This is a genomic window from Bradyrhizobium sp. PSBB068 (genome assembly GCA_016839165.1).
In the GTDB taxonomy this organism is placed as follows: Bacteria; Pseudomonadota; Alphaproteobacteria; order Rhizobiales; family Xanthobacteraceae; genus Bradyrhizobium.
Window position 1 is genome coordinate 1133531 of record CP069300.1, and the last position, 115343, is coordinate 1248873.

A 115343-nucleotide genomic window follows, 5' to 3' on the forward strand; every position below is an offset into this window, starting at 1 on the left:
CGGATCGACGCCCATCATCATGTGTGGACCTTGGCGCGCGCCGATTATGGCTGGCTGACGCCCGAACGCGGGCCGATCTATCGCGACTTCGGTCTGGTCGATCTGGTGCCGCATCTCGCCGCGGCCGCCATCGAGGGCACGATCCTGGTGCAGGCGGCGCCAACCGAGGCCGAGACGGCATTCATGCTCGACGTCGCCAAAGGCTCGGAGCTGGTGCGCGGCGTGGTCGGCTGGATCGACTTCGATGCACCCGATGCCGCTGACCGGATCGATGCGGTCGCCGAACGCGAGCTGCTGGTCGGTCTGCGGCCGATGGTGCAGGACGTGGCCGACGATGACTGGCTGCTCCGCCCTGAACTGGCCGCGCCGCTCGAAGCCATGGAGCGGCACGACCTCGTCTTCGACGCGTTGGTGCTGCCGCGCCATCTGCCGCGGCTCGTTCAGGTGGTCGATCGCCATCCGGATCTGCAATTCGTACTCGACCATTGCGGCAAGCCGCAACTCGCAACCGGCGACATCGCGGCCTGGAAGGACGACATTGCAAGCCTTGGCGCACGATCCAACGTCGTCTGCAAGCTGTCGGGCCTTGCGACCGAGGCGGCGCCGGGCTGGCAGGTCGAAGATTTGCGCGAGGCAGTGGATCATGCACTCGCATGCTTCGGTCCGCAGCGGCTGCTGTGGGGCAGCGACTGGCCCGTCGTCAATCTCGCCGGCGGCTATGCGCACTGGTTCGTGGCCGCCCAGCGTCTGCTGGCTGATTTGTCAAGTGACGCGAGGGCTGCGATTTTCGGCGGCAATGCGGCGCGGGTCTATTTGTCAAGCCGCGGGCGGCCGGCATCCCGGAAATAGGGCGCGCGGCGCGCCAAATTTGATCCACAGCGCGCCTTGCTGAATCATTCCGGGATGGTCCATAAGCGGCGTCCGCGCCATCGCTGATCCGGTGGCGCAACGGGGTGAGAGAGAAAAGCGTGGCCAAGATCCATCATCAGATTGCGCAGGAGCTGGGGGTTCGCGACGAGCAGGTCGAGGCGGCGGTGACGCTGCTCGACGGCGGCGCCACGGTGCCGTTCATCGCGCGATACCGCAAGGAGCTCACCGGCGCGCTCGATGACGCGCAGCTGCGCACGCTGGAAGAACGGCTGACCTATCTGCGCGAGCTCGAGGAGCGCCGGACCGCGGTGCTCAATTCGATTCGCGAGCAGGGCAAGCTCGATGCCGCGCTCGAAGCCCAGATCATGGCCGCCGACAGCAAGGGCCGTCTGGAAGATATCTATCTGCCGTACAAGCCGAAGCGCCGCACCAAGGCCGAGATCGCCAAAGAAGCCGGGCTCGAGCCGCTCGCCGATCAGCTTCTGACACAGCCGCAGAACGACCCCAACGAGGTTGCCGCGCCGTTCGTCAACGCCGAAAAGCAGGTTGCCGACGTCGCCGCTGCGCTGGACGGCGCGCGCGCCATCCTGGTCGAGCGCTTCGCCGAGGACGCCGATTTGATCGGTGCGCTGCGCGAAGAGATGTGGTCGAACGGCATCATGGTTTCCACCGTCCGCACCGGGAAGAAGACCGAAGGCGAGAAATTCAAGGACTATTTCGATTTCTCCGAGCCGCTGCCGAAGCTGCCGTCGCACCGCATCCTGGCGCTGTTCCGCGGCGAGAAGGAAGAGATCCTCGACCTCACGATCAAGCCGGAGGCCGAGGCGCCGGCCGTCGGCGTGCCCGGCCTCTACGAACTGCGGATCATGAACTGCTTTGCGATCTCCAACCAGGGGCGCAAGGGCGACAAATGGCTGGCGGAGACGGTGCGCTGGGCCTGGCGCACCAAGATCCAGATCCATCTCAACATCGATTTGCGGCTCCGGCTGTGGACGGCGGCCGAAACCGAGGCGGTGCGCGTGTTCGCCTCGAACCTGCGCGATCTGCTGCTCGCGGCGCCGGCCGGCCCACGCGCCACCATGGGGCTCGATCCGGGCTATCGCACCGGCGTCAAGGTCGCGGTAATCGATGCCACCGGCAAGGTGGTGGCGCATACCGCGATCTTCCCGCACGAGCCGCAACGGCGCTGGGACGAGGCGCTCGCGATTCTCGGCAAGCTCGCGATCGAGCATGGCGTCGAGCTGATCGCGATCGGCAACGGCACCGCCTCGCGTGAAACCGACAAACTCGCCGCCGAACTCGTGAAGCGGTTGCCCGAACGCAAGATGACCAAGATCGTGGTCTCCGAAGCCGGTGCGTCGGTCTATTCGGCCTCCGCCTTCGCCTCGAACGAATTGCCCGACCTCGACGTCACCATTCGCGGCGCGGTCTCGATCGCGCGGCGCCTGCAGGATCCGCTGGCCGAGCTGGTCAAAATCGATCCGAAGGCGATCGGCGTCGGCCAGTACCAGCACGATCTCGGCGAGGCCAAGCTCGCGCGTTCGCTCGATGCCGTGGTGGAGGACTGCGTGAACGCGGTCGGCGTCGATGCCAACACCGCCTCGGTGCCGCTGCTCTCGCGCGTGTCGGGTATCGGCGCTGGACTGGCGCAGAGCATCGTGCAGCACCGCGACGCCAACGGCCCGTTCAAGTCGCGCAAGGCGCTGAAGGACGTGCCGCGGCTCGGGCCGAAGGCCTTCGAGCAGTGCGCCGGCTTCCTGCGCATCAGCAATGGCGAGGATCCGCTCGATTCGTCCGGCGTGCATCCGGAAGCCTATCCGGTGGTGCGCCGCATTCTTGAGGCGACCAAGAGCGATATCAAGGCGCTGATCGGCAACGCCGACGTCGTGCGCGGGCTGAAGCCGCAATCCTTCGTCGACGACACGTTCGGTCTGCCGACGGTGACCGACATCCTGCGCGAGCTGGAAAAGCCCGGTCGCGACCCGCGTCCGGCGTTCAAGGCGGCGGTGTTCAAGGAAGGCGTCGAGGAGGTCAAGGACCTCAAGCAAGGCATGATCCTCGAGGGCACCGTGACCAACGTCGCCGCGTTCGGCGCGTTCGTCGATATCGGCGTGCACCAGGACGGCCTGGTGCACATCTCGGCGATGTCGCGAACTTTCATCAAGGACCCGCGCGAGGTGGTGAAGCCGGGCGATATCGTCAAGGTCAAGGTTCTCGATGTCGAGGTCGCCCGCAAGCGCATCGCGCTGACCTTGCGGCTTGACGACGAGGTCGGGCCGAAGAAGGACAACGCGGCGCCGTCGCGTGATTTCTCGCGCGGATCGGCCAGGATGACGTCGTCGGCGCCACGCCGTCCGCAGGAGCAGTCCGGCGGCGGCGGCGCGCTCGCCGACGCGCTGCGCCGCGCCGCCGAGAAGAGCGGGCGCGGCAAGCCGACCTGATTGCAAAGAGGGGCGGCAAGCGGAGCTCGCCACCCGCTCACCACCACAGCTTACCCGCCGCAAATCTGGCGAGCGCGTCGGTAACGCCCTTGCCATAGGCCGGATCGGCCTTGCTGCAATTGGCATCGTGCCGTTCCTGGATGTGCTTCGACGCGTTGCCGACTGAGATCAGGCAAGCCCTTCCTCGACCAGCGCTTGTGCCACGGAAGGCAACTTTCTCATTCGGCTGAAATAGGCCTGAAGCCGCTCCGGCACATCGATCCCGTGCGCAGGTGCCCATTTCAGCGCCCAGAAAAGATAGGGATCGGGAATCGTCATTCGATCGCCTAACAGGAAAGCGTTGTCGCCGAGTTGCTGCGCAAGAGAAGCAAAGTGCTTGGTCAGCGTGCCGCGAGCTCGTTCCTTCTCGAGCGCCGGCAGGTTCTTGAAGAAGGGTCGCAAGCCGCCGTGGATCTCGGTTGCCATGAATGATACGGCTTCCAGCGCACGCCAGCGCGTGAGGCCCTCCTCGGGGAGCAGCGTGTCGCTCCGGTGTGCGATGTAAGCCAGAATAGCAAGGTTCTCGGTCAATAGCGTTCCGTCGTCGAGTTCCAGCGCGGGCACGTATCCCCTCGGATTGATCGTCAGGTAATCGCCTCCGTCCTCGGTCCGCTTGTCGCGGTTGACGCCGATGAGCTTGTAGGGCAGCCGCGCTTCGATCAGCGCGATGTGGTCTGCCAGGCTACAGGCGCCGGGCGCGTAGTAGAGGATCATAATCGTCTCCAATGTTTGGTCCAACTTGTTGACCAACAGCAGAGGCGTGACTATCTCGTCAAACGCATATCTTCAGGACCAGGTCATATGAATGTGCCCATGTCGGTTGATGCTCCCGCAGGTTGCCAATGGGTGAGCGAGGTTCTCAACCAGGTCGGCGACAAATGGACGGTGCAGGTCGTGGTGGCGCTTCGTGACCGGCCACGGCGCTTCAACGACATCAAGCGTCAGGTTGCCGGCATCTCGCAGCAGATGCTGACACGAACGCTCAAGACGCTTGAACGCGACGGTCTGGTCGTGCGCACGGTCCGCTCCAGCACACCGCCGCAGGTGGACTATGCGTTGACCGAGGTTGGCCGCTCGCTTTCAGGGACGGTACGGCAGCTCGCGGAATGGGCGGTTGCGCATCGCGCAATCATCCATGCAAGCCGGCAGCGATACGACACAAGCCGCTAGCCGTGGCCGGCGCCCGCGGTCCGATAGGACGCCTGTTCCGCACCGATCAAACGAAGGCACTCAGACCGGTGATGTCCCGGCCGACGATCAGCGACTGGATCTCGGCCGTGCCTTCGTAGGTGACGAGGCTTTCCATGTCGCACATGTGCCGCATGACGTGGAAATCGAGCGTGATGCCGTTACCGCCGAGGACGTCGCGCGCCATCCGGCACACGTCGCGTCCCTTGACGCTGCAATAGTACTTGGCGAGCGCGGCCATCGTCTCCTCCAGCTTGCCGTCGTCGATCAAGCGGCCAAGCCGGATGCAATAGAGCTGCATCGCGGTGACGTCGCCGAGCATGTTGACGAGGATCGACTGGATCATCTGCGACTTGGCGATCGGCTTGCCGAACTGGATGCGGCGCTGTGCGTAGGTCAGGGCGATGTCGTAGGCCGAAACGGCATTTCCAAGTGATGCCCATGCCACCGTGTTGCGGGTGCCCATCAGCACCCTGGCGCAGTCCTTGAACGAATTGCAGTTCTTCAGGCGGGCCTCCTCCGATACGCGGCAGTCGGTGAGAGTGATGTCGGCGTTCTGCACCATCCGCAGCGATACCTTGCCGCCGATCTTGGTCGCCTTGTAGCCGGGGTTGTCCTTCTCCACCACGAAGGCCTTGACCTGCTTGTCGGCGACGTCGCGGGCGTAGACCACGATGTAGTCGCACCAGACGGCATTGCCCGGCCAGCGCTTGCGGCCATTGATCACCCATTCGTCGCCTTCACGCTTGGCCGTGGCTTCGAGCCCGACCGAATCCGATCCATGATCGGGCTCGGTCAGGGCGAACGCGCCGACTTTCTCGAACCGGGCCATCTGCGGCAGGTAGCGCTGCCGCTGCTCTTCGGAACCGAGCAGGTTGATCGACTGCATCGCCAATCCGAGATGAACGGCGAAGAACGTCGCGATGCTCGAGTCGATCCGGCTGAGCTCCATCATGACCAGGCCCGCGCCGACCGCGGTCATCGGCCGGCACCCGTGTCCGCGCATGTTGTGATCGCCCACGATGTTCAGCGCCGCGATCTTGGGAACCAGTTCGAAGGGAAACTCGCCGCGCTCCCAGTAGGAGTTGACGATCGGCAGCACCTCGCGCTCGCCGAATTCGCGCACTTTGGCCAGGATATCGATCTCCTCCGGCGTCAGTTGCTCTTTCATCAGGAAATAGTCGGTGCCGCGCGCGCGTCCGATGTTGTCGCTCAGCTTGTCCGTGATGGGGTCGGTCATGCGTTTCCTCCTTGATTTTATCGGCGCCCGCGTCTCCGGATGCGCCGCCGTTTCGATATCGCAGCGCTTCGATCTCCCCGATCAGGTGTGAGGTATCGTCTCGCTGACGATACCTCCCGCCTCGCCCTCGGATTCATAGATGAGCGGTGCGCCGCCTCGACATCTCCCTTGCTGCCCGCTCACACCGCTGTTCCCGATGCGGCGTCGCTACGACTGGTTGCGCCGCAAGATCAGACCTGCCAACGCGGTCCTGGTGGTGCCGTTTCTTGTTGGTGCGTGCTGCACGATGATCGATAGATGAGACGGGTAGAGCGCTTTCGAAAAGGCAGACCCACGTTCGACCTTGCACCGGCATCGCAACGGCCGTTCGGCATACTGCGTCAATAACAATTCGGTCGCAACCAGATAGAGCAGTGCGGAGCGGGCTTGGTCGTTACGCACCGTCCGTCGAATGCAGCAAGATCGGACGTGACGTTGAGATCGGGCAGGCTGCCGAGGTGCGAAGCGGACAGCCGGAGGTGCGAAGCGGACAAGACGTTGCTCCGCGCGGCAAGCGGAGCCGCGCGTCGGTGCCAAATCACGTTCGGTCAAAAGCACGCGATCGCGACGCGAGGTCTATCGCCAATCCTAAATCCGGCGTCAGAATCTGGCGCATTTGTCAGTTGAAGTCGGCCGCACGCGCGCGTCTTCTGATGCTCCTCTGCTTGCGGCGATACGAGGTTCGTCGCGGTCCCAATCACGGAGGACTTCATGAAGAACAAGCTCTTCACGTTTCTCACGGCGGCGACGCTTGCTGTCAGCGTCGCACTTTCACCCGTAGCCCTCGCCAGGGGCGGCGGCGGTGGCGGCGGACATGGCGGCGGCGGTGGTGGTCACGGCGGCGGCTTTGGCGGCGGCATGCATGGCGGCTTCGGCGGCGGAATGCACGGTGGCGGAATGGCATTCGCCGCGATGGGCGGCGGCGGGCATTTTGCCGGCGGACATTTCGGAGGTGGCCCCCGCTTTGCGGGCGCCGGATTCCACGGCGGGCGCTTCTTCCATCATGGCGGATTCTTCCGCCACCACCGCTTTCATCGCTTCGCATTCGTCGGCGGGCCTTATGTCTATGCGGATTATTACGGCGGGTGCTGGCGCAGGACATGGACCTCTTACGGCCTGCAATGGGTCAATGTGTGCGGGGACTATTGGTGATCGCCCAACCAACCGCACCGTTGTCGCGGCCGTCGCCAGGCGTTCCATCCAGCCCCGGAATGGGATAGTCTGGCGGCGACCGTCGCGGGGGCTCGGTAGAGTTTGAGAACCCGGAGAGTTCAAGCAGATGACCGGAGCTCACCGCCGCATTCTCGTCGTCGAGGACGATCCGGAAACCGCGGGTCAGCTCGTCGAGGAGCTCACCACCAGCGGCTATGACGTGGATCTCGCCGCGAACGGCCGCGAGGCGCTGAGCCAGGGCGCGGCGCGCGACTATGCCGTCATCACGATCGATCGCATGCTGCCCGACATCGACGGCATCACCGTGATGCGCCAGATGCGCGACGATGGCATCGCCGTGCCGTTCCTGATCATCAGCGCGCTCGGCGAGGTCGACGACCGCGTGCGTGGCCTGCGTGCCGGCGGTGACGATTATCTGGTCAAGCCGTTCTCCTTTGTCGAACTGCTGGCGCGGCTGGAGGCGCTCGGCCGCCGCAGCGAGACCGTTGCCAAGGAGACCATCCTGCGGGTCGGCGATCTGGCGGTCGATCTGATCGCGCGGACGGCGAGCCGCCGCGGCCGCAAGATTCCGCTGCTGCCGAAGGAGTTCCAGCTGCTCGAATATCTCGCGCGCAACGAGGGTCGCGTGGTTTCGCGCGCCATGTTGCTGCAGCATGTGTGGGATCTGCACTTCGATCCCTCGACCAATATCATCGACGTCTATGTCGGGCGGGTGCGCCGCAAGGTCGACGACCAGCAAGCCTATCCGCTGATCCACACGATCCGCGGCATCGGGTACTGCCTCCGTGCTCCTGGCTAAGACCCTTGGGTCATCGACGTTCCGCCTGGCCCTGATCGCCATCGGCATCTTCGGCCTGATCGTGTCCGCGATCTTCGCCTATGTCTACTGGTCGACGCTGTCCTATGTACGCGACAGGTCCGACCGCGCGATCATGACCGAGCAGGTGAGCCTCGACGGTGCCTATGCGCGGTCCGGCCGCGAGGGTTTGTCCGCATTGATCGCGCAATGCATCGCTGACAAGGACTTTGCCGACCATGTGTATTTGCTGGTCGACGCCGGATCGGCAGTGCTGGCCGGAAATCTCGGAGTGTGGCCGGCGCACACCGGCGAGCGGGGATGGACGGAATTTCGGACCTCGCCGCCGCGGCTCGCTTCCGGAACCGTGCTGGTGCGAGCCGTGGCCGAGACCTTGCCGGGCGGTGAACGGTTGCTGGTCGGCCGCGATATCAGCGATCTCGACGGCTTCATGGCGCAGATCAGGGCCGCAGGGATCGCCGTTGTGGTGCTGATCATCGGGCTGGCGGCTGCCGCCAGCATCGGGGTCACGCGGCGGACGGTCGGCCGCATCGAATCGATCAATGCGACCAGCCGCGCCATCATGCTCTCCGGCCTCGACCAGCGCATCCCGCTCCGCGGCAGTCACGACGAATGGGATCGCGTTGCCGAGAATCTCAATCTGATGCTGGATCGCATCCAGACCCTGATGGGCGACGTCAAGCAGGTCAGCGAAAACATCGCCCATGACCTGCGCACGCCGCTGACCCGGATGCGCGGCCGGCTGGAGAAGGCCTATCACGCTCCGCGCAACGTGGAAGGCGATGCGGCGCTGATCGGCGACACCATCGCCGATCTCGACGCGGTGCTCGGGATGTTCGCATCGATCACGCGGATCTCGGAGATCGAGACGCGGGCCCGCAAGGGCGCGTTTCGCACCGTCAATCTCGTCGAGATCGCAGGCGAGGTGGTCGAGCTGTACGACGCCGCGGCCGAGGAGGTGACCACCGATCTCGACCTTGCCGGCGATCCCGTGGTGCTGGTCACCGGCGACCGTGACCTGCTGTTCGACGCCATCGCCAATCTCGTCGACAACGCGATCAAGCATGGCCGCCCGGGCGGACGGGTCACCGTGACCTGCGATAATGACCAAAGCGGGCCGATGATTTCAGTCGCCGATGATGGCCCCGGCATTCCGGCCGACCAGCACGACCGCGTGTTCAAGCGCTTCTACCGGCTGGAGCAGAGCCGCTACACGCCGGGCAACGGGCTCGGCCTCAGCCTGGTCGCGGCGGTCGCGAGCCTGCACGGCGCACGGATCGAACTGCGCGACAACACGCCGGGGTTGTTGTTCAGGCTCGTGTTTCCCGCGACGGAAACCTAGAACGGTAGGGTGGCGACGGCGGAGGAACTCCTCGCCGGGTGCGTGCCACCAAAATATTGAAAAACAACCCCATGCAAAGGAGCTCGCGGCTGCCGGCGTTGGACCAGGCAACGTTCGACTATGCAGCTTGACACGTTGGGCAAATCAGGAGTACTTTTCTAATATTCAGAAATTACGCAACTGCCGTCTTGTAGGCGCCCTCGCCACACGAGTGGCGCGCAGCGCGTCGCGAGACTGCATCAGTCACCGGCCGTACAACATACTCGCCGTCGTCCCGGCCTTCGCCGGGACGACGCAACGGGAAGAGCCGTCGACACTGGATCACCCCGCATGCGCGGGGTGATGGCACCGCGTTGTTTGACTCGTTGAGTCGAACTATCCCACATCGTCGTCCTGGCGAAGGCCAGGACCCATTACCCCAAATGAGAGTTGTTGCGTCACGCTGGGGGCCACGGTCCCGTTTATCGTCAAATGCGGTGGTTGTGGGTCCTCGCTTTTGCCAGGACGACGATGGGGAGGGAGCAGCTCAAAACCGTGCCGCCATCTCCACGAGCCGCGCGTGCGCAGCTTCCCGCGCCGCGCGGATCGGCTCCGCGGGCCCGGTGGTTGGGCCGATCGGCACGAAGCGAACGTCGTTGATGCCGATGAAGCGCAGCACTTCGCGCAGATAGGGCGTTGCCATGTCGATGCGGCCGCGGTTCATGCCGGTGACGAAGTCGCTGCCGCTCGCGAGGATCACGACCGTCGGGCGGTCCTTGAGCAGCGGCAGATAGCCCTGTGCGGGATCGAAGCGAAAGGTCAGCCCGGGCTGGATGATGACATCGAGCCACTGCTTGAGCTTATAGGGAATCGAAAAATTCCACATCGGCGTCGAGATCAGCACGCGATCGGCCAGCGACAGCCGCAGCGCCAGGCGCTCGGCGACGGCGAAGGCGTCGTGCTGGGAATTGGTAAAGGTCTTGCCGCCGATCCGGGCATATTTGGCCTCGAGCAAATAACCCTCGAACTCCGGCAGCGGCTCGCGCCAGAGGTTCATCGCGTCGATCTCCCAGTCCGGGCGCGCCTTGCGGAAACTCTCCATAAAGACGCGAGCGCCGGCCGCCGATTCCGAATCGGCGCGGGGAGAGCAGGCAAGATGCAGCAGCTTCGGCACCGCGCCTCCTCAGCCGAGCGCCTTGATGACGGTGTCGGCGTTGGTCACGACGGAGACGTTCTGGAGCGCGAAATTGATCGCGGCGTTGTGCCAGTCGGCGTTCATGGTCGAGCAGCAATCCTCCGGCACGATCATGAAATAGCCCTTGTCGGCGCCGGTCCGCGCGGTGTGCTCGACCGACATGTTGGTCCAGGCGCCGGTGTTGATGATCATGTCGCGGCCGGTTGCCTTCAGGATGGTTTCGAGCCGCGTGCCCTCCCAGGCGCTCATCCGCATCTTCTCGACCACGAAGTCGCCCGGGCGCGGCTCGAGGCCCGAGACCGGCGCCGCGCCCCAGCTGCCGCGCACCATCGCCTTGCTGTCGACCAGTCCCTCGAACAGCGGCGCGTTCAGCGTGACGCCGGGCGCGCCTGGCTCGACCACGAACCAGACATGGATGATGGCGACGCCGCGCGCCCGCGCAGCATCGGCGACGCGGCGAACATTCTCGACGACATGCTGCTGGCGGGCATGCGCCGGCGCGCCGGACTCGGCGAATGCGCCGCCGTCCATGATGACGTCGTTCTGCATGTCCTGGATGATCATCGCGCAGCGCTGCGGATCGATCTGCATCTCGCCGGCGGCGAGATTAGGCGCGGGCGTGGACGACGATGTGGTACCGGCGCCGCCGCGCTTGCCGCTCATGTAAGGTTCGTTACGCGGCCCGACCTTGGTCGGGATCGCATAGACCGAATGAGTCGCGGTCAGATAGAGCGTGCGGAAATCGGCGCCGCCCCAGGCAAGATTGGCGACCAGTTCGGGAAGGCGAACCTTGCCGAGCAGGTCGCCGCCGGGCGAGTAGACCCAGACGCCGCCGGGCGCGGTGACCCAGACGTTGCCGCGCTGGTCGCACTTCATGCCGTCGGGCAGGCCGGGCTCGAGCTCGGAGCGGATACCGGAGGCGAACACGCGCGGATTGCCGAGCGCGCCGTCGGCACCGACGTCGAAGGCGCGGATCAGCGCCTGCACGGTGTCGTTGACGTAAAGGATGCGCTCGTCGGGCGAGAAGCACAGCCCGTTGGGCTGGTCGAACAGATAGCGGTCGACCAGCAGCTTTGGTGCACCTCCGCCCGGCGGCACGCGATAGACACCCTGGAAGCCGAGCTGGCGCGGTCGTTCGACACCATAGACCGGCATGCGGCCATACCAGGGATCGGAGAAATAGATCGCGCCCGAGGAATGAACGCAGACGTCGTTCGGGCTGTTCAGCTCCTGGTTCTCGTAATGCGAGGCCAGCACCTCGCGCCGACCGTCGGGCCGTTCGCGGATCAGCGAGGAGGTCGCATGCTCGCAGACGATCAGATTGAGGTCGGCGTCATAGGTCATGCCGTTGCATTTGTTCGACGGCCGCTTGACCTCGACCACGCCGCGCCGCGCATCCCAGCGCCGGCGTACGTCGCCGGGCATGTCGGAGAACAGCAGGAAGTGATCGACCGGATGCCAGATCGGCCCCTCCGTGAAATCGAAGCCGGTGCCGACCTGGCCGACCGGCGCGTAGGGATCGATCAGGTCTTCGAACTCGCTGCGCAGCGTGACATGCGTCATCGTGACAGGCCTTCGCAATTATGCCGGGAACCAGTTGCGTTGCGGCAGGCTCTGCACGACCGGCCCGGGCACCTGGTCATGCAGCCGGCCGACCACCATGCCTCCCTCGATCTTGGCGGGGCGATCATGCACCGGCAGCAGATAGCGCGAGCTGGAGAGCAGCTTCTTGATCGCGGCCTTCTCGGCGCGCTTGCTGGTGCCGTGGTTGCCGGTGGTGCGCGGCTCGGCGTCGTGGATCTCGTTGAAGGGTGTGACGATCTGGTCGTTGAAATCATAGATCACGTCGCCACAGATCGTGGCAATGCCGTCAGCGGTGTGGACGTGAATGTTCATCGAGCCTTCGGTGTGGGCGTTGGCGGCGTCGCAATAGACGCCGGGCATCAGCTCGACCGGGCCGGTGATCTCGAGGTCGAGGAAGCGCAGCGCGCTCTTGGTATGCAGGCGGTCGATCAGGTGCTTGATGTCGGGCGCGGGATACTGCGGATGCATCAGGCCGGAGACTGAGTATTCCAGCTCCTTGCGGTTGACGACGACAGTCGTGTTCATCGGAAACAGATCGTCCTTGCCGGCATGGTCGATGTGCAGATGGGTGTGGCAGACGAAACGGACGTCGCCCATGCGTACGCCGTGGCGGGCGAGCTGGTTCTCGATCATGTTCTCATGGAACTGGAGCCCGCGCATCCCGAGCGTCTCCATGATCTGGTTGGAGCGGTAGCCGGTGTCGACCAGCACAGGGTAGGGCCCGCCGAGAATCAGGAAGCCGAGCGTCAGGACGCGGCGGGTGCGGCCGCAATTGTGCCCGAGCACGAGGAAGCTCGATTCCAGCTCGATATCGCCATAGTCCAGAATCTTGATCTCCAACGGCATCGCTCTCCCTCCAAATTCGTGTTCGTTGTTGTGTTCGTATTCGCGGTGCGGCTATGGCTCCAGCCGATAGACCCGCGCTGCGGTTGTGCTGAAGATCGCGGCACGCTGCTCGCGGCTGAGCCGTTCGGCGGCCGCCTTGAATGCGTCGATGAGATCGCGGTAGCTGGTCCACAGCTTCTCGATCGGAAAGTTCGAGCCGAACAGGCAGCGCTCTGCGCCGAAGATCGCAACCGTATCGGTCATGACTCCGGCAATATGCGCGGCATCGTTGCGGTGGATGAAGGTGCCGAGCCCTGACAGCTTCGACACCACGTTGGGGCATTGCGCCAGCCGCGCCATGCCGGCGCGCCAAGCGGCGCGGCCTTGCGGTGACAGGTCTTCCAGCATGCCGGCGTGCTGCAGGATGAAGGTCACGTCGGGACAGGCTGCGGCGAGGCCTGCTGCGCCTGCCATCTGCGGCGCGAACACCTGCAGGTCAAAACTCCAGCCATAGTCGGCGAGGTGGCCGACATTGCGCCGGATCACGGGATCGCCGCAGAGATCGGGCCGTGCCGCGAAGCGATAGAGCGGGTTCTCGTGCCAGTGCAGCTGCATGCGCACCCCCCGCACCAGCGGATAACGCTTCAACCGATCCAGTTGCGGCCGCACGTCGTCGACGGAGAAGTCGGCATAGGCGACGAGCGCGTGCGGCCAGCCATGTTCGTCCGCGGTCTGCTGCACCCAGGCCGCTTCGTCCTCGAACTGGCCGTTGGGCCAATTGGTCTGGACATAGACCGAGCGGGTGACGCCGCTGCCCTTGAGATCGTCGAGATATTCTTGGATCGGATAGTCGCGGCGGATCGGCTCGTAGGGGCCGAAGATGCGCGGCTGCATCGGGCCGGACAGCCAGGCGAGATCGGCCTGACGCCAGATGTGATGATGTCCGTCGACGATTCCAGTCACGCAGCTCTCCTTGTTCCGAGCGACAGCAGATGCGCGACCACGGCCGCGCTCGATCCGCCGTCCACGAGATCGTCGACAAAGCGCTGGATCGCGATCAGCGCCTCGGTTTGCGGCTTGAAGCCGGAGGCGGTCGCGAGCGGTGTCAGCCAGCTCACGCGCCAGGCCCGGCGCGACAGTTTTGCGACCGCGTCGCGCAAGGCGGCCGGATCGCCGCGCTCCAGGCCGTCGGAGACGATCACGACCGCTGCGCCGCGGGCATATCCGCCGAACCGCGGTACCGCGAGGAACGCCTGCAACGCGTCGCCGATGCGGGTGCCGCCGTCCCAGTCGCTCACCAGGAACGAGGCTGCGTTCAGCGCCTGCTCGCGCCGTTTCAGCCGCAGCGCCGGCGTCACGCGGGTCAGCCGCGTGCCGAAGGTGAACACCTCGACATTGCCGGCTGCCTGCACCAGTGCATGCGCGAGCCGCATGTTCTCCTCGGTGCGTGCCTTCATCGAGCCGGAGACGTCGATCAGGAACAGGATCTTGCGTGGGCGCTGGCGGCGGCGCATCCGTCCCAGTCGCAGCACCTCGCCGTCATTGCGCACGCTGTCGCGCAGCGTGCGACGCAGATCGGCGAACGGACCGCTGCGGGCACGGCGTCGCCGGTGGCCGCGCCGCCGCGGCAATCGTCGTGCGGCTTCGCGCGACAGTTTTCGCAGCGGATCGCTGGTCGGAACTTGCGCAAAGCGGCGCTCGACCAGCGCTTCGGCCCGCGCCGCGGCGAGGCCGGATTCGTTGGCTTCGTCGGCGAGCGGCGGCTCGTCCTCGCCGCGGCCTTCCTCCTGGAGGCGGACGGTCTCCTCGTCCTCGCCTTCGGCCTGCTCGATCGCCTCAGCGCCGCGGAAATGGATGTCGAACAGCCGGTCGTATGTCGCGCGACGCTCCGGCGGTGGCGCCAGCGTGGCAAGTCCGGCCCGGCGGATGTGCTCCAGGCTCCGAGGGCCGAGCAGCTCAATCGCAGCCAGGAAGCTCGTCGTCTGCTCCGGCGCAACCGAGAAGCCGTTGGCGCGCAGCAGCGCGACAAAGGAGACGAAGATATGCGCCGCGCGCGGCAGCTGGAGGTCGTCGCTCACGCCGCCGCCTCCGCGATGATCGCATCGAGCCGCGGCGAGATGAAATGCAGATCCTCCTCATCCTTCAGCGCAACGCCGATCGAACGCTTGAACGCGTCGGGCCAGCGTGCGCCGCCCTTGTTGAGCAACGTCGCGGCTTCCGCCCAGTCGACCGCCTCGGCAATGCCCGGGGCCTTGCTCAGCGGCTCGCGGCGCAGCCGGCCGACCGCGGCGACCACGGCGCGAGCTGTGGCTTCGGCGACGCTGGAGGCCCGCATCATCACGATCCGCGCCTCGCGCTCGGCATTCGGATAATCGATCCAGTGGTACACACAACGTCGCCGCAGCGCCTCGTGCAGGTCGCGGGTCCGGTTCGAGGTCAGCACCACCACAGGATGCTCGGCGGCGCGGATCGTGCCGCGTTCCGGGATCGAGATCTGGAAGTCGGACAGGAATTCGAGCAGGAAGGCCTCGAACTCCTGGTCGGCGCGATCGATTTCGTCGATCAAGAGCACGGTCGCATCAGGCGCGCGCAGTGCCGCGAGCATTGGGCGTTCGATCAGGAACGACTCGCCATAGATGTCGATGCTCTCCTCGCCGGCCTGCCGGATCGCCAGCATCTGGCGCGGATAGTTCCACTCATAGAGTGCCGCCGCGGCGTCGATGCCTTCATAGCATTGCAGCCGGATCAGCCTGCGGCCGAGCACGGCAGCGATCGCTTTCGCCGCCTCGGTCTTGCCGACGCCCGGCGCGCCCTCGAGCAGCAACGGCTTGCCGAGCGCGAGCGAGAGATAGGAGGCCGTTGCGATGCCGTCGTCGGCAAGGTAATAGGCCGCCCGCAGCGCCTTCTCCAGCGCCTCGGGGCTGTCGATGCCGACAATGTTGCTGCGGACCGGCATGGAAAACCTCAGCGCCGCGGCTGCGGCCGCGCGCCGCCCTGCGCCCTGATCGCGCGCAGCACCTTTTCCGGCGTAATCGGCAGATCATCGATCCGCACGCCGACCGCGTTGAAGATCGCGTTGGCGACCGCAGGCAGCACCGGATTGGCGCACATCTCGCCCGGTCCCTTGGCGCCGAACGGGCCGTCCGGCGCAGGGCGTTCCAGCACCGCGATGTCGTGCGGGCAGATGTCGCCTGGCCCCGGCATCAGATACTCGACGAAGTCACGCGGCCCGTGCACCGGCTCCGGATAATAAGGCTCCGGCGTCTCATAGAGCGCGTGGCTGACACCCATCCAGGCGCCGCCGACCAGCTGCTGCTCGACCAGCCGCGGATTGAGCGCGCGGCCGAGCTCATAGGCCGAGTCCATCCTGACCATGTCGACCTCGCCGGTCTCGTCGTCGACCTCAACCTCGGCGACCAGGCAGGCATGCGCATAGCAAGTCGCCGGCGACATCTCGCCGGTCTCGGGATCGACGTCGGACAGCGGCACCAGGAAGATGCCGCGGCCGGAGATGGTCTTGCCCTGCTTGAACTGAGCTGCGATCGCGACGTCCTTGGTCGAGATCGAGCGGTGCGGCGCGCCCTTGACGTGGATGTTGCCGCGGCCGTCGGTCTCGAGGTCGGCGGCATTCACCTCCAGCTCCTCGGCGGCCGCCTCCATCATCACGCCGCGCGCCTCCCGCGCCGCCGCCATCACGGCGTTGCCGACGCGATGGGTGCCGCGCGAGGCAAACGAGCCCATGCAGTGCGGGCCCGTGTCGGAATCCGCAGTGTCGACATAGACGTCCTCGACCGGGACGCCGAGCGTCTCGGCGCAGATCTGCCGCGTCACCGACTTCATGCCCTGGCCGAGATCGATCGAGGACAACGCCACGGTGAACTTGCCGCTCGGGTTGGAGTGCACCAGCGCCTGGCTCGGATCGCCGCCGAGATTCATGCCGATGGGATAATTGACCGATGCGATGCCGCGTCCGCGATGCCTTGTCATGGTCAGCGCCTCCTGGTGCCGAAGACGGAAGAGAAGCGGGTGGCGCCATGCGACGGCGCGCTCGGCCGCGGTGGCGGAGGAGATGGTGGTGGCGGCGACGGCGGTGGTGGCGGCGGCTCGCGGGTCGCGGCCGGCGCTCGGTCATACGTCGTGCGCTGCTGGGACGGCACGGCGGGCGGCGCATGCGTCTCGCGCGGGGTCGGCGTCACCGCAGCGCGGGCGCCGCCGCCGTCCTTGCGCGACGACATCCGCTTGAAGTCCTCGCGAAGCGGCCATTTGGCCTTCTCGGCGGCAACTTGCACGCATTCGATCAGCGCGGTGTTCTTGGCCTCGCGGCGGTGCGCCTTCATGTCGCCGTCGCGATACGCATTGAGGATCCGGATTTCCATCGGGTCCATGCCGACGAGATGGGCCAGCTTGTCCATCTGGCATTCGATCGCGAAATCCATCGCCGTGACGCCGAAGCCGCGCATCGCGGTCGCCGGCGTGCGGTTGGTGAAGACGCAATAGACGTCGCCGTGGACGTTCGGGATGGTGTAGGGGCCGGGCAGATGCGCGGCGCATTTCACCGCCGCATAGCTCGACAGCCGCGTATAGGCGCCGCTGTCGAAATAGGCCCGCACCTTTCGGGCGACGACGCGGCCGTCGCGCATCACGCCGTCCTTGATGTAGATGCGTTCGGCGCCGCGCGGCGGGCCGTACTGCATCTCCTCCTCGCGCCCGAACACGTAGCGCACCGGACGTCCGGTCAGCATCGCGCCGAGGATGCAGAGCGGCTCGGTCAGCGTATCGACCTTGCCGCCGAAGCCGCCGCCCACCGTACCGCCGATGAAGTGGAAGGTGTTTGACGGCACGTCGAGGATCTTGGCGCAGGTATCGACCGAGAAGAACAGCGCCTGCGTCGAGGTGTAGACGATGTAACGGCCGTTGGTGTCGGGTGCGGCGATCGAGCCGTTGGTCTCGGTCGGGGCATGTTCGATCGGCGACATCTGGTAGCGCTGCTCCAGCACGTGGTCGGCCGTTGCGAACGCCCGGTCGGCGTCGCCGAAGCGAAGCTGCTGGCGATCATAGGTCTCGTGATAGGTGAAGGTGTTCTTGGGATAAACCTCGTTGACCACGGGCGCGCCCGGCTTCAGCGCCTCCTCGACGTCGAACACGGCCGGCAGCACCTCATAGTCGATCTTGACTTTCGCGATCGCCTCATAGGCCTCGCGCGGGCTGTCGGCGACGATGGCGACGATCGGCTCGCCCTTGTAACGAACCTTGTCGACCGCGAGCGACGGCTCGTCGTCCTTGCCGAAATTAATCAGGCTGAGCAGCGTGTTCAGATTGCGCGGCACGTCGGAGGCGCGGATCACCCGCCGCACGCCCTGCGAGCGCTCGGCCTCGGAAGTGTCGATGCGGCGCAGCCGCGCGTGCGGATGCGCGCTGCGGACCACCTTCAGATGCAGCATGCCCTGCAGCTTGTGATCGTCGAAATAGGGCGAGGTGCCGGTGACATGGCCGAGCATGTCCTGGCGCTGCGTGCCCTTGCCGATTTCCTTGAGATTGTCGTCGCGTTCGTCGGCGAAGATATCCTTGCGCAGTTCCAGCATGGCACTGTTCCCTTACGCGCGCGCCCGGCCGCCGGATGCGGCAGCCAGCACGGCGTTGATGATCGGCTCATAGCCGGTGCAGCGGCAGATATTGCCGGAGATCGCCTCGACCACCTCGGCACGGCTCGGCTGCGGATTGCGATCGAGCAGCGCTTTCGCGGCCATCAGCATGCCCGGCGTGCAATAGCCGCACTGCGCGGCGAAATTGTCGGCGAAGGCGCGCTGCAACGGATGCAGATTGGGGCCGTCCTTGATGCCGTCGAGCGTCTCCACCGAACGGCCGGCGACCGTCTCGGCGAGCGTCAGGCAGGATAGATGCAATTCGCCGTCGATCAGCACGCTGCAGGTGCCGCAGCCGCCCTGGCCGCAGCCGAATTTCGGCGTCATGTCGCCGATCAGCTCGCGCAGCGCGACCAGCAGGTTGGTGCCGCCATCGACGAAGATCGCGACGTCGCGGCCGTTGTGGCGGAATTGAAGTGGGGTCTTGGCCATGCGTTCTATTCCTGACCGGACAGCAGGCGCTTGAGATGTACGCCGACGATCTCGCGGCGATACCAGGCGCTGGCGAGCGCATTGTCGCCGGGCGACGTGCCCTCGACGGCGGCCGCGGCGGCGGCGCCGATCGTGGAAGCATCCAGCGGGCGGCCTTCCAGAGCTCGCTCGGCGGCGCGGGCGCGGATCGGCGTCGGCGCCATCGAGCCGAGCGCGACACGGGGGCCGACGATGCGGCTGCCGTTGACCGGCAGATGCGCCGCCAGCGTGATGACAGCGCCGCCCTTGGGCTTGATCCGCGCGATCTTGCGGTAACGGAACGCATCGGCGCTTCCAGGTTTTACGAACGAGATCGCCAGAACCAGCACACCGGTCTGGCGGTCGCGCGATTGCAGGAATTCCTCGATCGGAATCTCGCGGCCGCCGAGGCCGCCCTGCACCGATACCATGGCGTCGAGCGCGAGCATCGCGACCGTGAAGTCGCCATATGGCACCGGTGCGAACAGATTGCCGCCGACCGTGCCCATGTTGCGCACTGCAGGTCCGCCGATCGAGCGGGCGGGGGCGTGCAGGAAGCCGAGATCGCGTTCCGCCAGGATGCGGGCGAAGGTGACGCCGGCGCCGAGCGTGATGCGCGAGCCTGTAGCGTCGATCCGCGTCATCGCATGGTCGCTGGCGCGCACGATTGTCGAGATCGAGATGTCGCCCTCGTTCAGCGCCCGCATCACCAGCGTGCCGCCGCCGAGATAGCGGGCGCTGTGATCCGACGACAGCGCCGCCGCGGCGTCATGGCTGCTGGTGAAGGTCTTCACCGTGACTGGCATGATGTCCTACCCGCTTACGCGGCCTCCTTCAGATGCCGGCGGATGGCCTCGAAGCCGGCCTGGTAGATGTCTTCCGAAACCATCTGCGTGATGCGATCCCGGTCTTCGGTCCGCGTCGTGAAGCGCGATTCCCAGTGCCAGAAAGTGCGGTTGCCGTCGGTGACTGGCAGCAGGCGGACATGCGCCACGTAGTTGAACATCGGGATCGGCGTATCGAGCAGGCAGTAGCTGAACGATTGTTCGAGATCGGAGAGCGCCAGCAGCTGCTCGCGCAGCTCGGCGCCGTCCTGCAGCTTGAAGCGCCTGACGCAGCCGATCTTGTCGGATGGCTGCGCGCGCTCGATGCCGCTGCTCGCGACCGCCGGGTGCCAGCGGTCGTGGCCGTTGAAATCGCGCAGCACGGCCCACACCGCATCGGTCGGTGCATCCAGGATCGTGCTTTTGACGATGTGCGGCACGGTCAAAGTCCAGTGTCTGCGAGTTTGATGGAGCTATCCGCGAACCTCACCTCTCCCCATCGGGGAGAGGTCGGCGCGCAGCGCCGGGTGAGGGGGCTCAGGTCCCGCGAGAGACCGTAACCCCTCACCCGGATCGCATCTTGCGATGCGATCCGACCTCTCCCACAGGGGGAGAGGTGGACCGTCTGCGTCGCGATAGCTGGACGATACATATCGCTATCCTCCGAACGCCCGCTTCAGCGCGTCGAAGCCGCCCTGGAACACGCCGCCGCCGATGTTGTTGACGAGCTCGGCCTCGCGCTCCGGCGCGCAGTCGAACTCCGCGGTCCATTCCAGGAAGGTCTGGTCGCCGTCGGTGACCGGCGTCAGCCGCAGGGTTGCGACATAGTTCTCGACGCCCATCGGGGATTCCAGGATCGAGTAGGTGCAGAACATGTCGTAGTCGGACAGCCCGAGCAGCTTCTCCCGGATGCGATCGCCGTTGCGCAGGCGGAAATCCCTGACGCAGCCGATCTTGTCGGAGGGCTCGCCGCCTTCGATCCGGCTTTCCGCGATCGCCGGATGCCAGTTCGGCAGCCCGTTGAAATCACGGACCCGGGCCCAAACCCGGTCGTTGCGGGCGTTGACGACGGTGGAGACGTAAACCCGTGCCATGGCGTGCGCTCAGTCCTTCTTGCGCGGCGTGCGCTCGGGCCGCGGCTCGCCGCCGCCCTCGGGCGCCGCCGGCTTGGCGTCAGCGCCGCCCTTGCGCGCGGAGTCCTTGATGCCCTGCATGTCGCGGGCCTCGCGGATCAGGCCGGGCATCTTGGCGAGGCTGCCGCCCTCGACACCGATATCGGACAGGATCGAGTCGATCAGCGGCGCCTGCACGCGGTAGCGCAGCGCCGAGTCGATCACCTCGTCGGTGGCGCTGCGGCCGTTGCCGCCGCCATTGCCGTTGCCGTTGAGGCCGTCGACCTGGAGGATGCGGATGCCCTCGATCTTCTCCATCGGCTTGACGCTTTCGCGCACGATGCCCTCGATCCGGTCGAGCAGCTTGCGGCGGAACAGCGAGTAGCGCGCCTGGTCGGTGAGCACGTTCTCGGCCTCGTTGAGCAGGCGCTGCGCCTCGGCCTCGACCGCGGCGCGAACCCGTTCGGCATCGGCAGCAATCTTGGTCTCCTCGGCCTGCTTCTCGGCCAGCAGCACCTCGACGGTCTTGCGTCGTTTCGCGATCTCGCTCTCGCGCGCCGTGACGACGCGCTCGGCCGCTTCCGTGGCGCGGATCCGGGCGTCTTCGGCTGCAGCGCGCGCCGCGGATTCCTCCAGCGACTTCTGATGCAGCGCAATCGCCTTCTCCATCAGCGCGGTCTCGACGTCCTTCTCGCGGTTGACCTCGAGCTTGCGCAGCTCGCGCTCGCGGCCGACCCTCGCCTCGTCGAGGCCGCGGTCCGAGGCGATGCGGGCGCGCTCGACTTCCTCACGCGCAGCGATCTCGGCCTCCTGCAGCGACTGGTTGCGGGCGACCTCGAGCTGCTCGATCGCCCGGCGCCGTTCGATCCGGGCGGCCTCCAGCGCCTGCTCGCGCGAAACGTCCGTCGTGTCGATGTCCTTGCGCGCCACGATCTCGGCCTGACGGACCTGCCGGTCGGCATCGATCCGCTCGGAGCGCTTGGCGGCGAGCGCGATCACGCGCTCCTCGTCGGCGAGCTCGATCGCCTTCTTCTGGTCGATGTTGAGCACTTCGCGGGTTCGCGACGAGGCGATTCGCTCGCTCTCCAGCGCCAGCTCGACATCGATGCGCTGCCGCTCGACGGCGTCGCGGCGCTTCAGCTCGGCGGCCTCGATCGCCCCGGTGCGTTCGATCTCGAGCCCGCGGGTCTCCCGCTCGGCGCGGATGCGCTGTGCAGCGACCGACTTCTCCTGCGAGATCCGTGCCGCCTCGATCGCCTCGCGCGAAGCGATGTCGGCTTCCTCGATCGCGCGGGTGCGGGCGATTTCGAGTGCCCGGACGTGCTCCTCCTGGGCGATCCGGGATGCTTCGGTGGCTTCGCGCGCGCTGATCCCGGCGATCTCGACGGCCTGGTTGCGCTCGATCTCGAGCTTGCGCGTGGTGTGGTCGGCGGCGATGCGCTCGGCGGCCAGCGTCTTCTCCCTGACGATCCGGGCGGCCTCGACCGCCTTCTGCGCCTCGATCTCGGCTTCCTGGATGGTGCGCACCTGCTGGATCTCCAGCGCGCGGGTGCGTTCGTCGGAGGAGATGCGCTCGACGTTGACCGTCATGGTCTGGGCGATGCGCGCCTTCTCGGTGGCCTCGCGGGCCGCGATCTCGGCTTCGTCGACCGCGCGGGTGCGCTCGATTTCGCGGCGGCGGGTCTCCTCCTCATTGGCGATGCGGGCATCGGTGACGACGCGGTCCTGCTGGATTCGGGCCTTCTCGATCGCCTCGCGGGCGGCGATCTCGGCTTCCTCGATCGTGCGCATCCGCTCGATCTCGCGCTGGCGCACTTCGCGCTCCGATGCGATCCGCGTGGTATCGACCGAGCGCTGGTTGGCGATCCGGACCCTTTCGATCTCTTCGCGGGCCAGTAGCTCCTTCTCCTCGACGGCGCGGGTCCGCTCGATCTCCTTGTGCCTTGTCTCGCGCTCCGAGGCGATCCGGGCTTCGGTGATCGCCTGCTCGTTGGCGATGCGAGCTTTCTCGATGGCTTCGCGCGCGGTGATCTGGGCCTGTTCGGCTTCGGTCTCGCGCAGTGCACGCTCGCGGGCGACTTCGGTGCGCTGCAGGGCACGGCGCATCTCGATGTCGCGCTCCTGCTCGAGGCGGGCGGTCTCGCTCTCGCGCTCGATCTCCAGTGCCTGCCGTTCGGCCTCCAGATTGCGGGAGCGGATCTTGATCATCGAGTCCTGCTCGATGTCGTTGCGCAGCTTGCGCTTGGCCTCGATGTCCTCCATCAGGCGGGTCAAACCTTCGGCATCGAACCGGTTCGAGGGGTTGAAATATTCGAGATCGGTCTGGTCGAGGTCGGTGATCGCGACCGACTCGAGCTCGAGGCCGTTTTGCGCCAGCGCTTCCGCTGCATTGGCCTTGACGCGGGCGACATAGTCGCCGCGCTGCTCGTGCATCTGCTCCATCGTCATCTCTGATGCGACCGAGCGGATCGCGGAGATGAACTTGCCGGAGAGCAGGGTGTGCAGCTGCTCCGGCTCCATGGTGCGGCGGCCGAGCGTCGCGGCGGCGATCGAGACAGCTTCGCGGGTCGGCTGGACGCGGACATAGAAATCGGCCTCGATGTCGACGCGCATGCGGTCGCGGGTGATCACGGCATCCTGCCGGGAGCGCACGATCCCCATCGGCAGCACGTTCATGTTGACCGGCGTATAGTCGTGGATGAACGGCAGCACGAAGGCGCCGCCATTGATCACCACCCGCTCACCCATGAAACCGGTGCGGACGAAGGAGACCTCCTTCGACGAGCGGTGATACAGCCAGTTCACGACGTAGACGATGATGACGATCGCGACGATCGCGACGATGAGCCAGAGGATCAATTCACCGACCAGCATCCCCGACATCTCTTCCTCCCTTGGTCACGGCGGCTCTAGCGCGCGCCGATCGCCTTGAATTTCCGAACCTGCTCCGTCAGCGCCCGCTCGACCGGCAGGCGCTCCATCGAGGAGGCGCCGTAGAAGCCGTGGCAATTGCGGGTCTGCTTCATGATGAAATCGGCATCCGCGGGATCCGCGATCGGACCGCCATGCGCGAGCACGATGATGTTGGAATTGACGCTGAGCGCGGCCTCGGCCCAGGCCTCGATGCGGGCGGGACAATCTTCGAGCTTCAGCGCAGTCTGGGCGCCGATCGTGCCGCCGGTGGTCAAACCCATATGGCAGACGATGATGTCGGCGCCAGCGATCGCCATCGCGGTCGCTTCCTGCTCGCTGAACACATAGGGCGTGGTCAGCATGTTCTTGTCATGCGCCTTCGCGATCATGTCGATCTCGAGCGCGTAGGACATGCCGGTTTCTTCGAGATTGGCGCGGAAGATGCCGTCGATCAGCCCGACGGTCGGGAAGTTCTGCACGCCGGCAAAGCCGAGCGCTTTCAGCTGGTCGAGGAACAGGTCCATGTCGCGGAACGGGTCGGTGCCGTTGACACCCGCGAGCACCGGCGTGTTGGTCACGACCGGCAGCACTTCGGCGGCCATCTCGACGACGATCGCGTTGGCGTCACCGTAGGGCATCAGTCCGGCGAGCGAGCCGCGGCCGGCCATGCGGTAGCGACCGGAATTGTAGATCACGATCAGGTCGACGCCGCCGGCCTCCTCGCATTTCGCTGACAGGCCGGTGCCGGCGCCGCCGCCGACGATCGGCTCGCCGCGTGCGATCATGGCGTGAAACTTCTTCAACAGCGCACCGCGTTCAAACCTGGGCATGGGTCACCTCGCCACTCTGCGCCGGCCACCGGCGCGTCCGAGCAGCGGACGGAACGCGCTGACGATGGCGGCGGTGAACTCGGGATCGTTGATGTTGCGCTTGACGCGGATGATCTGGCGGTTGCCGGTCTGGCGTACCGTGCGCTCCAGCGTGCGGAACAGCGCGGCGTCCGCATCCGGGTCCCAGAACGGCTGGCCGGGCGCGTCGAGCGCCGAGACGCCGCCCTCGGGCAGCAAGAAGCGCACCGGCCCGTCCATCTGGTTGAGGCGTTCGCCGATCCAGCGGCCCATCCGCTCGTTCTCTTCCGGCGTGGTCCGCATCAAGGTGACCTGCGGATTATGGACGTGGAACTTGCGCTGCCGGTAGCGCTCCGGGATGGTGTCCGTCGCGCCGAAGTTCACCATGTCCAGCGCGCCGACCGAGCCGACATACGGCACGCGGCTGCGGATGATGGCGCCGAAACGGTCCTCGGTGGCCGGGAACACGCCGCCCATCAGGAGGTCGCAGACCTCGGTCGTGGTGAGGTCGATCACGCCGGCGAGCTGGCCGGACTCGACCAGCTTCTCCATCGAGCGGCCGCCGACGCCGGTGGCGTGGAACACGAGACACTCGAAATCCTCGCGCAGGTCGGCCGCGATCTTCTGCACCGCCGGCGTGGTGACGCCGAACATGGTGATGCCGATCGCGGGCAGGCTGGCGCTCGTCTCGCGCTGCTTGCCGGCCTGGTCGTCGAGCCGTGCCTTGACCATGCCGACCAGCGCATGGGCGCCGTTGCCGAGCACGGCGCGCGAGATCGAGTTGAGGCCCTGCACGTCGGTGACCGAGTACATCATGGTGATGTCGGCGGGCCCGACATAGGGGCCGACGTCGCCGGATGCGACCGAGGAAATGATGAGCTTGGGCACGCCGACCGGCAGCGCCCGCATGCCGGGCGCGACCAGCGACGCGCCGCCCGAGCCGCCCGCGGAAATGATGCCGGCGATATTGCCCTGGCGCCGCAACCAGCGTTCGAACGCTTCCGCCATCGCCGTCACCGAAGCGCCGCGATCGGCGCCGAACACGCCCGAGCCGCCGCGACCGTGGTTCAGCGCGATCTCCTGCGCGGTGACGTCGCAGCTCGCTGCTCTTCCGCTGGTCGAGACATCGACCAGTCGGGTGCGCAGGCCGCTACCCGCGATGATATCGCGGATGAAGCGCAGCTCGGCGCCCTTGGTGTCGAGCGTGCCGACCACCAGCACGACAGGCGGCCCCGACATTCGGGATGCCGTCGGTTCGCGCCGCTGGCGGGTGGCCTCTTCGAGCCGGGTGACACCGGTGGACTGCGTCCGCGCGGCGGCTTCGATGCGGGCGATCGGCACCGGCTGCGACCAACGCGTCGGCGGCACCAGATTGGAAACATAGATGCGGAGCGGCCCCTTACGTTCCGGTTGCGGCGTGCCGGCAGCTTCGGCCTTCGCCGGAGCCGCTCCGGCGTCGGTCTCATCCGTGCCGTGGGTGCCGACGCCGAGCAGCCGCTGCTGCAGCTCGCGGTCGGTGGCGAGGCGGGCGGAATCGATGATGCGGTTGATCCGGCCATTGACCATGATGGCGACGTTGCGCGATACCGCCGTCGCCACGCCGATGTTCTGCTCGATGACCAGGACGGAGATGTCGCCTTCATCGCCGAGGCGCAGCAGCATATCTTCGACCTGTGCAACGATCACAGGCGCAAGCCCCTCGGTCGGCTCGTCCATGATCAGCAGATGCGGGTTGGTGAGCAGCGCGCGCGAGATCGCGAGCATCTGCTGCTCGCCGCCGGAGAGCTGGTTGCCGCCATTGTTCTTGCGCTCGGCGAGGCGCGGGAAGATGTCGTAGATGCGCTCGATGGTCCAGGCGCCGCGGCGCAGGCCGCCGGCGAGCGCAAGGTGTTCGTCGACGGTCAGCGAGCGCCACAGCCGCCGGCCCTGCGGCACATAGCCGACGCCGAGCCGGGCGATCCGCGCCGGATTGAGCCGCGCGACCTCCTCACCGCGAATCCGGATCGAGCCGCCGCTGGCGCGCACCAGTCCCATGATGGCCTTGCACAGCGTGGTCTTGCCCATGCCGTTGCGTCCGACCACCGAGAATACGCCGGTGTCGAGTGTGAGATCGACGCCCTGCAGCGCATGCGAATGGCCGTAATAGACGTCGAGGCCCTTCACCTCGAGCGCGGGCGCGGCGCGGCGGTCATTCATGGCCGCCTCCGAGGTAAAGCTCCTGCACCTCGGGATCGGATTCGATCTCGCGCGGCAGGCCTTCCTTGAAGATGCGGCCGTTGTGCATCATCGTCACGCTCTCGACGACGCGCAGCGCAACGTCCATATCGTGCTCGATGATGATGTAGCCGATATGTGCCGGCAGCGAGGTCAGGATCTCGATCAGCTCGCGCCGCTCGGTCGGCGACAGCCCCGCCGCCGGCTCGTCGAACAGGATGAAGCGCGGCGCGCCGGCCAGCGCCAGCGCGATCTCGAGCTGCCGCTGCTGGCCGTGCGCCAGCTCGGCGACGCGCTGGTCCTTCACGCCCGCGAGATGCACCGCCTGCACCAGCGTCTCGGTCGCGTGCATCAGCGCATCGTTCTGCCCGGGGCGCAGCAACGAGAACCGGCCGCGCGAGACACCGCGGCAGGCGAGGTAGACGTTGTCCTGCACCGTGAGGCCGGGGAATAGCGCCGAGATCTGGTAGGTGCGGCGCAGGCCGCGGCGGATGCGCTCATAGGGCGGGAACTGGGTGATGTCCTCGCCGAAGAAGCGGATCGTGCCGGAGGAGGGCGGGAAGTCGCCGGTGATGCAGTTGAACAGCGTGGTCTTGCCGGCGCCGTTGGAGCCGAGCACCGCACGGCGTTCGCCAGGCCGCACCGTGATGGTGACGTCGGTCAGCGCCGCCAGCGCGCCGAACAGCCGGGTCACGCCGCGCAGCTCCAGCGCCGCGCCGGCGCCGACGACGGACAGCCGCTGCGCGACGCTATCCATGGCGGCCTCCGCCTGAACCTCGTGTCGAGGAGGCGTTGCGGCGCCGCCAGCGTTCCCACAGCCCGATCACGCCGTCGGACGACCAGAACACGATGGCGAGGAAGCCGAGCCCGATCAGCAGCCGGAAGCGGTTGCCGTCGAGCCCGAACTTGATCAGCACGTCGAGCGCGAAGGTACGCAGCAGGACGAAGATCAGCGCGCCGATGAACGGGCCGATCGGCCGTGTGATGCCGCCGACAACGGCGATGATCAGCACGTCGATGCAGGCGCCGACGCTGACCGAGCCGGGCGAGATCTGCCGGTAGTTCCAGACCTGCAGCACGCCGCCGAGCGCCGCGATGAAGGCCGCGAAGGCGTAGGCCGCGATGCGGTGGGCATTGGGGTTGAAGCCGAGCGCCCCCATCCGGCGGGGATTGTCGCGGACGCCCTGCAGCGCGAGGCCGAACGGCGCGCGCGAGACATACTGGACGGCAAAGTAGGAGATCGCGGCGACGCCGAGCGTCACATAGTAGAAGGCGATGTCGCTGCGCCAGTCGACGCCCCAGAAATGCGGCGTCGCCACGGTGTTGATGCCGGTGTGGCCGTTGAAGATCGCCCAGTTCTGGTTGGTGAAATAGTAGAACGCAGCGCCGATCGCGAGCGTGATCATGATGGTGTAGATGCCCTCGGTGCGCACCGCGAGCGCGCCGCCGAGCGTGCCGAACAGCGTCGCCAGCGCCAGCGCCATCGGGGTTGCCAGCCACCACGGCCAGCCCAGGCTGATATTGGCGTTGCCGCTCACGCCGAACACCGCGACCATGTAGCCGGCGAAGCCCGCGATGGTGAGCTGCATCAGGCTGACCATGCCGCCATAGCCGGCGAGGAACATCAGGCTGAGGGCGATGACGCCGAGGATCAGCGTGGTGGCGAAGATCTCGATCAGGAAGAAGCCGTTGGCGATCAGCGGCATGATCACGAGGATCAGCGCGACCAGCCAGGCCACGGGATTCTGGAATTCCGGCCAGGTGCGGAGCAGGGCGCGGCGGGTCGCGTTGCCGGATCGGTCGGTGCGGAACTGGGTGCTCTGCAGCAATGACATCTCATCGCCTCGCGAGCAGGCCCTGCGGCCGCAGCGCCAGCACCAGCACCATGATCAGGAAGGTGACGACGATGGCGTAGGTCGGGATGTAGACCGAGCCGAGCTGCTCGGCGAGGCCGATGATGACGGCGCCGAGCGCGGCCCCCGGGATCGAGCCCATGCCGCCGACGATGACGACCACGAGGGAGGCGAGCAGGAAGCGGGTATCCTCGCCCGGCGACAGCGACTGGAAGGTGCCGCCGACCACGCCGGCGATGCCGGCGAGACCCGCGCCGAGCGCGAACACCAGCACGAACACCAGCTGGATCCGCACTCCGGTCGCGGCCAGGATGTCGCGGTCGTCGACCCCGGCGCGCACGATCATGCCGATCCGCGTCCGGTTCAGCGCCAGCCACATCGCGATCCCGATCACGACGGAGGCGGCGAAGATCACCAGCCGCACCAGCGGATATTGCAGATAGACCGGCTCGCCGGAGGATTTGATCGCGGTCAGCAGCGGCAGCTGCACCGGGCCGATCAGCCAGCTCGGGGTCTGGACCTGGTAGAAGTCGCCGCCGAACACCCACAGCATCAGATCGGCGAACACGATCGAGAGCCCGATCGTGACCATGGTCTGCCGGAGGTCCTGGCCCTCCATGCGGCGGAACACGGCAAGCTGCAGGATCACGCCGACCAGCGCCACCGCGATGAAGGCAATGATGAAGGCGAGAATCCACGATCCGGTCCAGCTGCTGATGGCGTAGCCGATATAGCCGCCGAACAGATAGAGCGAGCCGTGCGCGAGGTTGACGTTGCGCATCAGGCCGAAGATCAGCGTGAAGCCGCTGGCCACCAGGAAGTAGAGCCCACCGAGCGTGATGCCGTTCAGCACCGCATTGAGGAACACGCGCTTGCGCCCGATCGCGGCTTCAAGTCCCGGCGGCCAGATCGCGAACACCAACCACGCCAGCACCGCGACCGCGATTATCACGATCAGCGCCCAGGCCGGATGGCGTTCGATGAACCTGGCCATGTCAGTCGCGTTCCCTCAGTCGGTCGCGACCGTCTGGCGGGCCGCGTGTCCTTGCATCCTACCGAGGGCAAAAGCGGAGGATTTGATCGAGAGTATCTTTTATCGTCCGGTGCGGAACTCGCTCACGGCCGCAACACCTTGGCGGCGCGGCGATAGTCGGTCGGGGCCATGCCGACATTGGCGGCGAAGAAGCGAGTGAAACCGCTCTGCGAGGAGAAGCCGAGATCGAAGCCGATATCGGCGATCGGCGCTTCGGTCGCGACCAGCGCGTCGAGCGCCTGCTCCATGATCAGCGTGTTCATGTAGAGGTGAGGGGTGACGCCGGTTTGGGTCCGGAACAGCCGATAGAAATGCGGTCGCGACAGCCCGGCCTCGCGCGCGATCGCGTCGAGCTCGATCTCGGCGCCGGGGCTTTCGGACATCAGCCTGATCGATTTACGGACGCGGAAATCGGTCACCGCGGCGGCGGCGGGGGCGCCATCGGCCGCCTGCCAGCTCTCCTCGTAGCAGGAGTCGATCAGCTGCCGGAGCTCGCAATCGAGGCTGCGTAGCGATGGCGCGCCGCACACCAGTGCTGCGGTGCGGCGGATCAATCGGTCGAGCGCCTCGGTGCGCGGAAAGAAGGTGCGGCCGAAGCGCAGGCCCTGCACATTGGCAGGCTGCGGCGTGAACCATTCGGCGTTGACATAGAGCACGAAGAAGATCGCGCCGTGGTCCATGTCGGTCGGCAGGAAATTGTGCGGTTCCCACGGATTGACCGCAACCACGGTGTCGTCCTTGAGCAGCAGGCGCTGCTCCGAGACGTCGATCTGCGCCGGCGTCCCGCCGACATGAAAGATCAGGTGCCCTTCGCGGTGCGCGTGCACGTTGAAGGGGCGGTTCAGCTGATAGACCGTCGCGCGACCGAACCGGCCGTGGAAGACGGCAAGCGCCCTGCTCATGCCTCCCCTCCCGCGGGATGTTCTTGTCTTTTCGACAAGCGTTCATCATCCGCCCGCGGAAAGCAAGGGCGAGCAGGGCCTTCGATGCAACTGCGCGCCTGCGTCACGGCTGGCTTGCTCGCACCTGCAACAAATACGTCAGTACTTCTTGCACTCCGGAACCGTGCGGCTCGGCAGGCCGATCTTGGCGAAAACAGCCGGATCGTAGCCCAGCGTCTGGTTGACGTTCGGGATCACCTTCACGACCTTGGAGAACAGCGCGCCCTTGCCGTCGTCGACCACCTCGGTGACGAAATTGGTGCCGATCGCCTGGCGGTTGGCATCGAGCTTGATCTTGCCGTTCGGTGCGTCGATCTCGATCTTGGCCAGCGCGTCCTTCAGCTTGGCCTGGTTGTTGGAGAGATCGCCATTGACCTGCCGCAGCGCCAGGATCAGCGCCATGGTCGAGCCGTAATAGTTGGTGGCGAGCAGCGACGGACTCGGGAAGCGTTTGCTCTCCGGGAACGAGTCCTGATAGGCCTTCACGAACTTCTGCCAGCCCGGATCCTCCCAGGTATCGGCCTGGCCGCTCGCGGCGATGGTGCCGACCAGCGCGTTCTTGGCGCTGCCCTTCGACGACAGGATGGTCTGATCGATCATGATCGAGCCGCCCATCAGATGCGCCTTGCCGCCGGCCTGCTGGTACTGGTTGAGGAAGTTGACCGCGTCGGCGCCGCCGAGGCCGAGATAGATCGCATCGACATCGTCGGGCAGCGCGGCGATGACGGAGGCGAAGTCCTTGGTGCCGAGCGGCACCCATTGCCGGTTGGTGACCTGGCCGCCGGCGCCGCAGAATTCCAGCACCAGGCCGAACACCTGCGTGTAGATGAAGGAGTAATCCTCGCCGACGGTCGCGATCTTGCGATAGCCCTTGGTCTCATAGGCGTATTTGCCGAGGCCGACCTGCCACTGCGCACCGTCCATGTTGTAGCGGAAGAAGTTCGGCGCCGGATCGACATAGGTCGTCTCCTGCGCGCCGGAAGCGGCATTGACGAAGGTCAGCTCCGGATGGGTCTTGGCAAAATTCTTCACCGCGATGCCTTCGTCGCCGGACAGCGGCGACAGCAGGATCTGCACCTTGTCCTGCTCGATCAGCTTGCGCACCGCGCGCACCGCGGAGTCCGGCGTCGCGTCGGTCGAGGCGACGACGAATTCGAGCTCCTTGTCGCCGATCTTCTTGCCGAGCACGTTGAGCGCGGTCTGGAAGCCGCGCATGCCGTCCTCGCCGAGCACGGTATAGGTGCCTTCGAGCGTTGCGGTGACGCCGACCTTGATCTTCTCCTGGGCGAACGCCGTGCCTGAAAGCAACAGGCTGCTCAACGCAATCAGTCCCAAACTGCCCTTCAACATCGTTCTCCTCCCTCTGTGTTGTCGCCGGCGTCCATCTGGCCTGACGGAGATGGGCGTCCGGTTGTTGGCGGCAAAGCTAGCCGACAGGAGGCGCGGCGCGGATGTCGTCGCGGCGGGGTGGCTTAACGGGCAGTCTCATTTTGATTGTTGCGCCGCAACGAGCTTCGCGGCGCAATGTCGCGGAGTTTTGTTCGGTGTCGTCTTGTTCGATGTCATCACCCGCGAAAGCGAAAGCGGTGATCCAGTATTCCAGAGGCCGTAGTGCTTGAGCTGAGAGGCCGCGGCGTACTGGATCGCCCGGCTCTTGAGCCGGGCGATGACAGCTGCGGCGTCGACACACTTCGCGCTCTCGCAACTCAGAGGGACGGGCGCTCACGCCAGCCCCAATCCACCATTGTCACTTCGTCGTGTAGCCGCCGTTGACCAGAATTGTCTGGCCGGTCATCCACCAGCCCTCCGACACCAGCAAGCGAATCCAGGGCACGATATCCTTGATGTCGGTGAGGCCGGTTTTCGAGAAGCCGGACAGCGCCGCTGCCGATTTGTGATAGGCGACCGCGTCGGCGCCTTCGGCCGGATAGAAGAACGGCGTGTCCATCGGGCCGGGGCCGATCGCAGTGACCGAGATGCCGCGTGCGCCGAATTCTTTCGAGGCCGCGCGGGTGAAATGCTCGACCGGCGCCTTGGTGCCGGCATAGGCAGCGTAGAACGGCGTGTAGGCGCCGAGCAGCGACGTTACCAGCGTGCAGATTTTGCCGTTGTCGTTCACGTGACGGCCGGCTTCCTTGAGGAAGAAGAATGCAGACTTGGCGTTGACCGCGCTCATCGCGTCGTATTCCGCCTCCGAGATCTCGACCATCGGCTTCTTCAACACCTTGCCGACGGTGTTGATTGCGATGTCGGGACGGCCGATCGCGGCGACGGCGTCAGTGAACAGCTTCTCCATCGCGCCCGCTGTCGTGAGGTTGGCCTGCAAGGCGACCGCGTTGGCGCCGGCAGCCTTGATCGCGGTGACGGTCGCGTCGGCATCGGCCTTGGTTGCAGCGCTGTTGTAATGGATCGCGATCGCCTTCGCGCCGTGGGCCGCGAGATCGCGCGCGATCAGGCCGCCGAGATTCTTGGCGCCGCCGGCGATGATGACGGTCTTGTCCTTGATGCTGTGGTCGGTCATGACGTCGCTTCTCCAGATCGTGCGGCCACGCCCTACGGCCGCTTTCTGGAGGCAACGATATCGTCTAGGATTTGCCGATAAAGCCGTGCATTCTGACGTCACTTGTCAGAAATGGCGAACAATCGGGGCCCGATCTTGGACCGCATCGATCTCTTCCGCATCTTCGCCCGCGTCGTCGAATGCGCGAGCTTTACCCGGGCGGCGGACACGCTGGGGCTGCCGCGCTCGTCGGTCTCGTCAGCCGTCGCGGCGCTGGAGCAGCGCGTCGGCGCCCGGCTGCTGCATCGCACGACACGAAAAGTGTCACCGACGCATGATGGCGCGGCGTTCTACGAACGGTGCCTGCGCGTCGTTGCCGACGTCGAGGAAGCTGAGACCCTGTTCCTCCATACCGCCGCCGAACCGTCGGGCCGGCTCAGGGTCGACGTGCCCGGGCGGATCGGCCGCCTGATCATCGCGCCGGCGCTGCCGGCCTTCCTCGATCGCTATCCGCAGATCGACATCGATCTCGGCGTCACCGATCGCGCCATCAATCTGATCGAGGACTCCGCCGATTGCGTGGTGCGCGTCGGCCCGCTCGGTGATTCCGGTCTGATCGCGCGGCCACTCGGCAACCTCACGCTGATCAACGTCGCGAGCGCGAGATATCTCGCGCGCCACGGCACGCCGCAGACGCCGGATGATCTCGGCGCGCATTGGGCGGTCAACTACGCCTCGCCATCCACCGGACGGATCGAGGAGTGGGAATGGCGCGAGCAGGGCGCGGCACGCAGCATCGCAATGCGCGGTCGCGTCACCGTCAACAGCGCGGAGGCCTATATCGCGTGCTGCATTGCCGGCCTCGGCCTGATCCAGATTCCCGCCTACGACGTGAAGCGGCACCTCGATGCCGGCGAGCTCGTCGAGGTGATGCCGCAGCACCGCGCCATGCCGATGCCGATGACCTTGCTCTATCCGCACCGCCAGCATCTGTCGCGGCGGCTGCAGGTGTTTGCCGATTGGCTGACGGCACTGTTGAAGGAGAAGTTGCTTGTCGCCGGCTAGAGCTTTTGCGTGGTGCCGGCCTGGCGGCCGCGGCGCGTCATCGCCTGTTGTTGGCGGCGCGGCTCGCGGCAGTCCTTGTCGCGCGCTTCACCTCGACCTTGGGTTGAACGTATCGAGATAATTGATCTCCATTTCAGTTGTCTCCATTCGGCTTGCAACGGGCTTACCCGGTGCAACGTGTTCGATGAACCCGACATGGTCAGGCACATTGCTCGGTAAAATGCAAAGATTGATCTCGAGCAATACTTTCAGTGCTCCACGTACCGCCCGCTTGGTGGTCGGCGGCGTCAGAACTTCTGCGTGATGCCGGCATAGACGCCGCGGCGCGGGCCGTATTGCGCGGCGAAGACGCCGATGCCGGAGCCGTCGCGGATCTGGTAGACGGTGTCGAACAGGTTGACGACGTCGAGGCGCAGCGTTGTCGGCTTGTTCGGCGCGACGATGTTGAAGTCGTGCGAGACGCCGACGTTGACCTGCGAATAGGGCGGCACCGTGCCGGTGTTGGCAAAGCCGTCGCGCAGGCCTGAGCCGTAGATCAGCGACGCGCTGAACTTGGTGTCGTGCCATTGATACCAGCCGCCCACCGATGCGGTCACCGCCTGGGCATGATCGGTGTTGACGTAGTTGTTGGCGATGTAGGCCAGTTTGTCCGGATCAAACAGATACTGGTTCGACACGACGTTGGTGGCGACCTGCCTGGCGATGGCGACATTGCCGTAGAGATGCAGATTGTCGTGGTCGTATCTCGCCGTCAACTCGACGCCTTCATTGGTGCCTTTCGCATAGTTGAAGGCGGTCAGCACATAGGCCTGGCCGAACTGGCCGTCGTCGAGCAGGTCGGTCGCGATCTTGTAATAGGCGTCCATGCCGACTTCGAGGCCGGGGATCGCATAGACCTTTTGTGTGACACCGATATCAAACACATGCGAGCGCTCCGGCAGCACGGGATCATTGGTTGATGTCGCCGGCTGCGCCGTCGTGTTCTGCACCAGCGAGAGGTTGGTCGGCGCCGCCAGCACCTGCTCGGGCGGCGTGAAGTTGCGCGCATAGCCGGCATGGAAGGTCGTGCCCTCGATAGGCTTCCAGGTCAGGCTGACCCGGGGGCTGAGCTGGTTGGCGTCGACATATTGCCACATCTGGTCGAAGCGCAGGCCGGCATTGAGCGTCAGCTGGTTGGTGACCTTCCATTCGTCGGCGATGTAGGTGGAGAACAAATATCCGGTCTTGGCGTTGGAATCGAACACGGAGAATGGTGCGTCGATCGGGTTGCCGGCATCGTCGAGCGGCAGCACGGTCGAACCATTATTGACCAGCGAGCGCTCGGCGCTGAACGACATGCCGAACTTCAGCGTGTGCGCGAAGCCCAGCCTGTAGGACGTGTCTTCCTGGATTCCGTTGACAAAGCTCTGACGATACACGTCCGAAGCTACCCCGTTGAACAGGAGATCGCCGACCGGATCCGGCGTGAAGTGCAACTGGCTGTAGCGGTTGAAATAGGCGACCTGGTAGTCGAAGCCGTCGCCCGACTTCTGATAGGCCACGACGTTGAACTGGTTGAACTCGCGCTGCCGCTCGTTGAGCAGCGCGGAATCGAAGTTGGAGACGCCGTAGGCGGTGAAGGCCGGCGGCTGGCCGGGATTGTTCGGGATCTGGTAGTTGCCGTTGGAGACGCCGCCGATATAGGTCAGCCGGCTGGTCGGATCGATCGCCGTCGAGACATAGGCAAAGCCTTTCTCCTGATCGGTGCGGTCGTGGATCGCGTTATAGGCCGGCGTCGGGTTCTCGATGCCGACATTGCTGCCGAAATAGCGGCCCGAGATGTAGTACTGGGTTTGTCCGACCGTGCCGCCATAGTCGACGCTGGTGGTGAAGTTGCCATGGCTGCCGCCATAGACGCTGATGCTGCCGGAGTTGTTGAAGGCATCTGGCTTGGTCTGGATGTCGAGCACGCCGGCGGTGCGCAACCCGTACTGCGCCGGCAACGCGCCGGTGATCAGCGCCATGCTGCCGACGATTCCGGTGTCGATGATCTGGCCGAAGGCGCCAACGCCGTCCGGCAGCATGATCCCGTTGATGCGGTATTGCAGGTTGGCGTGCTCGTTGCGCACATGCAGTTCGCCGCTGGCGGCCGAATCCTGCGAGACTCCGGGCGCCTGCAGCAGCGCCTTGTCTAGCGTGGTGTTGGTTCCCTGCGGCAAGGACTGCAGGAACTGCTGGCTCATCTGGTAGGTGTTGGCGCCGGTCGGCGCCAGCAGGGTGGCGCGAGCCTGGTCGAGCCGCGTATTCTGGCTCGCGACGGCTCGGGCTTGAGCCTGCTCGGGAGATTCCGGGGTTGCCGAGACCGCGCCGGTTCGTCGCGCACGGTGATTGGTTCCGGTCGCAACGCGCGTCTTCGGCTTCTTCGGCCCTGACGGCGTGGCGTGGCCTTGCGGCGCCGTCACCGTGATGTCCGGAAGGGTGCTGGTCGGCGCCGTTGTCTGCGCGAATGCGGCGCCGCCATGCATCCCGCAGAACAGAAGCGAAGCCGCGCCGGCGGCGTGTCGTCGGATGTTTCCTGACATATTGGTTCCCGATCTCATGAGGCGGCCATCCGGATCCTTCGAACAGGACGCGGTCGAGCCCGCCGTCGCTGCACGACGGCCAGATTCCCATCGATCAAACGGCAGCCGAGCTAACGGCCGCGTTCGAAGCTCAGTTGTGCTGGGGTGTCAGGAGATCGGAGGCGCGCGCGGCTGATGCTGCAGCCGGCCGATGTCGACCGGCGCCGCATAATTGTCGACGTGCCAAGCGAGCAGCGCTGCGGCATCCGGCAGCTGCAGCGGAGGCAGTGCCGGCGCCGGCATCGCCGAGTTGACCATCGCCACGACGGCGCAGATGGCGCAAAGGTCCGCGGCCTGGTCGGAATCCGGATTCGAGCGCCGCTCGTCGCGCGAGGCGTTCTCGACATGCGCCGCCAGCGAGCTGACGGCGGCCTCGATCGAAGTTTGCGATCGCTGCGCCGATGCGCTGGTCGCCGCCCGCGCCGGCGCAATGGCATGAAAATGCCCGAACGACAGCACGAACTGGATCGACAGCGCCAACAGCGCCAGCCGAGCCCCGTGTCTGATGTTCGAGCGAAACCACTTCATGACGACGCCATTCCGCGTCGAGGGTCACAGGACCGACGGACGGCGCGTGCGACGCGGTGTCGCACATTTTCCAAAACGTGCCAGCCTGTCAATCCGCATTGCTGGGCAGTGCGATCGATTTCCGGGCGATCGGACGAATTTGCAACATCGCGATGGCGCCGGGGACACCGGTCCACGGCTGCGCTCTCATGTGATCTAGTCGAAGTGTGAGGTGATCGTCAGGTTCACGATCATGACCGAAGTGCGTGCCCGGCATCGGCCTTTGACCGTCACAGCGATGACAAAGCGATCGACATCGACGTTCCCGCGACCAGGCCGGACAAGCGATTTCCTGGTCGTGCGGCCCCGCTGGTATTGCCGGCGCCCGGAGGGTATAGTTCGGGCGGATGTGGCGGTCAGGTGGGATGTCCTTCGCAAACAAGATCGGTCTCGCAATCGCAATGTTGCTGCTCTGCCTGAGCGGCCAGCAGGCCAATGCGCAGGCCGGACCCGTGCGCTACTGGACCCCGGGCTCGCTGTTCGGCTTCGGCGGCAGCCTGGCCGATGGCCAGAAGGCCGACACTTACGGCAATTTTCCGAGCTTTGACGCCGCCGCTGCGCAGGGCGCCGACTTCTCCTATCTGAACGGCCGGCCGGACGGCTGGTTCGTCGGCGGCGAAGGCGGCCGCGTCGGCTGGAACGGGCTCGGCCAATCCGCCGCATTCGGCGGGCTCGAATATCAGGGCGCGCAGGTCGGCTACAATTTCAAGGGCGTCGGCAATACGCCGGTGACGTTCTTCGCCGGCTTCGACTCGCTGAAATACAATCCCCCCGGTGCCGGCGGGCCGCTGGCGCCGTTCAGCGGCAATCAAGGTGTCAACGCCGGCTATTCGGCGCGTGCAGGCATCGAGTTCCGCCCGAGCTCGAATGTCAGCCTGTCGTTCGGAGCGAGCTTCACCCAGCAAGGGGCGGAGCGCATGGACAGCGACATTCATTCGCAGCTATTGCCCGGCCAGTCCCCGGTTCTGTTCGGCGGCCGCTAGCGCTTCAGCGCAAGACTGCGGCGCCGCGGTCCTGATTCAACCAACCAGCACCAAGAAGGCCCGAGCTCACGGGCACAGTCAGGATCGAAACATGGACATGCAAGGCAAGATCGCACTCGTCACCGCCGCGGCGTCGGGCGCCGGCCGCGCCGGCGCGCTCATCCTCGCGCGCGAGGGCGCGGCGGTTGCGGTGGTCGACCAGAACGAGGCCGGCGCGAAGGCGGTGGTCGACGAGATCAAAAGAGGCGGCGGGCGCGCGCTGGCGCTGGCCGGCGATCTGCGCGACGACAAGTTTTCGCGTGACATCGTCGCGGCGACCGTCAAGGAATTCGGCGGGCTCGACTGCGTGTGGAACCATCTCGGCATTCCCGGACCGTCCGTGATCGACGATCTGGAGGGCTGGGATCTCAGCGTCGATCTCAACCTGCGCTCGCAGCTGATCACCACCAATGCTGCGCTCGCGCAGATGACGGCGCGGCGCAAGGGCAGCATCCTGTTCACCGCGTCGACCTCGGGCCTGGTCGGCTCGCCGTGGAGCCCGACCTATTCGGCGGCCAAGGCCGGCGTCATCGGCCTGGCGCGGGCGCTCGCCAAGCGCCACGCCAAGGACGGCGTGCGCGTCAATGCGATCTGTCCCGGTGCGATCGACACGCCGATGCTGCGGGTGTTCGTCAACCGGCCCGACCAGCCGGGCCACAATACGGCCGATGCCGAGGAACTGATCAAGGCCGCGGTCACCCGCAACCCGATGGGCCGCGCCGCGCGTCCCGAGGAGATCGCGGAGGTCGCGGTGTTCCTCCTGTCGGACAAGGCGTCGTTCGTCACCGGCATCGCGATGCCGGTCGACGGCGGGACGGTGGCGTAGCGACGCGCGTCCGTTCTTTGGCATGCTCTCCTAAAACTTCGCCCTGATGCCGGCGTAGGCGGCGAGTGGCATGCCGGGCACGAAGGTGCGTGGATCGCTCAGCTGCGCCATCAGGTTGGGGAGACCTCCGGCACTGGTGAAACCGCCGGTCTGGAAGAACGTGCCGCTCAGATAGTAATGCTGGTTGAACACATTGTTGATCAGGCCGAACACCTCGATGTTCTTCGTGATCTGGTATGACGTGTGCAGATTGACGACCGAGTAGGCCGGCACCTTCGGGCTCTGGTTGGTGTCGTCACGGATCAGCCACTGGCTGCCGACGACGTTGACATCGGCGCCGACCTTCCACGCATCGGTGACGTTGTAGTCGACGCCGGCCTTGAAACGATGTGCGGGAATGCCCGGGATGTGGTCACCCGGACTGACGTTGACGAATTCCGCGCCGGCATCGTTGGTCAGGGCATTCGGATTGTTCGGCGAGAACAGCGTGATCGCGCTCCGATAGGTCGCGTCGACATAGGTGTAGTTGGCATAGGCGTTCCAGCGATCGAGACGATAGTCGAGCTTGGCCTCGATGCCCTGCCGCAGGGTCTGCCCGGCGTTCTGGAAGAAGCCGAAATTGTTGACGCCGAGCGGGCTCGCGACCCGGATGATGTCGTCGTCGGACAAGGTGTGGAACACGCCGAGGCCCCAGCTCAGCACACCCGTCTTCGCATCGCGCCCCCAGCCGCCGCGGAGGCCCGCTTCCACGGTGTGCGACACCACCTGCTTCAGCGGCGGATCGGCCACCAGGAAGCTGTCGATCATGCAGGGATGGTTGGGATCGGAGCAGCCGAGTTCCAGCGGCGTCGGCGCACGGTTAGCTTCCGAATAGCCGGCATAGGCGGTGAGGTTCGGCGTGATCTTGAAGGTGCCGCCGATCACCGGGTTGAAGCGCTGGAAGCGGTTGCTGCTGTTGAGCAGGTCGTTGGTGCCGGTCTGGTCCTTCAGATCGATCTGGGCGTAATTGAAGCGCCCGCCGGCGGTCACCGAGAATCTGTTGGTCACGTCGAACGTATCGGTGAGATAGACGCCGGTGTAGGTGTTGGTGGCGCGCAGATCGACCGGGCTGAGGCCTGCGTCGGGCTGGTTGATGAAGACACCGGTGCCGGTCACGAACAGGTTGTTCGGGGCGACCGTTCCGAGTTCGCTGGTCGCCGTGAATTTCGTGTTGCCGTGATCGACGCTAACGCCCATCACGACGTGGTTGTCGTGCCCGAACAGCTGGTCCGAGTTGGTCAACTGGGCTGTGCCGCCGTAGCTGTTAGTCGCGGTCTGGTTGCGGTCCACTTCGCCAAGGAACGCATTGCCCAGCGTGTTCGGAGTCGGCGGGCCGTCCGCTGGACCAAAGATCGGAAGGCCATCGCCGATGCACAAGGTGGTGGGATCGTCGCACGGCTGGACGTTGGTGCCGTTGCCGTCGACATGAGACTGCCGAAAGCCACGGAAGTAGGCGTTGCCCTGGAACGACCAGGTGTCCGAGAAATTGTGACTCAAGGTGGCGTTGACGAAAGCGAGCTGAAGCAGCGTCGATTGCGGCCAGGTGTAGACGCTGGACCAGCGCTGATTGAGCATCTCGACCGGCGTCGCCGCGACGTTGCCGAGCAGATTGCTGGCGCCGGTGAAATTGACGTGAAATTCGGTCTGGTCGTTGCGCGCGCCGACGTCGACATACATCCGGTTGATGTGAGACTGGTTGGCGTAGTCGCGCCAGCCGCGATCATAGGCGGATTCGAATGCCGCGTAGGCGGAGATGTTGTCCCTCTGGCCGCCGGCCTGCACGCTGCCCTGCACACGCCCGTAGGAGCCGCCGAACAGTTCAGCCTCGGAGCCTTGGTAGGTGAAGCCGTTCTTCATCTGGATGCTGAGCGCGCCGCCGATCGCGTTGAGACCGTACACGGGATTGTTGGGAACCAGCGAAACACGGTCGATGGCCTTCTCCGGGATGAAATCCCAGTTGACCACGTCGCCCCAGGATTCGTTGATGCGCACGCCGTTCTGGTAGATCGCGATGCCCTGTGGCGTGCCCTGGACCGGCGAAGCAACGAAGCCGCGGTAGTCGAGATTGCGCTGGAACGGATTGCCGGTCTCGTCCGTGAGCGTGACGCCGGGCAGCTTGCGGTTCACCGAGTCCAGGAAATTGGTCGAGTAGTTGCGGCTGAAATCGTCTGATGTCAGCACCTCGGTGTTCGACGGCACCTTGTCGCGATCGATCAGGCTCGCGTCGCGCTCGGAGGGGCCGGGGACGCCGGTGCCGCCCTCAGGCGCCGCCGCGGTTTGCGCCGGCGCGGCCCGCGTTCGCGCGGTTCGTGAGGTCTGCACCACCGGCTTGGCGGCGGGCTTGATGCTGCGCGTGCCCGACAACGGCGAGGGAGCAATCACGGTGACCGGTGGCAGCTCGGCGGGAGCGGGGGTCTGGGCGTACACGGCGGTCAGCGGCGCAGCAGCTCCGATGGCGGTGAGCACGGCCACGGCGCTGCGCGTGTGGACCGAAGAAGACAGAAACCGCGTTGCCGCACGCAACAACGTATCAGCCATGACGCCCACCCCTTGCCGCGGTTCGTCATTGTCCCCAACGAACCGTTCGCATTCGAGACTGCTGGAGCGATGCCGGCTTGGCAAACAAGATGTGTCCCGGCGGCGCGGGATTCTTTTCCATGGATGATCGGGAAAAATTCCCGATCAGATTCGAGGCGGTAGACGCATTCCAGCAACAGTTGCTCCATCGCATGAATTTTCCTTGCGATACCAACGCGTTGACGGCGTGTCGACGATCGACGTCGGAGCTGCAATCGAGGCGGTCGTGCTGGTGAGCGAGGCGCCGGGCTCCCCTCGCGCGATCAAGTCATGTCCCTGCGCGTCGATTGTATCGACGCCGCAATGCGCATAAGTGTCGCCTGTCCCCGACGTGGCATCCGCCTGTAAATGTCGTTCCAGACTTCAATCCCTAACCGCTGTCCTGAGAACTGATGCGAGTCCTGATCGTCGACGATCATCCGATCGTCATCGCGGCTTGCCAGGCTTTGCTGGCTGACGAGGCCGAAATGACCGTCATGGCCGCCGCGGATGCGGCAAGCGGCCTGGCGTCATTCGCCGCCGATGCCCCGGAGGTCTGTGTCCTCGACATCAATCTGCCGTCGGTGTCTGGCCTCGAGCTCGCGCAGCAGATTCTCGGGAAGGATGCCGAAGCCCGTATCGTCATCTTCAGCATCAATGACGATCCGGTCTTCGTCGCGCGCGCCGTCGACATCGGTGTCAAGGGCTACGTGTCCAAGTCCGGAGATCCCAACGACCTGGTCATTGCCATCCGCGAAGTCGGAAGCGGAGGCACGTTCCTGCCGTCCCGAAGTCGCCGGAATGCGGCATTGATAGACCCGCCGGTTGCGGCCAACCGGCTCGCGCAGATCAGTCCTCGGGAAGCCAGCATCCTTCGTCAGCTCGCGACCGGACGCAGCCTGGCCGAGATCGCGAAACTGATCGGCGTTTCCTACGGCACCGTCGCGAACGACACGGCGATCATGCGACACAAGCTCGGCGTTCGCTCGACAAAGGAATTGGTTCGGCTGGCGGCGGAAATCTCCGCAAAGCTACCGCGCTGAATGAACATGCTGCCGCTCGACAGGCTTCCGAAATTTCGACGGATCGATGCGAACCCGATCAGTCCGAAAAATAGCCCCGCTCTCATAGCTGAGGCGGGGCTAAAGGTTCATTGGGATAAAATCCAGCGCACTGCGCGGGAAGTAGCAAATCGGATCGTACCGTCACGATTGTTTTGATCAACGAGATTGTATCTCGCAGTTTTCGGGAATTATTCCCGATCTGTTTTGGAAAAAATCGAATCTCGCGGCGTCGTGCCTGCGCAAATCATTCGCTTTGCGTGTCGCATCATGCATCGAACTTGAAGTCGCAAAAATGCGCGTCTACGCTCGCGGCAGATCCGTTAGAGATCGCTGGAGGGAAACACATGAAGCGTTTGCTGTCGTTCGAGACTACGCACTGCATTGCAGATCGGAGAAGCCCATCTCCGCGATCGGCCCTCGCGACGATCGCTCTCGCCTCGGTCCTTGGTCTTGCGGTTTTCTGCGGTGCTTCGGCACAGGACGCAACTCCCGACCGCATCAAGGCCGTCACGTCGAAAGTCGACAGCGATTTCATCAAGGCGAATGCGGCGACATCGAAGGATTGGCCGACGATCGGTCTCGATTACGCAGAGACGCGGTTCAGCAAGCTCAACCAGATCAATGCCGGAAACGTGAAGGACCTCGGGCTGGTCTGGAGCTACAATCTCGAATCGTCGCGCGGCGTCGAGGCGACGCCCGTCGTGGTCGACGGCATCATGTATCAGACGGCGTCATGGAGCCTGGTTCACGCGATCGATGCACGCAGCGGCAAGAAGCTCTGGTCGTTCGACCCGGGCGTCGACCGCTCGAAGGGCTACAAGGGTTGCTGCGATGTGGTCAATCGCGGCGTCGCCGTCTACAAGGGCAAGGTGTTCGTTGCCGCCTATGATGGACGCCTGATCGCGCTCGATGCCGCCACCGGCCAGAAGGTCTGGGAAAAGGACACGTTGATCGATCACGATCACTCCTACACCATCACTGGCGCACCGCGCGCCTTCAACGGCAAGGTGGTGATCGGGCAGGGCGGCGCCGAATACGGCGCGCGCGGTTACATCACGGCCTATGACACCGAGACCGGCAACCAGCTCTGGCGCTGGTTCACCGTGCCTGGCGATCCCTCGAAGCCGTTCGAGGACGCCTCGATGGAAGCCGCGGCCAAGACCTGGGACCCGGCCGGCAAATACTGGCTCAATGGCGGCGGCGGCACGCCGTGGGACACCATCACCTACGATCCCGAGCTGAACATGGTCTATGTCGGCACCGGCAACGGCGCGCCGTGGAATCGCAAGATCCGCAGCCCCTCCGGCGGCGACAATCTCTACCTCGCCTCGCTCGTGGCGCTGAATGCCGATACCGGCAAATACATCTGGCACTACCAGGAGACGCCCGGCGACAATTGGGACTACACCTCGACCCAGCCGATGATCCTGGCCGACCTCACGATCGAGGGCGCGCCGCGCAAGGTGATTCTCCATGCGCCGAAGAACGGCTTCTTCTTCGTCGTCGACCGCACCAACGGCAAGTTCATCTCGGCGAAGAATTTCGTCGATGTGAACTGGGCGACCGGCTACGACGCCAATGGACGGCCAATCGAAGTGCCGGCCGCGCGTGGCGATGCGCCCTATGACGCCGTGCCCGGGCCGTATGGTGCCCACAACTGGCATCCGATGTCGTTCAATCCGCAGACCGGCCTCGTCTACCTGCCCGCGCAGAACGTGCCGGTCAATCTGACGCCGGAAAAGTCGTTTGCACAGAATGCCGCGACGCCGGGCAAGTTCGGCGGCACGACCGGCTGGAACGTCGGCTTCGTGCTCAACGGCGAGCCGCCGAAGGCGCCCGCGTTCGGCAAGTTGATCGCGTGGGATCCGGTCAAGCAGAAGGAAGCCTGGAAGGTCGATTATGTGTCGCCGTGGAATGGAGGCACGCTGACCACTGCCGGCAATCTGGTGTTCCAGGGCACCGCCGACGGACGTTTCGTGGCGTACGATGCGACCAGCGGAAAGACGCTGTGGGAGACGCCGACCGGCACCGGCGTGGTCGCCGCGGCATCGACCTACACGATCGACGGCCAGCAATATGTCTCGATCGCGGTCGGCTGGGGCGGCGTGTTCGGCATCGCTACGCGCGCGACCGAGTACCAGAATCCCGGCACGGTCTACACCTTCGCGCTCAACGGCAAGGCCAAGATGCCGGAGTTCGTGAAGTATCAGACCGAAGGCCTGCTGCAGGGCGTGAAGTACGATCCGAAGGACGTGCCCGAAGGCACCGCGCTCTATGTTGCCGCCTGCGCCACCTGTCATGGCGTTCCCGGCGTCGATCGCGGCGGCAATGTCAGAAATCTCGGCTATGTCCCTGCCGAGGAAATCGCCAACCTGAAGGACATCGTCTTCGCCGGGCCGTTCCGCGACCGCGGCATGCCGGATTTCACCGGCAAGCTGACCGAAGCTGACGTGGTGAAGATTCAGGCCTTCATCCAGGGGACCGCGGACGCGATCCGGCCGAAGAGCAAATAGCATGACCTAAACGGATCATGTCGCAAGGAGCACGCACAGCTTGTTTGTGTGCCGTCGGCCTCAGCGCTTCCCTGCGCTGAGGCCGTTGTTTTGACTGCGCTCGCGCGAATTGAAGCGGTCCGTCAGGCTCGTGCCCAACCGGCGCGTATCGGTCTCCCGAGGACCGGCAGCGGATCAGTCCTTGAACTCACAGCCGAGGCGCTGCAGGGCCTCATCGACCCAGCGGCGGTCGCTGGTGCCGGCAAGGATCTGCTGGATGGCCTTTTCCTCGGTGGCCTTCTTGGCCTCGGTCAGCTTGCAGATGGCCTCGGCGTCGTCATGGGGCACGCAGAGCACGCCGTCATCGTCGGCCACGATGAGATCGCCGGGCTCGACGATCATGCCGTCGATCGCAACAGCGCAATTGATCTCGCCCGGCCCGTCCTTGTAGGGCCCGCGATGGGCGACGCCGGCAGCGAAGACCGGGAACGATCCTGCGCGGATCGCGCCGGCATCGCGGATCGAGCCGTCGATCACGAAGCCCGCCACGCCCTTCTTCTCCGCCAGCGTCGACATGATCTCGCCGATGATGGCGTTGACCAGCACGCCGCCGGCGTCGACCACGATCACATCGCCGGGCTGGGCGAGGTCGATCGCCTTGTGCACCATCAGATTGTCGCCGGGGCGGGTCTTGACCGTCAGCGCCGGGCCGCCGAGCCAGCCGCCTGCATGCATCGGCCGCAGCCGGTTGGTGCCCGCGATGCGCGACATCACATCGCTGATATTGGCGACCGGCAGGGTGCGGTAGCGCGTGACGAGATCAGGCGAGACCTTCCGTTTCGCCTTGTGAATTGCAAATCCTATGGCCATCGGTTTCTCCGGTGTGTTGGCGGCGCAGTCGCTCAGTGCGCGCGGCGGTCGAGATGGGCGTTGAGGCGAGGATAGACGCGGCGGGCATTGCCTTCAAAGATCTTGGCCTTGTCCTCGGCGCTGAGCGGCAACGCATCGATATAGCGGCGGGTGTCGTCGAAGTGATGCCCTGTCTCGGGATCGATGCCGCGGACCGCACCGACCATCTCCGATGCGAACAGGATGTTCTCGACCGGGATCACCCGGGTCAACAGCTCGATGCCGGGCAAATGGTAGACGCAGGTGTCGAAGAACACGTTCTTCAGCAGATGCTCCGACAGCGGCGGCAGCTTCATGTCCTGTGCGAGGCCGCGGTAGCGGCCCCAGTGATAGGGCACCGCGCCGCCGCCGTGCGGGATGATGAAGCGCAAGGTCGGGAAGCGCTTGAACAGGTCCGAGGTCAGGAACTGCATGAAGGCGGTGGTGTCGCCGTTGAGGTAATGCGCGCCGGTGCCGTGGAAGCAGGGATTGCAGGACGAGGAGACATGGACCATCGCGGGCACGTCGAGCTCGACCATCTTCTCGTACAGCGGGTACCACCACTCATCTGTCAGCGGCGGATCGCACCAATAGCCGCCGGCGGGATCGGGGTTGAGGTTGCAGCCGACGAAGCCGAGTTGCGTGACGCAACGCTCGAGCTCCTCGATGCAGTTCTTGGGCGCCACTCCAGGGCTCTGCGGCAACTGGCAGACCGGGACGAAGTTTTGTGGAAACAGCGTGCAGACCCGATGCACGAGGTCGTTGCAGATCGTGGTCCATTCCCGGCTGGTCGCTTCCTTGCCGACATGATGCGCCATGCCGGCGGCGCGCGGCGAGAAGATGGTGACGTCGGTGCCGCGCTCCTTCTGCAAGCGAAGCTGCGCGCCCTCGACGCTGGTGCGGATCTCGTCATCGGTGATGCCGAGATTGGTGGTGAGCGGCCGGCGCGACCTGTCGGCAAGGCCGGCGAGCTGCTTGTCGCGGAAGATCTGCAGCTTGGCCGGCTCGGTGGTGTAGTGGCCGTGACAATCGATGATCATGGTGGCTTCCTTGTGCAGTTGTCAGTGGGTGACGGATGACGGGATCGCGCCCGCAAGCTCCGTCTCGCGCGGTTTGACGCGCATGGTGGCGGCGATGGCGGAGGCGACGAGCAGGAAGCCGGCGATGCCGACCAGCGCCCAGGAGAAGCTTCCGGTGGAGTCCTTGATCAGGCCGATGCACCAGGGGCCGATCAGGCCGCCGAACTGCGCCAGCGTGTTGACCATGGCGATCGAGGCGGCGCCGGCCGCGCCGGTCAAGAGCGAGGCGTTGATGCTCCAGAACAGCGGATTGCCGGCGTTCAGGCTGAAGCCGACGATGCAAAGGAACACGAAGGCCAGCACCGGGCTCGCGACATAGGCGCTGCCGAGCATCGCGATTGCGGCGAGCAGATAGACGGCCGCGAGATGAAACTTGCGATCGCCTGTCCTGTCGGAGCTGCGGCTGACCACGATGGTGCCGATGACGCCGAGCAGCGGCGGGATCGCTGAGAGGAAGCCGACCTCGATGTTGCTGAGATCGCCCATGCCCTTGATGATCTGCGGCAGCCACAGCAACAGGCCGTAGATGCCGACCAGCGCGCAGCCGAACAGCGCCGCCAGCAGCCAGACCCTGATATCGAGCACGCATTCGATCAACCTGTGCTGCCCCTGCTGTTCGATCTCGGCCCGTTCGGCGGCGAGCTCGCCCTCCAACCAGGCGGCCTGCTGTTGGGTCAGCCAGCTCGCCTTGGCCGGGCGGTCGGTCAGATAATAGAGCGTGAACAGGCCGAGCAGAATGGTCGGCACGCCCTCGGCGATGAACATCCATTGCCAGCCGTGCAGCCCAGCGGCGCCATCGAGGAAGGTCATGATGCTGGTCGAGATCGGCCCGCCCAAGACCGCCGAGAACGAGCCGGCGATGATGTATCCGGCGACGGCGCGGGCGCGGTAGCGCGACGGGAACCAGTAGGTGAGATAGAGCACCACGCCCGGCATGAAGCCGGCTTCCGCGATGCCGAGGCCGAACCGCATCACATAAAGGCTCAGTGGATTCCAGACGAAGGCGGTCAGCGTCGCGACGAGGCCCCAGGTGATCAGAATCCGCGCGAGCCAGACCCGCGCGCCCAGCCAGTGCAGCATCAAATTGCTCGGCACTTCGAGCACCATGTAGCCGAGGAAGAAGATGCTGGCGGCAAAGCCGAAGATCGCGGGGCTGAGGCCGAGATACCTGTTCATCGTCAGCCCGGCATAGCCGAGATTGATACGGTCGAGATAGTTGAAGAACATCATCACGAACAGGATCGGGATCAGCCGCAAGTAGACGCGACGGATGGTTTGGGTCTCCAATTCACTCGTAGCCGGTTGGGCCATCGAAATCCTCCCTTGTTGTTTTTGGCACCGGTGACTCGAACCTGGCGGAGCGCCTGTTATTTGCGGCGATTTCGCATGGCTGACCGGCTGCGCGCGTTGCCCCTTGTTATCCCTTGGAGCATCCGCGTTTTGGCGCCAAGATCAGGAAACGGTCCTGGGAGGTCAAATACCGCTTTGACCCGTCACTTATAGGGAATCGGAATAAGCGATGGACTACAGGCAGCTTCGCTACTTCATCGCGGTGGCCGAGGAGCTCAGCTTCAGCCGCGCCGCCAAGCGGCTGCATGTCAGCCAGCCGCCGCTCAGCACGCAGATCAAGGCGATGGAGGAGGAACTCGGGACGCAGCTGCTATCACGGACGCGGCGTGCCGTCGCGCTCACCCAGGCCGGCCAGCTGCTGCTGGAGCACGCGCGCCGCGCCGTCAGCGAGCTCGATCTGGCGTCGGAGACCGTGCGGCGTGCCGCGCGCGGCGAGGCCGGCGCGGTCCGCGTCGGCTTCACGGATTCCGTTCCGATGCTCGACATGTTCGCCGAACTGTTCCGCAGTTTCCGCGCCAGCTATCCGCGGGTGAAGATCGAGCTGCGGCACATGTCGACGGCGAAGCAGCTCCAGGCGCTCGCCGACGCCGAGCTCGATGTCGCGATCATGCGGCCGCCGCTCGATTTCCGCCCGGCGGCCGATCTGCAGGTTCACGTCGTCTGGCGCGATCGGTTGATGGTGTTCCTGCCGATCGATCATCCGCTCGCCGCTGCACCGGGCAAGCTGGCCGTGGCCGATCTTGCCGAGCACGAATTCGTCGGCATGGCCGAAAGCGGCTGCGGCGTCGGCGATCAGGCCGCGATGCTTTGCCGGCGGGCGGGCTTTGCGCCGCGCATCGTGCAGGAGGCGCATGAGCTGCGCACCGTGCTCAGTCTGGTCGCGGCCGGGATCGGGCTTTCGATCCTGCCGTCCTGCTACCAGCAGGCCGGCGTCATGAACGTCGTCGCCAAGACGCTCGATACGCCTGATGCCGAAAGCCGCATGCTGGTGGCGATGCGCTCGAATGCCTCGCTGTTGCCGCGCCGGTTCGTCGAATGCGCATTGCAGGCGGCAACGCGCAGCACGCCGCCGCTGGTCCCCGGGGTCACGGCAGCGAGCCGTTGATCGCGCCGCGCGCAAGACGACCGCGCGTGGTTGAGGCCGCCTGCCTGCCGGCCCGCGCAGCCCCTACTTTCGTAGGCCGTAGTCTCCCGGAACGCAGTCTGGCGCCGCTCTTGCATAGCCGAATGTCAGATGCTGGGGCGCCGATTCGTCGTGCTTCCGCCTGCGACGGCAATGTCGCGGGCGAAGGATTGGTGATGCGCGCCCGCAGCTATTTGACATCTGCGGAGACGACAAGATGCACGTTCTCACACGTGCGGCAGTCCTGCTTGGGGCGGTGTTCTTGACATCGCCGACCCTGGCGCGCGACGACGGCCGCTACGCCAACTCACCATTGAAGCCTTGGTTTGAAAGCCTGCACAGCGGCTACGGGCAGTGCTGCTCGGATGCCGACGGATATGTGGTCGCCGATCCCGATTGGGAGTCGGATCACGGCCATTATCGCGTGCTGATCGACAGTGAGTGGGTTGTGGTGCCGAACGAGGCCGTGATCACCGAGCCGAACAAGATCGGGCGAACCATGGTGTGGAAGCACTATATCGATGGCCATCCACGGGTGCGCTGCTTCATGCCGGGCAGCATGACCTGATGGCGTGCGCGGCGCTTGAGGGAGGAGCGGACCGCGCCTCGCCGCAAAGCGTGGCGTGGTCGAGCGATTCGGTGGGCGGCGGTCCGGCGATCACCTAAAGCGCGGTGAGATTGGGTTGAATCGTCATCGGGCTTTAGCTCCTTGTTTGAGCATGATCTTTTCGGAAAACCGCTTCGCACTTTTCCGGATCATGCTTTAGCCCGGATTCTCCAGGCTGAAGGTCTCGGACTGTTCGTCATAGGCGAACAGCTCGGCATAGCGCCCCCAGGACACGATGGTCTTGAGCGTTTCATCCGCATAGTCTTCGGACATGTAGTCCTCGAGCTCGTTGCGGAAGCGTGCTGCGGGCGCCATGTGCGAGGGCCGCTCGTCGAGGACGCGGCGGATCAACCCGATCACCGGGACGTAGTTGATGAGGTGCTCCGCGAACAGTTTCTTGCGCGTGTCGGTGTCGAGATGCGCAAAGCGCACGCCGGCCTCGGTCAGCACCACGTCGCCTTCGCTGACCTGGGCAAAGCGCAGCAGTTGCAGCGTCTCGCCGAGATGCAGAATTTCATCGGTCTCGAGTTGAAGCTGGCTCGCCAGCACCGGCAGGTCGGCATGTCCGCCATAGGGTGGCCCGGCCAGCGTCTCGATCAGGCCCGACAGCACGTTGGACGAGACATGGTCGAGAACCATGCCGACGCCGGAGCCGGGAATTCCCCCGGGCGTCAGCGCCTTGGGTTCTTCACGTTGCGTCATGCGGGCATAGAGCTGGTCCACCAGCTGGCGGAAGGTCGGATCCAGCCGGTTGCGCGGATGCTTGAGGTCGATCTTGAACTCGGCGGCGACGCGCCCCGGATTCGACGAGAACACCAGGACGCGGTCGCACATCAGCACGGCCTCCTCGATGTTGTGCGTCACCATCAGCACCGACTTGATCGGCAGCCGGCCTTCGATCCAGAGGTCGATCAGGTCGGTGCGCAGCGTCTCGGCGGTCAGCACGTCGAGCGCCGAGAACGGTTCGTCCATCAGCAGCAGGTCGGGATGCACGACCAGCGCCCGCGCAAAGCCGACCCTCTGGCGCATGCCGCCGGACAGTTCCTTCGGGTAGGCGGATTCGAAGCCGTCGAGACCGATCAGGTCGATCGCTGCGAGCGCGCGCTTGCGCCGCTCGGTGGCGTCGACGCCGAGCGCTTCCAGTCCGAGCTCGACGTTCTGCAGCACCGTCAGCCAGGGGAACAGTGCGAACGACTGGAACACCATGGCGACGCCGTTCGGCGGGCCGGCGATCGCCTCGCCCCGGCAGGTCGCAGCCCCCGACGACGGCGCGACCAGCCCTGCGATGATCCGCAGCAAGGTCGACTTGCCCGATCCCGAGCGGCCGAGCAGCCCGACGATCTCGCCGGCATGAATCGTCAGGTCGACATTCTCGAGCACCAGCAATTGCTCGCCGCTTCCCTTCGGGAACGAGCGGCAGACGCTGCGGATGTCGATCAGGGCGGCTTGCTTGGTTTGGTCGAGCATCAGGATCCCTCTCGATCAGCCGAGGCGAAGGCGGCGCTCGCCGAAGGCGTAGAGCGGTCGCCACAACAGGCGGTTAAACAACGTGACCAGAATGCACATGACGACGATGCCGAGCACGACCCGGGGAAAGTCGCCGGTCTCGGTCGCGTGCGCGATATAGGCGCCGAGACCGGTGGCGACGAGATGGGTGTTGCCCCAGCTCGCGACCTCCGCGACGATCGAGGCGTTCCAGGATCCGCCCGACGCGGTGATCGCGCCGGTGACGTAATAGGGGAAGATGCCGGGCAGCACGACCTTGACCCACCATCGCCATCCTCCGAGATGAAGGCTGTTGGCGGCCTCGCGCAGGTCGGTCGGGAAGGCGGCGGCGCCCGCGATCACATTGAACAGGATGTACCACTGGGTGCCCAGGATCATCAGCGGGCTGAGCCAGACATTGGGGTCGAGGTGAAAGCGGACGATCAGCACGACGAACACCGGAAAGGCGAGGTTGGCCGGAAACGCGGCGAGGAATTGCGCGAGCGGCTGGATCCGCTCCGCAAGCTTCGGCCGCAGGCCGATCCAGACGCCGACCGGCACCCAGATCAGCGAGGCCAGCGCGATCAGCACGATGACGCGCAGCAGCGTGACGAGCCCGTATCCGACCGCATCGAAGACGTCGGACAGGCCGAGCGAGGCGGAGAGGTATTGGTAAGCCAGCCAGGCGGCGTAGGCCGCCGCGGCAACGATCAGCGTAATCCAGATGGCGTCAATGAGGCGCGAAGGTTGGCCGGGTTTGCCGCCGGAGCGCAGCGCCACCGGCCAGCCGATGCGCATGGTGGAGATCGCCTTGTTGGCCATTCCCAATGGATAGGTCAGGGCGCGCAGCGCGCGCGTTCGCCGGAACAGATCGAGCATCCACGACGTCGGAGCTTCGCCGGAGGCGGTCTGCTCGAAGCGGAATTTGTCGGCCCAGGCCACGATGGGACGAAACAGCAGCTGGTCATAGGCGATGATGACGATCAGCATCGTGATGAGTGCATAGCCGATCGCAGGCAGGTTCTTCTGCTCGATCGCGGTGGCGACATAGGAGCCAACGCCGGGGAGGGTCACGGTCGTGTTGCCGACGGTGATCGCCTCCGACGCCACGACGAAGAACCAGCCGCCGGACATCGACATCATCGCGTTCCAGATCAGGCCGGGCATCGCAAAGGGAACGTCCAGTCGCCAGAACCGCTGCCAGCCCGAGAGGTGGAAGCTCGCGGTCGCCTCGTCGAGGTCCTTCGGCACGTTGCGCAGTGACTGATACATGCTGAACGTCATGTTCCAGGCCTGGCTCGTGAAGATCGCGAACACGCAGGCGAACTCCGCGCCCAGCACGCGGCCGGGAAACAGGTTCATGAAGAACACCACCGTGAAGGTGAGAAAACCGAGGATCGGCACCGACTGCAGGATGTCGAGCATCGGGATCAGCACCATCTCGGCGCGCCGGCTCTTGGCTGCGACGGTGGCGTAGATGAACGTAAACACCGTCGAGCAGACGATCGCCAGCAGCATCCGCATCGTGGTTCGGAGCGCATAGTAAGGCAGGTTGGCCGGATCGAGCGACACCGGCGTCCGCTCGAGCTCGGACAGCGGCACGGTGGTCTGCTCGCCGCCGTAGACGACGAGCACCATCGCGCCGACCAGCAGCAACAGCGCCGCCAGGTCCCAGAAATTGGGCCGCAGGGAGACAGGTCCCCATACGGCTGAGCGAACGTCCCGAAACGTCATAAAGCCACCTTCAGGGGGAGCAGAACCCGGCTGATTGCGGCCCGACGGCATCGGAACCGGCCCCCAAGGTCGGCTTATAGGCAGGATTCACGACAATAGGGTAGTCGGGAGATGGGCGCATGACGCCCTTTCGGAGGATATCGGAACCTGGTGTGGCTTATGAGATCGGGCGGTTGGCCGTACGTCCGCCGCAGAGCCGTCGTCCCCTGGTTCAGGACCCTGGCTGCGTCAGGAACCGGGTGACCGCGCCGCCCAGCGTGGCGTGGTCGAGCGGCTCGGAGAGCGATGCCTTGGCGATTTCGACCACACGGTCGGGCGCCAGGCCGCGGCGCAGGTCGCACAGCGCATCGGCGTAATCGGCGGTGAATTCCGGATGCGGCTGCACCGACAGCGTCGTGCCGTTGGCATAGAGCAGTCCGGCATGCGGCGTGAACTCGGACGACATGATGGTGCGTGCGGAGGGGGGCGGGGTGATCACCTGGTCCTGGTGCGAGCAGGCGGCGGCGATCGCCTCGCCCTGGAGCAGCCCATTGTCGGGCGTCAGCCGGTAGACGTGGCGGCCGATGCCCCAGCCCTTCTCCGATTTGCGCACCGTGCCGCCGAGCGCCTGCGCGATCAGCTGATGACCGAAGCAGACGCCGACCATCGGAACATGCCTGTCGTGGGCCGCGCGCACGAAGGCTTCCAGCGGCGCGATCCAGGCGACATCGTCATAGACGCCGGCTGCCGATCCCGTGATCAGGATCGCATCCAGCGTGGCCGGATCGGGCAGCGCCTCGCCCGTGGCGACGCTCACGACGTTGCAGGCAACAGACGGATCGGCCGCGGCCACCATCCGCTGGAACATCTGCGGATAGCTGCCGTGACGCTCGCAGAACTGCGGGCTGACGAGCCCGGTTTCGATGATGGTGATGCGGGACATGAAATGCGCTGATGGAAGAGCGGGGATGATCCAGCCTTTAATCCGAAAGCGCTTGCGGTCACAAGCCGCCTGCGGCGCCGGCCGATCAATTCCGCGACGGCGCCGCCGTGTCGATCGTCGCGGTGTGCTGCGCTGCCGGCGTGGTGTTCGCGGCCGCAGGTGCCGTGCTGATGATGACGGGTTCGGTGCGGTAGCGCGGCAATTGATCTTCGAGCGAATAACCGACGCAGAGCGCGAGGCTCGACCACACCGCCATGCTGAAATACAGCGACATCCAGGCGATTTCCTCGCGCCATTCGGCGATGTCATGGGTCACGACCCAGCGCCGGCTGACGTCGCGCAGGCCGTCGAGCGGGTGCAGCAGGCTGCCGCCGGCGGCGAGGTTGATGCGCCAGCGGTTGAGGTACATCGGGACGTCGATGGTCATCAGGAAGGCGAGGAAGGCGGCAATGCCGACGATCGCGACGATGAAAGCCCAGCGCACCGGACCATGGAACTCGGGCAGCAGCCGGCACAGCGCGATCCCGACCAGGAAGAACACCACGGCCCAGATCGAGTTCTCGATTGCGTTGCAGAGATAATGCGTGGTCAGCACCGCATACCAGGAGAAGCATTCCGCGATCACGATCAGCGGCACGATGGTCCAGGCGATATTCACGGTGGTCTCGGCGCCGGTCATGGTGCCGAGCTGATGCAGGATGATCGCCCATTGCGCGGCGAAGCAGACCTCGGCGACGGTGGCGACGGTGCGGCCCACCATGACGCTCGACAGCCAGTGGTCGAACAGGCAGATGCGCTGCACGTCGGCGCGCGGCAGCACCGAACGGAAGGCGCAGCCGAACACATAGGCCGCGCACAGCAGCATCATCAGGCCGATGCCGGAGGTGTTGCTGAAGCTGCCGTTCGACTGCTCATGGAACTGGCGGTACAGCGCGAACCAGATCGCGATGTTGGCGGCGCTGACGAAGCTTAGGAAGCCCCACCACCGGACCACTGGATTCGACCAAGCCAGCGTAACCGGCCGTGCCTGCCGCTCCATGCTCATTCACCGCTCCGCCTGTAACCGAATTGATATTGAACTGTAGTAATTCTGTCATAGAAGGTCGCGAATCACGACTAAAAAATGCGTGTGGCGCGGGCCGGGCGGCTACGGATTGTGACAGTGTTTGTGACAGCGCGGCGTTTGTGACAGTGAGCGGCGGCCCGGCGTTTGTGACAACGCGCAGCCCGCCAAACCCCTCTCCCGTCATTCCGGGGCGCGCGGAACGCGAGCCCGGAATGACGGTGGAGAGAACGGGCTGCCCCGCCTTCGCGATCGTGATCGAATGTGACACCCGCGCCGGTAGGCAGGCCCCGCGCCATCATCTATTGAACGGCTTCCTTTTTCTGGCCGAACCCGCGCGGGCTGGCTTCAAGCGAAGGCGCCTCGTGACGACGGACATGACGGCCAGCTACGACCCGCTGTTGCGCAGGATCCATTGGGCGACGGCGGTGCTGTTCATCGCGGCGATGTTGATCGGGCTGTATTGCGGGCTGCAGCCGGCGGGGACCTCGCCACGGCGCCAGCTGCTCGAGGTACACAAATCGCTCGGCGTCACCCTGTTCTTCCTGGCGATCCTGCGGCTGATCGTGCGCGCTGCGACCACGGCGCCGCCGGAGCCGAGATCGTTCTCGCCGCTGGTGAAGATCGCGGCACGGCTCAATCACTGGGCGCTCTACGCCATCCTGTTCGTGATGCCGGTGACCGGCTACATGTTCTCGTCGGCCGGCGGCTACTCGCTGCGCTATTTCTGGACCTTCAGCTGGCCGCGCCTGTTCGCCGATAACAAGGCGGTCGCAGAGGCCGGCGAGCTGGCGCACGGCGCGCTCGCCTATGTCGTCTACGCCGTGGTCGCACTGCATATCGCCGCGACGCTCTGGCATGTCGTCGTGAAAAAGGACGAGACGCTGGCGCGGATGTGGCCGCGCACGAGCCGCAATGCGTCCTGACGTCTGGTTTCCGGATTATCCGCGCAGCGCAGTCTCCGGAATGGTGCGGCGAACCACCTCGCGCATCGCGAAGCTGGAATGGATGCGGGCGACACCCGGCATCCGCGACAGATGCTGCTTGTGGATGCGCTCGAAGTCGGCGATGTCGCGGGCGATGACCTGCAGATGATAATCGTCGCTGCCCGACATCAGATGGCAGGACACGACGTCGGGGCAGCGCGCGATCGCGGCCTCGAAAGCTGCGAGATAGTCCTCGCTCTGCTTCTCCAGCGTGATGGTGACGACGACGGTCGTGACGAGGCCAAGCGCTGATGCCTCGAGGTCGACGCGGTAGCCGCGGATCACGCCGATCTCCTCCAGATGACGAATCCGCCGCGCGCAGGCGGTCGGCGACAGCCCGACCTTCTCGGCAAGCTCGATCTGGCTGGCGCGGGCATCACTGACCAGCTCGGCGAGGATTCTGAGATCGATACGATCGAGACCGTCCACGCAGTTTTCCTTCATCCGCTGAGCTTGCCACGAAGGATATGGGCGTATCTGGCTGTGGGCAAGCCGGAATTCGCTGAGAAACGCCGTGCGGCGGGGCATAGCCTCGTGGTTGGCGGAAACCAATTTTGCAAGGAGCGGACCATGCGTGTCGGCGTGCCCAAGGAAATCAAGGTCGAGGAGTATCGGGTCGGGCTGACGCCGGCCTCGGTGCGGGAATATGTGGCGCACGGCCACGAGGTCGTGGTGCAGCGCGGCGCCGGCGACGGCATCGGTGCCGGCGATGACGCCTATACCCAAGCCGGTGCGCGGATTGCCGACACCGCCGAAGAGGTGTTCTCCGTCGCCGAGATGATCGTCAAGGTGAAGGAGCCGCAGCCGTCCGAATGGATCAGGCTGCGCGAGGGACAGATCCTGTTCACCTATCTGCATCTTGCGCCCGACGTGCCGCAGACCGCGGGGTTGATCGCCTCCGGCTGCACGGCGGTCGCCTATGAGACCGTCACCGATGCGCATGGCGGGCTGCCGCTGCTGGCGCCGATGAGCGAGGTCGCCGGCCGGCTGGCGATCGAGGCCGCGGGCGCCGCGTTGCGCAAATCCGCCGACGGCATGGGCAAGCTGCTCGGCGGCGTACCGGGCGTGCCGCCGGCGCGCGTTGCGATCATCGGCGGCGGTGTGGTCGGCACCCATGCGGCGCGGATGGCCGCAGGTCTCGGCAGCGACGTCACCATTCTCGACCGCTCATTGCCGCGCCTGCGTGCGCTCGACGACCTCTTCCTCGGGCGCATCCGCACCCGTTACGCCACGCTGGAAGCGATCGAGCAGGAGGTTTTCGCCGCTGACGTTGTGATCGGTGCCGTGCTGGTGCCGGGCGCCAGCGCACCGAAGCTGGTGTCGCGCGCGCAGCTCGCAGGCATGAAGCGCCGCGCGGTGCTGGTCGACGTCGCGATCGACCAGGGCGGCTGCTTCGAGACCTCGAAGCCGACCACCCACCAGGCGCCGACCTATCTGGTCGACGAGATCGTGCATTATTGCGTGGCCAACATGCCGGGCGCGGTGCCGGTGACCTCGAGCCATGCGCTCAACCACGCCACCTTGCCGTTCGGCCTGGCGCTGGCCTCGAAGGGACTGCGCGCGCTGGTCGAGGATCCGCATTTGCGCGCCGGCCTCAACGTCGATCGCGGTCGCATCACCAACCGCGCCGTCGCCGAGAGCCAGCATCTCGCGGCCGTGATGCCGGAGGAAGCGCTGGCGTCGTAACGTTTGCGAGCCTTCGCAGCTTTTCCCATTGTCGTCCCGGCGAAAGCCGGGACCCATACTCTGCGGCGGATGTTTTACGGGAATTCGTCGACACGGCCGAGCAAGACAATAGGCGCTCGTGGTTATGGGTCCCGGCTTTCGCCGGGACGACATCGAATGCGTTGTGCAGTCGCGGAGTCATCCGCACGACGCGCCGAGCGTCCGAGATGTCATTTCTCGACGAACCTTGATCCGGCGTTTTCCGTCAGTTTCTTCAGCCGGCTCTGCATCACTTCAATGATGTGCTCGCGCTTTGCCGCGATCCGTTCGATGGGGCCGCCGATGCCGATAGCCAGCGGCGCGCGTCGCTTTGGTAGCGGAACAAGCATGCCTATGGTGTTTGCGCCCGGCGTCGTGCGGCCGCCTGACTCGGAAAAGCCGCGGCGGCGAATGCGCTCGATTTCTTCGAGAAACGCCGTTTCGCGAACACGCGCCGACGGACTCGGCTCATCGGCATTGTTGCGACGGATGATGCCGCGAATCCTGGTGTTTGGCATTTGGCTCAGCAGCACGTGTCCAAGCGCGGTACGAACCATCGGTCGTATTTGACCAGCATGTGTAATGAACTGAAGCTGATAGCCGCTCGGCACAACGTGTAGATACCGCATCCCGGCGGCGCCCGTCTGTTGTCCAAGCAGGATGGTTTCGCCCCCAGTCGCGCTCCAGAGTTCCTCCATCAGATCGGTCAGCTTTGTGTCACGGAACGGAGAACGACGGATCCAATCACCGAGCAGACCGACGCGGTAGCTAGGGATGAAACGCCGGGTCTTTCGATCGTATTCAAGGTAGTTCAATTCAACGAGACTGCTAAGCAACACCGACGTGCTCGATTGTGGCATCTCCAGCGCGGAAGCTATTTCGGTTACGGAAGCAGCCCGCTTCGTTTCCCGAAAGAACTCCAGAACTGCAAACGTGCGCATTGCAGATTTGACAATGGCCGTCTTGTTCGCGCTCGGCATGGTTGTCTCCGCGGCGCGGCAATGACCGCGCCTCCATCACATATGTGATGTTAGGCCAAAATGGCTTCACTTGACGACAAGTTTGGCACAGATTGGCGCCAATGAGATCAAGCCGCATGGAAACGCAGAGAGCAGGGGAAGGCGAATGCCCGGCCGAAGTTTGCTCGAGAAGATCTGGGACCAGCATGTCATCGCCCGTTTGAGCGAGGACACCGATCTCCTTCATATCGATCGCCATCTGCTGCACGATCTCGGCGGCTCGCGCGGACTGCTCGATCTCAAGAGCCGGGGCCTCAAGGTTCACAATCCGGAGCTGACGTTCGCGACGCCCGATCACGCGCTGTCGACGGCGCCCGGTCGCGCCGGGACCAGCAAGATCGGCATGGAATTGCTGGCGGCGCTGCGGGCTGAGACCGCGGCAAGCGGTATCAGGTTGTTCGATGTCGATGAGCCCGGCCAGGGCATCGTCCATGTCATCGGGCCCGAACTCGGCTTGAGCCTGCCGGGCGCGACGATCGTCTGCGGCGACAGCCATACCTGCACCCATGGCGGCTTGGGGGCACTCGCCTTCGGCATCGGGTCGAGCGAGCTCACCCATGTGCTGGCGACGCAGGCGCTGATCCAGAAGCGTCCGAAGACGCTGCGTGCGCGCTTCGAAGGCAAGCTGCCGCTCGGCGTCACCGCCAAGGACATGATCCTGGCGCTGATCGGGCAGATCGGCGCCGCCGGCGGCACCGGCTATGCGGTCGAATATGCGGGGAGCGCGATCCGCGCGCTGCCGATCGAGGGGAGGCTCACGATCTGCAACCTCTCGATCGAGCTCGGCGCCAAGATGGGCATGGTGGCGCCCGACGAGACAACCTTCGAATTCCTGCGCGGCCGTCCCTACGCGCCGCAAGGCGAGATGTGGGATCTCGCGGTGAAAGCGTGGCGCGAGCTGCCGAGCGATCCCGATGCGGTGTTCGACCGCGAGGTCATGATCGACGTCGAGAAGATCATTCCGCAGGTCACCTGGGGCATCAGCCCCGAGCATGTCGTCGGCGTCGACGGCGTCATTCCCGATCCGAAGGCGGTCGACGATCCCTTGCGGCGCGCCGCGATCGAGACCGCGCTGGAGTATATGGGCCTGCAAGGTGGTGCGCCGATCGCCGGGACGCCGGTCGACTGGGTGTTCATCGGCTCCTGCACCAACAGCCGCTTGAGCGATCTGCGTGCTGCGGCCGAGGTCGCACGCGGCCGCAAGGTCGCCGCCGGGGTCCGCGCCTGGGTGGTGCCAGGCTCGGAGAACGTCAAGCGCGAGGCGGTCGCCGAAGGGCTCGACAAGATCTTCATCGAAGCCGGCTTCGAGTGGCGCGAGCCGGGCTGCTCGATGTGCCTGGCCGCCAACGGCGAGGTGGTGGCGCCCGGGCAGCGCTCGGTCTCGACCTCGAACCGCAACTTCGTCGGCCGGCAGGGGCCGCGGGCGCGGACGCATCTGGCGAGCCCGGCGAGTGCGGCGGCCTCCGCCATCGCCGGTGCGATCGCCGATGTCAGGATGATGGGGCGCTGATCATGCCGAAACCGTTCGACAGGCTCACCGCAACGGCTGCGCCGATCATGCGCAGCAATATCGATACCGACGTGATCATCCGCATCGAGCGCCTGGTCGGCAATTCGATTCGCGGCACGCTCGGCAAATGGGCGTTCGGCTCGCTGCGCTACCTCCCTGATGGCTCCGAGAATCCCGATTTCATCCTCAACCGCGAGCCGTACCGGGAGGCGGAGATCCTGGTGACCGGGCCGAATTTCGGCTGCGGCTCGTCGCGCGAAGGCGCGGTGTGGTCGCTGCAGGAGCGCGGCATCCGCGCCATCATTGGCTCGAGCTTCGGCGACATCTTCTTCGCCAACTGCTTCCAGAACGGAATTCTGCCGGTCATCGTCGACAAGGTGGTGGTCGATCAGCTCGCCGCCGACATCGAGGCGACGCAGGGTGCGGGCAAGGTCTCGATCGACCTGGAGGCGCAGACCATCGTCTCGCCATCCGGCACCCGGCATGCCTTCGAGATCGACCCGCGCCGGCGCGAAGGCCTCTTGAAGGGGCTCGACGAGGTGGCGCTGACATTGCAGCGCGACGCCGAGGTCCACGCCTTTCAGGCGTCCGATCGCGCGGCGCGGCCCTGGATTCATTCGACAAGGACACCCGCATGAGCACGCAATCCAACATGGTCAAGATCGCCGTCGTCGGCGGCGAAGGCATCGGCCCCGAGGTCACCGCGCAGTCGCGCCGCGTGCTCGACTGGTTCGCGTCCAAGCGTGGCGCGCCGATGACGCTGCGCGAGGCGCAATATGGCCTGATCCCGTATCTCGCAACCGGCAAGGTGTTGCCTGAGGACACCGCGGAAGCGATGGACGAGGCCGACGCGATCCTGTGGGGCGCGACCGGCGGTCCCGAGACCACCGAAGTGCCCGCGGCGGCGCGCAAGGCCGGCAGTCTTCTGGGATTGCGCAGCAAATACGATCTCTACGCGAACTTGAGGCCGATCATGGCGAGCCCGGCACTCGCGGCGTCGGCGCCGCTGAAGCCCGAGGTGCTCGACGGCGTCGACTTCGTCATCATCCGCGAATTGACCAGCGGCATCTATTTCGGCGAGCCGCGCGGCATCGAGACCTTGCCGGACGGCCAGCGCCGCGGCTTCAACACCGAGCAATACACCACCAACCAGATCCGGCGCGTGGCGCGTTCGGCATTCGAGCTGGCACGGACGAGGCGCAACAAGGTCTGCTCGGTCGACAAGGCCAATGTGCTGGAGACCAGCGTGGTGTGGCGCGAGGAGGTGATCAGGCTGCACAAGGAGGAGTTCTCCGACGTCGAGCTGACCCATCTCTATGTCGACAACGCCGCGATGCAGATCGTGCGCGAGCCGCGGCAGTTCGACGTCATGGTCACCGGCAACATCTTCGGCGACATCCTGTCCGATTGCGCGGCGATGGCCTCAGGCTCGCTCGGCATGCTGCCGTCGGCCTCGCTCGGCCCGGTCGATCGCTTCGGCCGCCGCAAGGCGCTGTACGAGCCGGTGCATGGCAGCGCGCCCGATATCGCGGGCAAGGGTATCGCCAATCCGCTCGGCTCGATTCTCAGCGTCGCGATGCTGCTGCGGCTGACGCTGAATCGCCCCGAGGATGCAGACCTGCTGGAGCGGGCGGTACAGACCGCGCTTGCCTCCGGTGCACGAACGGCCGACATTGCGGAAGCGGGTGCGAAGAGGCTGTCGACCGCCCAAATGGGCGATGCGGTGCTCAGCGCGCTCGACATGATCTCGGCCAAGGAGCACGCGTGATGCCTGATGTCGCCATGCCCCACATTTCGCGGCGTTCGGCCCTGACGGTGATCGCCGCCGGCGGTGCGACGCTGGCGAGCGGACGGGCATGGGCACAGGCGACCCCGGGCCGCGCGATCTATCCGGTCGCGGTGCCGGTCTATCAGACCCAGTTCGTCGCGGACCGTATCGGCTACTTCAAGGAGGCCGGGCTCGACTGCAAGCTGGTGCAGGGCGGCAGCGGCGTGAAGACCCGCGAGATCATCGCCTCGTCGCAGGGCGATATCGGCATCGGCGACGTCACCCACCCGATGCAGCTGACCAATCACGGCCGCGCCGCGCGGGTGCTGCTGCCGGTCGACACCCGGTCGAGCTCGGTGATGTTCATCCTGCGCAAGGATCTGAAAGAGCAGGGCATCAACTCGCTGGAGGCCTTCGCACAATGGAAGCGGCCCGATGGCCGCAAGCCGATCGTCTCGGTCTCCTCGCTCGGCGGCACCAACCATGTCTGGGCGTCCTACTACATGGAAACCATGGGGCTCGACGACAAGGTGACCTGGATCGGCACCGGCAATGTCGACACCATGCTGGGCTCGCTGAAATCGAAGCAGGTCGATATCCTCGTCAGCTCGCTGTCGCTGCTGAACGAGGCGCAGCAGCAGGGCTGGGGCGAACTGCTGTTCGACGGGACCGATGAAGCGATCTGGAACAAGCATATCGGCGGCAAGGTGCCCGTCACGGCGCATTTCACCTTGCAGGCGACCATCGACAAGGACCCTGCCAAGATGCAGGCCTTCGTGACCGCGTTGTGGCGCGCGTCGCAATGGATCAAGACGCACAAGCCGACCGAGATCTACGACGCCATCGAGCCCTATGTCGGCAGCACCTCGCGTGAGGCCAATCTGCTGGAGATCACGGCGATCCAGAAGGTCGCGGACTATGAAGGGTCGATCGACGCCGCGAGTTTTGCGCGCGGCGAGAAGGTCTGGTTCCGCGAGATGACCGGCATCAAGCCGCTCAAGATCGCCGACGTCGTCAACTCGAACCTCATCGACGCGGCACGAAAGGCCTATCCGGGTTGAGCGCGCTGGAGACAAGCGCAACCCTATCGCCGCGCGCCTCGGCCGAGCGCCGCGTCGAAGTCAAGGGCCTGAGCAAGTCGTTCCAGTTCGCGAAGACCACGATCGAGGCCGTGCGCGATGTATCTTTCGATGTGCGCCGCGGCGAGTTCGTGGCGCTGCTTGGACCGTCGGGCTCCGGCAAGAGCACCGTGCTCAACATGATCGCCTCGCTGATCCGCCCAACCGGCGGCGAGATCCTGATCGATGGCAAGCGCGTCGTTCCCGGCAAAGCGACACCTGATGTCGGCTACGTCTTCCAGCGCGATACGCTGTTTCCGTGGCGGACCGTCGGCGACAATATCGGCTACGGGCTGGAGCTGTCGGGCGTGCCGGCTCAGGAACGGAAGGAGCGCATCGCCGAATGCGTTGCGCAGGCCGGGCTCAAGGGATTTGAGAATGCCTATCCGTCGGCGCTGTCGGGCGGCATGCGGCAGCGCGCGGCGCTGATGCGCACCCTGATCGTCGAGCCGCAGATCCTGTTGATGGACGAGCCGTTCGGCGCGCTCGACACCCACACCAAGATCGACATGCACGAGGTGCTGCTGCGGATCTGGGAGCGCGAGCAGCAGACCGTGCTGTTCGTGACCCACGATCTCGGCGAGGCGCTGACCCTCGCTGACCGCATCATCCTGTTCTCGGCGCGGCCAGGCCGGATCAAGGACATGTTTACGGTCGATTTCGATCGCCCGCGCGATGCGGTGAAGGTGCGCGAGACACCGCATTATGCCGAGCTGTTCCAGCATATCTGGCACTCGCTCGGCGAGGAATTCGTCAAGGGCCGCAGCGCATGAAGAGGTATGGCACGCTCGGCACGATCGGCTGGCAGGTCCTGATCTGCGCCATCGTGCTGTCGGTCTGGCAATGGGGCTACGACCTGCGCGCAAAGCTGCCTTGGCTCGTGCCCGATTTGCTCGATCCGTATTTCATCTCGAAGCCGTCGATGATCTTCGACAACTTCCTGATCCAGAGCTGCCTGACCTCGAAGCTCGGCGTCTTCAACGGCTGGTTCAACGGCGAGTTCGGAAAATGCCTGGCGCGCAACGAGAACAATCTCTGGGCGGCGACGGCGATCACGCTGAAGAACACCTTCTTCGGCTTCGTCACCGGCGTGGTCTCTGGCTTCGTCGCCGGGCTGATCCTCGGGCGGTCGGATCGTCTGAGCGCGATCTTCCAGCCGTTCATCACCGCAGTGAATTCGATCCCGCGGATCGCGCTGGCGCCGATCATCGTGCTGGCGTTCGGGATCGGCGACATGTCGAAGATCGTGACGTCGTGGATCGTCGTCGTGTTCCTGGTGTTCTTCAACACCTTCGAGGGCGCGCGCTCGATCGACGAGGGCTTCACCAATGCCGCGCGGCTGCTCGGCGCCAGCGAGTGGCAGATCACCCGCACCGTGGTGATCCCCTCGACGATGGCCTGGGTGTTCGCCTCGCTGACGCCTGCGATCTCGTTTGCGCTGATCGGCGTGATCGTCGGCGAATTCATCGGCGCCGAGCGCGGCATCGGGCGCCTCATCATCGAGTCCGAGGCGCGCGGGGAAGCGTCGGGCATGATGGTCGCAGTGGTGGTGCTGATGCTGGTCGGCGTCGTGCTCTCGGCGATGATCTGGCGGCTGCAGGCCTATTTGCTGCGCTGGCAGCGGCAGCGCAGCACCGAATAGACGAGGGCCGTGGTGGCGTCGTTCCAGCCGCCACGGCCCGCAGGCTCATGCCGCGGTTTCCGACGGCGAGGTCTCGCCGTCGAGCCAATCCTGCTCCTTCGCCAGCGCGCGCCAGGCTGCTTCCATTCGCTTGAAGCGGTTGTAGGTCGGCGCGTCGTCGGCGCGCTCGGCAAGCTGCGCGCAGTTCTCCGCATTGTCGAGGAAGTGCTGCGATTGCTTCATGGAACGTCCTCCTGTTGCCGAGGACGTGGGACATCAAATCGGGCTATTCAACGTGTGGAACATGAGCATTTCGCCATACAGGTGAATGCCTGTTCAGCGAGTTCCGTGTACGGGGCAGCGCCTCGCGCGAACCCGGAATCCATTCATCCACCAGTTTTGCGGCCCGATGGATTCCGGGCTCGGCGCTGACGCATCGCCCCGGAATGACGAAGTGGGTTAGGTCACCGGCGCCGGGTTGAACAACGTCAGATCGTTGTGGATGCCCCAGCGGTCCGACCATGGCTTGGTGCGTCCGCTCGCGACGTCGAGGATCAGGCGGAACAGGTCCCAGCCGGTTTCCTCGATGGTCTTCTCGCCGGTCGCGATGCAGCCGGCGTCGAAATCGATCAGGTCCTTCCAGCGCCGCGCCAGCTCGCTGCGGGTCGCGACCTTGATGACCGGGGCGGCGGCAAGGCCATAGGGCGTGCCGCGGCCGGTGGTGAACACCTGCAAGGTCATGCCGGAGGCGAGCTGCAGGGTGCCGCAGATGAAGTCGCTGGCGGGCGTCGCTGCGAACAACATGCCCTTCTGCCGCGCCTTCTCGCCGGGCGACAACACACCCGCAATCGGGCCGGAGCCCGACTTGACGATCGAGCCCAGCGATTTCTCGACGATGTTGGCAAGTCCGCCCTTCTTGTTGCCCGGCGTGGTGTTGGCGCTGCGATCGGCGCCGCCGCGGGCAAGATAGGCGTCGTACCAGGCCATCTCGCGGATCAGCGCATGGCCGACATCCTCGTTGACGGCGCGGCGGGTCAGCAGCTGGATCGCGTCGCGCACCTCGGTGACTTCCGAGAACATCACGGTCGCGCCTGATCGCACCAGCAGGTCGGCGGCGAAGCCGACCGCGGGGTTCGCAGTGACGCCGGAGAACGCATCGCTGCCGCCGCATTGCAGGCCGATCACGAGATCGGCGGCGGGACAGGTCTCGCGCTTGCGGGCATTCAGCACCTTAAGCCGAGCCTCGGCCTGGGTCATGATGGCATCGACGATCGCGCCGAAGCCGTCGAAGGCTTCGTCCTGCATCCGCACGATGGCATCACTGACGCCCTCCGGCACCAGCCGTTCCGGCGCAAGTTTCTCGCAGCCGAGGCCGACGACGAGGATCTCGCCGCCGAAATTCGGATTGAGCGCGAGGTTTTGCAGGGTTCGGATCGGCACCACGGCATCGGGCGCCGTGATCGCGACGCCGCAGCCATAGGCATGGGTCAGCGGCACGACGTCGTCGACGTTTGGGTATTTCGGCAGCAGCTCGGCGCGGATGCGCTTCACCGCATATTCCATCGTGCCCTTGACGCATTGCACTGACGAGGAGATGCCGAGGATGTTCTTCGTTCCCACCGAGCCGTCGGGATTGCGAAAGCCCTCGAACGTAAAGCCTTCGAGCGGCGGCAGCGCCGGCGGCACCGCGGTTGATATCTCGAGCTGATCGAGCGGCGGCGCGTCGGGCATCCGAATGCGCGCCTCGTCGACCCATTCGCCGGCCAGGATCGGCGACAGCGCATGGCCGATCACTTCGCCATACCGGATGATCGGCGCGCCCTCGGCGATGTCTGTGAGCGCCGTCTTATGCCCCTGCGGCACGAAGGCGCGCAAGGTCAGGCCGCAGGCGAAGCGGGAGCCTTTGGGTAGGCCGAAATCATTCACGACGATCGCGACATTGTCGCGGGCGTTGAGCTTGATGAAGCGGGGCTGCTCCTGCGCGCCGATCGACTGGTCCATGATGCACGTTCCTCAAAAGCAATGTGTTGGCTGATGTTCTAGGCGGCGCCGCGCATTCCCACCTCTCCCCAGCTGGGAGAGGTCGCGCCGAAGGCGCGGGTGAGGGGCGCAGGTCCCACGAGAGAGCGCAACCCCTCACCCGGAACGCATCTGGCGATGCGTTCCGACCTCTCCCACAAGGGGAGAGGTGGCACTTTCGTTGCGGCGACGGATGCAACTTCATCTTCAACCCGGGAACGTGTAAGCCGTCTTCACCGTGGTGTAGAACTCACGGGCGTAGGAGCCCTGTTCGCGCGCGCCGTAGCTCGAGCCTTTGCGGCCGCCGAACGGCACGTGATAGTCGACGCCGGCGGTCGGCAGATTGACCATCACCATGCCGGCCTCGCTGTTGCGCTTGTAATGCGAGGCGTATTTCAGGCTCGTGGTGCAGATACCGGAGGCGAGGCCGAACTCGGTGTCGTTGGAGATCGCCAGCGCTTCCTCATAGTCCTTGGCGCGGATCACGCAGGCGACCGGGCCGAATATCTCCTCACGGGCGATGCGCATCTGGTTGGTTGCGCCCGTGAACAGCGCCGGCTGCAGATAGAAGCCGGGCGTCTCGCGGTTCAGGAGTTCGCCGCCCCAATGCAGCCGGGCGCCTTCGTCCTGACCGATCTTGATGTAGCGGAGGTCCTGATCGAGCTGGCTCTGGTCGACCACCGGGCCGACATGCACGCCGCTCTTCAGCGCGTCGTCGACCGAGAGACCCTTCATGCGCTCGGTCATCGCCTCGACGAAGCGGTCATGAATGCCTGCGGTGACGATCAGGCGCGAGGAGGCCGTGCAGCGCTGGCCGGTCGAGAAATAGGCGCCGTTGACGGCGACCTCGACCGCGACCTTGACGTCGGCATCGTCGAGCACGACCAGCGGGTTCTTGCCGCCCATCTCGAGCTGGAATTTCTTCATCGGATTGGACAGCACGCAGGCCTGCGCGATCTTGCGGCCGGTCTGCACCGAGCCGGTGAAGGAGATCGCGGCGACGTCGGGATGATCCAGGAGCGTCTGGCCGACCACCGAGCCCGAGCCGACCACGAGGTTGAAGACCCCGGCCGGAATGCCGGAACGCGCGATGATCTCGGACAGCGCATGCGCTGAGCCCGGGACGAGTTCGGCCGGCTTGAACACCACCGCGTTGCCGTAGCACAGCGCGGGGGCGATCTTCCAGGCCGGGATCGCGATCGGGAAATTCCACGGTGTGATCATGCCGGCGACGCCGACCGGCTCGCGGGTGATCTCGACATCGAGACCCGGACGCACCGATGCGCCCTTCTCGCCCATCAGCCGCAGCGCCTCACCGGCGAAGAATGCGAAGATCTGCCCGGCACGCGCCACCTCGCCGATGCCTTCGGGTAGCGTCTTGCCTTCCTCGCGCGCCAGCAGGCGGCCGAGCTCTTCCTTGCGGGCGAGGATTTCGACGGAGATTTTGGTCAGCGCGTCGAAGCGCTCCTGCGGCGTCGAGCGCGCCCAGGCCGGGAAGGCGGCCTTCGCCGCGGCGATCGCCTTTTCGGTCTGTGCCTTGTCGGCCTTGGCGTATTCGCCGACCACGTCCTTGGTGTTGGAGGGATTGATGTCCCGCGTGATGCTGGTTCCGTCGACCCATTCGCCGGCGATGAAGTTCTTCTGGTGAGCGGTCATGTTTCTCTCCAACCTTTTGTTGTTAGCGCACGAGGCAAGGACGCTTGTCGTCGAAGGTCCAGCCCGGGATCAGGAATTGCATGGCCAGCGCGTCGTCACGGGCACCGAGACCATACTGCCTGTATAGCGCGTTGGCCGCCTCGATGGCACCGCGATCGAGCTCGATGCCGAGGCCCGGCCGATCCGGGATCGCGATCTTGCCGTCCCTGATCTGCAGCGGTTCCTTGGTCAACGCCTGGCCGTCCTGCCAGATCCAGTGGGTGTCGATCGCCGTCACCTTGCCGGGCGCGGCGGCGCCGACATGGGTGAACATCGCCAGCGAAATGTCGAAATGGTTGTTGGAGTGCGAACCCCAGGTCAGGCCGTTGTCGCGGCAGGTCTGCGCCACCCGCACCGAACCCTGCATGGTCCAGAAATGCGGATCGGCGAGCGGAATATCGACCGCCCCTAACCGCAGTGCATGCGAGAGCTGGCGCCAGTCGGTCGCGATCATGTTGGTGGCGGTCGGCAGCCCGGTGGCGCGGCGGAACTCGGCCATGATCTCGCGGCCGGAGAAGCCGGCCTCGGCGCCGCAGGGGTCCTCGGCATAGGCGAGCACGCCATGCATGTTGCTGCACAGCCGGATCGCTTCATCCAGCGACCAGGCGCCGTTCGGGTCGAGCGTGACGCGCGCCTTGGGAAAGCGTTTTGCAATCGCGGTGACGGCTTCGATCTCCTGCTCGCCCGCGAGCACGCCGCCCTTGAGCTTGAAATCGGCGAAGCCGTAATGCGCCTGCGTCGCCTCGGCGAGGCGCACGATCGCCTCCGGCGTCATCGCTACCTGATGGCGCAGGTTGAACCAGTCCGCCTTGCCGGTCTCGCCGTCGACGTAGGGCAGGCTGGTCTTCCGCCGGTCGCCGACGAAGAAGAGATAACCGAGCGTCTCGACGCTGGCACGCTGCTGGCCTTCGCCGAGCAATGCGGCGACCGGGAGATTGAGATGCTGGCCGAGCAGATCGAGCAGCGCGCACTCCACCGCGGTCACCGCATGGATGGTGACGCGGAGGTCAAAGGTCTGCTTGCCGCGGCCGCCGGCGTCGCGGTCGGCGAAGGTCTGGCGCATCGAGGCCAGGATGTTGTTGCAGGCGCCGATGGTCTGGCCGACGACCAGGTCGCGGGCATCTTCCAGCGTCTTGCGGATCTTCTCACCGCCCGGCACCTCGCCGACACCGGTGTGGCCGGAATTGTCGGTGAGGATGACGAGGTTGCGGGTGAAGAACGGCGCGTGCGCGCCGCTCAGATTGAGGAGCATGCCGTCGCGGCCGGCGACCGGGATCACTTCCATCGCCGTGACGACGGGGGCGCCGGCAAAGCCGCTGCGGATCGAGTCTTGAATCATCTGCTCCTCCCTTCGTTGTTCGTCGTTCGGCTTATTCCGCGGCCTGCCGGCTCGTCGCCTGCGGCAGCTTCGCCACCAGTGCCGCGAGCTCGGCAATCTCCTGTTCGGTGAGATCGGTCAGCGGCGGCCGCACCGGACCGGAATTGCGGCCGATCACCTTCATGCCGGCCTTGATGATCGACACCGCATAGCCCTTCTTGCGGTTGCGTATCGCGATCAGCGGCAGGATGAAATCCTTCAGGCCTGCATGGATGGTCTGATGATCGCGCCGGCGCACCGCGGCGTAGAATTGGGTGGCGAATTCCGGCACGAAGTTGAACACCGCCGACGAGTACGTCGTCACGCCCATGTCGAGATAGGGCAGTGCGAAGGTCTCCGCGGTCGGCAGGCCGCCGATATAGGTCAGGCGGTCGCCGAGCTTGGTGTAGACACGGGTCATCAGCTCGATGTCGCCGATGCCGTCCTTGTAGCCGACGAGATTCGGGCAGCGCTCGCAGAGGCGCGCCAGCGTATCGGGCTGCAGGACCGCATTGTCACGGTTGTAGACGATGACGCCGATCTTCACCGACGAGCAAATAGCCTCGACATGGGCGGCAAGGCCATCCTGCTCGGCATGCGTGAGATAGGGCGGTAGCAGCAAGAGGCCATCGGCGCCTGCCTTCTCGGCTCCGATGGCGATCTCGCGCGCGATCGCGGTGCCGTAGCCGGTGCCGGCCAGCACGGGAACGCGGCCCTTGGTCTCCTCGACCGCGATCTTCACGACGTGCGGAACTTCGGCCGGGGTCAGCGAGAAGAACTCGCCGGTGCCGCCGGCGGCGAACAGGCCGGCGACGTCATAGCCGCACAGCCAGTCCATGTTGGCGCGATAGGTCGCCTCGTCGAACGAGTAATCCGCGTTGAACGGGGTCACGGGAAAAGACAGGAGTCCGCCGCCGATCTTCGCGGCCATCTCCCGAGGGGTCATCTTGCTCATGGCGCCACTCCTTGATGATGTTGGGAAGGATGCGCGAGCAGCGCGCGTCCATGGCGATGTTTCTAGGAAATGCTTCGATGCGCGTCCAAGCCAAACGCGGTATCGAGCGATACCAACTCTGCATCAATCGCCGCGCAGCTGCGGCGCTGCGATTTCGGTTGCGATCTCGATCAATGACGGCAGCAGCTGGTTCTCGTGATCGCGCCGCCACACCATGAACAACTCGACCGGCACCGGCGCGCGCAGCTTCAGCGGCTTCAGCTTGACGTCCGCGATCTTGAGGCTGGCGGCGGCCTCCGGCACGATGGCGACGCCGAGCCCGGCGCGCACCATCGCGAGGATCGAATGGATCTGGCTGAGGTGCTGGACATAGCGCGGCAGCACGTCGGCGCGGGTGAACATCGACACCAGCAGATCGTGAAAGTAGCGCGCCTCGTAGGGCGAGTACATCACGAACGGCTGGTCGTCGAAATCCTTGATGCTGACGGTCTCGACCGCCGCCAGCGGATGCTTCTTCGGGATCGCGGCGAGCAGCGGTTCGGCGACGACGCGGCGGCTTGCGAATTCCGGCCGTGCGATCGGCGGGCGCAGCAGGCCGGCATCGATCTGGCCGGTGGTCAGCGCCTCGAACTGATCGCCGGAGACCATCTCCTTCAGCGAAAAATCGACTTCAGGCAGGCGGGAGCGGGCGGCTGCAATCAGGTCGGGCAGGAAGCCGTAGGCCGCCGCCGCGGTGAAGCCGATCTTGAGCGAGCCGGTTTTGCCGAGTGCGATGCGGCGGGCGACCTGCGATGCGGATTCCGCGAGCTTCAGGATGCGCCGCGCCTCGGGCAGGAAGCTGCGGCCCGCCGGGGTCAGCCGCACCGAACGGCTGGTGCGTTCCAAGAGCGGCGCGTCGATGATGTGCTCGAGCACCTGGATCTGCCGGCTCAGCGGCGGCTGGGTCATGTTGAGCCGTGCCGCGGCGCGGCCGAAGTGCAATTCTTCGGCCACCGTGACGAAACAGCGGAGCTGGCTCAGGTCGAACATCGATGCTAAACCGGAATGGATCGCGCGGGGATTTGTACGTTCTAGCATCGATGCCTCCCACTGGCCAAGAAGACAAAAAGGCAGACAAAGACGGCGACCGAAGCCGCCTTTGATATGCTGTTGCTGCCTGGGCTCAGGCCGCCTTCAGCTGTACCCGTTTGATCTCGCCGACGATGAAGAGATAGGCGATCGCGGCGACCAGCGCGTTGGCGCCGACGAACACCAATGCGCTGTTGAACGAGCCGGTGGCGGCGAAGATGTAGCCGATGATGATCGGCGTGGTGATCGAGGACAGATTGCCGAAGGTGTTGAACAGTCCGCCGGAGACGCCGCCGGCTTCCTTCGGTGAAGTGTCGGAGACCACGGCCCAGCCGAGCGCGCCGATGCCCTTGCCAAAGAAGGCGAGCGCCATGAACCCGATCACCAGCGCCTGGCTGTCGACGTAGTTGCAGCCGTTGATTACCATCGACAGCAGCATGCCGCCGACGATCGGGATCTTGCGCGCCATGGTCAGCGAGCCGGTACGACGCAGGATGTAGTCCGAGATCACGCCGCCGAGCACGCCGCCGATGAAACCGCACAGCGCCGGCAAGGTCGCGACGAAGCCGGCCTGCAGGATCGAGAGCCCGCGCTCCTTCACCAGGTAGACCGGGAACCAGGTCAGGAAGAAATAGGTCAGCGTGTTGATGCAGTACTGGCCGATATAGACGCCGAGCATCATGCGGTTGGCGAGCAACTGGCGGATGTGGTCCCAGCCGGGGCCGCTGTCCTGCGTCTTGCCAGCCTTCGCCGCATCCATGTCGACCAGCGCGCCGCCCTGCTTGATGTAGTCGAACTCGGCCTCGTTGATCCCGGGATGGTCCTTCGGCTCGTAGATCGTCTTGATCCAGGCGATGCCCATGACGATGCCGAGCCCACCCATCACGTAGAACACGTGGCGCCAGCCATGCTCATGGGCGATCCAGCCCATCAGCGGCGCGAAGATCACGGTCGCGAAATACTGTCCGGAATTGAAGAAGGCCGACGCCGTGCCGCGCTCATTGCCTGGGAACCAGGAGGCGACGATGCGGGCATTGGCCGGAAACGACGGCGCCTCGGCGATGCCGACCAGGAAGCGCAACCCGAACAGCAGCACCACGGCCGCGCCGGCGGAGAGGAACCCGACCAGGCCCTGCATCGCGGTGAAGATCGACCAGACGATGATGCTGATCGCATAGACCCATTTGGAGCCGTAGCGATCGAGCAGCCAGCCGCACGGCACCTGGGCGATCACATAGGACCAGCCGAAGGCAGAAAACACGTAACCCATCGCGACGGGGTCGAGATGCAGTTCCTTGGAGAGGGCGGTGCCGGCGATCGAGAGCGTGGCGCGATCGGCATAGTTCACGGTGGTGACGAGAAACAGCATCGTCACGATCAACAGCCGGACACGGGATCGCCGCGCATCCGTGGCGGACACAATTGCGCTCATTAGCGCCTCCTTGGAAATTTCCTCGGGGTCTTTCCTAGAGAGATGACGACAATGGGTCCAAGCCGAAACGGGTATTGATCGATGCCGATTTTGAATGGATCGGCCCGGTGTCATTCCACCCACGTCGCACTTGCGTCGGCTCCTAATTAGTGTACGATACGTACAGTTATTAAGGGCGCGGCATCGCGCCCTGCCGATCGAGGTGACCGCGCATGACCACGCCACGCGACTATCAGGTGTTTGAAGCAGGTTCAGCGACCTTGCAGGGCGGCGCCGTGTTTCCGCGGCTTTCGCTCGCCTACCAGACCTACGGCACGCTGAATGCGGCCAAGGACAACGTCATCCTTTATCCGACGTCGTTCTCGGCACAGAATACCGACATCGAATGGCTGGTGCAGCCGGGCGGCGCGCTCGATCCCGCGCGCTACTTCATCGTCATCGCCAATCTGTTCGGCAATGGCCTGTCATCCTCGCCCTCGAACTCGGCCGAGGTGCTCGGCGGCGCGCCGTTTCCAGCTTTCACTTACTTTGACGCGGTCGCCATCCAGCACCGGCTGCTGGTCGAGCGGTTCGGCGTGAGCAGGCTCGCGCTGGTCTACGGCTGGTCGATGGGCGGCATGCAGGCCTATCATTGGGCCGCGCGCTATCCCGACCTGGTGGAGCGCGCAGCGGTGGTCTGCGGCAGCGCAAGGTGCTCGCCTTACAACTATGTGTTTCTCGAAGGCGTGAAGGCCGCGCTGACCGCCGATCCCGCCTACCGGGATGGCCGCTTTGTTGACAAGCCGACCGCGGGCCTTCGTGCGATGGGACGCGTTTACGCCGGTTGGGCGATGTCGCATGAATTCTATCGCGAGGAGCTCTGGCGCGCGGCCGGCTTCGACTCGCTGGAAGGCTACCTCGCAGGCTCGTGGGACGGTGCCTTCGCGCGGCGCGACGCCAATGACCTGCTGGCGCAGATCGCGATCTGGCAGGCCGGCGACATCAGCCGCTGCGACGAATTCGGCGGTGACTTCGATCGCGCGCTGGCGGCGATCAAGGCGCATGTCCTGCTGCTGCCGGGACGTACCGACCGCTATTTCGACCCGCGCGACAACGAGGATGAGCTCAGCCGCCTGGTCAATGCGCGCTCGGCCGTGTTGCACGCCATCCCCTCGATCCATGGCCACCGCGCCGGCAATCCGATCAACAACGCGGAAGACCGCGCCTTCATCAACGCCGAAATCTCGGCGCTCCTCCAACGCTGACAGGTGAGACGACCATGAGCACGACAGAGACCAGCAATGCCGGACCTCGCCTGAAGCCGCTCGACCCGCTGACCTTGCGCGACCTGTCGACCAAGTCGAACCTTGCCGGCGCGGTGCGCGCGGCCAGCCATTACGGGATGATCCTGATCGTGGGCACGCTGATATGGCTGGCCGCTTCGCGTTATGGACTCGCATGGGCGCTGCCGCTGATCGCCATTCAGGGCTACTTCGTTGCGTTTCTGTTCATGGTGGTGCACGAGACCGCGCACAAGACCGCATTTCGCAGCCCCGTGCTCAACCTAGTCGTCGGCAATCTCTCCGCCTTCATGATCGGTTTGCCCTATCAATATTACTGCCTGTTTCACTGGGATCATCATCGCCATACGCAGGATCCGGAGAAGGATCCTGAGCTGATCGTCGGTCCCAGGCCGATGTCCGACACCCAGCTTGCGATCGCCTATTCGGGGCTGCTGCAGGTGTTGGTCCGGATTTGGCTGATGTTCCGGCATGCACTCACCGGGAAGGTGATCGTGCCGTGGATTCCGCAGCACAAGCGCGCATCGATCGTGCGGGAAGCGAGGCTCTATCTCGCCGGATATCTGCTGCTGCTCGCGGCGTCGCTCGCGCTGCACAGTGCGATCCTGCTCTTTGTGTGGATTGTGCCTCTGCTGGCCGGACAGCTCATCCTGCGCCCCTATCTCTACGCAGAGCATACCGGTTGCGAGCGAACGCGAAGCGCGTTCGAGAACACGCGCACCACGATGACCGGCAGGATCATGAAATGGTTCGCCTGGAACATGCCCTATCATGTCGAGCACCATGCCTATCCGACGGTGCCGTTCCATGCGTTGCCGAAGCTGAACGCCATCGTCGATGGCCACATCGTCTATCGCGGCAGCAGCTACCGCGCCGTGACGCGCGAGACCTGGGCCTGGTTTCGCCGCCAGCGGCAGCGCTCGGCCTAAGCGTCGGCGCGCGGCCGCAGCACGAGGTTGACGAGATTGCGGGCATAGGCCGGCGTCAACGGCTTGATGCCGAAGATGTAGCGATAGAACAGGCTGCCGTAGATCGCGTCGTAGATGTCGCCGGGTACCCCCGCCGCGCCGATGCTGCCGTCCTTCTGGCCGGCGGTGATGATCTCCAGCATCCTGGTGCGCCGAAGGCCGAGATAACGCTGGTAGAACAACTCCGCCGTGCCGGTCCTGGAGATGCATTCCGAGATCACTGCGAGCTGCACCCGCCCGAACTCGCCCTGCAACGCCTCGACATAGGTCGCGACATGGCGGCGGATGCGGGCCACCGGATTGCCGGCCTCGGGCAGCGGCACGGCCCGCGAGGCCTGGTCGAGGAAGGCATCGATCAGCAAGGCCTCGCGCGACGGCCACCATTTGTAGATCGTCATCTTCGATACGTTGGAGTGCCTGGCTATCGCGTCGATCGTGGTGGCAGCAAGATCGGTGGTCGCCATCAGCGTATAGGCACTTTGCAGGATCGCGGCCGTGGTCGCAGCCGAGCGCGGCCGGCCGCGCCGCCCGGTTGCCGCATCCTCAGTCTCCGCCTTGCTGCCTGCCATGGCCGGATTCACGTCCTGCGTTTGAATCATCGTTTCATGTATCGGCATAGCATGGAATCGAGCCCTGGATGAGACCAGCGCCGAAACCGGACCGTCACAGCGGGACGTGGCGGGCTTGCGCGCCTGCAACCAAAGTCAGATCATGCCGTTGATAATCGGCATTGGCTTGTGATTCTCGCCGCTCGGCATCGGCCGGCCGGTGGGCAGTAGCGCGAGGACGGCCATGACTGACCTGCTTCGCATCGCCATCGTGGGTTTCGGCGAGATCGCCGGCCGGCAGCACCTGCCTGCGATCGCGAAGACATCAGGCGCTGCGGTCGTTGCGGTGGTCGATCCGGTCAAGACTCCGCCGGGCCTGCCGCATTTCCGCGATCTGCAGGAATTGTTGCGCGATGGGCCGGAGATCGACGCGGTCGCACTGTGCACACCGCCGCAGGCGCGTCATTTGCAAGCTGCCACGGCTCTCGCCGCGGGCAAGCATGTGCTGCTGGAGAAGCCGCCGGGGTCTACGGTCGGCGAACTCACGCCATTGATCGCGGCCGCACAGGAGGCGAACAGGACATTGTTCGCGACATGGCATTCGCGTTACGCACCCGCGATTGGCCCGGCGCGTAAGCTGCTCGCCGGCCGCACGATCAGCAAGGTCACCATCATCTGGAAGGAAGACGTCCGTGTCTGGCATCCCGGCCAGGCCTGGATCTTCGAGGCGGGCGGCTTCGGCGTGTTCGATCCCGGCATCAACGCGCTGTCGATCCTGACCGAGATCCTGCCGCGCTCCGTCTTCATCAAGAGTGCGGTGCTGGACTTTCCCGCCAATCGTGAGGCGCCGATTGCGGCAGCGATCGAACTGTCCGATGGGAGCGGCTTGCCGATCCACGCCGAGTTCGATTTTCGCCAGGCCGGGCCGCCGAGCTGGGACATCCTGTGCGAGACCGAGGCCGGGCCCGTGACGTTGTCGAAAGGCGGACGGCAGCTGCGCGACCGCGACGGGCTGGTGGTCGATGCCGCGGACGATGAATATCCCGCGCTGTATCGCCGCTTTGTCGCGCTGACATCGGGTGGAAAAACCGATGTCGACCTCACGCCCTTGCGGCTCGTGGCCGATAGCTTCATGCTGGGGCGACGGCGCCTCGTCGAGGCGTTCGAGGCCTGAACATGACATCAGCCAGCATTGCGCGCGCCCCCTTCGGCACATTGCACGACGGCACCGTGGTCGAACGCGTGACGTTGCGCGGCGATCATGGCTTTGAAGCCGCGATTCTTCCCTTCGGCGCCACGCTGCAAGCGCTACTGGCGCCCGATCGCGGCGGGCATTGCGACGACGTCGTGCTCGGCCACGACGCGTTCGATGGTTACCTCACGCAGCGCAAATTCTTCGGCGCGACCATCGGGCGCTACGCCAACCGCATCGCCGCCGCGCGCTTTGTGCTCGACGGGGAGGCGGTGACACTCGACGCCAACAACGGCCCCAACGCGCTGCATGGCGGGCCGCAGGGCTTTGATCGCAGGCTGTGGCGGATCGTCGAACTGTCGGATCAGCCGGGGCCAACGCTGGTGCTGGAACGCGAAAGCCCCCATGGCGAAGAGGGTTATCCGGGTACTCTCCAGACACGGGTGACCTATCGCGTGCACGCTCCGATGGAACTCTCGGTCACCTATGAGGCGACGACCGACCGGCCGACCTGCCTCAATCTCACCAATCACAGCTTCTTCAATCTCGATGGCGCGCGCTCCGGCACGCAGATCCTGGATCACCGGCTGACGATCGCGTCCGACCATTTCCTCGCGGTGGACGCCACCGCGATCCCGTTGCCGGGCCCGTCGCGGCCGGTCGACGGCACGCCGTTCGACTTCCGCAAACCGACGGCGATCGGCGCGCGGATCAGGATGAATGACGAGCAGCTGCGGCTCGGGCGCGGCTACGACCACAATTTCTGCCTGGCCGCGGGGACGGGCCTTCGCTTTGCCGCGCGCCTCGAGGCGCCGCACAGCGGCCGCGTGATGGAGCTGTTCACCGATCAGCCGGGATTGCAGTTCTATTCCGGCAATTTCCTCGACGGCTCGACCGCGGGTAAGGGCGATCGGCTGTATCGCCAATCCGACGCGCTTTGTCTCGAGCCGCATGCCTGGCCGGATACACCGAACCGGCCCGATTTTCCGTCGGCGCGGCTCGATCCCGGGCAGATCTATCGGCGCAGTATCGTCTACCGCTTTTCAACCGTGTGAGTGACGCCATGACCGATCGTGCCGCCGAGCCGCTTCTCGAAGAGGTGCCGACATCCGTGCTGTCGGCCGAGCGTTGTCATCTCGGTGAGGGCCCGACCTATGATGCCGCGACCGACACCGCCTGGTGGTTCGACATCCGCGAGCGTCGCCTGTTCGAGCATCGTCTTGCAGATGGCCGCACGATCATTCACGCGCTGCCGAAGATGGCGAGCGCGTTGGCGCGGATCGATGGCGAGCGGCAGCTGATCCTGACCGAAGATGGGCTTTATGTGCGGCAGGTCGCCGGCGGCCATCTGGAGCTGTTCGCCGCGCTGGAGGCCGACAATCCGGTGACGCGCTCCAACGATGCGCGGGTGCACCCGTCGGGCACGTTCTGGCTCGGCACCATGGGGCGCCAGGCCGAGCAGGGCGCGGGCGCGATCTACGCGCTGCAGGGCGGCCGTATCACGCGGCTTTATCCCGGGATCACGATCCCGAACGCGATCTGCTTTTCGCCCGCAGGCGATGTCGGCTATTTCGCTGACACCGCGACCAACGTGCTGCATCGTGTGCCGCTCGATCCGGCAACGGGATTGCCGACCGGCGAGCCGATTGATCTGATCAGACGTCAAGGCAGCGGCGGGCTCGACGGTGCGGTCGTCGACGCCGACGGGATGATCTGGAACGCGCGCTGGGGCGGCGGCTGCGTCGATGTCTACGATCCTTCAGGCCGGCACCTGCGCTCGCTGAAGGTGCCGGCGCGCCAATCGAGTTGTCCGGCCTTTGTCGGCCGCGATTTCTCGCGCGTACTGGTCACCTCGGCCTGGCAGGACATGGATGCGGCGCAGCGCGCCGCTGATCCCGGACACGGTCAAACCTTCCTGCTCGATGCCGCGGCACGCGGCCGTGCCGAGCCCGACGTCAAGCTGTCCTGATTGCGGCCTATGGCCGCCTTGTTGACGTGACCTGAATATTTGGACGATAGTACAAATATGGTCCGCAAACCTGCCAAATCCAACGTGAAGGCCGCCGCGAAGGACACGAGCACCCGCAAGCCGAACATGCGCGAGGCGATCCTTGCCGCGGCGGAGGAGTTGTTTTCGACGTATGGCTTCAACGCCGTCTCGGTGCGCGACATCGCGCAGGCCGCCGGCGCCAATCCCGGCAGCGTGACCTATCATTTCAAGACCAAGGACGGCCTGCTGCTCGAGATCTATCGGCGCCATTGCGGCCCGATGAACCGGCGGCGCTCCGAGCTTTTGGCGGCGGCCCGGCGGGTGCGCGATGTGCAGGACAGGCTGGAGGCGATCGTGCGCGCCTATGTGCTGCCGGCCTTCACCTCTGGCAGCGACCTTGCCGGCGGCGGGACGCGGTTCACGCGGTTGCGCGCGATCATGTCGGCCGAGGGCAACGAGGTGGTGCGCAAGATCATCGCGCAGACCTTCGACGACACCAGCCATGCCTTCATCGACGCGATCCATGACAGCCTGCCGCATATTCCGCGCACCGACCTGGTCTGGCGCGGCCACTTCCTGCTCGGCGCGCTCTACTACACGCTGGTGACGCCGGAGCGCGTCTCGCGGCTGTCGCGCGGCAGCGCCGAGGGCACCGATGCCGGCCATGCCATCGAGGAGCTGGTGCGCGCGACCGTTGCCGCGCTGCAGGCTCCGCCGCTCGATCCGGCGATATCAGCGCCGCGCAGGGCGCCGGGCTTTACTCCAGGACGAGCACTGACCTGACCCTGCGGAGTTCATCGCCATGGAGAAACTTCGGCTGCGCGCGGTGCTTGGCAATCACCCGCACATCCAGGCGGTGAAGCGCGGTGAGCTGCGCTCCGACCTGTTCGATCTCGACTTCACCGAGTTCACGCCGACCAACGCTGCCTTCAAGCCGATGGTGCGCGAGCAGGCATTCGACGTCTGCGAGATGGCGATCGTGACCTATCTGATGGCAAGGGCGTACGGCAAGCCGCTGGTGCTGCTGCCGGCGGCGATGGTCGGCCGCTTCCAGCATGGCCACGCGCTCTATCGCGCCGATCGCGGCACGCTTGCGCCTGGTGATCTCGAAGGCAAGCGGGTCGGCATCCGTTCGTTCACGACCACGACGGGGGCGTGGATGCGCGGCATCCTTGCCAATGACCATGGCGTGAACCTCGACCGGATCAATTGGGTGACGTTCGAGGATCCGCATATCGCCGAATATGTCGACCGCACCGAACGGGCGCCGAAGGGCAGCGCCATCATCGAGATGCTGAAGCGCGGCGAGCTCGATGCCGTGCTTGGCGAAACCTCGAGTGATCCGGCGCTCAAGCCGTTGTTCGCCGATCCGGCGGCAGAGGCGGCGCGGTGGTACGCGCGGCATGGCGTCGTGCCGGTCAACCATCTGGTGGTGGTGACCGAACAGCTCGCGACGTCACGGCCCGATGTGGTGCGGAGCCTCTACGATCTCCTCAAGCGCGCCAAGGCGAACGCCGGTCCGGCGGGTGTGCCGGACCTGCTGCCGTTCGGCGTCGAAGCAAACCGCAAGCCGCTCGAACTGATGATCGACTATTGCGCACAGCAGGCGTTGATCCCGCGGCGCGTCACGGTCGACGAGCTGTTCGACGCCACAACACGGGACTTGAATTGATGACAATCTCGAGCGATCCGCGGCAATGGCAGGTCGGCATGCTCGGCTATGGCGAGGTCGGACGCATCCTCGCCGAGGATCTGCGCCAGCAGGGTATCAAGGTCGCAGCCTACGACATCAAGCTCGACCGCGGCCAGGGCGCGCCATTGCGCGCGCACGCGGCGGAGACCGGCGTCGTGCTCGCGGAATCGCATGCCGATCTCGCGGCGCGGGCCGATCTCATCATCTCGGCGGTGACGGCGAGCCAGGCGGTCGCCGTGGCCGAAGCCTGCGCGCCGGCAATAGGCAAGGGTGCCTGGTTCCTCGATTTCAACTCGGCCTCGCCCGGGGCCAAGCAACGCGCCGCGGCCCACATCGACGGCGCCGGCGGCCGCTATGTCGAGGGCGCGGTGATGACCTCGCTGCCGCCGTCCCGGATCAAGGTGCCGCTGTTGCTCGGCGGTCGGGGCGCGCGGGAGCTGGCGCCGTCACTGATCGCGCTCGGCTTTGCGGCAAAGGTCGCGAGTGACGAGCTCGGTGTGTCCTCGGCGGTCAAGATGTGCCGCAGCATCATGATCAAGGGCCTCGAGGCCACGGTGATCGAGAGCTTCACCACTGCCCGCGCCTATGGCGTCGAGGATGCGGTGCTTGCCTCGCTCAAGGAGACTTTTCCCGGCATCGACTGGGAGAAGCAGGGCGCCTATTTCTTCCAGCGCGTGATCGAGCACGGCCGGCGGCGCGCCGAAGAGGTGCGCGAGGTGGCGGAGACAGTGCGCGAGGCCGGGCTCACGCCATGGTCAGCTTCCGGCACCGCCGAGCGGCAGGGCTGGGTCGCCGATCTTGCCGACGAGGGCGTGTTCGGGGCCAAGGGAACGGCTGAATTCGCCCGCAGCGCCGATTGGCGCACCGAGGCCGACCGGATTCTCGCGCGCATCAAATCCTGAGGGCAGCTGCGGAGAATCCGCCGCGTTCCCTGTCGGCGCGCAATGCGCTATTGCTCCATGAACAGTTTTGTCTTGGAGACACGCCCATGAAGAATTCCCCCAAGGTCGTCGCCATCACCGGAGCGGCGCGCGGCATCGGCAAGGCCTGCGCCGCGCGCTTCCTGGCCGATGGCGCCAGGGTCGTGATCTCGGATGTCGACGCCGCCGGGCTCGTCCACGCCGCCCAGGAGCTCGGACATGACGATCGGCTGCGGACCGTCGAAGCCGACGTCAGCAAGCGTGCCGATGTCGATCGCATCGTGGCTCACGCGGTGAAGGAGTTCGGTCGGCTCGACGTCATGGTCAACAATGCCGGCGTCGCGCGCAACCGCGACTTCCTCGAGATCAGCGAGGCCGAGTTCGACGACGTGATGGGGATCAACCTCAAGGGCGCGTTCTTCGGCGTCCAGGCCGCGGCGCGCCAGATGATCGCGCAAGGCGGTGGCGGCGTCGTCGTCAACATGTCCTCGGTCAACGCGCTGCTCGCGATCCCCTCGCTTGCGACCTACGCGATGTCCAAGGGCGCCATGAAGCAGCTCACCTCCGTGGCCGCGGTGGCGCTGGCGCCGCACGGCATCCGCGTCGTGGCGGTCGGGCCCGGCACGATCCTGACCGAGATGGTGGCAACGGCGATCTTCTCGTCGGAGGACGCGCGACGCAGCGTGCTGTCGCGTACGCCGGCCGGCCGCTGCGGCGAGCCGAGCGAGGTCGCTTCCGTCGTGGCCTTCCTCGCCAGCGACGATGCCTCCTACATCACGGGACAAACCATCTACCCCGACGGCGGGCGGCTGATCCTCAACTACACGGTGCCGGTCACGGAGAAGAAGTAGGGCGCCGCCAAAATATCGAAAACAACCCCATGCAAAGGAGCCGCCGGTAGCCGGTTGCCGGTCTTCGATCAGGGGGAGTTGACGCGTCGGGCAACTCAGTGGAATAATTCCATTATTCCGAAATCGTGCAAACGGCGTCTCCGAAATGTCGCGAGAACGCCGGCGTATGACTCACAGACCGCGCCGCACTTTCCCGTGTCGTCCCGGCGAAGGCCGGGACCTATAGCCACAAATCCGGATTGTTGCGCGATGCTGGAATGACGAGTCCCTTCAACAACAGCCGCCGCGGAGTATGGGTCCCGGCCTTCGCCGGGACGACGCAGGATAGCTTTCGCCGGGACGACGCCGCAGGGAGCCGCGCACCAGTGTCTCAGGAATACTGGATCACCCGCTTTTCGCGTGCCGGTGATGACACCGCATCGCTACCGGCCCTTGAACTGCGGCTTGCGCTTTTCCATGAAGGCGTTGCGGCCTTCGCGGAAATCGGCGCTGTCCATGCAGTCGATGCCGATCTGCCTGATCGCGGCCATGTCGCGGTCGGCGGGATCCTTCAGCACCTGCGCGATGGTGATCTTGGCGGCCTTGATCGCCAGCGGCGCGTTGCCTGAGATGGTACGCGCGATCTCCATGGTCGCGTCCCAGAGCTCGGCATCCGGCAGCACCCGATCGACGAGGCCGATCCGCAGCGCTTCGGCGCAATCGATCCGCATCCCGGTATACATGATCAGCCGGGCCCATGACGGGCCGACCAGCGACACCAGATGGCGCAGCCCGTCATAGCCGTAGGCGATGCCGAGCTTGGCGGCGGGAATGCCGAACTGGCCGCTGACGCCGGAGATGCGGATATCGGTCAGCATCGCGACCTGCATGCCGCCGCCGAGACAGAAGCCGCGGATGCAGGCGATGGTCGGCTTCGGGTAGTCGGCGAGCAAAGCGCGCTGGGCGGCGCTGCGCCGTGAATATTCCTCGGAGGCTTCCGCGTTATGGCGGGTCTTCTCGAACTGGCTGATGTCGGCGCCCGACACGAAGGCCTTGTCGCCGGCGCCGACCAGGATCACGACACGGACCGCCGGGTTGTCGCGCAGGGCGGTCAGCGCCTCGCCGAGCCCTTCCCACATCTCCAGCGACATCGCATTGCGCTTGTCGGGATTGTTGAAGGTGATGACGCCGACGCCGTCGACCACGCTTTGCAAAATCTTGCCGTCGGCAAGCGATCGATCTGAGGTGTTTGGCATGGCGGGGTCCGGTGTGATTTCGGCTAAGCCTAGCACCCCGGCGGAAGCCGAGGCAGGCCGTTTAGGGCACAGCGCGATTGCATCGGTAGCAGATGTGCCCACGAGCAGACCGACCGATGATTGGTTGCCCGACGGACGAGCCCCACCGGTCCACTAGGCCAGCTGTTCCGGATCGTCGGCCGCGCGCATCCGCGCGATACTGTCCTCCGTCGCTGCGCTACCTGCCGCCGCGATCGCGATCTCGCGCGCCAGATTGGTGCATTCGGCCCACAGCAGGAAGAACACCAGCGGCGGCCGCTCGCGTGCCTCCAGCATCTGCCGGCAGCGGTCAGCAGCGCCGTCGAGCGCCCACCACTGCCGGGCGACGACCATGACCTTGCGGAAGCTGCGCAGCGTGCCGGAGAATTTTTGCGGATCGGCATTCACGATGGCGCCGCAATGGTTCAGCCAGTTCAGCGCCGCATAGATCGCGATGCCGTAGTCCTCGATCGCTGTGCCCGTGAAATCGACGACGGTGCTGTCGTGCGCGCGCTGGCGCAGGAAAGCGTCGATGGTCTCGGCCTGGCTGGCAGGATCGACCAGCAGCGCGGGTTCCTTCCGCGGCACCATCGGGATGTAACGCATCGCCTCGAGGCGGGTGTGCTCCCAGACCGCCCTGGCATCGCCGAGCAGGTCGCCGGGCTTGCGCTTGCAGGCCGGATAGACCAGCACGCCGTTGTCGGCGAGATCGAGATAGCGCGGCACCACCTTGTCGAGCGCGGCGAGAAACGCCGCGGGATCGGTGAGCCCGCGCAGGTCGCTGGCGGCGTCCTCGGCTTGTGCAGGCTTGTTGACGCGTGTCCAGCCGAAATTGGCCATCCCCGGGGCGCCCCGATCCCAACCTGCCGGTCAGGTTAATTGGAAAATGCGGCGATGCAAATGCGGCATTTGCCACTGCGCGCCCGTGCGTGCTGCCGGTTGACGCGGGAAAGCGCCGCGCCTAGCTGATGGTTAACAGCATGCAACGCAGGTTGCCGCCGCTGTCGGGACGCATCGCCATGACCGCTTCGGATCGCCAATCGCATTGGCAGACCGTCTATCTGACCAAGGGCGAGCAGCAGGTGAGCTGGTCGCAAGCCGATCCGCAGCCATCGCTGCGCCTGATCGAATCCGTCGCGCCGGGACGGGATGCGTCGATCACCGACATCGGCGGCGGGGCCTCGCGCCTTGTCGATGCGCTGGTGGCCGGCGGCTTTCATGATCTGACGGTGCTCGATCTCTCCGAAGCGGCGCTGGCGAGCGCGCGAGAGCGGATCGGCGCGAGAGGCGAGGCGGTGCGCTGGGTCGCCGACGATGCGACGGTCTGGCAGCCGCCGCAGGCCTTCGACATCTGGCACGACCGCGCGGCGTTTCATTTCCTGGTCGAGGAGAAGGATCGCGCCGCCTATCTCGACCGGCTGCATCGCGGCGTCAAGGCAGGCGGCCACGCCGTGATCGGCACCTTCGCGCCGGACGGTCCGGAGAAGTGCAGCGGCCTGCCGGTGCGGCGCTATGATTCCGCAACACTCGGCCGGACCATCGGCCCGGCATTCGAGTTGATCGCGCATGAGGCGCACCGGCACGTCACGCCCTGGGGCGCGACGCAGTCGTTCCAGTTCAATGTGCTGCGGCGCAGGTGAGCGGCCGCGGAGGGAGAGGTGAGATGACGGACGCGCCACGGACGATCGGCGAGATCGCGAGCTATCACGCCCATGTCTATTACGATCCCGCAACCAGCCGGGGCGAGGCTGAACGCCTGCGCAACTGGATGGGCGAGCGCTTCCTGGTCACGCTCGGGCGTTGGCACGACGTCAAGGTCGGCCCGCACGATCAGGCGATGTATCAGGTGGCGTTTGCGGCCGAGCTGTTTCCGACCCTGGTGCCGTGGCTGATGCTGAACCACGGCAGCCTGAGCATCCTGGTCCATCCCAATACGACCAATCCGCGCCGCGATCATCGCGACGATCCGCTCTGGATCGGTACGCCGCTCGCCGTCCATGCCGACAAGCTGCCCGAGGAGGCGGACATGGAGCAGGCGCCGGCGCCGAACACGTCGCCGACATTGCGCCCCTGAGCGCCTGAAGCCCGTTGGCCTGATGCGTAAAGTTTGACGCAATTCAATTACAACCAAGTCGTTTCAAACTCATCGCGTTCTGCAACGTCAGGTTAAGTCGCCGTTCCTAGGCTCAACCGACTATTTCAGGGTTGGGCGCATTGGGCATGTTCTTTTCATTCCGAAGCTGGGCGCTGTGGCGGGTCGTTGGGCCCCTGCTGGCGATCGTGCTGCTGCTGGGTGGCCTGTCGGCCGGCAGCCTGCAGGTGATGTCCGCGGTCAGGGCCTATGTGGCCGGCGAGAGCATGTGGTCGAAGGGGCAGAAGGACGCCATTCACTACCTCCAGACCTATGTCAGCACCGGCGCGCCGCTCTATCTGCAGAAGTTCGACGCCGCGATCGCGGTGCCGCTGGCCGATCGCACGGCGCGGCGTGCGCTGGAGGCGCCGGGCAACAACGACGCGGTGGCTCGCGCCGGTTTCGCCAGAGCGGGCAATCATGATGACGACATCGGCGGCCTGATCTGGCTGTTCAAATATTTCCGCAAGATGCACCACGTGGCCGGCGCGGTGACGGCCTGGCGCAATTCGGATGCGCTGCTCGATCAGCTGATCGAAATCAGGAACGAGGCCGCGAACGACGTCGCGCTGCATGATCCCTCGGCTGCGACCATCAAGCACTGGGCCGAGCGGATCGGTACGGTCGATGCCGCAATGAGCACGCTTGCCGTCGATTTCTCCGACCATCTGGGGAAGGCCTCGCGTCAGGTCTCGGCGCTGCTCTTGCTGGTCAATCTCGTGATCGCGGCCTGCCTTGCCGGCATCGTCCTGGTCCACACCCGGCGGATGCTGTGGCGGCGCTGGCTGGCCGAGACCGCGCTTGCCGTCGAGAAGGAGCGCGCCCAGCTCACGCTGGCTTCGATCGGCGATGCGGTCATCGTGACCACGCAGGACGATCGCGTCGGCTACATGAACGCCGCCGCACAGCGGTTGATCGCGGCGGAACAGGACGTAACGGGATGGCAGCTTTCATCGCTGTTCAATATCGCCGAGCAGCCGGTGCGCGGATCGTTCCAGAGCGCGGATGCCGATGACGAAAGCCGGCCGCAGCAGCGGCTGCTGGTGCGGCCGGATCATTCCAGCGTGCCGGTCTCGGTGGTCGAGACCGCGATCGTGCATGAAGGTGAGCCGTCCGGACGCGTCATGATCATTCACGACATGACCGCCGAGCGGCGGCTGGTCGAGGAATTGGCGTGGGCTGCCTCGCATGACGCGTTGACCGGCCTTGCCAACCGGCGTCAGTTTGAATTCGAACTGCACAAGGCCATGTCGGGCGGGCCGGCGACGGGCGCCGATCTGATGCTGATCGACCTCGACCAGTTCAAGATCGTCAACGACACTTGCGGCCACATGGCCGGCGACCGGCTGTTGAAACAGGTGGCGCGGTTGCTGACCGCCGAGGTGGGCGGCAGCGGACTGGTTGCGCGTCTCGGCGGCGACGAATTCGGCATTCTGCTGCGCGACGACGGCGCCGCCACGCACGACGTTGCCGCCGACGTCGCGGAGCGGATCAGGGCGGTGGTCGAGCAGTCGAACTTCGTCCATGAGGGCTCGAGCTTCAGGATCAGCGCGAGCATCGGCCTGGTCGGGCTTGCCGACAGCGCCGGCGTGCAGGACGCACTGCGGCTTGCCGACGTCGCCTGCTTCCTTGCCAAGGACAAGGGGCGCAACCGCGTCCAGGCGCACCGTCCGTCCGATACCGGCATGGCCGTGCGGGTCGCCGAGATGAGCTGGGTCAATCGCATCCGCAAGGGATTGGACGAGGGGCGCTTCTGCCTCTACGAGCAGGAGATCCGCCCGGTCAACGGCGTGCTGAAGGGCAACGATCGCCGCGAGCTGCTGCTGCGCCTGCGCGACGAGAGCGGCGCCCTGGTGCCGCCCGGCAGCTTCCTGCCCGCCGCCGAGCGCTATGGGCTGATGCCGCTGATCGACCGCTGGGTGGTGCGTCGCGCCTTCGAGATCATCGCCGAGCGCAAGCACCATCCGCGCAAGATCGCGAGCTACGCCATCAACCTGTCCGGCGCCACCATCGGCGACAGCGACTTCGTCGACTTCGTCGCCGCGCTGTTCGCGCAGCACGACGTGCCGCCGGCGCTGGTCTGTTTCGAGATCACCGAGACCAGCGCGATCTCCAATCTCGACGAGGCACAGACGTTCATTGCGCGGTTGCGCGAGATCGGCTGCAGCTTCTCGCTCGACGATTTCGGCACCGGCATGTCCTCGATCGCCTATCTGAAGCATTTGCCGGTCGACATCATCAAGATCGACGGGTCGTTCGTGAAGGAGATCCTGAACAGCAAGGTCGATCGCGCGATGGTCGAGATGATCACCAAGACCGCCAAGATCATGCAGAAGCAGGTGGTCGCGGAATTCGTCGAGAGCCTCGCGATCCTGGACGAGCTGCGCCAGATCGGGGTCGACTACGTCCAGGGTTACGCGATCGGGAAGCCGGTCCCGGTGCTGACCCTCCGGGAAGAAAAGATCGCCTGAGTCGCCGAAATTGTCCCGAATCGGGACTTTTGGGTCATTTCGGCTGTTTCTGGGGCTGATTCCCCGGCATTTTCCATCCGAAAAACGTTTAAAAATCCTCTCGTTGCCCGCTCCGTCTCGATTATGCCTTACTCTAATTCCCTGATATGATGAGCGATCGGTGAATCCCACGTGGGCCGGCCAACAGGCCCCAGAACACCGAACTTGGGGATGATGGGTCAACATACGACGAAAGCTGCCGGGCGTAAGTCGAGCCGCGGCATGTCTCTGATGGGCAGCACGGCGTTCGCCGTGACGGCGCTCGTCATGTCGTCTGGCCTTGCCGCCTGGATGGTCGGCATCGACCCGACCGCGTGGCTGCACGGACCAGCGTTCGCCAACACCACCGCATCGCTGAACTTCGACGATCGCTTCGGCTCGCGCTCCACCATCAACACGGCCTCGCTGTATTATCCCCTCCGCCGCGGATTCCGTTCGAGCCGCGGCGATTTCAATTCCGAGTTCGGTCAGATCGAGGACGCGCTGGCCGGCCAGCTGCGCGATACGCAGACCGAGTTGCCCGGCAGCCAGCCGGCGTCGGCGTCCGTCGCCGCGACGACCAACACGGCGACATCAGGCGTGCCGATGCCGCGGTCGCGGCCGGCCGAGGCCAATCTGCTCGCGCGCAATGATCTGCCGATGCCGGCGCCGCAGGCACCTGTGCCGCAGGGCGACAACCGCACGTTCCTGCAGAAGATCGCCGACATGATGCCGGGCAAGCTGCAGCTGGCCTCGGTCGATCCGAATGACGGCTTGTTGTCCGGTCCGAGCCCCGATCTCGGCGCGCTCGGCTATGACAGCACCACGGCGGTCTATGACATTACCGGCCGCATCGTATACATGCCCGACGGCACCAAGTTCGAGGCGCATTCAGGTCTCGGCAATCTGCTCGATGATCCGTCGCATGTGAACGCGCGCAATGCCGGTGCGACGCCGCCCGGCATCTATGAGATGAAGCCGCGCGAAAAGCTGTTCCATGGGGTGCCTGCACTGCGCATGACCCCGGTCGACGGCAGCGATACGTTCGGGCGTGTCGGCCTGCTCGTCCACAGCTACATGCTCGGACCGAACGGCGACTCCAACGGCTGCATCTCGGTCAAGCACTACGACAAATTCCTGCAGGCCTATCGCAGCGGCACGGTCCGGCGCATTGCCGTCGTGATCAGCATCAAGGACGTCAAGTCGGCCTCGACCCGCGCAGCGTCGAATTCCTAAATCCGCACGCCGGCACCGCCGGCGCGTCAACCCCTGCTTCAGTTCGTCTCCTGGTCGCCGGCGCGGATAGCGCCGGGCGAGGTGCCATAGGCGCGGCGGAACGCACGGGCAAAACTCTCGTGGCTCTTGAACCCGACACGCAACGCGATCTCGCCGATCGGTAGATCGTTCAATCGGGGATCACGAAGCTGGTTGAGGCTGTGGCGGAGCCGCGCGTCGCGGACATGCGCCGCGAAGCTCGTTCCGGCGTCGGCGAGCACGGCAAACAAATGGCTGCGTGAGATCTGCAGATGCCGGCAGATATATTTCGCCGAGAGTTGCGGATTGTGCAGCTCGTCCAGGATGAAGGTCTGGATCTGCCGCAGCATCACTTCGCGCTGTGATGCCGATCCGGCCGCCGGCACGCCGATGGTGGTCGCGCGCACCAGCAGGCTCTCGAGCTGGCTGGCGGCGAGGTCATCGACCAGCGCGAAATCGTCGGGGATATCGCGCAGCGCGCCGAGATAGGCGGAGGCGAGCCGGCCCGCGCCGCGGCCGGCGATGACGTTCGGCGGCCGGCCCGGCATCTGCTGCAGGTGCCGCCGCAGCCGCGTGCCGGGAATCGTAGCGCAGATCAGGTCGCAGCCCTGCTCGAACCGCATCGCGAAGGGCTCGTTGGTGTCGAGCAGGACGATGTCGCCAGGGCGCGCCAGTGTCTTTTGCCCATACTGCTCGACCACGGCATCGCCGGCGATCTGGAGATTCGCGAAGAACGATCCATCCTGGAAACTGCCGATTCCCTTCCGCGTGCGATGGATGGCATTGGGCACGGACTGCACGCGCGACAACGGCAGTGCCGCGCTGCCGATGCTGGTGATGGCGCCGTCGAAATCGTCGGGCGAGATCTTCTCCGGCTCGAGCGGCAGATAGGTTTGCAGCACCGCTTCGCGCCAATAGGCGAAGCGGTCTGCCGGTGCGACGTCGTGCATATTCCAGGTAGCGCCCATGTTCGCGTGCCGGAGTTTGCCTGTCAGGACGGAAGCCGGCGGCGAGCTTACAATCAATTGCCGTGCCAGTCAGGCGGACATTTTGCCAAACCGGCGTGGACGCAGTGTCAATGACTTCGGCAGGCCGGCATCTCACCTTCGGTCATTCGACCCGCCGGAGGAGAGACGACCATGCCGATCGATTTCACCCTGACCAAGGAACAGCGCGAGCTGCAGATGTCTGCCCGTAGCTTCGCGCGGACTGTGCTTTCAGGCGTCGCCGACGCAACCCGCCATCTCGCCACGCCTGCGGAGCGCTTCGCGGCCACGCGGCCGTTCTACGAACAGGTGGTCAAGGCCGGCTTCCTGCGCCGGATGATCCCTGCGCCGCTCGGCGGCGAGGGCACCGGCGTGTTCGACATGGCCATCGTCGCCGAGGAGTTTCAGTCCGTCGACGTCAACGTCTCGCTGACGTTGTTCGGTTCGCTGCTCGGCCTGATGCCGGTAATGCTGGCGGGCTCGCCGGCGCAGCAGAAGACGTTCATCGCGCCATTCCTCGAACGTGCCGGCGCGCCGCTCGCCGCCTTCGCCTTCAGCGAGCCCGGCGGCAGCGCGAACTTTGCCTCGCCGGTGCCGGGAACAGGCTTGCGGACGGCGGCGCATCTCGACGGCGAGGACTGGGTCATCACCGGTGCCAAGCAATGGGTGTCGAGCGCGACCGGCTGGGACGGCAACGGCGCCGACCTGATCTGCGTGGTCTGCCGCACCGATCCCGCCGCGGCGCCCGACAGCGCGATTTCCGTGATCGCAGTGCCGCGGCCCGCCGGCGGCATCAAGGGCATCGCACTCGAGCGCGCGGCCGACCTGATGGGCCATCGCGCCCATCTGACGCCGCGCTTCCGGCTCGAGCAGGTCCGCGCGCCCAGGGACAATGTGTTGGGAGGCGCCGGCGGCGGCCTGCAACTGGTGGAGATGAGCTTTGCCGGCACCGCCGCGCTGGTCGGCGTGTTCGGCGTCGCCCTGATGCGCGTCGCCTTCGACTACGCGCTGAACTTCGCCCGCAGCGAGCATCGCGGCGGCGCGGTGCCGATCATCGAGCACCAGGCGGTCGGCTACGCGCTGGCCGACGCCAAGATGGCGATCGAGGCGGCGCGCTATCTGAGCTGGAAGGCCTGTCACGCCATGGACAGCAATGCGCCCGGCGCCTTCGAACTCGCGCTGCACGCCAAGGTGTTCGGCTCGGAAACCGCGGTGAAGGTGATCACCGACCTGATGCGCGTGGTCGGCATCGGAAGCTACGACCACCAATGTCCGCTCGCCGGTCTGTTGCAGGATGCGATGGCCTATCCGTTGTTCGACGGCGGCAACATGGGCGTGCGCCGCCGCCAATTGCATACGCTCCTGAAGAGTCCGGGCTACGATCCGTTGACCGCGTCCGGTGCGGCCTAACGGTTCCCTCTGCAGCCTCCCGCAAACCGCGTCATATCGCCTTCAGTTTCCGCTGGAGGTGGTGTGGCGCGGTCCGCATTTCGATATCTGTATACTGCAAAGGCCTTTTTAGATTATTATAATACCTCCATTTGCAAAAAATGGGAGTTTATGTATACATAAAGTATCTGAAACGACCCCCAGAGGGCGAGCGATGCCAAAACCCTTCCCCATGAACGCCTGGTATGCGGCCGGGTGGGACGCGGAGATCAAGCACGCGCTGCTGCCCCGGACGATCTGCGGCAAGCACGTCGTGATGTTCCGGAAGGGCGACGGCGAGGTGGTGGCGCTCGAGGATGCCTGCTGGCATCGCCTGGTGCCGCTCTCCAAGGGCCGGCTCGACGGCGACACCGTGGTCTGCGGCTATCACGGCCTGAAATACAATGCGCAGGGCCGCTGCACGTTCATGCCCTCGCAGGAGACCATCAATCCGTCGGCCTGCGTGCGCGCCTATCCCGTCGTCGAGCGCCATCGCTTCATCTGGCTCTGGATGGGCGATCCCGCGCTCGCTGATCCCTTGCTGGTGCCCGACATGCACTGGAATCACGATCCGGCCTGGGCCGGCGACGGCAAGACCATTCACGTCAAATGCGACTACCGCCTCGTCGTCGATAATCTGATGGACCTGACGCACGAGACCTTCGTGCACGGCTCGAGCATCGGCAATGACGCGGTCGCCGAAGCGCCGTTCGACGTCACCCATGGCGAGAAGACCGTGACCGTGACGCGCTGGATGCAGGGCATCGAGGCGCCGCCGTTCTGGGCCAGGCAGTTGCAGAAGCCTGGCCCGGTCGATCGCTGGCAGATCATCCGCTTCGAGGCGCCGTGCACCGTCAATATCGACGTCGGCGTCGCGCCGGCCGGATCGGGCGCGCCGGAGGGCGATCGCTCGCAGGGCGTCAACGGCTATGTGCTCAACACCATCACGCCGGAGACCGAGAAGACCTGTCATTACTTCTGGGCCTTCGTCCGCAATCACCGCATCACCGAGCAGCGACTGACCTCGGAGATCCGCGACGGCGTCGCCGGCATCTTCCACGAGGACGAGATCATCCTGGAAGCGCAGCAGCGCGCGATGGACGAGAATCCGGACCGCGTGTTCTACAATCTCAACATCGACGCCGGCGCGATGTGGGCGCGCCGCGTCATCGACCGCATGGTGGCGAAGGAGAATCCACCGCAGCTGCAGGCGGCGGAGTAGGCGGCATGGCGGAGCGCGAGGCCGAACGTTCAGTATCGCAGACCGTGCGGGCGCAGCTCGCGCTGCGTGAGCTGATCGTTTCCGGCGGCCTGCGGCCGGGCGAGCGCATCTCGGAACTGCAGGCGGTCGAGGTCACCGGGGTCTCGCGCACGCCGGTGCGGATGGCGCTGGTTCGGCTGGAAGAGGAGGGCCTGCTGGAGGCGATCCCGTCCGGCGGCTTCATGGTCAAGGCATTCTCCGAGCGCGACATCCTCGATTCGATCGAGCTGCGCGGCACGTTGGAGGGATTGGCCGCACGCTTTGCGGCCGAGCGCGGCGTCTCGTCGCGCGATCTGGAGCCGCTGAAGGAATGCCTCAATGAGATCGACGGCCTGGTGCGGCAGGAGCCGATCTCCATGGAGGCGTTTTCGTCCTATGTTGCACTCAACGCCCGTTTCCACGTGCTGCTGGCCGAGCTGTCGCGCAGTCCGCCGCTGATCCGGCAGATCGACCGCGCCTCGGCGCTGCCGTTCGCCTCGCCGAGCGGCTTCGTGATGGCGCAATCGGCCTTGCCGGAGGCGCGCCAGATCCTGCTGATCGGGCAGGACCATCATCGCGTCGTGGTCGACGCCATCGAGAACCGCGAGGGCGCGCGCGCCGAGGCGATCATGCGCGAGCATGCGCGGCTCGCGGCGCGCAACCTGCGGCTCGCGCTGCGCAACCGCACCCATCTCGATCTGCTGCCGGCACTGGCGCTGATCTCGGCCGGCTGAACAGAGCACGCCATGCGATTCATCGAAACCTGGACGTCCGCCACGCTGCTTGCCGTGCGCGATCTCACGCCCGGCATCCGCGAATTCCTGCTACGGCCCGACGATTTTGCCGGCGCGCCCTATCCCGTCGGCAGCCACATCGATGTCGGCGTCACCATCGACGGTCAGCCACAGACCCGCTCCTATTCGCTGGTCGGCGAGGTCGATCCGGAAGGTCTTCGGATTGCGGTGCGGCGTGCGCCGGATTCCCGCGGCGGCTCGCAATACATGTGGTCGCTCGCGCCGGGAGCGCGGCTCAACATCACGCGGCCGGCCTCGCTGGTGCAGCTCGACTGGACGCGGCGGCAGTTCTGCCTGATCGCAGGCGGCATCGGCATCACGCCGATCGTCGGTGCGGCGCAGGCGCTGGCCCGCCGTGATGCCGCCGTGACGCTGCATTATGCGGTGCGCACGCGCGGCGATGCGGCCTATCTCGACAGGCTCGAACGCCTGCTCGGCGACCGTCTCATCGTCCACGCCGCCGACGAGGGCCGGCGGCTCGACCTCGAGCGCGTCTTCGCAGACCTGCCGCAGGATACGATGACATTGTTCTGCGGCCCGATGCGGATGCTCGATGCAGCACGGCACGCCTGGGAGGCGTCCGGCCGGCCGATGACCGATCTACGCTACGAGACTTTCGGATCGAGCGGGCTGCTGCCGACCGAGGCGTTCCGCGTGCGGCTCGCGGGCCAGGGGGGCGAGCTGGGCACCGAGTTCGTGATCCCGCGCGACCGCTCGATGCTGGACGTGCTCAACGAAGCCGGCCATGAGGTGATGAGCGACTGCCGGCGCGGCGAGTGCGGCGTCTGCGCGCTCGACGTGGTTGATGTCGATGGCGAAATCGACCATCGCGACGTCTTCTTCAGCGCGCACCAGAAACGGGAAAGCCGCAAGATCTGCGCCTGCGTCTCGCGTGCGCGCGGCACCATCACGGTCGACACGCTGCATCGCGCCGACACGCTCTGACGCGCCTGGCCGGCGTGGACGTTCGATCCGGGTTAAAGCGCGAGATTAGGTTGAGGTGGAACGGCGTCGAAAGTTCACCTCTCCCTTGGGAGAGGTCGATTTGCGCAGCAAATCGGGTGAGGGGGTTACGGTCTATCGAGAGAGCAAGAGCCCTCACCCGGATTGCTTCGCAATCCGACCTCTCCCCAACGGGGAGAGGTGAACCGAGACTGCGGCAAGCTGATCAACCCAAAACTCATCCGGCTTCACGCCGCGTGCACCGAGTGGCGCGGATCGTGATCGAGCAGCGCGGAGATGTCGCTGCCCGACATCGGCCGGCCGATCAGATAGCCCTGGACCTCGTCGCAACTGGTCTGGCGCAGATATTCGAGCTGATCGGCGGTCTCGACGCCTTCGGCCACGACGCCGATCTGGAGGTCCTGTGCGAGGCCGATCACCGATTTGACGATCGCGGCGCAATCCGGCTCGGTCAGCATGTCCCGGATGAAGGACTGATCGATCTTGATGCGGCTGAACGGCAGCTTGCGCAAATAGGTCAGCGACGAGAAGCCGGTGCCGAAATCATCGAGCGCAACCGTTAGCCCAAGCTCGAGCAGCCCGTTCAGGATCGCGGGCGCGGACCCATATTTCGAGATCAGCATCGACTCCGTGATCTCGATTTCCAGCCGATTCGGCGCGACATTCGCCTCGGCAAGCGCATCGACGATGGTTTGCAGGATGCCGACGTTCTGAAACTGGACCGCGGAGAAATTCACCGCGATCCTGATGTCGTCAGGCCAGCGCGCCAGCATCGCGCAGGCATGGCGGATCACCCATTCGCCGAGCTGGTGGATCAGTCCGCTCTCCTCGGCGATCGGAATGAAGACGCTGGGCGGGATCAGGCCGCGCGCCGGATGCTGCCAGCGCAGCAGCGCCTCGAAGCCGGTGATGCGGCCTTTGCGGATGTCGAGGAACGGCTGGTAGACGAGAAACAGCTGGTTCGCTTCGATCGCCTGTTCGAGATCGCGCTGCAACGCGCGGCGGTCGCGCGCCGCCTGGTCGTCGCTCGCTTCGAAGAAGCGGATCGTGCCCGGGCCGGATTTCTTGGCCCGGTAGAGCGCGATGTCGACATGCTTGAGCAGCTCGTGCGGATTGTTGCCGTCGCGCGGCGCGAGCACGATACCGACGCTGATCGCGCCTGATATCTCCAGTCCGTCGATCGGGAGTGGATCGGCGAACGCCGCGACGAAGCGTTCGGCGATCGCGAGCACGTCCTCGGGTCGCGTCAGATTGGACATGATCAGCGCGAACTCGTCGCCGCCGATCCGCGCGACATGCTCGGCCGCGCGGGTGCAGCGCTGCAGCCGGGCCGCGACCTGCACCAGGAATTCGTCGCCTGCCTGACGGCCGAACCTGTCGTTGATCTCCTTGAAGCGATCGAGATCGAGCAGCAGCACGGCGAATTCCTCGCCGGAGCGCGCCAGCCGGCTCAGCGCGCCGTTGAGCGCCTCGTTGAAGGCGACGCGGTTCGGCAGATGCGTCAGCGGATCCTGCCGCACCGTCCGCTCCGCCTCGTGCTGGGCGATGATGCGACGCCTGAACTCGAAGGCATTGACGAACACGCCGCGCAGCAGCACCGAGCCGTAAACCAGCACGAGGACGGCCATCAGCAGATAGATGAAATCGCCGTCGCGGCCGAGGCAGATGGCGATGCCGACGAAGATCGGCGCGGTGAAGGCAATCGCGGCGATCGGGATGGTGGAGAAGGCGAAGGCGCCGCCGGCGAGCATTCCGGCGCAAAGACAGGTGATCACCAGCTGGGCGCCGCTCGATGCGTTGGCGAAGAAGGCGACCGGGACGACACCCCAGGCGGCGCCGAGCGCCAGCGCATTGCGCACCAGCCGGTACATGGTCCGGCGCGAGACGAATTGCGGCTTGGTGATGCGGCGCGAGGCGCGCGCCTGCAGGCCGAAGAACAGCGCGGCGCTGCCGACTGCGGCGGCCCACACCAGCGCAAAGGCCCAGTCCGCCGATTGCCAGAGTGCAATGGCGAGCACCAGCGCGTTGCAGGCGTTGGCCAGCATGATGCCGAAGGAATAGCCGAGCACGAGCGACACCTGCTCGGCGCGGATGTGGCCGGCGAGCGCTTCATCCGTCGGTGGTGCGCCGAGGGCCGCGAGGTCACCGGCGAACAGGGCCGCGAAATATGATCTGAGATCGATACGCATCTCACCACGTTGCCTGCGCGTCGTTACGTCGCCAGTGCGGTTGGCCATGGCGCAACGACCAAGAATTCTATGCAAACCTTTGACAAACTATGAACTATTGGCGCGAACCCGGCCACCGCGGCACGCGGCGCGGCTGCACCAGGGGGATTGCTCCCGGATCGATACACTGCGTGATGTGATGTCACGGACTCGGCAAGAGCTGCCGGGCGAAGCGTGGCTTGATCGGCAGTCGGTTTTTCGCAAAGACTTGGGTCCCAGCGAATGAAATCAGGTGCGCATGAGCCTCCCGACCACGAACCACGATCCCGGGTTTCGGATCACGCGGGCGAGCCATGTCGTCCTGACCGTGCGTGACCTCGCAGCCAGCCGGCAGTTCTACGAAAAAGTGATCGGGCTGATCCTGACCGCGGAGGAGGGCGACGCGCTCTACTTCCGCGGCGTCGAGGAGGCCTGTCATCACAGCCTTGTGTTGCGCAAGGGTGGGGGCGCCGCCTGCGCGCGGCTCGGCCTGCGGGTGTTTCGGGACGACGACCTCGACCGGCTCAAGGCGTTCTTCGAAGCGCAGGGCTGCCGCGCCATTTGGGCCGAGGTGCCGCATCAGGGCCGCACACTGCAGGCGACCGATCCGGCCGGCACGCCGCTGGAGTTCTGCGCGACCATGCCGGTGGTCCCGCGCATGATCACCCAATTCACCCGCCATGCCGGCGGCTCGGCGCTGCGGCTCGATCACTATCAGGTGCTGACGCCGGAGGTGCGCAAGGCCTGCGAGTTCTACACCGCGGCAGGCTTCCGGCTCAGCGAGTATATCGCGCCGGCCGGCACCTTCGATCTGCGTGGTGTGTTCCTGCAGCGCAAGGGCAATCCGCACGACATCGTGTTCTTCAACGGCGCCGGACCGCGGCTGCATCATTTCGCGTTCCTCGCACCCGAGGTGCACCATCTGCTGAACGCCTGCGATATCGCCGGCGAGCTCGGCTACGGCGCGGCGGTCGAGCGTGGCCCGGGTCGGCACGGGCCGGGGCATGCGATGTATGTCTACATGCGCGATCCCGACGGGCATCGCGTCGAACTGTTCAACACGCACTACCAGATCATGGATATCGAGAACGAGCCGATCGGCTGGGACCCGTCCGACCACAAGGTCTCGTTTCCATGGGGATTGCCGGCGCGGCAGGCCTGGTTCGAGGAGGCGACGCCGTTTGCCGATGTTCCGATCCGCGAGCCGCAGCTGAAGCCGAGGCCGCTCACGCTCGAGAGCTACCTCGCGAAGTAGCATGTCGATGCCGGTCGCGAACCTCACCTATGATGCGGCAATCGTCGGCCTCGGGCCGGTCGGCGCCGTCTTCGCCAATCTGCTGGCAAAGGCCGGCTTGCGCGTCGCCGTCGTCGAGCGCGTCGCCGATATCTACGACAAGCCGCGCGCGATCACGCTCGACCACGAGGCGCTCCGCGTGCTGCAGGCGATCGGGCTCGGCGACTTCTTGGAGCAGGCGATCGCCCCGCATAACGGCTCGCACTATCTCGGCGTCGACGGCGAGATCATCAAGATCTTCGATCCGATGCCGCCGCCGTTTCCGCTCGGCTGGATTCCGAACGTCACCTTCGTGCAGCCCGACCTCGAGCAGGCGCTGCGCAACAAGCTTGCCGAATATCCGCGTGTGGACGTCCTGCTCGCGGCTGCCGGCGTAGCGCTGCAGCAGGACGATGACGCGGTGACGCTGACCGTACGCCGCGAGTCCGGCGAGCAGTTGCCGATCCGGGCGCGCTATCTGATCGGCTGCGACGGCGCCAACAGCTTCGTGCGCAAGCAGCTCGATATCGGCCTGGACGACCTTGCCTTCGACGAATGGTGGATGGTGGTGGATACGCTGACCAGCGATCCCGCCAAGCGGCCGGCCAAGAGTTTTCAATACTGCTGGCCGTCGCGTCCCGGCACCTTCGTGCCGGGTCCGCGCAATCTGCGGCGCTGGGAGATCAAGCTGCTGCCGGGCGAGGATCCCGAGGCGGCCGGCGCACCCGACAACGTCGTGCGGTTGCTGAACGGTTTTACCGACATCTCCGATCTCACGATCTGGCGCTCGGCGGTCTATCGCTTCCACGCGCTGCTCGGGCAACGCTGGCGCGACCGTCGTGTGCTGCTGATGGGCGATGCCGTGCACCAGACGCCGCCGTTCCTCGGGCAGGGGCTGTGCGCCGGAATCCGCGATGCCGTGAACCTCGCCTGGAAACTCCGACTGGTGCTGCGCGGCGATGCCGGCGAAACGCTGCTCGACAGCTACGAGATCGAGCGCAAGCCGCATGTCCGCGCGGTCGTCGCCAGCGCCAAGGAGTTCGGCAAGATCATCGGCGAGCTCGATCCGGAGGCGGCAGCCGAACGCGACCTGCGGCTGCGCGCCGAGCTGAAGGCCGGCAAGGCCGAAACCATCAGGCAGAGATTCATCCCCGATCTCGTCTCCGGCCTGATCGCGCGCGATGCCGTGCTCGCCGGGCGGCTGTTCGTGCAGCCGCATGTGCGCGCACCGGATGGGCGGACATGCCGGCTCGACGATCTGCTGAAGCCGGAATTTGCGATCGCGACGACGGCCGCGGCGCCGATGGCGTGGCTATCGGACGTGGCCTCTTGGCAGGGCCTGTCCGGCGAGCGCGTCGTCATCACCACGTCAGGTGAAAGCAGCGATGCCGACGGCATCTTGAGCGTGGTGGAGCGCGACGGGCTGTTCGCCGACTGGATGCGGCAGCATGGTGCTGCAGCGGTCATCGTGCGGCCCGACCGCTACGTCTTCGGTGCCGCCGGCAATGCCGACGAGCTCAACAGGCTCGTCGGTGAGCTGCGCGAAGGTCTCGGCGCGGCGCCCTCATCAATTCCGGCGACATCAGTTACTTCTTGATGTCGGCCGCGACCAGCACGCGATGGCCATGCAGCAGCTCCTGCAGGGCTTGCAGCGCCGCGACGCCGCATTGGGTGTCCTGCTCACCATTGCCGCCGCTCAGCCCGATGCCGCCGACCACCTCGTCGTCGACGACGATCGGAAAGCCGCCGACGAACACGGCGAATTTTCCGTCGAAGCTCCACTGGATGCCGAACGCCTCGTTGCCGGGCAAGGCAGGTCCGTTCGGCGGCTGGTTGAACAAATGGGTGGAGCGCTTGTGCCCAGCCGCGGTGAACGCCTTGTTCCAGGCGATCTGCGGGCCGGTGACCCGCGCGCCATCCATCCGCTCCAGCGCCAGCGGATAGCCGCCGTCGTCGGTCACGCAGACCGTCTCCGCGACGCCGATCTCGGCGGATTTGCGGATCGCGGCGGCGATCATGTGGCGGGCTTCGGCAAGTTCAAGTTTGAAGGTCTGTCTCATCGCTATCTTCCGGGATTGGATAGACTGTCGACCGTGGCTCAGACGCCGCGGTAGACGGTCTTGATCTGGGTGTAGAATTCGAGGCCGGTGCGGCCGGACTCGCGGAAGGTCGAGGTGCTCGACCGTTTCAATCCGCCGAACGGCGCGTTGATCAGATTGCCGGTGGTGGTGCGGTTGATCTTCACCGTACCGGACTGGATGTCATTGGCGAAATCGTGCATCGCGCGCGGGCTGCGGGTCACGATCGCGGCCGACAGCCCATATTCGCTGGCATTGGCCTTGGCGATCGCATCGGCATAGCTGTCGACCGTGATGATCGCGATCACGGGGCCGAAGATCTCCTCGCGTGCGATCGTCATGTCCTGGGTCACGTCGGTGAAGATCGCGGGCGAGACGAAGTATCCGCCGTCATAGGCGGCGCCGGCGAGCCGGTCGCCGCCATGGAGATGCGTCGCTTCCTTTTTCCCGATCGCGACATAGCGCAGCACGGTTTCAAGCTGCTTTGCCGTCGCCAACGGCCCCATCTCCATCCCGCCGGTGAGGCCACTGCCGATCCTGATCGCCTTCACTCTGGCGAGCAGCCGCGCGGTGAATTCGGCACGCACCTGCTTCATGACCAGCACGCGGCTGGTGCCGGTGCAGGCCTGGCCCGCCAACGACAGGCCGCCCTTGACGGTCAGATCGACCGCCAGATCGAGATCGGCGTCGTCCATGATGATCAGCGGATTCTTGCCGCCGAGCTCCATCTGCGTGCGGGTCACGAAGCTGACCGCGCGGCAGATCTGTTCGCCGGCGGACGTCGATCCCGTGAACGAAATCGCGCGAATGACCGGCGGCTCGGTGATCGCAGGCCCGATCTCGCCGGCCTTGCCGGTGATGAAGTTGAGCACGCCCTTGGGCAGACCTGCCGCAATCAGCGCCTCCGCCAGGCGATAACCGCTGAGCGGCGCGTCGGACGACGGCTTGAACACGACAGTGTTGCCGGTGATCAGGGCCGGGGCGATCTTGCGCGCCGGGATCGAAATCGGAAAATTCCAGGGTGTGATGACCGACACGACGCCGAGCGGCTCGCGCAGCGTATAGACCGTCATGTCCGCATCGTCGTTCGGAAACACCTCGCCGGTGAGCGACTGTCCCTCGACGGCATAGAAGCGCAGGGTCTGGGCCGAGCGCAGCACCTCGTCGCGGGCGAGACCGAGCGATTTGCCCATCTCCCGCGTGATCTCCCGCGCGATGTGATCTGCGCGTGCCTCGAGATGATCGGCGGCCCGGTTCAGGATGGCGGCGCGTTTCGTGATCGGCGTCCGTCTCCAGCCTTCGAACGCTGCGGCGGCGGCATCGACAGCGGCTTGAGCGTCGGCGGCGGTCGATTGCTGGAAGCGTCCGACCAGGTCGGCGTTGTCGGCGGGATTGATGTTCGCGAACAATCGACCGGAGGCGCTTGAGGTGCGCTCGCCGGCGATCAGGTTCGGAAACGCCTCGATGTCAGCTGCGCCCTCTGCGGAAGGGTGCGCGTTGCGTACCGTCGTGTCAGCTATCGTCACGGGATTCTCCTCAGTGCCAGATCAGGACCGCGCAGACGGTCGATACCGCCAGGCCGGTCAATACGGGGACCATCGCGGTCCGCACGATCTGGAAGACCGGGACGCGCGCGAAGCCGGCCACCGCGATCAGCGACGACCAGGCCACCAGGGTGCCGCCGCCGGTCCACACCGCGCCCATCTGGCCGATCGCGGCGAGCGTCGCCGGCTGCATTCCAACCGACGGTGCGAGCGCACCCGACAGTGAGCCGGTCAGCGGCAGGCCGGCAAAACCCGAGCCGTCGATGCCGGTGATCATGCCGGAGATCAAAATGCCGAAGGCGACGAAGAATTCATTGCCGGGGATCCAGGCCTGCGCGGTCTGGATCAGTTCGAAAAGCAGGCTTGGCGCCTGGGCCGCCGGAACCCCGAGGATCGGCGCAGAGAGGCCCGGTTCGGCGCCGAGAAAGAAGAAGCCCGCGATCGGCAGCACGGATCCCATCGCCTTGAAGGCGAACACGAAGCCTTCGGTGACGTGATCGGCGCTGGTGTCGAGGAACTTGCGCAGATTTTCAGAGATGGAGGATGCGCAGATCATCAGCATCGCGGCGACGCCACCCACCAGTGCGGCCGCGTCGCCGCCCTTGAGGTCATGGCCGATGCCGAGCTTGGCCAGCACCATCACGGCGATGACACAGAGGAAGGCGAGCGGGGTCGCGACCGCAAAGAATTTCGACCAGCCTTCGCGGCGCGTCGGCACCCCGGCAAGTGCCTTGTCGATCTGGGCCTGGGTCGCAAACGGCCGCTGTCCCTCGGCGGTGCCGCGCGCGATCTCCGCCTTGTCGAAGCTGCCCTCCTGCTCCAGCCGCGCCAGTTCGCCGTTGCTCGACTGGGCCTGCCAGCGCTCCAGCAGCCGGTCGTCGGGCTTGGTGATCGACTTGCGGATCGAAAGATAGGCGAGCGTCAATGCGATGCCGCCGGTGATGAGGGACAGCACCAGCGCACGGTCCGCGACGGTGGCGGCACTGACCGCGGCGCCGGCCGCCTTGGCGCTGATCCCGGGCGCGACGCCGATCACGTAGTCCGACGACAGCGCCATGCCCTGTCCCGCGATCGCGATCGCAATGGCGCCGCCGAGCGGCGACAGGCCGGCGGCGATCGCCGCGGGCAGCAGCACCGCGGAGACCAGCGGCACGGCCGGCGTCGGCCAGAAGAACAGCGAGATCACATAGGTGATCGCGGCAAGCACGAAATAGGCTGTATGTCCGGTCTTCATCACGGCGCGGAACGGTTCGACCATGCGGATGTCCGAGCGCAGCGCCTTCAATGCGTTCAGCAGCGCCGTCATCAACGCGATCACCAGGAAAATGTTGAAGAGCTCCTTGGCGGCGGTGAAGCTCGCGTTGAAGACGCTGGCGAGCGCCGCGACCGGACTGTGCGTCCATGCCAGCGCGACCAGCAGCGTTGCGATCACCGACGGCACCACGACGTTGGCGCGCCAGATCATGGTGAGAACGATGACGGCGACGCCGAGCAGATAGACCCAATGTGCGGCGACGATCGGAGCGTGCTGCATGATTGTTTGTTTCCCCCTCTAACGCGCAAATAATGTATACTGTATTCAAGAATGGCAAGCTCAAATTCCGAGCTCGCGGTCCGCGCGGCATATAAGGGCGGGAAGCATCATGACCGCATTTTTGTGCAGAATAAGCACAAAATAGCGGCTGCGTCCTGCGGATAATGCCGCAGGGAAGGCGGGGCGAAGAACCTAGTCTTCGGTGTTGACAGTTATATAAATCGTATACAGTATACAAATAAGGTCGAGCCAGAATGCGGCCAATGGCCCGTCGCCTGGACGGCAAGTTCTTCACGGCACAGGAGCGCCACGATGCAGAAGATGATGGATCATGTGGAATTTCGAGCGGCCCTCGAAAACGCCATCAAGGGGAAGAGCGCCAACAAGGCGCCGTTCAGCGTCGCCTGGGCCAGCGGCAAGCTCAGCCGCGCGCATCTCGCGCGCTGGGCCGAAAACCACTACCACTATGTCGGCCCGTTCGCCGACTACCTCGGCTACATCTATGCGCGGATGCCGGAGCAGTACCAGGAGGCCAAGGACTTCCTGCTCGCCAACATGTACGAGGAAGAGATCGGCGGCGACCGCCACACCGATCTCCTGATCCGCTTCGCGGAGGCCTGCGGTACGACCGCGGCGCGCATCAAGGACCCCGACAACATGACGCCGACGACGCGCGGGCTGCAGAGCTGGTGCTATGCAGTCGCGATGCGCGAGGATCCGATCGTCGCGGTGGCCGGCCTCGTGGTCGGCCTGGAATCGCAGGTGCCCTCGATCTATCGCAAGCAGACGCCGACGCTGCGCGAGAAGTACAAATTCACCGACGAGGAAGTCGAGTTCTTCGACCTTCACATCGTGTCGGACGAGATCCACGGCGAGCGCGGCTACCAGATCGTGCTGGAGCACGCCAACACGGTCGAGCTGCAGCAGCGTTGCCTCAAGATCTGCGAGATCGGCGCACAGATGCGGCTGCTCTACACCACCGCGCTGTATCACGACTATGTCGCAAACGACATTCCGCTGGCAGAGCTCGATCTCGCCAGCGGCGTCTCCGCCGAAGAGCGCGTGCTGTTGCAGGCCTGAGCCGCGGGGAGCGCGCCGCGATGCCCAACGTGATTTTTCACCGCGACGGCGAGACCTTCGTCGGCGAGGTCAAGGAGAACACCAATCTCGTCGTCCGCGCCGGCATTCGCCAGTTTCCCTATCCCAACTTCCTGTACGGCTGCGGGATGGGGAAGTGCGGGAAATGCGCGTCGCTGATCATCAAGGGCGGCGAGCATTTGCCGGAGCCGAACTGGAAGGAAAAGAAGCGCCTCGGTGCCAGAATCGAGCAGGGATATCGCCTTGCCTGCCAGCTTTGGCTCACGCATGACGTTGAACTGTCGCAGGAGGCGGCGCCGCTGGCCGACGTGGTCGCGCCTGCCGGCACAGTGGTTGGGAGGACGTGACCAATGTATGTGATACTGACGAGCAAGCCGGGGCAGTTTCGCACCGAGATCGTCGAGGGCCTGCGGCCGCTCGCGGCCTATGACTATCTGTTCTACGGCATCAGGAAGGCGACGTTCGTGATTGCCGAGCTGGTCGCGGAGACCAAGGTCAAGGTGATCGACGAGGCCTGGTCGCCGCCGATCGTGAACGAGGTGCCCTCGAAATTCCTCGAAAAGTTCGAAACGCCGGAGCGGGCGCTGAACGAGCTCGAGCACCTCATCACGTTCGGCCATATGGACACCAAGCTGCGCAAGCGCTGAGCGGATGCCGGGATGATCGAAGTCACGTTTCTGACCAATGGCGGGAAAACCGTGACCGCCGCGGAGAACAGCAACCTGCTGCGCGTCTCGCTGCGCGAGCAGGGCGGCATTCCGTTCAAGTGCGGCGGCGGACTGTGCGGAACCTGCAAATGCCTGATCGAGAAGGGCATCGAGAACACCGATGCGATCAAGCCGAAGGAGCGCAAGCACCTCACCGAGGAGCAGTTCGCCGCCGGCTACCGGATGGCGTGCCAGACCTTCCTCACCGGCAGCGTCAGCGTGTCGTGGGTGCCGAAGACAGCAGTGCAGGCGGCGCGGTCCGTAGCTGTTGACGGCGAATGAGCGCGGCTTGATGGCCTGCATCCGGCGGTCTAAATACGCAATCGCGGTCATTCGGCCAGGTGTCTGGCGGCTCTTGGGACCTGTGGCGTCCTTGCATTGAGCGAAGCGCGGCCGGACAGGTCAGTTCATGGCAGGCAGGCTCGGAAGCTCCAAACGTCTCGGCGACGACTATCTCTCCCTCCACGGCAGGGTGATCGAGGAGCTGCGGCAGGCGATCCTGAGCCGGCGGCTGAAGCCCGGCGAGCGGCTGGTCGAGGGGCGCCTCGCCGATGAGCTTGGGGTGTCCCGCAATCCGGTGCGCGAAGCGATCCGCGTGCTGGAGTCGGAAGGGCTCGTCGAGGTGACCGCGCGGCGCGGCGCCTCCGTCATCACGATGAGCGATGAGGAGGCGCGCGAGACGGTCGAGGTGCGCGCGCTGCTCGAGGGACAGAACGCGCGCCTTGCCGCCCGTCGCCGCGAGGAGAGCATCATCAAGCGGATCGCGGCGGTGTTGAAGCAGGGCAACGAGGCGGTGGCCGGGCGGCGCTACGACCTGTTGCCGGATCTCAACCAGCAATTCCACCACGAACTGGCCGAGGCCGGCCGCAACCGCGTGCTCGCCGATCTGCTGAAGCGGCTGCGCGAACGCACGGCGATGCTGTTCTCGCCCACCGATCCGGTGCGTCAGGCCCGCACCTGGGATGAGCACGCTGCAATCCTGCGCGCCATCATCGCCGGCGACGAGCGTGCTGCGGCCACGCTTGCTGCAGAGCATGTGATGCGGGCCGGCGCGGACTTTCTCTCGAGCCTGCACGTGCCTGACGAGGAGACTTCGCTTGAGGCGGCGTCGGCGAAGTACGGCCTGCCGTCCGGCTCTCGCGCCGATCAAGTGGCGACCAAGCCTGTGCGCCGGAACCAGGAGCGCGCCGGCACGCGGCGGCGGAAGGCAGGGAGCTGAACGCGCCCGCCGCGTGTTGATGGTTTTATGGCCTGCCGATCCGGGGTTCAGAGGTCCGGTGGTACCGCTCCGCATCGTGCGCTTACTTTCTTGACCGTATCTGCCTCGCTCGCTACCTCTCTTCCCAATGCTGGGCAGGGACGCAACTCTGCCGGCCGCGCCGCATGGCCGGGGGAAACCAATGAACAACAACAATCATGGCGCGCCGGCGAACGACGTCGCCGAGTATGATTACATCGTCGTCGGTGCCGGCTCGGCCGGCTGCGTGCTTGCCAACCGCCTGAGCGCCGACGGCAAGCACTCGGTGCTGCTGCTCGAGGCCGGGCCGAAGGACACCAACATCTGGATCCATGTCCCGCTCGGCTACGGCAAGCTGTTCAAGGAAAAATCCGTCAACTGGATGTACCAGACCGAGCCCGAGCCCGGTCTGAACGGCCGGCAGGTGTTCCAGCCGCGGGGAAAAGTGCTCGGCGGTTCCAGCTCGATCAACGGCCTGCTCTACGTGCGCGGCCAGCACGAGGACTATGACCGCTGGCGGCAGCGCGGCAATGCCGGCTGGGGCTATGACGACGTGTTGCCGTACTTCAGGAAGGCGGAAGATCAGCAGCGCGGCTCCGACAAATATCACGGCGCCGGCGGACCGCTGCCGGTGTCGGACTGGCGCTACCATGATCCGCTGTCGGAAGCGTTCGTGCATGCCGCGGCCGAAGTCGGCATTCCGACCAATCCGGATTTCAATGGCGCGACCCAGGAGGGCGCGGGCTTCTTCCAGACCACGACGCGGCGCGGCCGGCGGGCCTCGACGGCGCGGTCCTATCTGCGGCCGGCGTTGACGCGCGGCAATCTGCGCGTCGAGACCTCGGCGCTGGCACAGCGCATCCTGTTCGACGGCAAGCGCGCCAGCGGCGTCGCGTACAAGCAGGACGGGCAGTTGCGCATGGCCAAGGCGCGCAAGGAAGTGCTTGTGTCGAGCGGCGCGTACAACTCGCCGCAATTGCTGCAGCTCTCTGGCGTCGGTCCGGCCGATCTGCTGAAGCAGCACGGCATCGAGATCGTGCTCGATGCGCCCGGCGTCGGCAACGATCTGCAGGATCACATGCAGGTGCGCATCGTCACGCGCTGCGCGCAGAGCGTCACGCTGAACGACGTCGTCAACAATCCGGTGCGCCGCGTCATGGCCGGCCTGCGGTATGCGGCGTTGCGCAAGGGGCCACTGACCATTGCCGCCGGCACGTCGGGTGCGTTCTTCAAGACCAGTCCGCGGCTGGCGTCGCCCGACATCCAGATCCATTTCCTGCCGTTCTCGACCGACAAGATGGGCGAGAAGCTGCATCCGTTCTCGGGCTTCACGGCCTCGGTCTGCCAGCTGCGTCCGGAGAGCCGCGGCTCGCTGAAGATCAGGAGCGCTGACCCCAGCGTGCCGCCGGAAATCCGCATCAATTATCTCGCGACCGAAACCGATCGCCGCGCCTTCATCGACGGCATCCGCATCCTGCGCAAGATCCTGGCCGCGCCGGCGCTGAAGTCATATTCGGTCGGGGAGGTCGATCCCGGCGCCAAGGTGGTCAGCGACGATGACCTGCTCGAGTTCTGCCGCCGCACCGGCAGCACGGTCTATCATCCGACCTCGACCTGCCGGATGGGCAATGATCCGCTCGCGGTCGTCGACAACAGGCTCAAGGTGCGAGGCATCGAGGGTCTGCGCGTGGTCGACGCCTCGGTGATGCCGGACCTGATGTCGGGCAACACCAACGCGCCGACGATCATGATCGCGGAGAAGGCGTCGGACATGATTTTGGAGGATGCGCGGTAGGGATCGCGGTGGCGTAGCCCGAGTGGAGCGCGCGAAAATCCGGGGCCGTCCGTTCCGTGTGGCAAGAACCCGGATTACGCTGCCGCTCTATCCGCATCCTCTTCGTATTCCGGGGCTCGCGAGGCGAGAACCCGGAATCCATCGGGCCGCATAACTGGCGGAGACATGGATTCCGGGCTCATCGCTTCGCGATGCCCCGGAATGACGGAAAGTGTGAGACAAGCAGCAAGATCGGATGGATTTCGCTGCGCTCCATCCGGGCTACCGGAAACTCACCCCTTATACGCGCGTACCCGTGCGACCATCTGCTCGACATGGGCGATCGGCGTCTCCTGCAGGATGCCGTGGCCGAGGTTGAAGATCAGCCGGCCCTGGCCGAAATTCTCCAGTACATCGTCCACCGCGCGGTCGAGCGTGGCGCCGCCGGCGATCAGCGCCAGCGGATCGAGGTTGCCCTGGATGGCGACGCGGCTCTGCACCCGCTCGCGGATCATCGACGGTTCGGCTGCCCAGTCGATCGAAACGGCATCGACCCCGGTTTGCTCGACATAGGCTGGCAGCATGCCCGCCGCGCCGCGCGGAAAGCCGATGATCCTGGCATCGGGGACCTGCTTGCGCACCCCGGCGACGATGCGCCGGGTCGGCTCGATCGACCAGCGCGCGAATTCGCGCGGCGGCAGCACGCCGGCCCAGGTGTCGAAGATCTGCAGGCAACCGGCGCCGGCTTTGAGCTGGCCGACAAGATAGTGGATCGAGTTCTCGACCAGCACGTCGATGATCTCCGCAAACGCGTCCGGATGACGATAGGCGAGCATCCGCGCCGGAGCCTGGTCCGGCGTGCCCTGACCGGCCACCATGTAGGTCGCAACCGTCCATGGCGCGCCGCAGAAGCCGATCAGCGTGATGTGGGGCTCAAGCTCGCGCCGGACACGGCGCAGGGCCTCGAAGACCGGCTCGAGCGTGTCGAAATTGGCCTGCGTTGCGAGCGTCGCGATCTCGCCGGGCGTCGCCAAGGGATCGAGCCGGGGGCCTTCGCCGGCCTCGAAGCGCACCGAACGGCCGAGCGCGTGGGGGATCACCAGGATGTCGGAGAAGATGATCGCGGCGTCGAAGTTGAACCTGCGGATCGGCTGCAGCGTGACCTCGGTGGCGAATTCGGGCGTGAAGCAGAGATCGAGGAAGCCGCCGGCCTTGGCGCGCAGCTCGCGGTACTCCGGCAAATAGCGGCCGGCCTGCCGCATCATCCAGAGCGGTGGCCTGGCTTGCCGGTGGCCCGACAGGAGGTCGATGAGCGGCTTCTTGATGGGATCCTGGGGCACGCGAAAATTCCTGATCTCGGTCAAATTCTGGCCCCTGATACACGCTGCGGTGCAGCGGGCCAAGGCGGTTCTGGAACCCCCGGCGCACTCCCGGCTGAAGCAGGGCCGACCTTCCCGGCGTCCGATCCGGTCGGCGCCACGCAGGCCGCGCCGTCGAAGCGCGACGGCAATTGCGACAATTAGCTGTTATATCGCAGCGATTGCTAACCACGATGCGAAATGAGTTCGTCCGCGCGGGGAACGATCGGCCCGGCGGCGGACGCGCGAAGCGCGCCCATGGTCCGGCCTGCGATCGTCGCGGCCGCAATTGCTGTGATGCTGTGGCTGATGCTGCCCGCGTGAAACCCGTGCGGCCGGTTCCGCTCAGCGAAGCCGCCGCATGCCGGAATCAACTTACAGGGGGCCGCTTCCGGGGCGCTGCATCCGGTCGAACTCGAAGGTCACGCCGAGCCGGCGCTCGAGCCGCCAGACCAGAATGCAGTGCCGCCGGATCGGCTCGCTCTCGATCTCGAGGTCGAACGCGAACGGGAGTGCGGCGTCGCTTTCCACTGCGAGCCCCGCCCCTCCGGTCGAGATGTTGAGCACAAGGCATTCGACGCTGGTGTTGCGGAAGAAGATCGTGCCGCGCTTCATCAGGGCGATTCGCTGGCTGTCGGTCTTGTATCTTCTTATTGTTGTACTCAAGGCAGTCTCCTACCCCGGTGATGCCCGGTCGCGACCGTTCCCCAAACGAGAATCCAAAGCGCGATGACGATTCAACCTGGTCTCATCGCGCGTCAGTTCACCAGCACCGCGCCGTCGCAGCGGATGCCCAGCACCCAGACGTCGACCTGGCCGAGCCCGATGCCGAGCGTCGAGAGCAGCGACGCCAGCACCTGGTCGATCGGACTTGTCACGGCGCTCAGGATGCCGGTGACCAGCGCGCCCAATCCCGGGAGCGGAATGCCGCCGATGTTGAGCGTGAGGTCGCCGAGCAGACTTGACGTGAGCGAAGTCAGGAAGTTGGTCGTCGTCACGGTCTTCTTGGTCCCTGCCTGGATGTCGCTGTAGCTGAAATTGACATTGGTCGGCGTGGTGTTGCCCATGCCGGCATGGGCCAGGCCAGTGATCGGGATCCCCAGCACAGTGACCAGCGTCGCCGGCGGTGGATTGGGCTTGGTCGTGAAGTTGGTCATGTCGGCCATCGTCACGTTGCCGATCCAGGCATCGACGATTCCCGGGGTCACGCCGATGGTGACCTGCGAGGTGTTGATGTTCGGATGGCCGCACGACACCGCATTGAGCGTCGCGGTCCCCGAGGCGACCTCGACATAGACCGGCAGATTGATCGACGCGATGCTGCCGGAGCCGAGCACGTTGATCGTCGCAAGGATCCTGGTCTGCGCGGTGTGGACGCTGACGCCCTGGGTGCCCATTGCGATCCAGCTGGAACCAACGGGTCGCTCGCCGATCGTTACGACCACGGAGACGTTGGCGAGGCCGGGCAGGCCGAGATTGACCGAGGTCGCGATCTGGTTGCTGCCGTTGGCGATCTGCGCCACCGTGTTGATGAGGTCGAACACCGAAACGCTGGCGCCGACCTTCGGTTTCTGCCCGATCGTGAGATTGGCGAACGGACCGAGGTCGATCAGGGTGCCAGGCGAAATCTTGGTCGATGAGCCGGTGACGGCCTGGGAGATCGTCGACAGCGCGGTGGTCGCGGCGTTGGCGCCATTGGTGATCTGCTGCGTGGTCAGCGCGGCTGCGATTATGTCGCCGACCTTGACGTTGCTGTTCAGGAGGTCGTTGTAGGTGCCGGCGGTCAGGTTGACCCGGGTCGCCAGGGCCGACAGGAAGTCGAGCGCGTCGATCTTGGCGCTGATCAGCGCATTATAGTCCATCACCGAGAGCGACAGCGTGGTGCCGAGCATCGCGCCGAGCAGCGCATTGAGTGCGCCGCCGTTGACCGAGAGCAGCCGCGAGCCGATCGCGAACGTCGCCATTTCGGTCGAGGTCGCGGTGGCGGTCGTCGTGATGTTGAAATAGCTCGCGCCGGTCAGGTAGCGCGCGAAGTAGAGCGGGGTCTTAGTCGTCAGGGTGACGCGCGCGGCGTTCGGAATCGCGACCGCCGGGGTCACGAAACGGGCTTGCGGCGCGATCGCGCTGTTTGCGGTGTAGGTCCCGGTCTCGACCTTGACCAGCGCGCTGGCCGGATAGTTGTTCTGCGTCACCGTCGCGGTGGCGGCGTTGACCGGGTTGCTCAGATTGGCGGCGGCGACGATCGCGGCGAGGTCGGCGGTGCTCTGGGTCTTGCGCCGATCGGCGAAGATCGTGCCGAGATCGATCGCAAGCCCGGCGCACCCGATCATGAGCGTCATCAGGCCGGCGCTGATCATCGCGAAATTTCCCCGCTCGTCGGCGCCGAAGCGCCGCATCAGCATGAGGATGCCGCTCATCCTAGAACCCTCCATACTGAATCGCCGCGGAGCGTACGATGGTGCTCGCGGGCGCCGGCACGAAGGGCAGCTTGTAGATGAAGTTGCCGGCCGCGTTGTAGTTGAGCGTCACGATGTAGACGTTCGCGTTCGACGGCGACGGCGCGGCATTGACGGTGAGATTGCTGGCAACGAGCAGCGGATAGGTCGATACGTTCGCGGTGACGTAATTGGTCGCGAGGCTGTTGCGTTCGGTGTCGGTCATGCCTGCGATGGACGACCGCGCCGCTTCGGCGGCGAGCTGCTGAACGCCATGCACCATCGCGAGATAGGAACCGAATACAATGATGCCGAAAATGAAGGCGAGGAACAGCGGCAGCATCAGCGCAAATTCGACAGCAGAAGCGCCGCTTCGACAGCGAAAGAACCTGGTCATGGCACACCTCAAACGCGAACGACGGCGCCACGTTGCGAGGCTTTGATTAAGGAAAACTATGAAAACGCTTCCGCGAATCAGTGACGTCAATTCAGATCAATGGCAGCGCTCGAATTTATCGGGTGCGCGATGCGTTATGGGGCGATCAGAATCTTTGATGCCATACCCGCAGAAATCCGGGGTCTGATGGTGTCGATGTGCTGCATGCGCGTGCGGATGCAGCCGTCGGATACCGTAGCACTACGTGGCAATGCACGTAACAATACATATGACGTACGATCAAAGCGGCGATGCAACAAATTGAAGCTAAACGAAAGTGCAACCAAATGTTAGTATAGCTGAATCACATACTGGAGAACGTAGTTGCGTCCCGTGCTGAGATTGGAGGGCTCGCGATGCACAGACCACGTCAGCATTTGAATATTCCGACAGAGATCGTTCGCACCGTCGTTGCAATTGCAGAGACGGGAAGTCTATCGAAGGCCGGGGAACGACTCGGCCTGAGCCAGCCGGCGATCAGTTCGCAGGTGAAGCGACTGCAGAGCCTGGTCGGTGGCGCACTGTTTGTCAGAACGGCAAACGGCACCACGACGACCGAGCTTGGCAAGGTTGCCGTGCAGCAGGCCAGGCGCATCCTCGAAGCGAATGATCAGCTGCTTCGGCTCGGCGGCAATCACGAAGGACCGCAGCCGTTGCGGCTGGGCATGAGCACGATGCTCGCCGAGGAATTCCTCAAGCTGCATCCCGCCGACGCGCTCGCCGACGTGCTGGTTCACGCCGACATGTCGCCGATCGTCATCAGGGGATTGATGGACGGCTACATCGACATCGCCTTCGTCTACAGCAACCCATCGCTTGAAAACGAGGACGAGGTGACGATCGCTGCCGAGGCCGACGAGCGCTCGGTGTGGGTACGATCACGCGATTTTGTCCTGCGGCCGGGTGCCCCGATCCCGATCCTGGCGTGGCCGGGTGACGACTGGATGATCCGGACGCTCACCAAGCACAACATCTCGTACAAGATCGTGTTCAGAAGCCCGAACCACCAACTGCGACTGGAAGCCGCACGGGCCGGATACGGCCTGACGGCGTGCCCCGAGCGGATGATCCCCTCCGCGCTGATTTCGGCGAAGGACTATTATCTTCCGGAGCTCCCGATGCAGAAGCGACTGCTGTGCGTTCGCCCGGGCCTCGAGGGCAGCCGCGCGACGGCGATGGTGCAGCGGTTGTCCAGCCTGTTCTTCAGCGGCGCGAAGCCGATGCGTCAGGTGAGCAACATGTAGTCCGGTGCCCGCCGATCAATAATGCGGTGGGCGCTCGTTGGTCGGCCCGGGCGCTTGGCGTTCGGCCTCCTGAAGCCGGTCGCGCAGCTCAGCGAGCTGGCGCGTCAGCGCGTCGATCTGCTTCCATTGCGCCGTGATCGTCTGGTTCAGCGTCTCGATGGTTTCGTCCTGATAGGTCAGGCGAACCTCCAGCGCATCGATCCGTTCGCTCAGTCTTGCCGTGTCATTCATGCGTGGCGTCCCCGCGTCCCCGCTCGCGCAGCCCGTGGCCGAGCGCGACGCGCTCGTCGAACACAAAGCAGTCGCCGCGCCAGCGGCTGTCCTGCTGCGGTGTTTCCTCGAGATACTTCAGGATGCCGCCCTTGAGGTGATAGACCTCGTTGAAGCCCTGCGCGAGCAGATAGGCGCTGGCCTTCTCGCAACGGATCCCCCCGGTGCAGAACATTGCAATCCTGCGGTGCTTCGCGGGATCGAGGTGCCGGGCGGCAAACTCCTTGAATTGTCCAAAGCTCGCGATCCTGGGATCGACCGCGCCTTCGAAGCTGCCCATCGCCACCTCGAACGCGTTGCGGGTATCGAGCACTAGGATGTCGGGCGAGGCGATCAGCTCGTTCCAGTCGCCGGCGTCGACATAAGTGCCGA

General features: G+C 65.4%; 103 protein-coding genes (2 of these 103 running past the window's edge). 47 read left to right on the top strand and 56 right to left on the bottom strand.

The genetic code is table 11. From position 1 onward, the window contains the following. Both JQ507_05425 and JQ507_05430 read left to right on the top strand, forming a co-directional pair. Positions 1–849, top strand: the 3' portion of a protein-coding gene (locus JQ507_05425) for an amidohydrolase family protein (protein ID QRI70957.1). Its footprint begins 6 nt before the window's first position; only the last 849 of its 855 coding nucleotides appear in the window; the start codon falls outside the window, past its left edge; it ends in the stop codon at positions 847–849. A 119-nt stretch (positions 850–968) separates the two neighbouring features. Beyond that, on the top strand, positions 969–3311 hold the full coding sequence (locus JQ507_05430) for an RNA-binding transcriptional accessory protein (GenBank protein QRI70958.1): 2343 nt from the start codon (positions 969–971) through the stop codon (positions 3309–3311). Between the two features lie 168 nt (positions 3312–3479). Here JQ507_05430 and JQ507_05435 read toward each other — a convergent pair whose 3' ends face one another. Next, complete coding sequence (locus tag JQ507_05435) at positions 3480–4064, bottom strand: glutathione S-transferase N-terminal domain-containing protein (protein QRI70959.1); 585 nt, start codon at positions 4062–4064, stop codon at positions 3480–3482. 99 nt (positions 4065–4163) lie between these two features. Here JQ507_05435 and JQ507_05440 point away from each other — a divergent pair, with 99 nt between their 5' ends. Beyond that, a complete protein-coding gene (locus JQ507_05440) occupies positions 4164–4520 on the top strand; it encodes a helix-turn-helix transcriptional regulator (protein QRI70960.1) in 357 nt (118 codons plus the stop codon). 46 nt (positions 4521–4566) lie between these two features. Here the strand turns inward: JQ507_05440 and JQ507_05445 are convergent, their stop codons facing one another. Beyond that, the gene (locus JQ507_05445; GenBank protein ID QRI70961.1) at positions 4567–5778 is read right to left on the bottom strand and encodes an acyl-CoA dehydrogenase family protein; all 1212 of its coding nucleotides are present in this window, start codon (positions 5776–5778) and stop codon (positions 4567–4569) included. 750 nt (positions 5779–6528) lie between these two features. On the opposite strand from JQ507_05445, the gene JQ507_05450 reads away from it, so the two are divergent. The 3 genes from JQ507_05450 to JQ507_05460 all read left to right on the top strand — a co-directional run bounded on the left by JQ507_05450 (position 6529) and on the right by JQ507_05460 (position 9149). Next, on the top strand, positions 6529–6969 hold the full coding sequence (locus tag JQ507_05450) for a hypothetical protein (protein ID QRI70962.1): 441 nt from the start codon (positions 6529–6531) through the stop codon (positions 6967–6969). 127 nt (positions 6970–7096) lie between these two features. Then, entirely contained in the window at positions 7097–7789 is a 693-nt protein-coding gene (locus JQ507_05455; GenBank protein QRI70963.1) for a response regulator transcription factor, read from the top strand. Next, on the top strand, positions 7776–9149 hold the full coding sequence (locus JQ507_05460) for a HAMP domain-containing protein (protein QRI70964.1): 1374 nt from the start codon (positions 7776–7778) through the stop codon (positions 9147–9149). The genes JQ507_05455 and JQ507_05460 overlap by 14 nt, the downstream gene beginning before the upstream one ends. 526 nt (positions 9150–9675) lie before the next feature. Here JQ507_05460 and JQ507_05465 read toward each other — a convergent pair. The 21 genes from JQ507_05465 to JQ507_05565 form a co-directional block, all read right to left on the bottom strand. Then, a complete protein-coding gene (locus JQ507_05465; GenBank protein ID QRI70965.1) occupies positions 9676–10302 on the bottom strand; it encodes an NAD(P)H-dependent oxidoreductase in 627 nt (208 codons plus the stop codon). 9 nt (positions 10303–10311) lie between these two features. After that, positions 10312–11886: an isochorismatase family protein gene (locus JQ507_05470; GenBank protein ID QRI70966.1), complete on the bottom strand. Its 1575-nt coding sequence runs from the start codon at positions 11884–11886 to the stop codon at positions 10312–10314. An 18-nt stretch (positions 11887–11904) separates the two neighbouring features. Then, the gene (locus JQ507_05475; GenBank protein ID QRI70967.1) at positions 11905–12753 is read right to left on the bottom strand and encodes an MBL fold metallo-hydrolase; all 849 of its coding nucleotides are present in this window, start codon (positions 12751–12753) and stop codon (positions 11905–11907) included. 51 nt (positions 12754–12804) lie between these two features. Next, positions 12805–13695 (bottom strand): amidohydrolase family protein, encoded by an 891-nt coding sequence (locus JQ507_05480; GenBank protein QRI70968.1) that lies wholly within the window; start codon positions 13693–13695, stop codon positions 12805–12807. Continuing rightward, positions 13692–14810 (bottom strand): VWA domain-containing protein, encoded by a 1119-nt coding sequence (locus JQ507_05485; protein QRI70969.1) that lies wholly within the window; start codon positions 14808–14810, stop codon positions 13692–13694. Before JQ507_05485 ends, JQ507_05480 begins: the two co-directional genes overlap by 4 nt. Then, the gene (locus JQ507_05490) at positions 14807–15688 is read right to left on the bottom strand and encodes a MoxR family ATPase (protein QRI70970.1); all 882 of its coding nucleotides are present in this window, start codon (positions 15686–15688) and stop codon (positions 14807–14809) included. The genes JQ507_05485 and JQ507_05490 overlap by 4 nt, the downstream gene beginning before the upstream one ends. A gap of 8 nt (positions 15689–15696) precedes the next feature. Then, complete coding sequence (locus JQ507_05495) at positions 15697–16719, bottom strand: xanthine dehydrogenase family protein molybdopterin-binding subunit (GenBank protein ID QRI70971.1); 1023 nt, start codon at positions 16717–16719, stop codon at positions 15697–15699. A gap of 2 nt (positions 16720–16721) precedes the next feature. After that, the gene (locus JQ507_05500; GenBank protein ID QRI70972.1) at positions 16722–18314 is read right to left on the bottom strand and encodes a xanthine dehydrogenase family protein molybdopterin-binding subunit; all 1593 of its coding nucleotides are present in this window, start codon (positions 18312–18314) and stop codon (positions 16722–16724) included. A gap of 12 nt (positions 18315–18326) precedes the next feature. Continuing rightward, entirely contained in the window at positions 18327–18806 is a 480-nt protein-coding gene (locus JQ507_05505) for a (2Fe-2S)-binding protein (GenBank protein ID QRI70973.1), read from the bottom strand. 5 nt (positions 18807–18811) lie between these two features. Beyond that, complete coding sequence (locus tag JQ507_05510) at positions 18812–19630, bottom strand: FAD binding domain-containing protein (GenBank protein ID QRI70974.1); 819 nt, start codon at positions 19628–19630, stop codon at positions 18812–18814. A 14-nt stretch (positions 19631–19644) separates the two neighbouring features. Next, positions 19645–20088 carry an SRPBCC family protein gene (locus tag JQ507_05515; GenBank protein QRI70975.1) on the bottom strand — a complete coding sequence of 148 codons (444 nt, stop codon included), beginning with the start codon at positions 20086–20088 and terminating at the stop codon, positions 19645–19647. 216 nt (positions 20089–20304) lie between these two features. Continuing rightward, complete coding sequence (locus JQ507_05520) at positions 20305–20742, bottom strand: SRPBCC family protein (GenBank protein ID QRI70976.1); 438 nt, start codon at positions 20740–20742, stop codon at positions 20305–20307. A gap of 9 nt (positions 20743–20751) precedes the next feature. Further along, positions 20752–23643, bottom strand: coding sequence for a flotillin family protein (locus tag JQ507_05525; protein ID QRI70977.1), 2892 nt, complete (start codon positions 23641–23643; stop codon positions 20752–20754). Positions 23644–23669: 26 nt separating this feature from the next. Further along, a complete protein-coding gene (locus JQ507_05530) occupies positions 23670–24503 on the bottom strand; it encodes a phosphoenolpyruvate hydrolase family protein (GenBank protein QRI70978.1) in 834 nt (277 codons plus the stop codon). A 3-nt stretch (positions 24504–24506) separates the two neighbouring features. Next, positions 24507–26717 carry an ABC transporter permease gene (locus tag JQ507_05535; GenBank protein QRI70979.1) on the bottom strand — a complete coding sequence of 737 codons (2211 nt, stop codon included), beginning with the start codon at positions 26715–26717 and terminating at the stop codon, positions 24507–24509. Next, complete coding sequence (locus tag JQ507_05540) at positions 26710–27492, bottom strand: ABC transporter ATP-binding protein (GenBank protein ID QRI70980.1); 783 nt, start codon at positions 27490–27492, stop codon at positions 26710–26712. Before JQ507_05540 ends, JQ507_05535 begins: the two co-directional genes overlap by 8 nt. Continuing rightward, positions 27485–28570, bottom strand: a complete 1086-nt coding sequence (locus JQ507_05545) for a branched-chain amino acid ABC transporter permease (GenBank protein ID QRI70981.1) — start codon at positions 28568–28570, stop codon at positions 27485–27487. Before JQ507_05545 ends, JQ507_05540 begins: the two co-directional genes overlap by 8 nt. A gap of 1 nt (position 28571) precedes the next feature. Continuing rightward, positions 28572–29582: a branched-chain amino acid ABC transporter permease gene (locus JQ507_05550; GenBank protein QRI70982.1), complete on the bottom strand. Its 1011-nt coding sequence runs from the start codon at positions 29580–29582 to the stop codon at positions 28572–28574. A 122-nt stretch (positions 29583–29704) separates the two neighbouring features. Then, positions 29705–30523, bottom strand: a complete 819-nt coding sequence (locus JQ507_05555; GenBank protein QRI70983.1) for a helix-turn-helix transcriptional regulator — start codon at positions 30521–30523, stop codon at positions 29705–29707. Positions 30524–30661: 138 nt separating this feature from the next. Next, positions 30662–31912 carry an ABC transporter substrate-binding protein gene (locus tag JQ507_05560; GenBank protein QRI70984.1) on the bottom strand — a complete coding sequence of 417 codons (1251 nt, stop codon included), beginning with the start codon at positions 31910–31912 and terminating at the stop codon, positions 30662–30664. A gap of 397 nt (positions 31913–32309) precedes the next feature. Beyond that, positions 32310–33083: an SDR family oxidoreductase gene (locus tag JQ507_05565; protein QRI70985.1), complete on the bottom strand. Its 774-nt coding sequence runs from the start codon at positions 33081–33083 to the stop codon at positions 32310–32312. 135 nt (positions 33084–33218) lie between these two features. Between JQ507_05565 and JQ507_05570 the strand changes: the two genes are divergently transcribed. Next, complete coding sequence (locus JQ507_05570) at positions 33219–34127, top strand: LysR family transcriptional regulator (GenBank protein ID QRI70986.1); 909 nt, start codon at positions 33219–33221, stop codon at positions 34125–34127. Between the two features lie 287 nt (positions 34128–34414). On the opposite strand, the gene JQ507_05575 is transcribed toward JQ507_05570, so the two are convergent. Together JQ507_05575 and JQ507_05580 are read right to left on the bottom strand one after the other, a co-directional pair. Then, the gene (locus JQ507_05575; protein ID QRI70987.1) at positions 34415–36688 is read right to left on the bottom strand and encodes a TonB-dependent receptor; all 2274 of its coding nucleotides are present in this window, start codon (positions 36686–36688) and stop codon (positions 34415–34417) included. A 147-nt stretch (positions 36689–36835) separates the two neighbouring features. Further along, positions 36836–37255: a DUF2946 family protein gene (locus JQ507_05580; protein QRI70988.1), complete on the bottom strand. Its 420-nt coding sequence runs from the start codon at positions 37253–37255 to the stop codon at positions 36836–36838. 443 nt (positions 37256–37698) lie between these two features. On the opposite strand from JQ507_05580, the gene JQ507_05585 reads away from it, so the two are divergent. After that, positions 37699–38277, top strand: coding sequence for a hypothetical protein (locus tag JQ507_05585; protein ID QRI73195.1), 579 nt, complete (start codon positions 37699–37701; stop codon positions 38275–38277). Between the two features lie 91 nt (positions 38278–38368). Then, positions 38369–39142: an SDR family oxidoreductase gene (locus tag JQ507_05590; protein ID QRI70989.1), complete on the top strand. Its 774-nt coding sequence runs from the start codon at positions 38369–38371 to the stop codon at positions 39140–39142. Between the two features lie 30 nt (positions 39143–39172). Here JQ507_05590 and JQ507_05595 read toward each other — a convergent pair whose 3' ends face one another. After that, entirely contained in the window at positions 39173–41506 is a 2334-nt protein-coding gene (locus JQ507_05595) for a TonB-dependent receptor (protein ID QRI73196.1), read from the bottom strand. 644 nt (positions 41507–42150) lie between these two features. On the opposite strand from JQ507_05595, the gene JQ507_05600 reads away from it, so the two are divergent. Both JQ507_05600 and JQ507_05605 read left to right on the top strand, forming a co-directional pair. Then, the gene (locus JQ507_05600) at positions 42151–42780 is read left to right on the top strand and encodes a response regulator transcription factor (GenBank protein ID QRI70990.1); all 630 of its coding nucleotides are present in this window, start codon (positions 42151–42153) and stop codon (positions 42778–42780) included. 365 nt (positions 42781–43145) lie between these two features. After that, positions 43146–45314 carry a PQQ-dependent dehydrogenase, methanol/ethanol family gene (locus JQ507_05605; protein QRI70991.1) on the top strand — a complete coding sequence of 723 codons (2169 nt, stop codon included), beginning with the start codon at positions 43146–43148 and terminating at the stop codon, positions 45312–45314. A gap of 174 nt (positions 45315–45488) precedes the next feature. Here the strand turns inward: JQ507_05605 and JQ507_05610 are convergent, their stop codons facing one another. Genes JQ507_05610 through JQ507_05620 form a run of 3 tightly spaced genes read right to left on the bottom strand, consistent with a single transcriptional unit; the run spans position 45489 to position 48571 of the window. Next, positions 45489–46163 (bottom strand): RraA family protein, encoded by a 675-nt coding sequence (locus JQ507_05610; protein QRI70992.1) that lies wholly within the window; start codon positions 46161–46163, stop codon positions 45489–45491. A gap of 32 nt (positions 46164–46195) precedes the next feature. Then, entirely contained in the window at positions 46196–47221 is a 1026-nt protein-coding gene (locus tag JQ507_05615; GenBank protein ID QRI70993.1) for an amidohydrolase, read from the bottom strand. 21 nt (positions 47222–47242) lie between these two features. After that, the gene (locus JQ507_05620; GenBank protein QRI70994.1) at positions 47243–48571 is read right to left on the bottom strand and encodes an MFS transporter; all 1329 of its coding nucleotides are present in this window, start codon (positions 48569–48571) and stop codon (positions 47243–47245) included. A gap of 208 nt (positions 48572–48779) precedes the next feature. On the opposite strand from JQ507_05620, the gene JQ507_05625 reads away from it, so the two are divergent. Beyond that, positions 48780–49715, top strand: a complete 936-nt coding sequence (locus JQ507_05625; protein QRI70995.1) for a LysR family transcriptional regulator — start codon at positions 48780–48782, stop codon at positions 49713–49715. 235 nt (positions 49716–49950) lie between these two features. After that, the gene (locus JQ507_05630) at positions 49951–50301 is read left to right on the top strand and encodes a hypothetical protein (GenBank protein QRI70996.1); all 351 of its coding nucleotides are present in this window, start codon (positions 49951–49953) and stop codon (positions 50299–50301) included. A 195-nt stretch (positions 50302–50496) separates the two neighbouring features. On the opposite strand, the gene JQ507_05635 is transcribed toward JQ507_05630, so the two are convergent. The 4 genes from JQ507_05635 to JQ507_05650 form a co-directional block, all read right to left on the bottom strand. Then, positions 50497–51807, bottom strand: coding sequence for a nitrate/sulfonate/bicarbonate ABC transporter ATP-binding protein (locus JQ507_05635; protein QRI70997.1), 1311 nt, complete (start codon positions 51805–51807; stop codon positions 50497–50499). A gap of 15 nt (positions 51808–51822) precedes the next feature. Continuing rightward, the gene (locus tag JQ507_05640; GenBank protein QRI70998.1) at positions 51823–53559 is read right to left on the bottom strand and encodes an ABC transporter permease subunit; all 1737 of its coding nucleotides are present in this window, start codon (positions 53557–53559) and stop codon (positions 51823–51825) included. 211 nt (positions 53560–53770) lie between these two features. Continuing rightward, positions 53771–54481, bottom strand: a complete 711-nt coding sequence (locus tag JQ507_05645; protein QRI70999.1) for a gamma-glutamyl-gamma-aminobutyrate hydrolase family protein — start codon at positions 54479–54481, stop codon at positions 53771–53773. A gap of 85 nt (positions 54482–54566) precedes the next feature. Then, a complete protein-coding gene (locus tag JQ507_05650) occupies positions 54567–55475 on the bottom strand; it encodes a hypothetical protein (GenBank protein QRI73197.1) in 909 nt (302 codons plus the stop codon). Positions 55476–55921: 446 nt separating this feature from the next. On the opposite strand from JQ507_05650, the gene JQ507_05655 reads away from it, so the two are divergent. Next, positions 55922–56470 (top strand): cytochrome b, encoded by a 549-nt coding sequence (locus JQ507_05655; GenBank protein ID QRI73198.1) that lies wholly within the window; start codon positions 55922–55924, stop codon positions 56468–56470. Between the two features lie 15 nt (positions 56471–56485). Here JQ507_05655 and JQ507_05660 read toward each other — a convergent pair whose 3' ends face one another. Continuing rightward, positions 56486–56974, bottom strand: a complete 489-nt coding sequence (locus tag JQ507_05660; protein ID QRI71000.1) for an Lrp/AsnC family transcriptional regulator — start codon at positions 56972–56974, stop codon at positions 56486–56488. Positions 56975–57100: 126 nt separating this feature from the next. Here JQ507_05660 and ald point away from each other — a divergent pair, with 126 nt between their 5' ends. Next, positions 57101–58216, top strand: a complete 1116-nt coding sequence (ald, locus tag JQ507_05665) for an alanine dehydrogenase (GenBank protein ID QRI71001.1) — start codon at positions 57101–57103, stop codon at positions 58214–58216. A gap of 209 nt (positions 58217–58425) precedes the next feature. On the opposite strand, the gene JQ507_05670 is transcribed toward ald, so the two are convergent. Then, entirely contained in the window at positions 58426–59214 is a 789-nt protein-coding gene (locus JQ507_05670; protein ID QRI71002.1) for a helix-turn-helix domain-containing protein, read from the bottom strand. 145 nt (positions 59215–59359) lie between these two features. Between JQ507_05670 and leuC the strand changes: the two genes are divergently transcribed. From leuC to JQ507_05700, 6 genes are read left to right on the top strand one after another with little or no spacing between them, the layout of a single operon-like run. Beyond that, positions 59360–60763 carry a 3-isopropylmalate dehydratase large subunit gene (gene leuC, locus JQ507_05675; GenBank protein QRI71003.1) on the top strand — a complete coding sequence of 468 codons (1404 nt, stop codon included), beginning with the start codon at positions 59360–59362 and terminating at the stop codon, positions 60761–60763. Positions 60764–60765: 2 nt separating this feature from the next. Then, positions 60766–61401, top strand: a complete 636-nt coding sequence (gene leuD, locus JQ507_05680; protein ID QRI71004.1) for a 3-isopropylmalate dehydratase small subunit — start codon at positions 60766–60768, stop codon at positions 61399–61401. After that, a complete protein-coding gene (gene leuB, locus JQ507_05685; GenBank protein ID QRI71005.1) occupies positions 61398–62531 on the top strand; it encodes a 3-isopropylmalate dehydrogenase in 1134 nt (377 codons plus the stop codon). Before leuD ends, leuB begins: the two co-directional genes overlap by 4 nt. Further along, the gene (locus tag JQ507_05690; protein ID QRI71006.1) at positions 62531–63592 is read left to right on the top strand and encodes an ABC transporter substrate-binding protein; all 1062 of its coding nucleotides are present in this window, start codon (positions 62531–62533) and stop codon (positions 63590–63592) included. The genes leuB and JQ507_05690 overlap by 1 nt, the downstream gene beginning before the upstream one ends. After that, on the top strand, positions 63589–64422 hold the full coding sequence (locus JQ507_05695; GenBank protein QRI71007.1) for an ABC transporter ATP-binding protein: 834 nt from the start codon (positions 63589–63591) through the stop codon (positions 64420–64422). Before JQ507_05690 ends, JQ507_05695 begins: the two co-directional genes overlap by 4 nt. Beyond that, positions 64419–65291: an ABC transporter permease gene (locus tag JQ507_05700; protein QRI71008.1), complete on the top strand. Its 873-nt coding sequence runs from the start codon at positions 64419–64421 to the stop codon at positions 65289–65291. Before JQ507_05695 ends, JQ507_05700 begins: the two co-directional genes overlap by 4 nt. 45 nt (positions 65292–65336) lie before the next feature. On the opposite strand, the gene JQ507_05705 is transcribed toward JQ507_05700, so the two are convergent. From JQ507_05705 to JQ507_05735, 7 genes are all read right to left on the bottom strand, one after another. Beyond that, positions 65337–65513: a hypothetical protein gene (locus tag JQ507_05705; GenBank protein ID QRI71009.1), complete on the bottom strand. Its 177-nt coding sequence runs from the start codon at positions 65511–65513 to the stop codon at positions 65337–65339. 216 nt (positions 65514–65729) lie between these two features. Further along, complete coding sequence (gene garD / locus JQ507_05710; GenBank protein QRI71010.1) at positions 65730–67271, bottom strand: galactarate dehydratase; 1542 nt, start codon at positions 67269–67271, stop codon at positions 65730–65732. Positions 67272–67496: 225 nt separating this feature from the next. Then, positions 67497–68945, bottom strand: a complete 1449-nt coding sequence (locus tag JQ507_05715; GenBank protein ID QRI71011.1) for an aldehyde dehydrogenase family protein — start codon at positions 68943–68945, stop codon at positions 67497–67499. 22 nt (positions 68946–68967) lie between these two features. Next, positions 68968–70323, bottom strand: a complete 1356-nt coding sequence (gene gudD / locus JQ507_05720) for a glucarate dehydratase (protein ID QRI71012.1) — start codon at positions 70321–70323, stop codon at positions 68968–68970. A 31-nt stretch (positions 70324–70354) separates the two neighbouring features. Then, positions 70355–71296, bottom strand: a complete 942-nt coding sequence (kdgD, locus tag JQ507_05725; protein QRI71013.1) for a 5-dehydro-4-deoxyglucarate dehydratase — start codon at positions 71294–71296, stop codon at positions 70355–70357. A gap of 123 nt (positions 71297–71419) precedes the next feature. Then, positions 71420–72325, bottom strand: coding sequence for a LysR family transcriptional regulator (locus tag JQ507_05730; GenBank protein QRI73199.1), 906 nt, complete (start codon positions 72323–72325; stop codon positions 71420–71422). A 133-nt stretch (positions 72326–72458) separates the two neighbouring features. Then, complete coding sequence (locus JQ507_05735) at positions 72459–73796, bottom strand: MFS transporter (GenBank protein ID QRI71014.1); 1338 nt, start codon at positions 73794–73796, stop codon at positions 72459–72461. Between the two features lie 212 nt (positions 73797–74008). Between JQ507_05735 and JQ507_05740 the strand changes: the two genes are divergently transcribed. After that, entirely contained in the window at positions 74009–75040 is a 1032-nt protein-coding gene (locus JQ507_05740) for an alpha/beta fold hydrolase (GenBank protein ID QRI71015.1), read from the top strand. Positions 75041–75054: 14 nt separating this feature from the next. Then, positions 75055–76005: a fatty acid desaturase gene (locus JQ507_05745; protein ID QRI71016.1), complete on the top strand. Its 951-nt coding sequence runs from the start codon at positions 75055–75057 to the stop codon at positions 76003–76005. Here the strand turns inward: JQ507_05745 and JQ507_05750 are convergent. Beyond that, complete coding sequence (locus JQ507_05750) at positions 76002–76613, bottom strand: TetR/AcrR family transcriptional regulator (GenBank protein ID QRI71017.1); 612 nt, start codon at positions 76611–76613, stop codon at positions 76002–76004. The two genes, JQ507_05745 and JQ507_05750, sit on opposite strands and share 4 nt — an antisense overlap. A 223-nt stretch (positions 76614–76836) precedes the next feature. Here JQ507_05750 and JQ507_05755 point away from each other — a divergent pair, with 223 nt between their 5' ends. The 7 genes from JQ507_05755 (at position 76837) to JQ507_05785 (ending at position 83238) form a co-directional block, all read left to right on the top strand. Then, positions 76837–77766, top strand: coding sequence for a Gfo/Idh/MocA family oxidoreductase (locus JQ507_05755; GenBank protein QRI71018.1), 930 nt, complete (start codon positions 76837–76839; stop codon positions 77764–77766). Between the two features lie 2 nt (positions 77767–77768). Next, positions 77769–78839 (top strand): galactose mutarotase, encoded by a 1071-nt coding sequence (locus JQ507_05760; protein ID QRI71019.1) that lies wholly within the window; start codon positions 77769–77771, stop codon positions 78837–78839. An 8-nt stretch (positions 78840–78847) separates the two neighbouring features. Beyond that, positions 78848–79753: an SMP-30/gluconolactonase/LRE family protein gene (locus JQ507_05765; protein ID QRI71020.1), complete on the top strand. Its 906-nt coding sequence runs from the start codon at positions 78848–78850 to the stop codon at positions 79751–79753. Between the two features lie 57 nt (positions 79754–79810). Further along, the gene (locus JQ507_05770; GenBank protein QRI71021.1) at positions 79811–80557 is read left to right on the top strand and encodes a TetR family transcriptional regulator; all 747 of its coding nucleotides are present in this window, start codon (positions 79811–79813) and stop codon (positions 80555–80557) included. A gap of 19 nt (positions 80558–80576) precedes the next feature. Further along, positions 80577–81446 (top strand): ABC transporter substrate-binding protein, encoded by an 870-nt coding sequence (locus tag JQ507_05775; protein ID QRI71022.1) that lies wholly within the window; start codon positions 80577–80579, stop codon positions 81444–81446. Further along, positions 81446–82369: an NAD(P)-dependent oxidoreductase gene (locus tag JQ507_05780; protein ID QRI71023.1), complete on the top strand. Its 924-nt coding sequence runs from the start codon at positions 81446–81448 to the stop codon at positions 82367–82369. Before JQ507_05775 ends, JQ507_05780 begins: the two co-directional genes overlap by 1 nt. An 86-nt stretch (positions 82370–82455) precedes the next feature. Beyond that, positions 82456–83238 carry an SDR family oxidoreductase gene (locus tag JQ507_05785; GenBank protein ID QRI71024.1) on the top strand — a complete coding sequence of 261 codons (783 nt, stop codon included), beginning with the start codon at positions 82456–82458 and terminating at the stop codon, positions 83236–83238. Between the two features lie 422 nt (positions 83239–83660). Here JQ507_05785 and JQ507_05790 read toward each other — a convergent pair whose 3' ends face one another. Both JQ507_05790 and JQ507_05795 read right to left on the bottom strand, forming a co-directional pair. Further along, a complete protein-coding gene (locus tag JQ507_05790) occupies positions 83661–84473 on the bottom strand; it encodes an enoyl-CoA hydratase/isomerase family protein (protein ID QRI71025.1) in 813 nt (270 codons plus the stop codon). Between the two features lie 153 nt (positions 84474–84626). Then, positions 84627–85331 carry a hypothetical protein gene (locus JQ507_05795; protein QRI71026.1) on the bottom strand — a complete coding sequence of 235 codons (705 nt, stop codon included), beginning with the start codon at positions 85329–85331 and terminating at the stop codon, positions 84627–84629. A gap of 179 nt (positions 85332–85510) precedes the next feature. Here JQ507_05795 and JQ507_05800 point away from each other — a divergent pair, with 179 nt between their 5' ends. The 4 genes from JQ507_05800 to JQ507_05815 all read left to right on the top strand — a co-directional run bounded on the left by JQ507_05800 (position 85511) and on the right by JQ507_05815 (position 90347). After that, positions 85511–86131 (top strand): class I SAM-dependent methyltransferase, encoded by a 621-nt coding sequence (locus JQ507_05800; GenBank protein ID QRI73200.1) that lies wholly within the window; start codon positions 85511–85513, stop codon positions 86129–86131. 23 nt (positions 86132–86154) lie between these two features. Next, the gene (locus JQ507_05805; GenBank protein QRI71027.1) at positions 86155–86565 is read left to right on the top strand and encodes an aromatic ring-cleaving dioxygenase; all 411 of its coding nucleotides are present in this window, start codon (positions 86155–86157) and stop codon (positions 86563–86565) included. A 146-nt stretch (positions 86566–86711) separates the two neighbouring features. Further along, positions 86712–89093: an EAL domain-containing protein gene (locus JQ507_05810; GenBank protein ID QRI71028.1), complete on the top strand. Its 2382-nt coding sequence runs from the start codon at positions 86712–86714 to the stop codon at positions 89091–89093. A gap of 261 nt (positions 89094–89354) precedes the next feature. Further along, positions 89355–90347, top strand: a complete 993-nt coding sequence (locus JQ507_05815) for a DUF2778 domain-containing protein (GenBank protein ID QRI71029.1) — start codon at positions 89355–89357, stop codon at positions 90345–90347. A 38-nt stretch (positions 90348–90385) separates the two neighbouring features. Here the strand turns inward: JQ507_05815 and JQ507_05820 are convergent, their stop codons facing one another. After that, a complete protein-coding gene (locus JQ507_05820; GenBank protein QRI71030.1) occupies positions 90386–91333 on the bottom strand; it encodes a helix-turn-helix domain-containing protein in 948 nt (315 codons plus the stop codon). 177 nt (positions 91334–91510) lie between these two features. Between JQ507_05820 and JQ507_05825 the strand changes: the two genes are divergently transcribed. The 4 genes from JQ507_05825 (at position 91511) to JQ507_05840 (ending at position 95758) form a co-directional block, all read left to right on the top strand. Further along, positions 91511–92761 carry an acyl-CoA/acyl-ACP dehydrogenase gene (locus tag JQ507_05825; GenBank protein QRI73201.1) on the top strand — a complete coding sequence of 417 codons (1251 nt, stop codon included), beginning with the start codon at positions 91511–91513 and terminating at the stop codon, positions 92759–92761. A gap of 193 nt (positions 92762–92954) precedes the next feature. Next, the gene (locus tag JQ507_05830; protein ID QRI71031.1) at positions 92955–94001 is read left to right on the top strand and encodes an aromatic ring-hydroxylating dioxygenase subunit alpha; all 1047 of its coding nucleotides are present in this window, start codon (positions 92955–92957) and stop codon (positions 93999–94001) included. A gap of 5 nt (positions 94002–94006) precedes the next feature. Next, entirely contained in the window at positions 94007–94753 is a 747-nt protein-coding gene (locus JQ507_05835; GenBank protein ID QRI71032.1) for a GntR family transcriptional regulator, read from the top strand. Between the two features lie 12 nt (positions 94754–94765). Beyond that, the gene (locus tag JQ507_05840; GenBank protein QRI71033.1) at positions 94766–95758 is read left to right on the top strand and encodes an oxidoreductase; all 993 of its coding nucleotides are present in this window, start codon (positions 94766–94768) and stop codon (positions 95756–95758) included. A 245-nt stretch (positions 95759–96003) separates the two neighbouring features. On the opposite strand, the gene JQ507_05845 is transcribed toward JQ507_05840, so the two are convergent. Then, positions 96004–97965, bottom strand: coding sequence for an EAL domain-containing protein (locus tag JQ507_05845; GenBank protein QRI71034.1), 1962 nt, complete (start codon positions 97963–97965; stop codon positions 96004–96006). Positions 97966–98242: 277 nt separating this feature from the next. Between JQ507_05845 and JQ507_05850 the strand changes: the two genes are divergently transcribed. Both JQ507_05850 and JQ507_05855 read left to right on the top strand, forming a co-directional pair. Next, the gene (locus JQ507_05850; protein QRI71035.1) at positions 98243–99238 is read left to right on the top strand and encodes a VOC family protein; all 996 of its coding nucleotides are present in this window, start codon (positions 98243–98245) and stop codon (positions 99236–99238) included. A gap of 1 nt (position 99239) precedes the next feature. Then, positions 99240–100853: a bifunctional 3-(3-hydroxy-phenyl)propionate/3-hydroxycinnamic acid hydroxylase gene (locus tag JQ507_05855; GenBank protein QRI71036.1), complete on the top strand. Its 1614-nt coding sequence runs from the start codon at positions 99240–99242 to the stop codon at positions 100851–100853. Here the strand turns inward: JQ507_05855 and JQ507_05860 are convergent. From JQ507_05860 to JQ507_05870, 3 genes are read right to left on the bottom strand one after another with little or no spacing between them, the layout of a single operon-like run. Further along, positions 100843–101316 (bottom strand): heme-binding protein, encoded by a 474-nt coding sequence (locus JQ507_05860; GenBank protein QRI71037.1) that lies wholly within the window; start codon positions 101314–101316, stop codon positions 100843–100845. The genes JQ507_05855 and JQ507_05860 overlap by 11 nt on opposite strands. 38 nt (positions 101317–101354) lie before the next feature. After that, the gene (locus JQ507_05865) at positions 101355–102860 is read right to left on the bottom strand and encodes an aldehyde dehydrogenase family protein (protein QRI71038.1); all 1506 of its coding nucleotides are present in this window, start codon (positions 102858–102860) and stop codon (positions 101355–101357) included. Positions 102861–102870: 10 nt separating this feature from the next. Next, a complete protein-coding gene (locus tag JQ507_05870; protein ID QRI71039.1) occupies positions 102871–104412 on the bottom strand; it encodes a hypothetical protein in 1542 nt (513 codons plus the stop codon). 312 nt (positions 104413–104724) lie between these two features. On the opposite strand from JQ507_05870, the gene JQ507_05875 reads away from it, so the two are divergent. From JQ507_05875 to JQ507_05900, 6 genes are all read left to right on the top strand, one after another. Beyond that, on the top strand, positions 104725–105492 hold the full coding sequence (locus JQ507_05875) for an iron-containing redox enzyme family protein (GenBank protein ID QRI71040.1): 768 nt from the start codon (positions 104725–104727) through the stop codon (positions 105490–105492). A gap of 20 nt (positions 105493–105512) precedes the next feature. Then, positions 105513–105857 (top strand): (2Fe-2S)-binding protein, encoded by a 345-nt coding sequence (locus JQ507_05880; GenBank protein QRI71041.1) that lies wholly within the window; start codon positions 105513–105515, stop codon positions 105855–105857. A gap of 3 nt (positions 105858–105860) precedes the next feature. Beyond that, positions 105861–106157: a ferredoxin gene (locus JQ507_05885; protein QRI71042.1), complete on the top strand. Its 297-nt coding sequence runs from the start codon at positions 105861–105863 to the stop codon at positions 106155–106157. Between the two features lie 12 nt (positions 106158–106169). Then, positions 106170–106499 (top strand): 2Fe-2S iron-sulfur cluster binding domain-containing protein, encoded by a 330-nt coding sequence (locus JQ507_05890; GenBank protein ID QRI71043.1) that lies wholly within the window; start codon positions 106170–106172, stop codon positions 106497–106499. A gap of 127 nt (positions 106500–106626) precedes the next feature. After that, entirely contained in the window at positions 106627–107436 is an 810-nt protein-coding gene (locus JQ507_05895; GenBank protein ID QRI71044.1) for a GntR family transcriptional regulator, read from the top strand. Positions 107437–107617: 181 nt separating this feature from the next. Beyond that, a complete protein-coding gene (locus tag JQ507_05900) occupies positions 107618–109249 on the top strand; it encodes a choline dehydrogenase (protein QRI71045.1) in 1632 nt (543 codons plus the stop codon). A gap of 272 nt (positions 109250–109521) precedes the next feature. On the opposite strand, the gene JQ507_05905 is transcribed toward JQ507_05900, so the two are convergent. The 4 genes from JQ507_05905 to JQ507_05920 form a co-directional block, all read right to left on the bottom strand. Beyond that, the gene (locus JQ507_05905) at positions 109522–110553 is read right to left on the bottom strand and encodes a uroporphyrinogen decarboxylase (protein ID QRI73202.1); all 1032 of its coding nucleotides are present in this window, start codon (positions 110551–110553) and stop codon (positions 109522–109524) included. Positions 110554–110961: 408 nt separating this feature from the next. Beyond that, complete coding sequence (locus JQ507_05910; protein QRI73203.1) at positions 110962–111201, bottom strand: hypothetical protein; 240 nt, start codon at positions 111199–111201, stop codon at positions 110962–110964. A 143-nt stretch (positions 111202–111344) separates the two neighbouring features. Continuing rightward, a complete protein-coding gene (locus JQ507_05915; protein ID QRI71046.1) occupies positions 111345–113003 on the bottom strand; it encodes a hypothetical protein in 1659 nt (552 codons plus the stop codon). Position 113004: 1 nt separating this feature from the next. Then, positions 113005–113418: a pilus assembly protein gene (locus JQ507_05920; protein QRI71047.1), complete on the bottom strand. Its 414-nt coding sequence runs from the start codon at positions 113416–113418 to the stop codon at positions 113005–113007. Between the two features lie 416 nt (positions 113419–113834). On the opposite strand from JQ507_05920, the gene JQ507_05925 reads away from it, so the two are divergent. Next, positions 113835–114701: a LysR family transcriptional regulator gene (locus tag JQ507_05925; protein ID QRI73204.1), complete on the top strand. Its 867-nt coding sequence runs from the start codon at positions 113835–113837 to the stop codon at positions 114699–114701. Positions 114702–114716: 15 nt separating this feature from the next. On the opposite strand, the gene JQ507_05930 is transcribed toward JQ507_05925, so the two are convergent. Both JQ507_05930 and JQ507_05935 read right to left on the bottom strand, forming a co-directional pair. Next, positions 114717–114932, bottom strand: coding sequence for a SlyX family protein (locus tag JQ507_05930; protein ID QRI71048.1), 216 nt, complete (start codon positions 114930–114932; stop codon positions 114717–114719). Beyond that, positions 114925–115343 carry the 3' portion of a rhodanese-related sulfurtransferase gene (locus tag JQ507_05935; GenBank protein QRI71049.1) on the bottom strand. 334 nt of this gene lie beyond the right edge of the window, so the window shows 419 of its 753 coding nt (coding positions 335–753); its start codon lies beyond the right edge, outside the window; it ends in the stop codon at positions 114925–114927. Before JQ507_05935 ends, JQ507_05930 begins: the two co-directional genes overlap by 8 nt.

Excerpts from the sequence above, each read along its gene's own strand:
- JQ507_05435 (QRI70959.1), bottom strand. The coding sequence starts at position 4,064 with ATGATCCTCTACTACGCGCCCGGCGCCTGTAGCCTGGCAGACCACATC.
- JQ507_05440 (QRI70960.1), top strand. The coding sequence starts at position 4,164 with ATGTCGGTTGATGCTCCCGCAGGTTGCCAATGGGTGAGCGAGGTTCTC.
- JQ507_05445 (QRI70961.1), bottom strand. The coding sequence starts at position 5,778 with ATGACCGACCCCATCACGGACAAGCTGAGCGACAACATCGGACGCGCG.
- JQ507_05450 (QRI70962.1), top strand. The coding sequence starts at position 6,529 with ATGAAGAACAAGCTCTTCACGTTTCTCACGGCGGCGACGCTTGCTGTC.
- JQ507_05455 (QRI70963.1), top strand. The coding sequence starts at position 7,097 with ATGACCGGAGCTCACCGCCGCATTCTCGTCGTCGAGGACGATCCGGAA.
- JQ507_05470 (QRI70966.1), bottom strand. The coding sequence starts at position 11,886 with ATGACGCATGTCACGCTGCGCAGCGAGTTCGAAGACCTGATCGATCCC.
- JQ507_05475 (QRI70967.1), bottom strand. The coding sequence starts at position 12,753 with ATGCCGTTGGAGATCAAGATTCTGGACTATGGCGATATCGAGCTGGAA.
- JQ507_05490 (QRI70970.1), bottom strand. The coding sequence starts at position 15,688 with ATGCCGGTCCGCAGCAACATTGTCGGCATCGACAGCCCCGAGGCGCTG.
- JQ507_05495 (QRI70971.1), bottom strand. The coding sequence starts at position 16,719 with ATGACAAGGCATCGCGGACGCGGCATCGCATCGGTCAATTATCCCATC.
- JQ507_05500 (QRI70972.1), bottom strand. The coding sequence starts at position 18,314 with ATGCTGGAACTGCGCAAGGATATCTTCGCCGACGAACGCGACGACAAT.
- JQ507_05505 (QRI70973.1), bottom strand. The coding sequence starts at position 18,806 with ATGGCCAAGACCCCACTTCAATTCCGCCACAACGGCCGCGACGTCGCG.
- JQ507_05510 (QRI70974.1), bottom strand. The coding sequence starts at position 19,630 with ATGCCAGTCACGGTGAAGACCTTCACCAGCAGCCATGACGCCGCGGCG.
- JQ507_05520 (QRI70976.1), bottom strand. The coding sequence starts at position 20,742 with ATGGCACGGGTTTACGTCTCCACCGTCGTCAACGCCCGCAACGACCGG.
- JQ507_05525 (QRI70977.1), bottom strand. The coding sequence starts at position 23,643 with ATGTCGGGGATGCTGGTCGGTGAATTGATCCTCTGGCTCATCGTCGCG.
- JQ507_05530 (QRI70978.1), bottom strand. The coding sequence starts at position 24,503 with ATGCCCAGGTTTGAACGCGGTGCGCTGTTGAAGAAGTTTCACGCCATG.
- JQ507_05535 (QRI70979.1), bottom strand. The coding sequence starts at position 26,717 with ATGAATGACCGCCGCGCCGCGCCCGCGCTCGAGGTGAAGGGCCTCGAC.
- JQ507_05540 (QRI70980.1), bottom strand. The coding sequence starts at position 27,492 with ATGGATAGCGTCGCGCAGCGGCTGTCCGTCGTCGGCGCCGGCGCGGCG.
- JQ507_05545 (QRI70981.1), bottom strand. The coding sequence starts at position 28,570 with ATGTCATTGCTGCAGAGCACCCAGTTCCGCACCGACCGATCCGGCAAC.
- JQ507_05550 (QRI70982.1), bottom strand. The coding sequence starts at position 29,582 with ATGGCCAGGTTCATCGAACGCCATCCGGCCTGGGCGCTGATCGTGATA.
- JQ507_05555 (QRI70983.1), bottom strand. The coding sequence starts at position 30,523 with ATGAGCAGGGCGCTTGCCGTCTTCCACGGCCGGTTCGGTCGCGCGACG.
- JQ507_05560 (QRI70984.1), bottom strand. The coding sequence starts at position 31,912 with ATGTTGAAGGGCAGTTTGGGACTGATTGCGTTGAGCAGCCTGTTGCTT.
- JQ507_05565 (QRI70985.1), bottom strand. The coding sequence starts at position 33,083 with ATGACCGACCACAGCATCAAGGACAAGACCGTCATCATCGCCGGCGGC.
- JQ507_05575 (QRI70987.1), bottom strand. The coding sequence starts at position 36,688 with ATGTCAGGAAACATCCGACGACACGCCGCCGGCGCGGCTTCGCTTCTG.
- JQ507_05580 (QRI70988.1), bottom strand. The coding sequence starts at position 37,255 with ATGAAGTGGTTTCGCTCGAACATCAGACACGGGGCTCGGCTGGCGCTG.
- JQ507_05590 (QRI70989.1), top strand. The coding sequence starts at position 38,369 with ATGGACATGCAAGGCAAGATCGCACTCGTCACCGCCGCGGCGTCGGGC.
- JQ507_05600 (QRI70990.1), top strand. The coding sequence starts at position 42,151 with ATGCGAGTCCTGATCGTCGACGATCATCCGATCGTCATCGCGGCTTGC.
- JQ507_05605 (QRI70991.1), top strand. The coding sequence starts at position 43,146 with ATGAAGCGTTTGCTGTCGTTCGAGACTACGCACTGCATTGCAGATCGG.
- JQ507_05610 (QRI70992.1), bottom strand. The coding sequence starts at position 46,163 with ATGGCCATAGGATTTGCAATTCACAAGGCGAAACGGAAGGTCTCGCCT.
- JQ507_05615 (QRI70993.1), bottom strand. The coding sequence starts at position 47,221 with ATGATCATCGATTGTCACGGCCACTACACCACCGAGCCGGCCAAGCTG.
- JQ507_05620 (QRI70994.1), bottom strand. The coding sequence starts at position 48,571 with ATGGCCCAACCGGCTACGAGTGAATTGGAGACCCAAACCATCCGTCGC.
- JQ507_05625 (QRI70995.1), top strand. The coding sequence starts at position 48,780 with ATGGACTACAGGCAGCTTCGCTACTTCATCGCGGTGGCCGAGGAGCTC.
- JQ507_05630 (QRI70996.1), top strand. The coding sequence starts at position 49,951 with ATGCACGTTCTCACACGTGCGGCAGTCCTGCTTGGGGCGGTGTTCTTG.
- JQ507_05635 (QRI70997.1), bottom strand. The coding sequence starts at position 51,807 with ATGCTCGACCAAACCAAGCAAGCCGCCCTGATCGACATCCGCAGCGTC.
- JQ507_05640 (QRI70998.1), bottom strand. The coding sequence starts at position 53,559 with ATGACGTTTCGGGACGTTCGCTCAGCCGTATGGGGACCTGTCTCCCTG.
- JQ507_05645 (QRI70999.1), bottom strand. The coding sequence starts at position 54,481 with ATGTCCCGCATCACCATCATCGAAACCGGGCTCGTCAGCCCGCAGTTC.
- JQ507_05655 (QRI73198.1), top strand. The coding sequence starts at position 55,922 with ATGACGGCCAGCTACGACCCGCTGTTGCGCAGGATCCATTGGGCGACG.
- JQ507_05660 (QRI71000.1), bottom strand. The coding sequence starts at position 56,974 with ATGAAGGAAAACTGCGTGGACGGTCTCGATCGTATCGATCTCAGAATC.
- ald (QRI71001.1), top strand. The coding sequence starts at position 57,101 with ATGCGTGTCGGCGTGCCCAAGGAAATCAAGGTCGAGGAGTATCGGGTC.
- JQ507_05670 (QRI71002.1), bottom strand. The coding sequence starts at position 59,214 with ATGCCGAGCGCGAACAAGACGGCCATTGTCAAATCTGCAATGCGCACG.
- leuC (QRI71003.1), top strand. The coding sequence starts at position 59,360 with ATGCCCGGCCGAAGTTTGCTCGAGAAGATCTGGGACCAGCATGTCATC.
- leuD (QRI71004.1), top strand. The coding sequence starts at position 60,766 with ATGCCGAAACCGTTCGACAGGCTCACCGCAACGGCTGCGCCGATCATG.
- leuB (QRI71005.1), top strand. The coding sequence starts at position 61,398 with ATGAGCACGCAATCCAACATGGTCAAGATCGCCGTCGTCGGCGGCGAA.
- JQ507_05690 (QRI71006.1), top strand. The coding sequence starts at position 62,531 with ATGCCTGATGTCGCCATGCCCCACATTTCGCGGCGTTCGGCCCTGACG.
- JQ507_05700 (QRI71008.1), top strand. The coding sequence starts at position 64,419 with ATGAAGAGGTATGGCACGCTCGGCACGATCGGCTGGCAGGTCCTGATC.
- JQ507_05705 (QRI71009.1), bottom strand. The coding sequence starts at position 65,513 with ATGAAGCAATCGCAGCACTTCCTCGACAATGCGGAGAACTGCGCGCAG.
- garD (QRI71010.1), bottom strand. The coding sequence starts at position 67,271 with ATGGACCAGTCGATCGGCGCGCAGGAGCAGCCCCGCTTCATCAAGCTC.
- JQ507_05715 (QRI71011.1), bottom strand. The coding sequence starts at position 68,945 with ATGACCGCTCACCAGAAGAACTTCATCGCCGGCGAATGGGTCGACGGA.
- gudD (QRI71012.1), bottom strand. The coding sequence starts at position 70,323 with ATGATTCAAGACTCGATCCGCAGCGGCTTTGCCGGCGCCCCCGTCGTC.
- kdgD (QRI71013.1), bottom strand. The coding sequence starts at position 71,296 with ATGAGCAAGATGACCCCTCGGGAGATGGCCGCGAAGATCGGCGGCGGA.
- JQ507_05730 (QRI73199.1), bottom strand. The coding sequence starts at position 72,325 with ATGTTCGACCTGAGCCAGCTCCGCTGTTTCGTCACGGTGGCCGAAGAA.
- JQ507_05735 (QRI71014.1), bottom strand. The coding sequence starts at position 73,796 with ATGAGCGCAATTGTGTCCGCCACGGATGCGCGGCGATCCCGTGTCCGG.
- JQ507_05740 (QRI71015.1), top strand. The coding sequence starts at position 74,009 with ATGACCACGCCACGCGACTATCAGGTGTTTGAAGCAGGTTCAGCGACC.
- JQ507_05745 (QRI71016.1), top strand. The coding sequence starts at position 75,055 with ATGAGCACGACAGAGACCAGCAATGCCGGACCTCGCCTGAAGCCGCTC.
- JQ507_05750 (QRI71017.1), bottom strand. The coding sequence starts at position 76,613 with ATGGCAGGCAGCAAGGCGGAGACTGAGGATGCGGCAACCGGGCGGCGC.
- JQ507_05755 (QRI71018.1), top strand. The coding sequence starts at position 76,837 with ATGACTGACCTGCTTCGCATCGCCATCGTGGGTTTCGGCGAGATCGCC.
- JQ507_05760 (QRI71019.1), top strand. The coding sequence starts at position 77,769 with ATGACATCAGCCAGCATTGCGCGCGCCCCCTTCGGCACATTGCACGAC.
- JQ507_05765 (QRI71020.1), top strand. The coding sequence starts at position 78,848 with ATGACCGATCGTGCCGCCGAGCCGCTTCTCGAAGAGGTGCCGACATCC.
- JQ507_05770 (QRI71021.1), top strand. The coding sequence starts at position 79,811 with ATGGTCCGCAAACCTGCCAAATCCAACGTGAAGGCCGCCGCGAAGGAC.
- JQ507_05775 (QRI71022.1), top strand. The coding sequence starts at position 80,577 with ATGGAGAAACTTCGGCTGCGCGCGGTGCTTGGCAATCACCCGCACATC.
- JQ507_05780 (QRI71023.1), top strand. The coding sequence starts at position 81,446 with ATGACAATCTCGAGCGATCCGCGGCAATGGCAGGTCGGCATGCTCGGC.
- JQ507_05785 (QRI71024.1), top strand. The coding sequence starts at position 82,456 with ATGAAGAATTCCCCCAAGGTCGTCGCCATCACCGGAGCGGCGCGCGGC.
- JQ507_05790 (QRI71025.1), bottom strand. The coding sequence starts at position 84,473 with ATGCCAAACACCTCAGATCGATCGCTTGCCGACGGCAAGATTTTGCAA.
- JQ507_05795 (QRI71026.1), bottom strand. The coding sequence starts at position 85,331 with ATGGCCAATTTCGGCTGGACACGCGTCAACAAGCCTGCACAAGCCGAG.
- JQ507_05800 (QRI73200.1), top strand. The coding sequence starts at position 85,511 with ATGACCGCTTCGGATCGCCAATCGCATTGGCAGACCGTCTATCTGACC.
- JQ507_05805 (QRI71027.1), top strand. The coding sequence starts at position 86,155 with ATGACGGACGCGCCACGGACGATCGGCGAGATCGCGAGCTATCACGCC.
- JQ507_05810 (QRI71028.1), top strand. The coding sequence starts at position 86,712 with ATGTTCTTTTCATTCCGAAGCTGGGCGCTGTGGCGGGTCGTTGGGCCC.
- JQ507_05815 (QRI71029.1), top strand. The coding sequence starts at position 89,355 with ATGTCTCTGATGGGCAGCACGGCGTTCGCCGTGACGGCGCTCGTCATG.
- JQ507_05820 (QRI71030.1), bottom strand. The coding sequence starts at position 91,333 with ATGGGCGCTACCTGGAATATGCACGACGTCGCACCGGCAGACCGCTTC.
- JQ507_05830 (QRI71031.1), top strand. The coding sequence starts at position 92,955 with ATGCCAAAACCCTTCCCCATGAACGCCTGGTATGCGGCCGGGTGGGAC.
- JQ507_05835 (QRI71032.1), top strand. The coding sequence starts at position 94,007 with ATGGCGGAGCGCGAGGCCGAACGTTCAGTATCGCAGACCGTGCGGGCG.
- JQ507_05840 (QRI71033.1), top strand. The coding sequence starts at position 94,766 with ATGCGATTCATCGAAACCTGGACGTCCGCCACGCTGCTTGCCGTGCGC.
- JQ507_05845 (QRI71034.1), bottom strand. The coding sequence starts at position 97,965 with ATGCGTATCGATCTCAGATCATATTTCGCGGCCCTGTTCGCCGGTGAC.
- JQ507_05850 (QRI71035.1), top strand. The coding sequence starts at position 98,243 with ATGAGCCTCCCGACCACGAACCACGATCCCGGGTTTCGGATCACGCGG.
- JQ507_05855 (QRI71036.1), top strand. The coding sequence starts at position 99,240 with ATGTCGATGCCGGTCGCGAACCTCACCTATGATGCGGCAATCGTCGGC.
- JQ507_05860 (QRI71037.1), bottom strand. The coding sequence starts at position 101,316 with ATGAGACAGACCTTCAAACTTGAACTTGCCGAAGCCCGCCACATGATC.
- JQ507_05870 (QRI71039.1), bottom strand. The coding sequence starts at position 104,412 with ATGCAGCACGCTCCGATCGTCGCCGCACATTGGGTCTATCTGCTCGGC.
- JQ507_05875 (QRI71040.1), top strand. The coding sequence starts at position 104,725 with ATGCAGAAGATGATGGATCATGTGGAATTTCGAGCGGCCCTCGAAAAC.
- JQ507_05880 (QRI71041.1), top strand. The coding sequence starts at position 105,513 with ATGCCCAACGTGATTTTTCACCGCGACGGCGAGACCTTCGTCGGCGAG.
- JQ507_05885 (QRI71042.1), top strand. The coding sequence starts at position 105,861 with ATGTATGTGATACTGACGAGCAAGCCGGGGCAGTTTCGCACCGAGATC.
- JQ507_05890 (QRI71043.1), top strand. The coding sequence starts at position 106,170 with ATGATCGAAGTCACGTTTCTGACCAATGGCGGGAAAACCGTGACCGCC.
- JQ507_05895 (QRI71044.1), top strand. The coding sequence starts at position 106,627 with ATGGCAGGCAGGCTCGGAAGCTCCAAACGTCTCGGCGACGACTATCTC.
- JQ507_05900 (QRI71045.1), top strand. The coding sequence starts at position 107,618 with ATGAACAACAACAATCATGGCGCGCCGGCGAACGACGTCGCCGAGTAT.
- JQ507_05910 (QRI73203.1), bottom strand. The coding sequence starts at position 111,201 with ATGAAGCGCGGCACGATCTTCTTCCGCAACACCAGCGTCGAATGCCTT.
- JQ507_05915 (QRI71046.1), bottom strand. The coding sequence starts at position 113,003 with ATGAGCGGCATCCTCATGCTGATGCGGCGCTTCGGCGCCGACGAGCGG.
- JQ507_05920 (QRI71047.1), bottom strand. The coding sequence starts at position 113,418 with ATGACCAGGTTCTTTCGCTGTCGAAGCGGCGCTTCTGCTGTCGAATTT.
- JQ507_05930 (QRI71048.1), bottom strand. The coding sequence starts at position 114,932 with ATGAATGACACGGCAAGACTGAGCGAACGGATCGATGCGCTGGAGGTT.